We start from the raw sequence: 86,390 nt of genomic DNA on the forward strand, positions 1-86,390 counted from the left end.
ACGAGTATTCATCGGTGAACACATCCTCAAAAAATTGTGGCTGGGTGAATAAGATAAGACCAACTCTAAAAACCACACGTTCCATGCGCCATTCCTCCGATGGAACAGCTTATTCGCACGTACTAAATGGACTCAGAAGAAGTCATATCTATTACTCTACGATGATTCAAAACATTTAGCGATTCACCCGCGACATATATAACCATTTATTAATAAACAACTCTGTGGATTTTATTCAAAACATTAAAGATATTAGATTTTCGAGTTTACATTTAAAAACTCAACTTCCACACAGAACCACTCTTAAGAATTGCGCCCAAAAGACTATATTTAGATAACGCACACAATGACACACGCCCTATATGCTTTGAATACAACAGAGACACTTATACAAAACCCGCCCGGCGCATCCTCATAGAGTACGCCGGGCGGGTTTATAGTCTAAAAAATTGCTTATGCTGCGTGCTGGCATGTGGGGCATGCGCAGTCATCACATGCGCAGTTGGCGCAAGAATCATTGCAGTGTGCGCATTCGCAAACCGCATGATTACAAGTCGGGCAGGTGCAGTTATCGCAGGTGCAGTTGACGCACAGGTCAGAGCAGTTGCCACAGGAGCATACGTTGCACTCATCGTAGTGCCCTTCGTGCTCGCGGTGTGCGTGCCCGTCATGCAGGTAGTCTACGTGATCTAAGTGAATGACTGCCTGGTGACCACATGCAGGTCCGTGGGTATGTGCATGGCTTTCAGAATGACGGTGGGGTGCAACGGTGGTCATGATCTCTCCTCAGATAAACCGAGCTAATCGCCGGTGTGTTTCGTATGTTCGTGCACATCCTTCACAATGTGACTGATGTGGTGGTCTAACAATTTGTAGATAGTGGTTCTGCCGTGCTGCTCCCCTTCAACAACATGCGCCTCTCGAAGGATGCGCAAATGATGCGAGGCGAGCGGCTGCGAAATACCCAAGCAGGTATGCAGTTCGCTCACACTATGTGGACGCTCCACCAAATGGTGTGCAATCGCAAGTCTTAACGGATTAGCGAGTGCTGAGAAAATTGCTACGGATGCACCGAATTCTTGTTCCCAGTCTCGTGGTTCCGTCTGACCTGAACCGTTATCCATAAACATAATTTTATATAAACGCCTTTTTATAGGTCAATACGCTACAAACTTCTCACCAAATTATGACATTAACGTACTGACTAGGCGTTTTCCTCCTTTACATGAAATATAGGCTGTCCCAAGACGTCACAGTCCTCTTAGACTATGTGCCCCATCGTTTCCGTTTATTCTCACTCTAGCAGGCACCCTTCTCCATCAAACCTTAGGTTACTTTTCCTAACACCCCCTATCGCGCACAAAGGTTTCAGATCAACAAAAGTACCTGCATCCTCTCCTATGCATGGGTGAGAATGCAGGCACCTTAAATACAAATCGGGGAACAAACGCGCAGACCATACGGTACTGCACTTTTTTGCAGCGTTTACCCAACCATCTGAATAAACCTTGTCTTATCCGCTATAAGGCTGCGAGCACCTGTTACTGATAGCGCCAATTCCTTCAATGCGGGTTACTAGAGTCTGCCCAGGCTTAAGCCAGTTCCGTGGGTGCAACGAAAGCCCTACTCCGGCGGGAGTTCCGGTAGCGATGAGGTCGCCCGGTTCTAGGGTCATGAACTGCGAAATATATGAGATAAGCTGTGCAGAAGTAAAAATCATGTCAGAGGTATTACCGTGCTGACGTACCTCGCCGTCAACTTCGCAGGTAAGCTCTAATCCGCGAGTCGGGTCAAGTTCGTCCGTCGCAACAATATAGGGACCAAACGGTGTCATGCTATCCCAGTTTTTACCCTGGAACCATTCGCTGGTACGTCCCTGCCAGTCGCGCACCGAAACATCGTTGAGAATGGTGTACCCCAGCAGTCCAGCGAGCGCTTCTTCATCGTTTACCCGGCGCATCTTTTGCCCAATAACAAGGCAAAGTTCGACCTCCCAGTCTATTTTTGTGCTTCCGGTTTCGTTTGCAGGAGGCATCTGAATTTCTTCGTTGGGGCCGATGAGCGCGTTCGGATATTTCGTGAAGATGGTGGGATATTTTGGGATTTCGAGTCCCATTTCTTCGGCATGATCGCGGTAGTTGAGCCCGGCACAAAGGACTTTTCCAGGGCGGTCCAGCGGTCGTACGAAAGGTAGGGTATTCCAGAGTTTTTCGCCATGTCCTAGAGTTGTAGCACCGTTTTCGCGGAGGATGCTCACCGCGTTGGCAGGGTTGCCGAAGTTGGTGCGGTAACGGCTGTAGAACTGGAGTAGGGGTGAGAGTTTTGCGGGGAGTTCATAGGTGGTTTCTTCGTGCATGCAGACGGCGCGGCGGCCTTTGTCGTCTTGGATTTGTCCCCAGCGCATATGCTCTCCTTGAGGTGTGAGGGCGGTCGTATTACCAGTCTACGGTGAACTTGTCTTTATTGTCTCGCTAGGGGTGCCGTGCAGCTGCATGGATTATGTGGGAACCGCCGGCTGTCTTAGCTAGTCATAAGGCGGGAACGCCGCCTTGGTGCATAACGGCTATTTGAAGCCGTTCTGTGCATAAATCTCTAAAATCGCGTCTTCGAGGTCTTCCATGAGCAGAGCGGGGTTTGCGTCTTCGGCGGCACCTACAGTTGCAGGGTTAAGAGGCATGCCTAAAGCATCGTATACTCGCAAGGTAATCTCGCGTAGAGATGTCGAATTGTATACAACGATTCCGGTACTGAACCACCAGCCACCCTGAATAACGCGCTGTGCGGTCCCCACAAGTTTGATGCGTTCCCCAGCATGTTCGCCGCCTAGCCGGGCGTATACGGAGTATTCTCCGGGGCAGTATTCTTGGGGGATTTCGCCGACTGCCGCATCCACCCCGACGAGTTGCAGAGCTTGGGCGTACATTTCTCCGAAAAGTTTGTAACGCAGGTTGTTGCCGGTTTTTGCGTCTTCGGCGGGCTGAAAATGATCGATGACGAGGCAGCCGGTGTGGTAGGCGGCCGCGTGACCGCCTACTTTACGCACGAGTATGTCGTACCCGAGATCACGGCACGCCTGCGCGGCGGCGGTAAATCCTGGATTGAGCTCATCGCGACGGCCGAAAGCGACGGTAGGGTTCGGTTGGTAGATACGCAGGGTTGCGGTGCGTTTTCCCGCTGCGACCTCGCGCAGCATTGCCACGGTGTCGTCGTGGTGCATCAGAAGTTCACCGGATTTTGGGCCTTGTTCACGAAGGATTTCCACGGATTTTATTCTACCGGGTTGGCGCATCATTCCCGACTGTTCAGCGAAAGTAAGGGAAACCAAGGCAGCCCTGTGTTTTTGCAGGCAACCCTTTTCTGAAAGGTGAGTCTAGACGTAAACTTAAAACGTCTGAACGGTATTCCCACACAAACCATCAGATACCAACACATTCACAGCATAAGAACGCTGACGAAACCGTATGCACACTGCACGTGTGCGCCTATCAAGTTTCGTTTCAAAGGAGTACGGACATGAGCCAATCGTCCTCGGCATCCGAACCCGATGCCACCGCTCGCAATGAGCAATCTCAACCTCCCGAAAAACCCAAGCAGGCTAATACTGCTCTCATCGTCAAAGTTGCGGTGATTCTCGCCATTACTATAGCCATCTGGTTTATTCCCGTACCCTCAGGGGTGGAACCACGTGGCATGCATATGCTCGCTATCTTTGCCGGTACTATCCTAGGCCTTATCTTCCAGCCGCTGCCAACCCCATCAGTGGCGCTTATTGGTCTCGGCGCTGCAATGATCACCGGTACCATGAACGCGAAAGAAGAAGCGCTTAAAGGCTTCGGCAATGACTCAATCTGGATTATTGTTGCCGCGTTCTTTATCGCCGATGGGTTCCTCATTACCGGGTTAGGAAAGCGCATCGCCTTATTGTTCGTGCGTATGCTCGGTAAGTCCTCCCTCGGGCTTTCTTACGGCATGGCGATCACGGACCTCGTGCTTGCACCGGCTACTCCTTCAAATACGGCTCGCGCAGGTGGCGTGATTTACCCGATTATTCGCTCTCTTGCTGAGGTGAACGGCTCCACCAACGAGACCCCCGAGAAACGCCGCAAGCTAGGCTCTTATCTGCTCATGACCGAGGCGCAGGTCAATACCATCACCGCCGCAATGTTCGTGACGGCAATGGCTGGTAACCCGCTGGCTCAAAAATTTGCTCAAGAAAAAGGTCTGCACCTGGACTGGGGCACTTGGGCACTTGCCGCGTTAGCCCCCGGCCTGATTGCCCTTGCTATTATGCCTTGGTTTATCTCGAAGGTATACCCGCCAACCATCAAACACACCCCTGATGCTCCCGACCATGCGCGCAAAGAGCTTGCCGAGATGGGCCCCTTAAGCGTGTCGGAATGGATTATGCTTGGTACCTTCGTACTGCTGTTAGCCCTATGGATTGGCGGCACGTCCTGGGGTATTAGCGCGACCAGTGCAGCTTTCTTCGGCATCGCAATTCTTCTCGTGACTAAGGTGCTCACCTGGAAAGATATGGCGAATAACTCCAGTGCTTGGTCCACCCTCATTTTCTTCGCGGTGCTTGTGGGCATGGCGGATCAGCTCAAGAAGCTCAAGGTTGTTGAATGGGTAGGCGATCGCGCCGCGCACAGCGTTGCGGGTATGTCCTGGCCGCTCGCCTTCGGCATTCTGATTCTGGTGTACTTCTACATTCACTACATGTTTGCTTCTAACACCGCGCAGATTGTCGCCCTCTATGCTGTGTTCCTGGGGGCAGCAATTTCGGCGGGTACTCCCCCAATGTTCGCCGCACTTTTCCTCGGCTTTACTGGCAACCTTATCGGCGGTATCACTCACTATGCCTCTGGACCGGCAGGGGTGTACTACGGATCGGGGTATTTCAGTGTGGGCGAATGGTTCAAGCTGGGCTTCCTGTCTTCGCTCGTAAATATTATTATATGGGGTGTTGTGGGCACCGCGTGGCTATTCGCTCTCGGATACGCTACACCCCAGTGAGCGCTCGCTAAGCTCTTCCGGTCTATTCAGCCACATAAGCTCCGGGTGCTGAATCTTTTTCTAGGATTCAGCACCTGCGGAGCTTTTTATTTCTGCCGACATTCTGCAGGCTGCCTGCACACCCAAAAGCACCCGATACAGCGTGGCGTAAACAAAGCCGATGCACCAAGGTTCTAGCGCTGAAACTTAAGCCATCTTCCGTAATCTTACTGCTCATCCCTGCAGGAATATGCGCTAAAACTGTTAGGGTTGTTGTACAACAACGGCGATGTGTTCTATCCGCCATATACGTATTCCCCATCTAAGCATTAACTGTCCGCCATCTACGGGAGAGCCCCATGCATCAAGACCAGCATTTCACTCATGACACCCAATCGCTGCCCATCATCAAACCCCACCTGCACGGCGCGTTTCCCCCAAATTTTCTGTGGGGAGGCGCTTCCGCAGCCAACCAATGTGAAGGTGCCTGGGATGAAGGCGGCAAGGGCCCTAGCATCCAGGATGTACTTCCTCACGGAGGGCTGAGCCCACGAAGTGCCGCGCCCACGCCCGATAACCTCAAACTTGAGGGCACCGATTTCTACCACCGCTACCCCGAAGACATCGCGCTCCTTGCGGAAATGGGGTTCAAAGTATTCCGGTTCTCCATCGCCTGGTCACGTATCTTCCCAAACGGTAACGAAACAGAACCAAATGAGGAAGGCCTCGCCTTCTACGACCGTGTGCTTGATGAACTTGAAAAATACGGCATCGAACCGCTCATCACTATCAGCCACTACGAAACACCACTTTACCTTGCAGAACAATACAACGGCTGGGTAAGCCGCGATCTTATCGACTTCTACGAACGATACTGCCGGGTACTCTTTGAACGCTACGGCCACCGCGTAAAATACTGGCTCACCTTCAACGAAATCAATTCGGTACTGCACCTACCGTTTATGTCTGGCGGTATTAACACCCCCAAAGAACAGCTGAGTAAGCAAGACCTCTACCAAGCAATTCATCATGAGCTTGTCGCCTCAGCGCGCGCTACCCGTGCTGCCCGTGAGCTCGCCCCTCACACCCAGATTGGCTGCATGATTTTAGCAATGCCCACCTATCCGCTCACACCATCACCCCAGGATGCACTCGCCGCCCTACACGCCGAACACGCTAACTTTGCCTTCGGCGACGTGCACGTTCGTGGAACCTACCCCGGATATTTCCTACGCATGCTCCACGAAAAAGGTATCAAGCTCAACATTACCGAACGAGATCGGGAAGACCTCAAAAATACGGTCGATTTTGTCTCGTTCAGCTACTACATGTCCACCTGTGCCAGCAGCGACCCAAGCCGCGGCGAAAGCAGCGAAGGGAATATTCTCGGTGGAGTGTCTAACCCGACATTGACCGCTTCCGAGTGGGGATGGCAGATCGATCCTGTCGGGCTGCGTATTGTACTCAACCAGTACTGGGACCGCTGGCAGAAACCTCTTTTCATCGTCGAGAACGGCTTAGGCGCACGCGACGAACTTGTTGAGGCCGATGGTGAAATGACTGTGATCGACGATTACCGTATCGATTATCTGCGGGCACACCTGGAACAGGTGCGCGAAGCTATTGCCGACAGTGTGCATATACTCGGTTACACTACGTGGGGCTGTATCGACATGGTTTCGGCGTCTACAGCGCAGATGTCGAAACGCTACGGTTTCGTCTATGTAGATCGTCATGACGACGGTTCGGGGTCACTCTCCCGTTACCGTAAGAAGTCTTTTGATTGGTACCGTCGAGTGATCGCATCTAACGGTGCGGAGCTTGAGAAATCCTAGTAAATCTTGTGAGAAATGCGGGGTTGGTCTTCGGGTAAGTTTCTGAAAGACCAGCCCTGTGTTGTGGGCGCTCACTGAAATTCTCTGACTCTCGCCGAAAATTTACGAACTTTACGATGCTTCATCGAGCGGCATATCGTGCATGCTCGTTGAAACAAACTCCCACCATGTAGGGATGAACCCGGCCGCCAAAGCCACGCGCTGTGAGAGCACATGCGAAGGGCTGGTCCCATAAAACGGAACGTACCCATCGGCAAGAACCATTCGGGAAAGTTCATATACAAGATGCGCAGCAAGCCCGCGTTGTCGCACCTGTGGCAGCACATCAATACCGATTTGACGCATCAGTGGCGAATCGTCACTTGCACCCGCCATTGCTAGAGGTTCTGCTAAAGCAAGGTCGGCGTCAGAGTCAAACGCGGCAAGGACCATAATATCGGGGCGACGATCGCTAAACCCTAAGGCGTTCGAATACCGTGGATCGCCACGAAAACGCTCGTACTGCTCGGGGTGCAGGAGCTCTATTCGCACCGAGAATTCCGAAACCGCCGTATCATCTTCATCTGCCTCTAAAGCATCTGCCGAAGCGTTCGGTACTGTCGTCACCTTGTGAAGACCGCAAATATGTTGCCGTAACGATTCTCGAAGCGCCCCGCTATCTACCCGGCGCATCATACCGATTCCGGGTACCGCACATTTAACCTCTTGCTCCGGAATATCCGGCGGAACCACAGATTCAAGCAGGTTGCGTGAAGGCGTGTAATATACGCTTGTTCCGCTCACCTGCTGGCTGTAAGGGGTCAAGAGTTCATTCAGCTGGCGCAATGGTGCGTAATCGCCCAACCAATTTGAGAGATCCCCACGCATATACTCAGTGGCCGTTTTCAAAACCCGGTGATACTTTGCGCAAAGTAACCCCACGCCCAGATAGTTACCTACCCGAAGTTCCCAGGTATCAGCGTTGCGGCGGCGGGATGCGCCCATCTCTTCCGCTGGAAGCTGCAGTGCGCTCAGGACCTCAACACCCAGATTCTGTGCTTGAGAGATAGCTCCCGCAGGTAAACAGAAATCTGCCTCTAACTGAGCAGCAAGAATGTGGTGTACTCTGTCGAGAGTTGTTACAGCACCGCGCATCTGCGCTCGCAAATGATCACCTGAAATATAATTCACACCAAAAGTTCCTTGATGAAACGCCCGGTATGAGACTCCTCAATCTGTGCGACGTCTTCAGGCGTTCCTTCGGCAATTACGGTGCCTCCACCATCGCCACCTTCCGGACCCATATCAATAATCCAGTCGGCACATTTAATGACATCAAGGTTGTGTTCAATCGTGATAACGGTATTGCCCTTATCAACAAGAGACTGAAGCACAGTTAAGAGCTTACGGATATCCTCAAAATGCAGGCCTGTTGTAGGCTCATCAAGCACATAGATCGAACGACCGTTAGAACGCTTCTGCAGCTCTGCGGCAAGTTTCACACGCTGCGCCTCACCACCTGAAAGCGTGGTTGCGGGCTGCCCCAGACGAATGTAGCCAAGCCCCACATCAACCAGCGTGTTCAAGTGCCGAGCGATCGGGGTGAAGGCCGCAAAAAATTCTGCAGCTTCCTCCACCGGCATTTCAAGCACATCAGAAATAGTCTTACCTTTGTAATGCACTTCGAGGGTTTCGCGGTTATAGCGTTTTCCCTGGCAGGTTTCGCAAGGCACGTACACATCCGGCAAAAAGTTCATCTCAATCTTGAGAGTGCCGTCACCCGAGCATGCTTCGCATCGACCGCCTTTAACGTTGAACGAAAACCGTCCGGGGGTATATCCGCGCACTTTAGCCTCATTCGTCTCGGCAAAGAGCTTACGAATATGGTCGAACACGCCGGTGTATGTCGCAGGATTCGACCGCGGAGTACGCCCAATAGGCGATTGGTCAACGTGAATAACCTTATCCAGATGTTCCAGACCGTCTACCTTCTTGTGCCGTCCTGGAACCTGTTTTGCACCGTTGAGTTTATTCGCCAGTGAGGTATAGAGAATATCGTTTACAAGGGTTGATTTACCCGATCCCGATACGCCTGTGATCGCGGTAAAAACACCTAGGGGGAAGGTAACATCAACATTTTTGAGGTTGTTCTCGCGAGCTCCATAGACCTTTAACACACGTTTACGGTCATGTGGGCGGCGTTTCTTTGGAACTTCAATAGAGCGCCGACCCGCCATATAATCACCGGTTATCGACTTTTTATTGGACAAAAGTTCCTTGTAAGTGCCCGAATGGACGATTTCACCGCCGTGTTCGCCCGCACCTGGTCCGACATCAACAATCCAGTCGGCTTCCCGCATCGTGTCTTCGTCATGTTCCACTACAATGAGGGTATTTCCCATATCGCGTAGCTTTGTCAGGGTATCGATTAGACGTCGGTTATCGCGCTGGTGCAAACCTATAGAGGGCTCATCCAACACATAAAGCACGCCAACGAGCCCGGAGCCAATCTGGGTTGCCAGTCGGATGCGCTGGGCCTCCCCGCCCGAAAGCGTGCCAGCAGAGCGTGATAACGTCAGGTAATCGAGTCCTACGTCCAAGAGGAATTGCAAGCGTGCATCTAGTTCCTTGAGCACCTGGTCGGCGATCTTAGCCTCGCGAGGGGTCAGCTTTAGGGCGCGCATAAAATCTAAGGCGGTACGAAGCGGCATAGCGGTTACATCCGCAATGGATTTACCCTCAATTTTGACGCTGAGAATAGTAGGGTTAAGCCGCGCACCGTGACATACCGGGCATGCAACTTGACGCATATATTGTTCGTAGCGATCACGCGCAAAATCAGATTCAGTTTCTTGATGTTTACGCATGATATTGGCTTTAACACCCTCAAACCCGGAGGTATAGCGGCGTTCGCGTCCAAAACGGTTGCGGTACGAGACCTCAACTTTAAAATCTTTGCCCTCCAGAATTACTTTGCGAACCTTGGCAGGAAGATCTTTCCACGGAGTGTTAAGATCAAATCCGAGCTCTTCGCCGAGACCTGCAAGAAGACGCAGCCAATACTCGGTGGTAGATTTTCCCTGCGACCACGGAGCAATAGCGCCTTCACCCAGAGTCATATCTGGGTTGGGTACTAAAAGATCCTCATCAACTTCAAGCCTGGAACCAATACCATCGCAAGCCTGGCATGCGCCAAAGGGCGAGTTGAAGGAGAAGGCGCGCGGCTCAATAGTGTCCACCTGCAGGGGGTGATTGTTGGGGCAGGCAAGGTTTTCACTAAATGTTCGAGTACGTTCGGGTGAATCTGCCTGTACATCTACGAATTCGATGAGCAAGCGGCCATCGGCTAGTCTGAGTGCGGTCTCCACGGAATCGGTCAGTCGCTGGTGGATGCTCTCCTTGATTACGATGCGATCTACCACAACGTCAATGGTGTGTTTGTATTGTTTCGCTAGTTTAGGAGGATCCGAGAGTTGAACTGTTTTTCCGTCCACCCGGGCACGCGAATAGCCCTGTGTCACCAAGTCTTTGAACAGATCAACAAACTCACCTTTGCGAGCTGATACCACGGGGGCAAGAACCTGCAAACGCGTACGTTCGGGGTATTCCAGCAGTGCATCGACAATCTGCTGCGGGGTTTGCTTGGTAATTTCTTCACCACAGACAGGGCAATGCGCACGTCCTACACGGGCCCACAGCAGGCGCATATAATCGTAAATCTCGGTTATGGTGCCTACCGTCGACCGCGGGTTTTTTGAAGTAGATTTCTGGTCGATAGAGACCGCTGGCGATAGCCCCTCAATAAAATCAACATCAGGCTTATCTACCTGCCCAAGGAACATACGCGCGTAGGAAGATAGTGATTCAACGTACCTGCGCTGTCCCTCTGCGAAGATGGTGTCAAAAGCAAGTGAAGATTTACCAGATCCCGATAGCCCTGTAAAAACCACCATTGCGTCACGTGGAATCGTAAGATCAACGTTCTTGAGGTTGTTTTCGCGAGCACCCTGCACACGAATGCTGCTAAGGTCATTTGAACGCAAAGGGGCGGTTGCTGATCCAGCACGGGGAGGCATCGAAAATCCTTTCGTCTATCTTCGAATCTACATTCTACGCTCTTTCGGCGGGGATAGCATGCTTTATGATGCAGTTTTGACTCGTGGCGAACGTTTTTCCTGGTGACTTTCATTCCCGTTACCCCCTTATACCTGCCGCTAGAAACGGGATATACACCGCATCAGTACACTGGATATATGGCTACTTATCCCGAATCAACTCTTATCTTCGAAAATCCGGAATTTACGGTACGTGCCCTAAGCGTCTCAGACATGGATAACAGCGTCTACCTGATCACGATTCGCCGTACTGGTGAGCAAATGCTGATCGATCCCGCTTATGATGCAGAAGCACTGTATACCTTCACGCTTGAGGCAATCATGCAGGACTGTCCAAACCTAGCCCTTACAGAAGAGAACGACCGCCGAGTGCGCATTCTCGAATCTGAAGAAGATTTCGAGCCTATCCCCCGCCGTGCTCTTGGCGTGACGGGTATTATGGTCACCCATGGGCACTGGGACCACATTCGTGCTCTGCGCGAGCTTGAATCTCTCACCGGTGCCATTACTTATGCAGGATCCGCGGATGCTGAGGCCATTCGTGCGCAAGAAAATTTCACGGTCGAAAACGAGTTAAACGGCGGCGAAGTTTTTGATTTTTACGATACAGAGCTGCAGGTGCACGCTATTTCCGTTCCCGGGCATACTCCCGGATCCATCGTATATTCTGTGCAGACCACATGGGAAGATGACTCCCCCGCTACCCTGCTTTTCACTGGCGATGCGCTCTTTCCCGGCGGCGTAGGCAAAACCGATTCTCCCGCGCAGTTTGGCGAACTTTTCTCAAACGTTCTTGAAAGGCTCTTTGGAAACTTTGATGATGAAGCGATTGTGCTTCCGGGTCACGGGCGTTCCACAACATTAGGCACCGAGCGTCCACACCTTGAAGAATGGGGTTCACGGGGCTGGTAGCCCAGTACATCCTGTAGGCTTTCTAGCAGCACAAGTCTGGTTAAACAAAACGACCGCGCTACCATAGCGCGGTCGTTTTATGACACCCGGGGGTATCTATCACTCACTCAAACACAAGCAACTCGAGGACAATTCATGAAACCTTCGATCACTTGATAACTCAAGTTTAGCCTACTTTTGGGTCGGTTTTCTACATGGTTTTTACTCCCCAAAAACCTTAGATAAGCTGAGCGCATATTTGTAACCATTCTGTTATTTTTACCCCGCGTGAAAGCAGGGCATTTAAATACCAATCGAGATTTTATTGATTTTTGTATGGCATAAATCACTAAAACTTTTTTCTGGAAGTTCCGCGTCATACAGCCATTTTTCAAGGTACACCCCTAAATAACAGTATTGTTAAACCCGCGTAATCATGCGGATTCTATACACCAATTGGTCTGTTTGAATGGTTTTTCGCAACACACACGAAATCGGTAAAAACTACCCCTCGGTACAGCCCGCGAAGACACAGAAAAGGTGCCGTGCGCATCCCAACATAACGAGGATGCCCACGGCACCTTATCAAGCTTGCCTTCGTCTTTTATGGGCGAAATATGACCCAGAAACCACTACGAAAGACCGACCATCGTACCGTTTTCATCAAAACCAATACGCTCTGCAGCAGGGCTCTTGCTCAGACCGGGCATGGTGCGCATCGTGCCGCAAATAGCGTAAACATAACCGGCACCTGCGGCAAGACGAACCTCGCGCACAGGCAAAGTCCAGCCGGTGGGTGCACCCTTGAGGGAAGCATCAGAAGAGATCGACAGGTGGGTCTTTGCAATCACCACAGGTAGATGCGAATACCCCAGATCGGCAAAACGATTAAGCTGCTTTGCCGCTGCGGGAGCAATCGAGATACCGTCTGCCCCGTAAACCTTAGTGGCAACCTTCTCAAGCTTAGTTTCGAGAGAATCCTCAAGGTCGTAGGTGTACTCCAAGTTCGAAACGTCGTCGCAAGCCTCAGCAACCACATTTGCCAGATCAACCGTGCCCTTGCCGCCCTCAGCAACACCATGATGGATAGCCACGCGAGCGCCAGCCTCTTCAGCAATACGGCGAATAACTTCATGCTCAGAATCGAAATCGGTGGGGAATGCATTAATAGCCACCACCGGCTGCACACCGAAGTTACGCACAATCTCAATGTGCTTCTTCAGGTTAGTAGCCCCTGCTTCAACGTCGGCAGGGTTCTCTTCAAGCATGCCTTCGGGCAGAGGCTTGCCCGGTACGATCTTGTACTGCCCAGAGTGGGATTTGAGGGAACGTACGGTGACAACCAGCACGGCAGCATCAGGCTTCAGCCCTGAGATTCGGCATTTAACGTTGAAGAAACGTTCAGCACCCATATCTGCCCCGAAGCCTGCCTCAGTAATCACGTAATCGGAGTATTCCAAGCCAACGTAGTCAGCGACAACTGAGGAGTTACCGGTAGCGATGTTCCCGAAGGGTCCCGCGTGAATAAGTGCCGGAGTGTGTTCGAGAGTCTGAAGCAGGTTGGGGTTAATGGCATCCGCCAGAATAACAGCCATTGCGCCGTCACCCTTCAAATCGGCGGCGGTGACTGCCTCACCATCGTAGTTCAGACCGATAACAATCTTCGCCAAACGTTTGCGCAGGTCCTCAAAGGAGGTTGCCAGCGAAAGAATCACCATGATTTCAGAGGCACTGGTAATATCAAATCCGGTCTGTCGGGGCACGCCGTCAATACGCTCACCCAGACCGACTACGATGTTGCGCAGGGAGCGGTCGTTCATGTCGATAACGCGGCGCCACTCGATAGCACGGGGGTCGAGACGCAAGTCATTACCCTGGTGCAGGTGGTTATCGATCATGGCGGCCAAAAGGTTGTGGGCCGCGGTAACGGCGTGGAAATCACCGGTCAGATGCAGATTTAGCTTCTCCATGGGAACGATCTGCGAGTAACCGCCGCCAGCGGCACCGCCCTTAATACCGAAGGTTGGTCCCATGGCAGGCTGGCGAAGCGCCAGCGCAGCTTTACGGCCGGTCTGGGCGAATCCCTGTGCTAGCGAGACAGAGGTTGCGGTCTTACCTTCGCCGAGCGGTGTGGGAGTTACAGCGGTAACGACAATGTACTTGGAACCGCGCTTTTGGGCGGTTTCTGCGTTGGTGCTTTCGTCGAGCAGGACCTTGGCAACATATTTACCGTGGGGCTCCAAACGATCTTCGCTGATGCCGTTCTCGGCGGCTATTTCGGTGATGGGCTTAAGCTCAGCAGCGAGAGCAATTTCGAGGTCGGAAGGGAAAGGCTTGTTCGTCATCATTGTCCTTAACAAGTAGAAACCAACAGTTCCATATCCCATTCTATGCTCTAGCTCACGGAATGTCACTCATTTCTGCCTATGCTAACGGACTCTCAATACCTTTCGACATACAGAGAGAATACTTATCAGTGGTAACTTTATAGCCAGTGTTCCATAGGATTCTGCCACGTGTGATCACCTTGAGAGTGTATAAGGCGGGGGGACATTTGCAGCGGGAGCGTGATCTTCGATCCGGTTGCAAATGTCCGCTCTCTAAGTTCAAAGAAACTATATACAAACTGAACGAGTTTCTTGAACGTCTTTACATCTGCTATCGCCCTAAGAAAGGACGGAATCGCTCGTACAGACCTCGGGTTGCTTTTTCGACACGTTTCTTTGTGCGTGCATACGCACTCTTTGTAGCACCAAACCGGCGTATTTTTGGCAGGATTTTCGGGAAGTCAGTTCCAGTTGTCTTGAATTCTCCTGTCTCAAAGGCCCTGTCCATAAACAGTTTGGTTTTTTCAGGGTTTAGCTTCTCAGTTTTGATCAGCTCTTGCTCTTCGTTTTCACGGATTCCAGACGCATAACGGATTAGTCCTTCAGCCGTATCAGTGTAAACATCCGGGTTCTTTACCACTTCTTCTACGTATCCCTGAATAATATCCTCACTGGGGCGTAACTCGGGGTTTGCATGTACCGCGCGGTTGATGGAGCGGCGAATGGTATCACGTTCCTCCCCATCTTCCGCACCGTGAAGTCGCGCAACGAGTTCTAGGATATAATCAACATTCACTTCTTGGTGCTTCACCAAGTCGATTTCAAAAACAAGCTGCTCGAAAGCCTCAACAGTTTTTTGAGCTTCGGATACTTCCTCGTCAGTTGATGCTGCGAACTCGTCAGGATCCTCTAAAATAATATGCGCTTCGGCAACTTCTGCACGTACATCCTGGTAGGTTCCGGTGTAGTCCTGGAGCGTGTAATCGTCAATTAGTTGTGCCTGTTCGTCATATTCGTCAAACATCATGAGCTTATTATGTAGATCAAGCACTTCGCCCAGAGTCTGCACAAACTCCGCTTTCTGCCCCTCGCTAGACAGTGCTAATCCTGTAGCACCAATAGGAAATGATTCAAGCAGTTCAGTAGCTTTTTGAGTGTACTCTGCGTATATCTGTGAGTAAGGTTCAATGAGAGCGGTGCTTGCAGCATTTTTATCGCCGAAAAGCCCAAGCGCCTCATTCGTATTTTCTTCAAGATCGCGAAAGCACACGATATTCCCGTAGGGTTTAACAGCGTTAAGGATGCGATTCGTACGACTATAGGCTTGCATAAGCCCATGCATGCGCAGGTTTTTATCAACCCACAGAGTATTAACTGTTTTGGAGTCGAACCCGGTAAGGAACATGTTAACCACAATAAGAAGATCAAGCTCACGGTTTTTCATCCGTTGAGAGACATCCTTGTAGTAGTTTTCAAAGCTGTTTCCTTCAAGCGAGAAGCTCGTCCCAAACGTAGCATTATAATCGCCCACGGCGTCCGAAAGCAGCTGCCAGTCTTCGTCGTTCAGGTCATCCGTATCGAAGTTTTCTTCACTCATAAAGCCCTGCTGAGCAGCACCTGGTTTTGAGTATATGATGGCTATTTTGAGCGCAGAATCTTCACGAATATCATGACTTGCTATACGTTCTGCCTGCAGATGAGCGAACTGAGTGTAGTACTTACGTGCCGCCTCAATACTGCTGGTCGCTAGAATCGAGTTAAACCCGCGCCGTTGCGTACCTTTATAGTTGTACCCACTCCCCTGGTTAGTTTTCTTAGCATAGTTGGTCAGGATGTAGTCCACGATAGTGCGAATGCGGTCATCAGAATTTAGTAGTTCACGGGTCTGCTCGTCTTCATCGCGGGTTTTTCCCTCAACGTCACGGTATTGAGCACTAACATTGTTGTACTCAATGCGGAAAGGCAGCACGTTACCGTCTCCGATAGCGTTGACTACAGTATATTCATGCAGACGTTCGCCAAAGAGGCTTTCGGTGGTAGCACCCAGTGCGCCGGTAGAGTTTGCGTCAAAAATTGGTGTTCCGGTGAATCCGAAAATACTGTATTTTGTGAAGCGTTTAGTAATAGCTCGATGCATATCGCCAAATTGGGAGCGGTGGCATTCATCAAAAATAATCGCCACACGTTGGAAGTACGCCGGATGGTTTGTCTCGCTCTTAATTAGGCTGTTGAGCTTGTGAATAGTAGTAATGATAATGCGTTTTGATGGGTCACTCAGCTGTGCGTTTAAAATCCGGGTTGAGCTGTTGGAGTTTGCTGCCCCCTTCTCAAAAGCGTCATATTCTTTCATTGTTTGATAGTCAAGATCTTTGCGATCGACCACGAAGAGGACTTTTTCGACCAGACCCGTTTCAGCCAGTAATTGCGCGGTTTTAAAGCTGGTGAGGGTCTTCCCCGAACCGGTAGTGTGCCAGATAAAGCCTCCCCCTTGGCGGGTACCAATGCGGCGGCGGTCGTTATTGGCAATGAGCACACGGTTAATAATGCGTTCAGTGGCTACGATCTGGTAGGGTCGCATGACCAGAAGCGTACCCTCAGTATTCAGCACACAATAACGGGTAATAATATTGAGGATGGTTCGTTTTGCGAGGAAGGTTCGCGCAAAAGGGATGAGGTCGGTAATACGATGGTTCTGTGCATCTGCCCAGTAACTTGTGAATTCAAATGACTCTGTACCTGCCTTGATATTTCGCTCTTGGGCATTTCCATATTTAGCTACCTGTGCGTTCCGCACCGTGTTGGAGTAGTATTTGGTCTGCGAGCCATTACTAATAACGAATAGCTGCACATATTCGTATAGCCCTAAACCCGCCCAAAAACTTTCTTTCTGGTAGCGGTCTATTTGTTGAAAAGCTTCTTTGATACTCACTCCGCGTTTTTTGAGCTCGATATGCACCATAGGAAGGCCGTTAACCAAGATGGTGACATCATAACGGTTCATCAGAGGGTGGGTGCCATCGCTGCCCTGCACACTGTATTGGTTGATGACCTGTAGCCGGTTGTTATTGGGGTTCCGGCGGTCTAGAAGCGTAATATTGCGGGTAGTTCCGTTATCCCGTTCAAAAGCTATACGCGGTTCTTTCTGGACGCGGTGAGTTTTCTCGGCACGTCCCTCACTTGGTTTAGCAATGTGATCGGCAAGGAGCCGTTTCCATTCATCGTCGCTAAGAGCAAGAGGTTCATTATCGCGCGTGTTAATGAGTTCAATTTGCGTACGCAGATTGGTGAGTAGGTCTTCTTCGGTATGAATAGGCAGATACTCATACCCCTGGGAAATTAGGACTTCGATGAGCCGTTTCTCAAGCTGTGCTTCGCTCTGGTGGGCGCCATTTTTCTCGCGTGGTTCATCGTATTCTGCGATCACAGTTGCATAGTCGGCGTTGACTATGAGCGTGTCAGTGGGGTTAGTAGGCACCGGGTAGTGGGGTACAGTTTCCATACTGAGAGCCTTTCAGCTATTGCTTGTGTTCGGTGGAGTCGGATGCGCGCGGAAATGTGAGCAGACGGTCACGATAGTATTCATACTGCTTACGGCGAGCCTCAATTTCGGCAGGCAACCCTGAGCTAATATCGTTCACGAGGGCATCGAACTTATCGAGAATTTTTACGATGCGCTCCTGCTCAGCGAAGGGTGGAAGAAATATGGGGAATTCCAGAATTTTTTTCTTATTACCACGAGGCATTTTTCCTCCTCGCGAGTTTCTAACATTATAATCCACAAAACGGCTTGTAGTGAGCTGATAGTACAGAAATTTTGGGACTATATCATTCCTATATTCATCTTTAATACGGATAACTAGAACGTCACTTCCGGCTATACCCTCATTGTTAGAAATCCACATTTTCTTAAGATAAGGGCGTATATTCCCAAGGAGAATATCACTTGGAATATACCGGGTACCACTTATCGTGGATAGGCTAGCAGTGCAGCCTTGGAAATCCACGTTCAGATTTTCGACACCCACATATTCAAGAGGTTTCATAAGAGATTTTGTTTTATCCCTAACGTATTGAACCAAATCCCCTAAAATTTCAGACCCCCCCCCCACTCAGATCCTCAAAGAGAGAGTTACGATAATACTCATACTGAGCACGACGAGCCGCGAGCTCCGCTTCTAGCTCCGCTTCTAGTTTCGTGAATTTGTCAAGAATTTCAACAATCGCATTCTGCACTTCTACAGGTGGCAGAGGAATTAGAAACTTTGAATAATTTGAAATCCACTGACGAGCATGATCTTGGGTTTCATATTTAATACACTGCATAGCATAGTATATATATTTTAAAGAAGTGTTAGAATTGTAACTAGTTAATAATTTTATAGCCGTAGATTTTATTTTAAAATTAAAATCCACCCACTTAAATGCAGTTGTAAAATCATCAAAAATTATTACTGGATCTTTTTTGGAAGCGGCGTAAATACCATCCACCTCATCGGTATATCCAAGAATAAAAGTCTTCCCTGCTGTTAAAACTGGGGTCGAATATGAGTCATCGTAGTTTGTAGAAGAAACCGTATACTTTCCTGGTTGTTCATAGTTCAAGAGTTTGTTTAGCTCCACATACTCCACCCCACCCGGGCAAAGTTCAGCCACAAGTTTTTCAATATAGTTAAGCGCTTTAGGGGCTTCCATATCCGAGGATACCTTTGGCATATCTTTTGTTTCTTCGCTCAATTTATGCTTCCGTCCCTTCCAGCTCAGCCACGATCGCATCAATCTGGGTTCGAAGCTCAGTCTGACGCGCCACGATCTGTTCAATCTGTGCGTTTAACTCACCAATATTGATCTGCTCGCGTGTGTCTTCTGCTTCTACCCAGCTCGAAACAGACAAGTTTGCATCCTGCTCCAGCAGAGTCTCGCTCTTCACCAGTTGTGCAAAATACTGCACGTTCTCGCGTGTCCTCACGGCTTGATAAATCTTCTCGCGGTGCGATTCAAGAAGCCTATTCTTATTGCCTACACGTTCAAATTCCGCTGAAGCATCCACAAAAAGCACGCTCGTATCGCGCCGTGTACCCTTTTTGAGAACAATAATGCAGGTGCCAATCGCGGTACCAAAGAAGAGATCGGGCGGCAGCTGAATCACCGCATCAACATAGTTATTGCGCAGTAAGTATTCTCGGATTTTACGCTCAGCACCGCCCCGGTACAATACACCAGGGAACTCAACAATAGCGGCTGTACCATCTTCGGCAAGAGATGACAGCATGTGCATGGTGAACGCCAAATCGGCCTTCGCCTTAGGGGCTAGCACGCCAGCAGGTGCGTACCTATCATCATTAATCAATAAAGGGTTCGAGTCCCCTTCCCATTTCGTTGAATACGGCGGGTTAGAAACAATTGCTTCGAAAGGCTCTAAGTGTCGGTGCTGCGGAGCTATCAGTGTATCGCCATGCGCAATATCGAACTTATCAAAAGGTATGTTGTGCAATAGCATGTTGATACGGCACAAGTTATAGGTGGTGGGGTTACTTTCCTGCCCCAAGAATTCCTTCACATTCTCTGTACCTAGCAGCTTGGCGAACTTGAGCAGAAGTGAGCCGGAACCACATGCTGGATCATAAACGCGCCCCACCTGGGTTTTACCATCGGTTGCAATACGCGCTAGCAGTTCAGAGACTTCCTGTGGGGTATAGTATTCCCCGCCGCTTTTGCCCGCATTTGCGGCATACATGCCCATCAGGTACTCATAAGCGTCACCGAAAGTATCGTTGGCGCTTTGCCGATAGCTTGTTTCCAAGTTCATCTCAGCAACAGCGCCCATAAGTTTATACAGGGTCTTATTACGATCTTGAACACTCGACCCCAATTTCTTGCTATTCACATCGAAGTCGTCAAAAAGACCCGAGAAGTTTCTTTCACTTTGCGTATTCTTTGTAGATTTCTCAACTTCCTGAAAAACTTTCTCCAGAGTCTCATTCAAGTTCTCATCGGTGCGAGCCTGCGCATACACATTCTCAAAAAGTTGACTCGGATAAAGGAAGAAACCACGCTCTTTCACAATCTCCTGAACTACATCAAGGTCAATCTCCGAGTCACTCATCTGCGCATAGTCGAAACCTTCGGCCCCTGCTTCTTGCTCCTCGTATGTGATGTATTCCGTAAGGTTTTCAGAAATAAACCGGTAGAACATCATGCCCAGCACATACTGTTTAAAGTCCCAACCGTCTACCGCCCCACGAAGATCATTGGCAATACGCCAAATAGTACGGTGCAGCTCTGCACGTTCATTCGCCGATATTGATGCGGCACTGTGCTGGGCTACCTTGACGGTAGAACTAGTTTTTGCAGCCCCTCCCCCAGACAATTTTTCTGCGTCTGAGGAAGCGTCCTTCACCTGCTCAGTCATAGCGGAAGGGTCCTTTTTCTATTGTTTGTGAGAAATTCTACGTGTGGTTAAGGATCTATATAATCTTTCCTATACCAACCCTTCAAGTATACGGGCGTCTTCTACGCAAATCATCTATGAACGTCATTAAAGATCTTAGGGAGTGTCGCCGACGCTTTATCACGCCGATGACACTCCCTAGGTTGTCACAGGACTACCGTCCACATCTGTTATTACATCGTCAGCAGCACCTTGGTTGCGGTACGCTGATCCATTGCCTCATAGCCCTTGGGGGCTTGGTCGATAGGCAGTTCCAGATCGAAGACCTTACCAGGCTCAATCTCACCCTTATAAATCAGGTCAATCAGGGTCGGCAGGTATTTACGAACCGGTGCGGGGCCTCCTTCAAGATGAACCTGTTTGCCGAAGAGCACATCGGTACCGATCGAGCTGTCGTGGGGCACGCCTACGAAGCCAATGTAGCCGCCGTGGCGTACGCATCCGAGGGCTTGGTCAAAGGCCTGCTGAGTACCAACAGCCTCCACCACGCCGTGCGCTCCTACTCCGTCAGTAAGCTCTAAAACCTTGGCGATGCCTTCTTCACCGCGTTCTTCCACCACGTGGGTTGCGCCGAACTGCTTAGCCAACGCCTGACGCTCGGGGTTGCGAGACATTATGATGATCTTCTCAGCGCCCAGCTGCTTAGCGCCAATAACTGCGCCCAGACCAACGGCACCATCGCCAACTACAACAATAGCCTTACCCGGGCCAGCCTTGGCGGCGTCAGCTGCATACCAGCCAGTCCCCAGCACATCGGATGCCGCCATCAGATGAGGAATCTGCTCTGCGGTAGGGTACGCGGGAGTCTTAACCAAAGTGCCGTCTGCGAAAGGAATACGGGCGTATTCCGCCTGGGTACCGTTCGAGCGCATACCAATGAAACCATCGCCTGCAGCAATGGCCTTAAGGCACCGTGACGGGTAACCATCCTGGCAGGTTGCACACTCACCGCATGAGATGCAGAAAGAACCAACGACAAAGTCACCAGGCTTGACGGTCTTAACATCGTCGCCAACTTCGATAACCTCACCGATATATTCATGACCCATCTGCTGATGGTCTACAGGCTGCGCGCCACGGTAGGGCCACAGGTCAGAACCGCAGATGCAGGATGCGGCAAGTTTAATAACGGCATCCGTGGGTTCCAGGAGGGTGGGCATGGGGCGGTCTTCTACGACGACCTTACCGGGTTCTTCCATAATGACTGAACGCATTAGCTGTACTCACTTTCATGTAAATTCTTTAGGTTTTAACCAGCCGTTGTATTAGAGTACGCCCTTCGAGTTACTCGAAAGCAAGCACCATGGAAGATAAAAGGTATGTTATTCCACATCTATTTTTGAGAATAAAACTTAGTATCTTATACCTTTGGGGTGCCGTGAGATACTGGAATTATGAGTTACAGCGTCAAAGAAATCTCAGAAAAGCTTGACATAAGCCCGCATACGGTACGGTATTACAGCGACAAAGGCCTTATTCCCACTGTGCAACGAGATGAACATGGACGGCGTGTTTTCACCGAAGAATGCGTGGGGTGGTTTGAAACGATTCACTGCTTACGTGCATGCGGTATGAGCATTAACGATGTCAAAGCCTATGTAGACCTCAGCCGTCGTGGCGTGTCTACAGCATCGGAGCGTTTACACATTATCGAATATTACGCACACGTTGCCCGTCAGCAGCTACTTGATGCTCAGCGAAGGATTGATTTTGTGGACCGAAAAATTGCGTACTACCAAGATTTAATGGCGCAAGAGAATAAGAAGCATGCATAACCTAGCGCTCAATTTATTAGTGAATATCGAATATAAATCGGGGTACCCCACACCATATAGGTGAGGTACCCCGATCATTATTCCTCTCAGAGAGTACGTGAAAGACTCGTCTACCCAAGCTATCTTTTGATACTCTCTAGCATTGGATCTCGCCACCTTACACAGGCTGGGTCTTCTTCTTATTCATGAAGGGTTACCTGCGATGCAGGAAGCTGCTGCACCTTCAAGGACGATGCAGGAGCATTGGTGTAAACCCTTACCTTAACGGTGCGCCCTTCCATGGTGCATTTATCGGGCGCTCCAAGCACGGATCCCTCAACAGTGGCCACGTGGAGAGTACCGTTACTTTCAGCAGCTTCGGCACGTACATCAAAACAAGTTGCGGTACCGGTCGGTACGCTAAAGGTAATCTCATGATCACCCGTCACCTCATAATCCGACCAGTTAACAACATGTTCATGTTCCAAGGGGACGGAGTTCGAATCATGTACTGCCGGAGCTGAGATACCTGCATCCGAGCTAGTTGCCGGAGGAATGACCGGAACGAACGCCTGCACATATGCAGAAGCTGCGGGGGCGGACAGCATCGAAGCACCCAACGCGAGAGAGACGGCACCGACCCCGACCAGGGTGGCACGCCGAACGGCTGACAGCGTAGTCTTAAACATGAGCATCGCTCCTTTGCTCGACAATTGCTTGCACCTCCACCCTATAAGTTTTTAAATCTCAAGTGAAGAGTTACATAAAGATGACACACCCAAGATTTAAAAAATTTTTACGAGTCTCCTAGACTCCCCTGAATTTGACGCACAAAACCCGTATATTCCCTAAGTTTTCAAGGAAATATACGGGTTTCTTAAAGTTATATCTTCCTGATCTCAGGATCAGTTTTTGAGACTAAAAATCCCAGTCCTCATCCTCAGTGTTCACGGCTTTACCGATCACATAAGATGAGCCAGACCCCGAGAAGAAGTCGTGGTTCTCGTCGGCGTTGGGCGAAAGAGCCGATAAAATAGCAGGCGAAACATTGGTCACGCTCGCGGGGAACATCGCTTCATACCCCAGGTTCATGAGAGCCTTATTCGCGTTGTAGTGCAGGAACTTCTTGACGTCTTCGCTCCAGCCCACACCGTCATAGAGTGAATGCGTGTAGGCTACCTCATTCTCATACAATTCGTACAGCAGGTTGAAGGTGTACTCCTTAAGTTCTGCCTGCCGTTCCGGGCTCTCTTTTGCTAAACCACGTTGGAATTTATAGCCAATGTAGTAGCCGTGAACAGCCTCGTCACGAATAATCAGACGAATCAGATCGGCGGTATTCGTCAGTTTAGCGTGTGCCGACCAGTACATGGGCAAGTAGAACCCTGAGTAGAACAGGAAGGACTCCAGCAGCGTAGAGGCAACCTTCTTCTTAAGCGGATCATCCCCCGTGTAGTATGCGAGAATAATCTTCGCTTTCTTCTGCAGGTGCTCATTTTCGGAAGCCCAACGGAAGGCATCGTCAATCTCTTTAGTCGAACTCAGAGTCGAGAAAATCGAAGAATACGACTTAGCGTGCACCGACTCCATGAAGGCAATATTGGTGTATACGGCCTCTTCGTGGGCGGTGACTGCATCAGGCAAAAGAGACACAGCACCAACGGTGCCCTGAATAGTATCCAGCAGAGTCAGCCCCGTAAAAACACGCATGGTCAACTCTTTTTCTTCTGCCGTCAAGGTCTTCCATGAGGGAACATCATTGCTCAGCGGAACCTTTTCAGGCAACCAAAAGTTACCGGTCAAACGGTCCCATACCTCAAGATCCTTATCATCTTCAAGACGGTTCCAGTTAATAGCCTCAATCGGGTGGTCGACGAGGTGCACTTTTTCACTCATGTGTATCTCCCAGATTGGATGTCACGCCCACACAGGCATGTAATATTTTCTAAGTTACCAAGCGAGTCTGTTTCGGGGTACAAGAAGAACCTCTTGCACCCCGAAACCCGTAAGATGCTGACTCATTTACAGCATGCAGGATACGCAGCCCTCAACTTCGGTGCCTTCAAGAGCCATCTGACGCAGGCGAATGTAGTAAATAGTCTTGATACCCTTACGCCATGCGTAAATCTGGGCACGGTTAATATCGCGAGTGGTCGCAGTATCTCGGAAGAAGAGAGTCAAAGACAGACCTTGATCCACATGCTGCGTTGCCACGGCATAGGTATCAATGATCTTCTCGTACCCAATTTCATAGGAATCTTGGAAGTATTCCAGGTTATCGTTCGTCATGAACGGTGCCGGGTAGTAGACACGCCCCAGCTTACCTTCCTTACGAATCTCAATCTTAGAAGCAATCGGGTGGATCGAAGAAGTCGAACCGTTGATATACGAGATAGACCCGGTGGGCGGAACGGCCTGCAAGTTCTGATTGTACATGCCGTATTGGGCTACATCGGCGGCAAGCTGAATCCAGTCTTCGCGGGTCGGAATATGATGCTTAGCAAACAGCTCACGCACCCGTTCGGTCTGCGGTTCCCATTCCTTCTCAATGTACTTGGCGAAGAACTCACCGTTAGCGTACTTTGAACTCTCAAACCCTTCAAAGGTCACGCCGCGCTCCTTGGCGATCTCCATGGAAGCGCGAATAGCATGGTACGTCACCGTGTAGAAGTAAATATTGGTGAAGTCCAGACCTTCTTCGGAACCATAGTAAACGTGCTCACGCGCCAGGTACCCGTGCAGGTTCATCTGCCCCAGACCGACCGCGTGGCTCATATCGTTACCGCGTTCGATAGACGGCACGGAACGAATATCGGATTGGTCGGAAACTGCGGTAAGCGAACGAATAGCGGTTTCGACGGTTTTTCCTAGGTCATCACCGTCCATGGTCATTGCGATGTTGAGAGACCCAAGGTTGCACGAAATATCTTTCCCAATTTCGGCGTAGCTCAAATCGTCATGGTAAATCGACGGCTTTGAAACCTGCAGAATCTCCGAACAAAGGTTAGACATGATGATCTTGCCTTCAATCGGGTTAGACCGGTTAACCGTATCCTCAAACATCACGTAGGGATACCCGGACTCGAACTGCACCTCAGCAATAGTCTGGAAGAACTCGCGCGCGTTGATCTTGGTCTTGCGAATCCGCGAGTCATCCACCATTTCGTAGTACTTCTCAGAAACGTTGATATCTGAGAAAGCTACTCCGTAGATACGTTCTACATCGTAGGGCGAGAACAGATACATATCTTCGTTACGCTTTGCCAGCTCGAAGGTAATATCAGGAATCACAACGCCCAAAGACAGGGTCTTAATGCGCACCTTCTCGTCCGCGTTTTCACGCTTAGTATCTAAGAAAGCATAAATATCGGGGTGATGCGCGTGCAGGTAAACCGCGCCTGCACCCTGACGAGCACCCAACTGATTTGCATATGAGAACGCATCCTCAAGGAGCTTCATCACAGGTATAACACCGGATGATTGGTTCTCAATCTTCTTGATGGGAGCCCCAGACTCACGTAGGTTCGTGAGGGCGAACGCGACACCACCTCCACGTTTTGAAAGCTGCAGGGCAGAGTTGATGGAACGGCCAATCGACTCCATATTGTCCTCAATACGCAGCAGGAAGCAGGAAACGAGCTCACCACGCTGCTTCTTACCAGCGTTCAGGAAGGTCGGGGTTGCGGGCTGAAAACGACCGGAAATGATCTCATCTACGATCTCTTCTGCAAGTTTTCCATTGCCTTCAGCAAGAAGCAGAGCCACCATGCATACACGATCCTCGAAACGCTCCAGGTAACGCTGACCGTCGAAGGTCTTGAGCGCGTAGGAAGTGTAGAACTTGAAGGCGCCTAGGAAGGTGGGAAAACGGAACTTGGCAGCATAGGCACGTTTGAAAAGAGACTTCACAAAGTCAAAACTGTACCGGTCGAAGAGTTCCGGCTCGTAGTACTGATTCTCAATCAGGTACTCGATTTTTTCTTCGAGATCGTGGAAGAAAACCGTGTTGTTATTAACATGCTGAAGAAAATACTGACGTGCGGCTTGACGGTCGGCGTCAAATTGGATCATGCCGTTTTCATCGTAGAGATTCAGCAAAGCGTTCAGCTCGTGGTAACTCATACCTTTGAACTTGTCAGGTACCGCTTTGGAGCTGTGTCCGGCACCGAGAGTCTCTAGCGCTGAAGGCAGTTTTGCGTCCAAAATTCTTCCAATCCTTTGTTTACTTTTTCGACATCTGAGGAGGTTCCCATAAGCTCGAACTTGAAGAGCAAGGGAACATCGCATTTCTTCGCCACAATATCTGCTGCGATTCCGAAGAGAGATCCGAAGTTTGTATTTCCCGATCCGATAACACCGCGAAGCTGGCGACGGTTCTCTTCGTTGTTCAGGAATTTGACTACCTGCGGGGGAACATTGCCTGCACCTTCAGGCTTCCCGTATGTGGGTACGCACAGCACATAGGGTTCGTGCATAACGGGAGTCTCATCCTTAGTTCGCAGAGGAAGGCGCACGTTTCGTGCCTGTAGTTTCTCAACGAACTTATGAGTGTTGCCTGAAATTGAGGAGAAGTAGACAACGAGCGGCGAATCCTTACCCAACGAGCTTTGAGTCGCTCGGCCCTCAGCGGCATCACGTGCCTGAAGAATAATCTTCTGAATCTCAGCGTTCTCATGCGTAGGATTTTGTGCGAGGGGGGTGCTCATATTTCTCCTTACTCCACGATCGAATACCCACGGAAATTCTGTGGGTCGAGTCGTGCTTGACGCTGCCGCCTATGCTAATGCAAGCGCGTTAATCTTGTCAGGCTGGAATCCTGACCAATGCTCTTCACCGGCGATGACGACCGGTGCCTGCATGTATCCGAGGGACTTAACCATCTCTAGCGCCCGGGAATCTTCCGTAATGTCTACTTTGTCGTAGTTGATGCCCTTGGCGTCTAGCGCCCGGTAGGTCATGTTGCACTGAACGCACTGCGGTTTGGTGTACACGGTCACTACCATCGGTTTTCTCCTTGTCAGCCCCAAGGCGGAGCGTAATTGCGTGAATACTTTGTGTGCAAGGCAGAGGATTCTTGTGCTTGATAGACTTCCTTTAGCTCCAGAAGACTGGAAGCATTTCGTCATCGGCCGCGCAAAGAATCGAGCCGGGTATTAATACTACATGTTGTGTCTGAAAATTTCTCTGGCACAAGATGCTGTGGTGAAGTGTGGATGTTTTGTTCGAGAAACCCACACGCGAGCACAAGGACATTCAGTTTATCCACACCTCAGGAGAGTGTAATTCCGCTAATTATTGCGGACAATACAGAGTTATCCACATATCGACTCTGTGAGCGGAACGCGCATCGCTCTTTTAAACTGAAAATCTGTTCTGTTTTTTCAGGGCGAACAGGCCTTTGTGTGAGATTTCTGGCATTGTTTCCCTCTTGATTTTTAAGCTTTTATACCCATTCCTTGATTCTCTGCGGAACGAGGCTGAAAAACTCGACTGGAATCCACCTACATGCGTCGTGTTGGAAGTTTTTTATGGCTTTTGAAAGTATGGCAAAGATGTGATTAAGAAATTTTTGAAACATTCAGATGATCGGCGTGTTGTTGGGTTTTTGTGAGAGAAATCGTCAAACCCATTAAAACCCACATCTCGTATGAGGTCAGTACAGTTCGCCTGTGGATAAGCTTAATGATCTACTGTCTCAATAGTTGATCTTCCCCTGCCAGCCCTCAAGATGAGGTCAGCTCTTCCCCACACCACAGAGAACAGCCATAAAGATGTACAACCTAATACGTGCTAATACGTGTTTAGAGAAGTCCTCGCTCACGAAGCAGTCGGCTCAACGTATGCCCATCATTCGCTTCCATCCACAATGGAGAATTTGTCATTTTTTGCGCTCTCTGATCGCTCCAGACCCGCCCAGAGGCGAGAACGCTCTCCCCCACCGTGAGGTTACGAATCATGATAGCGGCGACGTTCTGCGGGTAGCGCACCGCAAATCCGTTGTATATATCCGGGTCACGCTGTCCGTCGTCGCCGATAAGAATCCACTGCATCTGGGGAAATTCTTGGGCAAGTTGTTTTAGAGAGTTCACTTTGTGTTGGGACCCCGACCTAAACCAGCGGTCAGGAGTTGGCCCCCAGTCTGTTAATAGGAAGGTTCCACGCGGGTATCCGTTGCGGGTCAGAAAGCGGCGCAGTGTCGGTGTAATATTCCAAGCGCCAGTGGAAAGATACATAAAAGGTGCCTGAGGATGTGCTCGATGAATGCGGTCCATGAGCACCGCCATGCCCGGGGTCGGAATGCGCGCGTGCTCATCCAGTACAAAAGAGTTCCACGCAGCGACAAGAGGACGCGGCAACATAGTCACCATAACGGTATCATCGACGTCTACGATAACCCCGATTTTCTGGGATTCCGGAACGATATAAACGTTAGTTTCAACGGCGCGGGAACCCGGTACATACATGATGACCTTATGCATTCCGGCCGGTAAGTCTAGGTCAAGGCGCACATCCAGCACTCCACCACGGTCGGTTTGTATCTCAAACGTATGCCCCGCAATAAGAATAGTCACATACACATCCGACATGGCAACGGTGGTAAAAGCCCGCCACCCGCGCGTCGGATTATCGGTATCTTCGGTGCCTTCCACCACATGCAGGAGTTTTTCAAAGGCAGCCGTTTTATAGAGGGCACGCCCAAGAATACGCACCCACCCGGATTCAGTATCTGTGGCTACCCGTCCATATCCTTCAGAAGGCACCACAATAGGCTCACGCCCGTGAGCCACAGCTCGCTGTTCACGCCAACGATGCACGGCATCGCCCATACGATACCCTAGGTTAACGGCTTCACCGGCAACTTCGGTGACCACGCTGCGCAATTCTTGTGAGCCTAGATTCTCCATGCTTTCTAGTTTTCCATATCTTGCAATAAAACACCCCTATTTTCAAGTTCGACTTCTAAAGCGTCCTCATCAATTAGTTTCTTAGCCGCTCAACCTTTTTCTCAGGGGGGTATTCAAACGGGTTAAAGAGAAAAGGATCTCGGTTCCCCTCTACTGTGGAAACCGAGTCCTTCTCTTTCGTCGTTAGGGCTGCTACGGATTTAGTGTGTGCGATAGATCAGATACTCTCAGCCGATGAAGGAACAAGTATCAGTTCAGTGCTCACCACTTTCTAGTGATGCTCAGACTGCCCGGATTCTTCAGTATGCAGCTGGAATGGACCTGAGCTGAGTTTTACCTGGCAGTACGCCGAGCCTTTACCTTCTGACTGTTCTACGTGGTGCACAGGCTCTTCTTCACCGGTAACTTTGATACCGCATTTCACCACGTCATTAGGGTTATCCGCATAAACAGCTACCTGAATGACCTTGCCAGCCAACTCATGGTTATCAGTCGAAGTCAGTCGGTAGTAGTTAGTCTTCGCTTCTAGACGCTGTTCGGCAGAGTTGATTTCTTGACCGTCTTGAAAGATCCGAAGCTTTCCAGTTTGAGCCTTATAACCATTATGTTCACTGCCGTTTAGGATCTCGGCAGAGACGGTAATATCGCCGCGATTTCCATAGTCTGGAGCGGAATTCAGAGACAAACCGGGCACAACTTCTGCGGAGCACCCGGTGAGTAATGCAACCGAAGCGGCCACAACGAGAGTAATTTTCTTGACCATATGTCCATGGTAACAGTAGGCTAAAGGCAAAAACGCTAGATGATGCAAGGTTTCAGCATTGTATCCGTACTAGTTAAAATCTGACACTTTCGCAAAAGCGCCGATGGTCTTCTCTTGAGCTAACCGCACGTTATCCTTAAGAGTATGCCGCACTCTCCTTCACGCCGTCTGCTTCTCGCTGGTTCTCTCGGTGCATTAGCACCGATTATTTTTGCGTCCACGCCCAAGACTATTACTGCGACTACTGGCGATTTTTCCTCTACCGCTCATGAAACACAGGATAATGTTCCTGAGTCGCTCACGTTCTCTCCCGCAGCGCCGCCAAAGCCGAATGAAGGTTTCAACGTAGCAGCTATTGCGAAACAGCCGTGGTCTGCCCCTATGACCCGCCTGCCGGGTGAAGGACGTTATATCGCGTGGACCGTTGACGATGGAGTCAGCCCAGAAACAATTCGAGCCTACGCAGAATTTGCTGCGCGTACCGGTGTGCGCCTAACCTTCTTTGTCAATATGACCTATGTGGGGTTCACTCAAAATGTTGATGTGCTTAAGCCGCTAGTGCAAACCGGACAGCTTCAAATTGCAAACCACACCTTTAGTCACCCCGATTTAAAAACTCTCAAAGATGATCAGATTAAGCACGAACTAGAGAAGAACGAGGCTGAGATTCAAAGAGTTTTTGGGGTCTCGGCAAAGCCTTATTTTCGTCCCCCCTACGGCAGCTATGATGCGCGAGTGCTCAAAGTAGCCGCTAGCGTAGGATACACGCGCCCGGTGCTGTGGGAGGGAACTCTCGGAGATGAGGCTAAAACCTCAGCGCGTGTTATCTATATGCGATCGCTCAAATACGTTCTGCCGCAACGAATCCTGTTAGGGCATCTGAATTTCACGACCATTATTCCGCTTCTTGATCGTCTTGCTGGGCTAGTCGCCGAGCGTAAGCTCATCACGGTCACACTCAACGACTATTTTGAGGGGCTAACCGAGGAAGAACGTAAGGCCTCCGAGCCAAAACCCGAAGATAAGAAGGACGAAAAGAAAGAAGAACCAGCTTCCCCAGCTCCGGCCGCGGGATCTGGCCTTGGCACCACCGGAAATTAGAAACATACAGGATTTTAAGAAATATATGCATCTTTGACCGTAGGTACAACAAACGGTTAAAGAGGCACATGTTTTGATCCAGCGTCATTCGCTTTGGCTGCCGTAGGAACAGCCATACCCACCGAATCCACAGGTTGTTCCTTCCGCTCTCCCCTGGAGGCGTCAGAGCTTTGAAGCCGTGTTCGGTCGTACGGGGCTCATAATTTAGGGCTTGTGAGTTTCGGCCCAAACCCGGTTGAGTCCTTCCAAAATTGCTGCAGGCGGTTGAGCCCCGTTAATAACCCACTGCGCCTCGACCAAAAAGAAGGGAACACTCGTAATACCCAATTCCTGTGCCACACGTTCGTCAGCGCGCACGTCCTCAGCATAGTGATCAGCCGCGAGTATTTCATCAACTTGACGTGAATCGAGACCGATTTCAGCGGCAATCTTCCGTATGGACTCGTGTTTTTCGATGGAGCGTCCCTGCGTAAAATATGCTTTTTTGAAAGCCTCTTGAGCCTCTGCGGCTTTTCCCTGTGCAGTTGCGTGATGAATAATACGGTGGGCATCAAAACTATTGCCGTACTTTGCGTTGCGCCAGTTAAAATCCAAGCCCACTTCTTGGGCACGTTCTGCTATTCCTTCTTGGGTAGCGATAGATTCCTCTAGGTTGAGAGAATATTTCGCGGCAATACGTTCAGCAAGCGGCAAAGCATTATCTTCCCGGGCATTTTGGTCGAGCTCAAAGCTATGCCAACGAACCTCTACTTCATCACGGTGCTCAAATTGGGCGAGAGCTATTTCAAAATTCCTCTTACCTAAATAGCAGAAAGGGCAAACAATATCTGACCAAATATCTACGCGCATCATGTACCTTTCAAGAGACTAACGATTACGCTGGTAAAACTTGCACAGCACTAATTTATCCCAGCGTACGTTCTACCCGTAATAGTCGCGCAAGGTTACGGGGGTAAGATTCCGTTCGCCCAAAAGCATTTTGATCTTATCGAGCACTTCAATAACTCCGGGGTAGTTCAAATGGCCAATGAGAATAGTCTGCGAGTTCGCATATTTTTCGGAATATGCGTATATTTCTTCGGCAGGTATGGGTGAAGAATCAGCTAAAGACCCGTACCAGAGAACCGCCCTGTCGAATCCTACACTTGCCGCAGCCTCAAGCACACGAGAATCATAGTATCCATATGGTGGGCGGTAATATGGTTTAGAAGACACGCCGAAAAGCCGCTGTATCTCTTCGTCATTTTTCGTTAATTCTTCGGCAATTCCTGCATCATCTAGTGTAGTCAGCGCCGCATGCGACCACGTATGATTGCCGATTTGAATCTGCCCTGATTCTACCAACGGTTTAAGAACGTCTAGGTTCGGTTCAAAAGCGTTATATGACCCGTTGATAAAGAAGGTAAGCCGGGTTCCCGTTCGGGCGGCAAAATCTGCATAGGCGCGCACAACATCAGGGCTTTTCCCGTCATCAACGGTCCAAGCAATATAGTTCCCTGCACCTTCCAAAGCGGTTTGCGGTTCATCCCACGGGTGCGCCACCTCTATGGGATTTATCGACTCCGGCAAGGCCGCTTTCTGCGGGTCATCCTCTTCTGAGGAATCTAACGCTGGCGCCGAAGATGCAGAGGACGAATCTACCCATGATGCTGATTCTTCAACGCCTGCGACCTTTTCATCTCGTGTTACGGCATAAGGCACGCCTGCGCCCAAAAGCGGGGTGAGCATACCTAAAACGGCCGCTCGGCGTGGTATACGGGTGAAACGATCCGCCGAATTACGATGTGGAGTTTCTTTGCTTGGACTCTGGTGTTTATATGGGTACATATACTTCTACCCTATCGTGCTCTCGTGCAGAGACATAGTGCTTTTACATAACTTATAAAGTTGGGCGGGAGCGTTCCCACCCAACTTTTTATAACGTAGTTATTAGGGTTTATTTCTTTTTAGGTTCGCAGGCGATACCATCACCGTCTGAATCAAGATGAGTTCCATACCCCGGCTGTCCGCGGTATAAAGGCGCAGCCCCTGCCGCCCGTACAGCAGCACAATTTTTGTAATAGACACCACCACCGTTATTTACAGGCGCAGGCTGTTCTGGAGCCGGGGCAATATGCCGTTGCTGCGCCGAAGTCTGCGCAGGCACTGGAGCAACAGGTTGCTGCTGCACGGGATCCTGTTGCTGTTGAACCGGAGAAGGTTGTTGAGCTGCCTCGGGCTGAGGGGTAGAAGTAGAGGCGTCATCAAGAGGTACCTCGACAACATCCTCATGCTGTTCAGCGTCAGCAGTAGCAGCTGGTTCTGGCGTTACTTCAGAAATAGTGGGAGATGTAGTTGGAGTAGGGGTTAGTGACGGAGTTACAGAAGCCGTAGGGCTTGCAAAAGTGCTCGTAGAGACCGTCGCAGAGACTGATGGGGATGAAGAAGGGGTTTGTTCTTTGCGGGCATTATTGCCGGAGCATCCGGTAAACAACACGGCACCAATAAGCGCCACCGCGACAATGTGGTTTCTCATATACAATTATTCCTCATGAATGAGTGGTGAATAAATCCTCATGGAGAGCTACCGTAGCTCTCTGTACTAGTTTAGCCTAAACTTATGGTCTCTAATACTCCGTGTTTTTATATTTGAGAAATTCCCAATGGAGTCATATCTTGACATATGTTTCTTAGAACAGGTTCATTATTATAAAGTTTTTATCTCTGAGTTATAACGAATGTCTTCCCCAGAAGATCTTCAGATTTTCCCTAGAAGCCTCACAAAATTCAGCATAATATTCTTGCTATCGAAGGTTTTCGAGAAAATTATCGAGCTCGGCAGGGGCACAGAACCGGTATATATGGGCTTGTACTTCTGGATGCGCGCATGCCGCCATAATACGCGGCAAGCTATCGCGCCTATAGCGCAGAATCCATTTCCAAAATTCTAGGTTCTCCGGGGAGCGCCGTAGCGCACGCATACTGCATACGCGAGCGCTAAAGTCTAAGAGAATAACCGTATCTGCGGCCTTGAGCCGTTCTAATAGTTTGGTGTCATATACGCCTAAATCACCGTCTATAATCCACTCAGGCTCAGAGATGATCTGCTGATGAATAATATTCCACTGATCTACTGGAGTAGGCGTAAGGTCTTCATCCCAGAAATACTGGTCTAGCTCGAAAACAGGTAGTTTATAGCGGGTAGCAAGATAGGAAGCCAGGGTACTTTTGCCGGCACCACCGCGGCCTAAAATAGCAATACGTTTCATCATGACACCTTATAAATTCTCAAAGACTAGTAGTATTCGAGTTCGTCAATGCTGCCCAATACGGCAACATCCATAGTTCTCAGGGCCTCAAGATTTGTAATAGTGTCATCTTGATCAATCAGATATACAGTGTATCCCTCGTGTCTCATTCTTCTCATAATTTCTAGAAGCATATGCTGGGCGACCTCATCCACAGAATAAACTCGGGTAACATCAAGCGCTATTCGTGTTCCCATGTAGTGTGTATCAACAATTTCACGGATAACTCGCTCTGCACCGGCAAATCTAATTCTGCCCTGCAGTTGAATTACCTGGGTTATTTTCTCACCGGAGCCTATTCGGTAGTTAGCTCGTATTGCGGACCGAGCAACAGTGGGTATGTTCATAACGTGCATGCCCATATCTGAGGAGAATCGTTCGAAGAGAGATACACCGCGCACGCTGTTGCCGTGTACATCTAGGCGTGGTGAAAATGTTGCTAGTCCCAGCTGGCCCGGTACGGCGCCAATAATTCCCCCGCCTACCCCACTTTTAGCGGGAATTCCGACCTGCGTTGCCCAGTCCCCTGCAGCGTTGTACATACCGCAGGTGAACATAACACTCAGTACCTGGCGCACCACTGTCTTAGGTACTACCTGTTCCCCGGTAACGGGTTGAATTCCGTAGTTTGCCAGAGTTGCCGCCATCATCGCCAAATCCTGCACGGTTACCAGCAAAGAGCATTGACGGGTGTAGCCCTCGACTACACCGGTGGGGTTCTCCGTGAGAATGTCGTGACTGCGAAGCATATGAGCGATCGCTAGATTACGATGCGCGTGCTCGATTTCAGATGAGTACACCGCTTCATCAACGTCAAGGGAACGGCCAGCGAAGGCAGAGAGCCCAGAAATCACACGTTCCATACGCTCTGCCCGATTCATTGTTTCTGTACCGACTAAAGAATGCGTGGTAATTGCGCCGGCGTTAATCATGGGGTTTAGCGGACGACCAGAGCTGTCTTCAAGGGAGATCTCGTTGAAGGGCTCCCCGGACGGTTCAACTCCAACTTTGTCTAAGACTTTCTCAAACCCGCGATCAGCAAGGGCTAAAGCATACACGAAAGGCTTTGAGATGGATTGAATGGTAAATAGCGAATCAGTATCGCCGGAAGCATAGAGTTCCCCATCGACCATAGCTATAGAGGCGCCAAGACGTTCAGGATCAACCTCGGCGAGTTCAGGAATATAATTCGCAAGCACACCCGTTCTATCGGCCGCAACGCTTTGGAGAACTTCGTCAAGGTAGCTCGGTATCGGCGAATGCATGAGTTCCCTCCTGACGGATGATATTTTCCTAGTACACGGCGTAAGGTTCTTGAGCGTAGAAACTTCATGCATCTTCGCGGTGGCAAGATTCCGCCCATTCCCTAGCTTCTTGAAGTTTAGCTTTTACGTCTTAAATACTCCAAATATGGCTTAACTATTCCATCTGTTCATAGGTGTATTCCCCTTTCCTCTTCCCAAGGGCTAGAGCAAATTCTGCTTTCAGGTAGTTTTTCGTGTCCTGCAGGTCTTTAGCACGACCGTATATTGTAGCTTTGACATTGATACGAAAATTACGAAAGGAGAATCATGGCTACATTAATTACTGGTGCTTCCTTGGGCATTGGAGAAGAATTTGCACGTCGCTACGCTGCCCAAAAGCAAGATCTCGTACTCGTCGCGCGCAGCCAGGATAAGCTCAATAAGCTCGCCGAGGAGTTCACGTCTCAGCATGGTATTCGAGTTACCGTCTTTGCTCTCGACCTATCCGAACCCGATGCGGCTGAGCGACTCTGGGAAGAAACGAACCGTGCCGGGTTAGAGATTGATGTACTCGTCAATAATGCAGGGTTTGGAACCTCCGGTGACGTCGCCGATGAGAACCCTGAGCGCCTGGAACAAGAAGTACGCCTTAACTGCCTCACATTAACAGGTCTAACGGCTCGGTATCTGCCCGCCATGCGTAAACGCAAAAACGGAACCATCATCAACATTGCTTCGACTGCTGCCTTTCAGCCACTGCCGCATATGGCGGTGTACGGTGCCACCAAAGCATTCGTGCTTTCCTTTACTGAAGCGCTCTGGTCCGAAACCCAAAAAGACGGCATCCGCGTACTTGCGGTCTGTCCCGGCCCTACCGATACCTCATTCTTTGAAATCGCCGGTGAATCTGCAGCAGTCGGAAAAATGCGCTCTGTCCATCAGCTGTTAGACAACACGTTGCGTACTCTAAAAACCACGAAACCCAGTTTTGTGGATGGAGTGGGGAACGCCATTGTGGCACGATTTGTAACCCGTGTGGTCCCTAAGCGCTTCGTTATGACAATAGTCGATCGTGCGCTCCAACATAGGAGCTCTCAATAAGATGTATACCCCCTCTCTTTCCTGGGGGAAGGAGCACATTCTTTAAACTTTTTTTAGAATCTTAGCTAGGTTTTTAAATGTATTGTTCGGGGTAATCGCCATACCCCTCTTATCTCTTCGCACTATTATTTCGTGTAAGAGACAAATACTATTACGCGCCAAAGGTACATTCATGTGAAAGCACCATGTACTACTGTTAGAAAAAATAATAAAATACCGCCCAGTCCTTTCGGATCAGACGGTAAATAGTGGAGATAAGGGGACTCGAACCCCTGACCCCCTGCATGCCATGCAGGTGCGCTACCAGCTGCGCCATATCCCCTCATGTAGTTTTGCATTGCCTTAGCAACAGAAAACATAATACACATCTTTCTGCCAGGCATGCAAGTTCTCGCACTGTTACAGACATAAAATGCAGAGCACCGCCGAAGATACCAAATTCTGGTATACCTCAGCGGTGCCCGCATGGTGCAGCAAAATTGTTACTCGTCAGCAGGAACGACCCGAGACGCTTCCTCTTCGCTTTCGCCTTCTAGGTCAAACGGAACTTCATGGGTAACTCCTAGTTCAATACGCGGAGCCTGCGCCCACAAACGATCCAGAGCATAGAACTCGCGATCCTCTTCATGCTGAACATGCACTACGATGTCCCCAAAATCCAGGAGAATCCAACGACCAGATGCACGTCCTTCTCGGCGTACAGGCTTCAAATCAACCTGTTCTCGAAGCGCATCCTCAATTTCATCAGCAACCGCGTTGACGAGGCGCTCATTATGTGCCGAAACTACCAAGAAACCGTCAATCAGCCCCATAGCGTCAGAAGCATCGACCGCAAAAAGCTGGGTTCCTTGTTTTTCTTCTGCCGCTCGGGCGGCAATGCGCAGAGCCTCACAAGAGGACTGTGCAGCAGTCATTTTTTCCTTTCTTGCCGTCAGATTTCTCTGACGGACAGGCGCCAAAGCAAGCAAATGCTTATACCAATCGTTACCTTTGATTGGAAATAAACATGTACACACCCAGAATAGCTAGGATAATGCACCCGATAATTACGATCCAGGACAGCAGGGACAAGGACTTATTTTCGCTTGTCTCAATAGATTCGTACTTTGACACTGTTTCATCCGTGTTCGTTGCAGGGACCTGTTTCATGCTTGCAGTATTTCCAAGCCTACGAGGAGACTTAGCAGCGTTGACCTTCGCGATTGAGGAGGTCATCGCTTTTTCCGTACGTGCAGACACACGCTGTGCGAGTTCAGTTGCTTGGTCTGACGTCAGGTTCTTGCCATCGTTCAGAGCTTTATCAAAGCCGGGCTTACTCTTCGAAGGTGCAACAGGCTTTGCATCCTTATTCTGAGGCGATGGCTTAACAGAAGAGGTAGAACCCGTTGCTGGAGATTTAGCGGGTGTAGAATCAGACTTCTTCACTTGCGAGAGCGAACCAGTACGCGCATTTACCTTCGGGGTGGCGCCGGTACGCTCGGAAACCTTCGGAGTCGAACCAGTACGATCCGAAACCTTCGACATCGAACCGGTACGAGTAGGTACCTTAGGCACAGACCCAGTACGCGAAGAAGACACCCGCGATACAGACCCGGTACGCGGTGAGACCTTGGGGGTTGATCCGGTACGATCAGACGCCTGCGATGGTGAATCTGCGCCCATCGGATTCTGTAAACGGACAGTATTCCAGGGGTTTACAACCTTCGGAGCTGCATCTTTCTGCTCAGAAACCTTGGGGGTTGATCCGGTACGATCCGAGACCTTCGGCATAGATCCAGTACGGGCAGGAATCTTAGGAACGGTACCGGTTGCCGACGGTTTCCGTTTAGCAGAACCGTTCTTTGCCGCTTTCTGCGCAGGAAGAGCACCAGTCTGAGCATGCTGCGCCGAACTCTTTGCTGCGACGGTATCGTTTTGTTCCTTAGCCTCAGAGCCAGCTTTAGCGGATGCGCTATCTTGCTGAGATTTCTCGTCCAGAACCGACAGGTCAAGTCCCTGAGCATCCATCGCGCGGATGGGCGAAGGAAGGTTCAACGGCACAGGAGCAACATTAATGCGGTTCTCATCGGCTTCACTATGCACATCAGCTGTATGACGGCTTTGCTGAGCTTTACCGTCAACGGGTTTTACCGTAGGCTGCGGTGCAGTTGCCGGGCGAACCTGCGAGGAAACAGTTTGATCCTCGGTCTCAACGATCTCAGTATCTTCACCCTCGACAACAGGCTCATCACGCACCATGTACTGGTGCATCTTCGGGGAAGTATCAGGAGAAATAATCGGAATTGACGAGGTGAACGTCAAATCGTCTGCCTCCACATGGAGGGAGTCCTGAAGCAGGGAATCTTCCGGCTGTGGCTGAGGAGCAGGCACCGGAGGCGCGGCAGGTGCAGCAGCTGGCGCAGGCTTATTAGCTTTGACCTCTTCCGGGCGAAGAGCACGCATAGTGCTGGTTAGCGGCTCAGGTTCATGCAGTTTCTCTTCATCATTCGCATTCAGCTTAATAGACCCCTGAGTAGCGAGTGCAGCAAAACGACGCTGTACTGCCAGAACGCGCGGATCTATATCGTGAGTATTTGCCAAAGACCCCATATTCTCAACAGGGTTAGGGCGCTCGCCACGACCCATAGCGCGCAGATAGTTCGCCACGTCTTCGCGATAACGTGCTAGACGGCGCGGACCCATCACACGCGTGGGAGGCGGCACCTCAATGCCGTCCTCAGTCACGTATGTTTCGTAGAGGTACGCGTCTCCCTCGCTGTAGGGCTTCTCTTCTTTGCCCTTAGCTTCAGCCATGTAAAACCTCTTGTTCCATTACTTTGTCTTCACTAGTTGGTTGAATATCTGTTGAGTCTTTCTGGCGAGGCAGCCCGCCGCCGTAGTGCGTGGCAGCATCCTCAGGAGAATACAACCGATACTTATTGATGTACTGCACCACGCCATCAGGAACCAAATACCAGATAGGGGCACCCTTAGAGGCGCGTTGGCGAATATCGGTTGACGATATTGCCATCGCGGGAATTTCAAGTGTGGTAATCTGCCGTCCTTCGCCTAACGGAGGATCAAGCTCGTGTCCCGGACGGGTCACTCCCACAAAGTTAGCCAACTCCCACAGCTTATGAGCATTACGCCACGTCATGATCTGGCTAATCGCGTCTGCACCGGTGATGAAGAAAAGATCTGCATCGGGTCGCAGAGCACGTAGTTCATTAAGGGTATCAAAGGTATACGTTGCGCCGCCACGATCTATATCTATCCGGCTTACCGTAAATCGTGGATTAGATGCAGTCGCAATCACCGTCATGAGATAACGATGCTCGGGATCGCTCACGTGCCTCTCCCCCGTCTTTTGCCACGGCTGACCAGTCGGTACGAATACTACTTCGTCAAGATCAAACACCGCCGCAACCTCGCTGGCGGCTACTAAATGCCCGTGATGAATAGGGTCAAAGGTGCCGCCCATAACTCCTAGACGTACACGCCCAGGAGTTCGCGACGGAATCGACTCAAGGCTGAGCCGCAGAGCTTGAAAAGTCACGATACTTTCCTTAGCGACTAGCGGTTATGCTTCTCGCTATAGCTACGCAATGCCTGTGCTTCGTCACCCTCCATGAGCTCCGGTGTGTGATCGGGCCGTACAATACCGCGTCCGCTGTACGAGAGAGTAACAAGCAGCAGAACGGTAAATACGACGGCAGCAACGATGCCGTAAACATAGGTCGGGATGCCGTTAAGCATTCCCGCAGTGTGCTCAGCACCGTGAGCTGCTAGAACAACCGAGTTCATGTGTGTGCTTCCTTTCGATGGTTAAGCTACTCTCTATGCTACCGGTTAGGTGCGAAAATACGCGAAACGACGGGCCTATTTATGCGTGATAGTTGAGACATCTTCCACGTCGTCAGGCTGCCTAATTCCCCAACTTACCGGGCTACTGCTTGGCCTCAGGCATATCAATACCTTCAGCTTTACCTTTTTCCTTGAGCTTACGGCGATATTCCACCGATTCAGTCCACACACCCGCAACGCGCTCTTGCTCAAGCTCGGCGCGAGCCTCTGCTTTTGCATCCATGCGTTCCTTATATTCCTCACGTTTTTGGGCTCGGGTGGGGCGAATAATCTCTTCGAGGCGAGAGTCAGTACCACGAGGGGAAGACAAAAGTTCAGCGCCGCCTACCATAGTGGGTTCCCAGTCAAAGACCACGGAGTTATCATTTTCACCGATAACCACGGCGTCTCCGGCACGGGCACCGGATTTAAAGAGTTCGTCCTCAACCCCCAGTTTTGCCAGGCGATCCGCCAGGTAACCAACAGCTTCATCATTATTGAAATCGGTCTGCTGAATCCAACGCTCCGGTTTCTCCCCAATAACCCGAAAGAGCGGCTCCAAATTACGTTCTTCGCGGCGAATAATAAATTCTTGTTTCTTCTTGGAGCGGAAGCCCTGGGGGCGAATAACTGGGGCTTCAATCGTAGAATTATCTTCTTGAGTAACACGCTTCTGACGGTCTTCTTCCACAAGGTTTGCCATTGCAAAGATGAGCGGTTTAAGCCCTTCATGGGACGCCGTCGAAATTTCAAAAACTTTGTACCCCATGTTCTCAAATTCAGGTCGCACGAAATCGGCAAGTTCACGCGCTTCAGGCACATCAATTTTATTGAGAACAATAATCTGGGGACGATCATTGAGCGGCACAGTTACCCCAGCAGTGGGGTCTACCGCATAGTTTTCAAGCTCACCACGAATAACTTCAAAGTCGCTGATGGGGTCACGCCCGGGTTCTAAAGTGGCACAGTCAATCACATGCACTAGTGCGGAGGAACGTTCAACATGACGTAAGAAGCGGTGGCCAAGCCCTTTCCCCTCGGAAGCTCCCTCAATCAGACCAGGAACATCCGCAACGGTGTACCGAATATCACCTGCCTGCACAACACCCAAGTTTGGGATAAGAGTGGTAAAAGGATAGTCAGCGATTTTAGGCCGAGCCGCAGAGATAGCAGCAATCAGTGAAGATTTACCAGCTGATGGGTATCCAACAAGCGCAATATCGGCAATGGATTTGAGTTCTAGGACAATATCGGTTTCTTCCCCCGGAATACCGAGGAGTGCGAAGCCAGGTGCTTTACGTTTGGTGGATGCTAACGCAGCGTTTCCAAGACCGCCCTGGCCGCCTCGTGCAGCAGTATATTCGTCACCCACATGCAACAGGTCGGCAAGCACTTTGCCGTCACGATCTTTGACGACGGTTCCCTGAGGTACGCTAAGCACTAGGTCTTCGCCGTTGTAGCCGTGGTGCATATCGCCGCGGCCGATATCTCCGTTGGGAGCGTGTTGGTGCGGGCTGTGATGATACTCCAATAGTGTGGTGGTTTGGTTATTAACACGCAAAATCACGTCCCCGCCGTTACCGCCGTTACCGCCGTTGGGGCCGCCGAGAGGCTTGAATTTTTCTCGACGTACAGAGACACATCCGTTGCCTCCGTGACCACCGGATATATGCAGGACCACGCGGTCCACGAATTCTGCCACGGGTGTTCTCCTTCTGGTAAATTCCTGGTTCGCACAAGCCTAAAATACACGAGATTGCTTGAGCTTGGCGAGGGGGCTCATCCTCAATTAGATGCGGAAAATCTTATGGTAAGAGGGGGTAGACTTTCGCCTACCCCCTCTTCCTAGCGTGAGCGAGTTTTACTCAGCTGCTGCCAGGATGTTAACGACCTTGCGGCCCTTGCGGGTACCGAATTCGACGGTTCCTGCTGCCAGAGCAAACAGAGTATCGTCGCCACCGCGACCAACATTCAGGCCGGGGTGGAAATGGGTGCCGCGCTGACGAACAAGGATCTCGCCTGCATTGACGGTCTGACCGCCGAAGCGCTTAACACCGAGGTACTGGGGGTTCGAGTCACGACCGTTGCGGGTGGAGCTTGCGCCCTTCTTATGTGCCATTCTGTTTTCCTACCTTAAGGTTTGTATCCGGTGGTTAAGATTACGCGTTGATTGCGGTGATCTTAACGGTGGTCAGCTCAGCGCGGAAGCCCTGACGCTTCTTATAACCGGTCTTGTTCTTGTACTTCTGAATAACGATCTTCGGACCGCGCAGGTCTTCAATCTTTTCAGCAGTTACCTTGGCGGAAGCCAGGGACTTTGCGTCAGCGGTGATCTTGTCACCGTCAACGAGCAGCAGTACGGGCAGCTCGATGGTGCTACCGGGTTCACCTGCAACACGGTCAAGGGTAATTTTGTCTCCGACAGAGACTTTTTCCTGGCGGCCGCCAGCGCGTACAATCGCGTATGCCACTTTGGGACTCACTTTTCTCGACATCTTGCTTCTTCGTATCTCACACGTGCAGACAGTCTGCGCTTTCATTGCTGTGCGCTCCACGGGTATCTTATCTCTCTTGGTGAGTAATAAGGAGTGGATGCGACCCGCGCTCCTTGTGGGATTGCCCAGTTGGATGCGCGCTCGGTCTGCCGGTGGTGTCTTCCGGAAGTCCTCACTATGGGGAAAACCAGAAGCGGTATCTCCCGCTGACCCTGCGTCGATAGGGCTTCACTGAGATAAATACCAATCGTTAAGGATACTGTATGCGCGGGGTCATGCGCAATTGTATCCCTAAACTATAAAATAACGTTGGCAATACAGCCTCTAGTCCTGCATTGCCAACGTTATATTCATCATCTACGGCAAGGAATCATATACGGTTAGTCTTCCTTACCAACCCGTTTAATATCTGCAGCAGAAACACCGATACCGAAGAGAGTCGGAGCCTCAGATTCGACGGGTTCTTTCGCATCTGCCACAGAAGCCGAAGCCACGACCGAACCGTGAGCCGACTCGGTAGCATCCACCGTCACGACCCTCGACTGCGCGCCCGCCGACGAAGCGGCTCGACGGGAGCGACGTTTACGCGGTGCAGATGAAGCAGCTGGCGCAGCCATCTGCTGTTGAGAAACAACAGATGTATTGTTGTTCTGATCCTCACCCGGGTTAGACGCAGAGCCACCTGGGGTAATCACACCGGACACACGCGGCGCACTGCCAATAACACCGCTTACACGGGAGGCCGAAGCTGACTCTTCCGCACGTTGCTCCTGTCCTCGGCCTGAACGCTCCTTCTCAGAGGAACGGCGCGAACGGCGGCGCTTACGTGGGCTCTCGTGCACATCTTCAACCTGCAGATTCTCACGCTCGGCGCGAGGCGACTTCTGCTCTGCTGAAGATTCGTCACCCTGATTTGACTTAAATCCACCGCTCTCGCTGCGGGTAATGCGGCCAGCTTTCTGTGAGGCACGAGCCTTCGCCTCTCCAGCGCGGATAGCCTCCGAACGGGAAGACTCACGGGTAAACCGAGCATCATGTTCTGGATTCAAATCACGATCGAATGCCCCAGCAAGCTGTTCCAATGTGAAGTCACCCTGCTCACCAATCCAATCGGTCTCGGTTACCTCAGCAACCTTGTCCTCGCGGGATGAGACTTCGCGGTGTGCCTTCGCCCCCGCTTTGATGCCTTGAATCTCCTGCTCCAGCGAAAGCTCGGCAGTTTCGGTACGACGAGAGCGCTTACGACGTTTACGCTTCTTACGGTTTGCTTGGTCCTCAGCTTCAAGCTCATCAGCCGAGTGCGAGGCTGCAGCAATAGAGGCTATAGCGTTGCGGCGCTCTGCCTTTTTCTCGTCCTTCTCTGAGTCCACGCCCTCAGCGGCATCACGGGTATTATTGCGCGAAGCCGCTCGTGAACGCTTACGTTCGGTGCGCTCTTGACGGTGAATGAAATCGGAGGCACCGCCGGAACGTCCGCTTAACGGCTGATCATGCACCAACAAACCACGGCCACCGCATGAGTCACATTGCTCAGAGAAGACCTCAAGAAGACCTGTTCCCAAACGTTTACGGGTCATCTGCACAAGACCCAGCGAGGTTACTTCAGCAACCTGGTGCTTAGTGCGGTCACGCCCCAGGCACTCGATCAGACGACGCAGCACAAGATCACGGTTTGATTCAAGCACCATATCAATAAAGTCGATAACAATAATACCGCCAATATCACGCAGACGCAGCTGACGCACGATCTCCTCTGCCGCCTCCAAGTTATTCTTGGTGACGGTCTCTTCGAGGTTACCGCCGCTACCGGTAAATTTACCGGTGTTAACATCTACCACGGTCATAGCTTCGGTACGGTCGATCACCAAGGAACCCCCCGAAGGAAGATATACCTTGCGGTCTAGTGCCTTCGCCAGCTGCTCATTAATGCGGTAATGGTCGAAAAGATCATCTTCGTCTTCCCACTTCTGCAGGCGTGAGAGCAGATCAGGGGCAACATAGGTCACGTAGGCCTCAATAGAGTCCCATGCGCTCTGGCCCTGCACGATCATAGAGGTGAAATCCTCGTTGAAGACATCGCGCACGGTCTTAATCATCAGGTCAGGTTCCTGATAGAGCATTTCGGGGGCAAGCACCTTGCGGGAATTCGCTTTTTCCTGAATCTCTTCCCACTGCGCACGCAAGCGATTAATATCGTGGGTCAGCTCTTCTTCGGATGCGCCTTCCGCTGCAGTACGCACAATCACGCCCGCGCCATCGGGCAACTTGTCCTTCAAAATCTTTTTGAGGCGTGCACGCTCGGTATCGGGGAGCTTACGCGAAATACCGGTCATTGAGCCGCCGGGCACATACACCAGGAAGCGACCGGGAAGCGAAACCTGACTCGTCAAACGCGCGCCCTTATGACCGATCGGGTCTTTGGTCACCTGCACCAGCACAGAATCGCCCGGTTTGAGTGCATTCTCAATCTTGCGGGGTGCACCATCAAGACCGGTAACATCCCAGTTCACTTCACCCGCATAGAGAACAGCGTTACGACCACGCCCAATATCGACGAATGCTGCCTCCATGGACGGAAGAACATTCTGCACTTTGCCAAGGTAAACGTTCCCAATCAAGGAATCCTGCTGGGTTTTAGAGACAAAGTGCTCTGCCAGCACGCCGTCTTCGAGAACTCCAATCTGAATGCGCCCCTCTTTTTGGCGCACAAGCATCTGACGATCTACTGACTCGCGACGCGCCAAAAATTCTGCCTCGGTCACGATGTGACGACGGCGACCCAGCGACCGGGACTCGCGGCGGCGCGCACGTTTAGCTTCAAGACGGGTAGAGCCACGCACGCCAGTCACGGTGTCAGAAGCATGAGAATCTGCAAGGCGAGGAGTGCGAACCTTGGTAACGGTCTCAACCTCGTCATTGGCGTTACCTTCAATTTCTATATCTTCGGTTCCACGACGGCGGCGGCGACGGCGGTGACTCGTCACCTCAGCTTCAGCTGCTGCCTCTTCACGACGGCGCTCCATACGGTCGCGGCGCTCTTGTTCCAAATGTTCGGCACGCAAACGCTCGCGCTCCACAGCGACTGCAGAAGCAAGCTCAGAAAGCTCAGTGGGTTCGGGCGAATAGAATAGGGGCATAGCGCCCGGGCGCACCGATTCGCGCAACTGCGCAATCTTCTCATTCTGTACGTCACGCAAAGTTTTTGCTGGCTCCACCGTTTCCTCGTCGTCTGACTTTTCATCTTCGAATGTGCTGGCAGTGCTCTCTTCGTCTGTCGGCTCAGAAGTCTCAGCTTCATCCTCTTCAGCGTCGTAGGTCGCTTGAGGCTCAGAGTCTTCATCGTTCTCTGCCACTAATTCCTTTGACTGGATGGTATGAGGCTCGTCAGCATCTTTGGTGTTTTCTTCCGAAGATATAATGGCTGTCTTATCTTCTTGGGCAGCTTCTTCAGTCTGGGCTTCTTCACGGTTATCAGAGACAGGCTCTGCTACCTCAGTCTGTTCGGCAAGTTCGGACACCTCAGTGTCCACTTCGGGAGAGGCAAGGTTTTCGGCAGAAGAATCGCGGATTTCAGTTTTCTGAGATTCGGGTTGGGGCATAGTTTCATCAGCTGATGCTGCAGACTCGGCGGCTTGGGTAAAAAGAGTATCAAGAGTGTTCGCTACTTCTTCGGCAGAGGCCGCAGCCACAGTCTTCCTTGGTGCAGGGGCATGCTTAGCCTTCTGATTGCGTAAATCCGTTAATCCAGCCGCAACAGCGTCTTCGGGCGTGGGTTCAGCAACTTTCTTAGTGCGCGATGAGTTTTTACGACGCGATACTGCCGATACTGCAGATTCACTACCCTTCAGGGAATCTGCCTGCTTTTCAACCCGGGTATTATTTTTTTCCTGATGAGTTCTCATCGTCTCGCCGGAGATATCTTGTTTATCAGCGAGAGAGATCATGTCAGCAAGAACATCCATATTCATGCTAGATTGATGGGCGTTCTTTTCGTCAGCCATTCTTTTCTTTCTTCTTCCTTCAAGAATTTTACGCCGCATCGTAAAACTCTCTGCATCAACGCGTTAGCGTGTCATAAGCCTAATTACCAAGAAATACGTGGCTCAAGCCTGCTCTTTGTGTCTGCCTTCGTTTGCTTCCGGGCCTACAAGACGGCGAGCACGAAGTCGGCTTACTCCGCAAATACGGCGGATGCGTTTCTTCATGATGTTCTCGGCCAGTATGTTTAACCGAGATGTCACTAAGATGCCAATGCCTGGGGTCATCATCCGATAACGTCTTATCTAAACTTTTGCTATGACGGATGCGCGTGCACGTTCTCTCGGTCAATATACTGGGTATCTTTTATGCGTGCGGGGCATAAAAACGTACCGCTCATCATTATACCGTGTGCAATCCAGAACACCCTATACATGCATAAAAAGCGCAACGTTGGTGTGACCAACATTGCGCTTATCACGAGAGTAAAAACCTAGCCGAGACCTAGTTCAGCATCACGTTTTTCGCGTGCTTTCTGCGCCAGTTTTGGGTTACTAGGCAGATACTCTGGCCCGGAACCTGTGGCAAAGGGAATACCGAGGATGAAAGCGAAAGGAGCTGCGATCAGTAAAATAACCCACACCATCGAGAACTTTCCTGCGGTCAGAAAGAGTAGCGCCGCCAAAAAAATTACTGCTGACGCCAGCATCAATGTTGTGCCAAAGCCTTTCACGGGTTCTCCTCGGTGATTGAACAATAACGCTACGATTATACGCCTCTTCTTAAAAATTTCGATGGCGTAGCTTGGCAGAAGCACACATGTCGGCGCCTCTTTCCCCTATGATATTGAACAACCGCCACAGAATGAACGCAAACAAGATAGAGGAAAATTATGACCGAAAAGACCCTAATTCTGGTAAAGCCTGACGGTGTTGAACGCGGGCTTATTGGCGAGATTTTGAGCCGCTTTGAGACTAAGGGTTACGTGATTGAAGGACTGAAAATGCTTCAGCCCACCGAAGAACTTCTCGCCCAGCACTATGCTGAGCACGCAGGCAAGCCTTTCTATCGTTCCCTCGTGGATTTCATGGTTTCTGGTCCCGTGGTCGCCGCTGTTCTCAGCGGAGATCGTGTAATCGAGGGTGTACGTACAATGCTAGGGGCCTCGGACCCAACGACGGCAGCACCGGGAACAATTCGTGGAGATTACGGACGTGATTGGGATGAGGGTGTGCAAAAGAACCTGGTGCATGCCTCAGATTCCCCCGAATCTGCAGCCCGTGAGATTGCTCTTTGGTTGTCTTAGAGTTGAAACCATATAACAGTGAGGGTGGGTCTTCCATAATCTTCTGGAAGACCCACCCTCACTGTGTTTACATAAAAATTAGCGCATCATATTCATGATCACGTCAAAGAAGCGGATCACAATAATCCCAAAGATGAGAATGAGCACCAAGGTGATAGTAAACCAGCTCCACGTACCGATACTCTCACGAATGTTCTCAGGGGCAGGAATAACGCTATGAGAAATATTGCGTACCGTCACTTTTATAAACATGGTAATCGTCATAACCCACACGATCATGCAGAAAAGACATAGGGCGTTAATGTGGAAGGTAGTCTCAAACCAGAGCCAGAAGACAAACGCTGTCGCGAGCGCTAAGCCGATGTTGGTGGCTACCCAGAACCATTTTTTGAAGGTAGCTCCTGCAAGCATGGCGGCGGCTATCGTCATAACGATGGAGAACCCTATGAGTCCGATGAAGGGGTTGGGGAATCCAAAAGCTTCAGCCTGTGGGGTACGCATCACGGTGCCGCAGTTAAGAAGGGCGTTGATGTCGCAGACCGAGGTATGCCCCGCATCCACGAAAATCTGAAGACGCTCAAAAACAAGGGTTGCCGATGAAGCCAGGGCTATAGCTCCCGTCATAAAGAGCCAGATCGCTAAGGAACGCTCCGATCCTTCTGCCGTATCTCGCTCACGAGAGGAAACCTGGGAGTCTATAACATCTTCAGATAGTAGATCGCCGGTTTCCGATGTTTGCTCAACGGCACCCATGTGCTGCTCCTTTACATATACCTGTTTATCGGTGATAAGTGACGCATCATACCGCAGCCGCAGTATGATGCGTTAAACCCTTTGTAGCTATCCTAACGTGTTCGGCGCCTAGGGTTAAGTTTCTCGTCATAAAGACAGGGATTTTTATACCTATATCTTGGTGTTGCCCGCGATCATAGCGCAATCGCCTGTATCGTTGCTTACTCACTCTCATGTAAGTTTTTACGCTCCCATTCTTCTTGTTCGGCGGCGCGTATTTCGTTTTCGGCGTCGATGCGAGTACCGGCGTGTAGCGCATACCACCAGCAGGCAACAAACGGGATTGTTACTACGAGCGAGAGGGGTAACGCAATGACTGAGGCAAGAAGCATGGCGCCTTGAAGCGCCCAACCAGCCGAGTATCCCCACGGTTTTGCCAGCTTAGCGGGTAGGAATATACACGCACCGGCAAGAACCAAACCTGAAACCCAGATTATAATTTTTACAGTGCTCGGATCGTTGAAATGAAGTCCGAAAACGGCTAGTGTGCCGAAGAAAATCGTGAATGCTTCGAGTACCAAAATGGTGGAAGCAAACATGACTTTCGTAGAACGTGGTTTCTTAACCGTCCCGGGCTTCCAATCCCGTTGAGCGCGTGTCATAAACTGCTTTTTTACCATATAGTCTTAGCTTTCCTCAGGACTATCGGTGCCGTCTGCCAGAGGCAATCCCAATGAGTCTTCTAACGGGATTTCGCGAGGTTCCTCCCCCGCCAGCTCAGCCATAATCTCGCCAAATAGTTCATCGGAATCGGTTTCTGCAGCCTCAGCGAGTTCTTCAGGCTCGGCGTTGTGCTGTGCAGTGGATTCTTGGGCGGGTTGTGCCAGCAGGGTACGCGCCTCCCCAATGACCGTGACCGATCCTGTTACCAACACACCAGCAGTTTCCTGCTCAAAGAGGGCGTTCTCCATGGCGATGGCAAGAGCCTCATCCAGGTGGTCATATACCGTAATAATGTTTTCGTCGAACCCGGCGTCGAGGGCGATCTCTTGAAGTTCTTCCGGGGCAATGGCTCGGGAAGATTCTGAGGCAGAAAGATACAACCGGAATGTGGCATCGGTTGAGTCTACGTATTCTTCACGAAGTACTTCAAAAATACCGAGAGCGTCTTTTTCGCCTAGAATACCGACGACTGCATGCACATGGGACAGTTCAAATGCCTCTTTAAAAGCCGTAGATGCGGCGCGCACCCCATGCGGGTTATGGGCGGCGTCAAGCACTACCAAAGGCTCGCTGCGAATCATCTCAAGCCGCCCTGGCGAACGTACCTGGGCGAATCCGGCGAGTACTACATCTCGCGCAAGGGCACGATCCCCACCGAAAAATGCCTCGACTGCGGCAAGAGCTAATGATGCGTTCTGCCCCTGGTGCTCACCGTGTAGGGGGAGCTCAATCTCGGGGTATTCTCCTGCTAAACCTCGGAGAGTCAAAAGCTGCCCGCCGACCGCGCGGTCACGCTCAACCACACCAAATTCAACACCTTCGAATGCGTACTTGGCGTTTTGCTTACGAGCAGTATCAAGAAGTATGGTCGCTACTTCAGGGTCTTGCGCCGCAGAAATAAGGTATCCGTCGGGTTTAATAATCCCGGCTTTTTCCGTTGCAATCTCAGCCAGACTATCCCCCAGCATATCGGTATGGTCAAGGCCAACGGGTGCCACGACGGAGACAATACCGTCGGCTACATTCGTAGAATCCCATGAACCGCCGATCCCGACTTCTAGAATCACCACGTCCACGGGCTCATCGGCAAAAATAGCGAAAGCAAGTACGGTGATGGACTCAAAGAACGTAAGTTTTGGTTCTCCGCGTGCAGCAAATTCTTCGTCCACAAGAGTGAGGTATGGCAAAATTTCATCCCAAACGCGCACGAACGTGGCATCAGGCACCGGTTCACCGTTAATGCTGATGCGCTCAGTAACGCTTTCGAGATGCGGGCTAGTAAAACGCCCGGTGCGCAGATCATGAGCCAGCAAAAGCGATTCAATCATGCGGGCGGTACTGGTTTTACCGTTAGTTCCGGTGATGTGGATGACCGGGGCGGCGCGGTGCACATCCCCGAGGATTTCAACGGCTCGACGAACCGCATCCAGCCGGGGAGCCATCTTATTTTCGGGGGCGCGTGCCAGCAATTCACCGTAGACGCGTTCAACCCCTTCGGGGTCCGGGATTGCTGGGTAGCTCATCTCGCTCATAGTGTTCTTTCCTTGGCTGGTATCAAGCTGTGCGGCCAGCGTCTTTACCAGGATTCTGCCTTATATACAGATATATATTTGGGTGTATAGCCACCCCAGCACGGTACACACCGCGGTGTGTTATATGTGCTGGGGCGGCTTAGAGGCTATATTGCCCCTATTCTATGCTGCCTTTGCGACCTTAATGGTCAGGCTCTCGCCCTCCGTGAGGTCCAGGGAAACCGCTAGGGTCTCGCCAGTGACCAGTTCCTCGTGGGTGCGCAGAGCCTCCAGGGTGTCCTGCGGGGCACTCACCGTTAGGTTAATGCGGTCAGAGACATTCAGCCCGGCATCTTTACGGGCCTGCTGAATAGCGCGAATAGTATCGCGGGCAATACCTTCTGCTACAAGTTCATCGGTTAATTCGATGTTCAGCACTAGGAAACCGCCGGGCAGCACGGCTGCCGCTTCACGCTCGGTACCGTCATCCGAGGACGCTACCATGGTTACCAGCTCATATTCGCCGTCAACTAATGCAAGCCCACCGTCAATGGTGTCGAAAGCAACGGTCACGGTACCGTCTTCGGCGATTGTCCAATCGCCAGATTTCGATGCCTTAATAGCTATCTGAACCTGTTTACCAAGGCGGGGACCTGCGGCACGGGCATTCACCTTCAGCTGTTGCGAGATACCGTAGTCGGCAGGGTTAGCGTCCTGTGCATTCACGAGGATAACCTCACGCAGGTTCAGCTCGTCTTTCACAATCTTGGCGAAATAATCGGCGCCCTTAGTGCCGAATGCGGTTTCCAGCTGTGCGAACTGCTCGTTGGCAATGGCCGCCGTGAGCGATTGCAGAGGCTGACGCACACGGATCTTCTTCTCTTTACGCAGAGAAGACCCTGTAGAGCATACCGCCCGTACGGTTTCCATGAGCGAAAGCAGCTCAGATTCATCAGCAAAGTCTTCAGCGGCAGGCCAGTCGGCAAGATGTACCGAACGCTCGCCGGTCAAGCCACGGTAGATTTCTTCGGTCGTGAGCGGCAGAAGTGACGCCGCTACCTTTGATACCGTCACCAAAGCGGTGTACAGGGTATCGAAGGCATCGGGGTCTTCGTCAAAGAAACGTTCACGTGAGCGGCGCACATACCAGTTGGTAAGAGCATCAGCATAAAGACGCAGATGCTCGCAGGCACTCCAGATATCGTAAGAGTCCATGTCCGCAGTAACCTGCTGTATCAGCTCCCGGGTTTTACCCAAAATAAAGCGATCCATCACATGCTGCGAATCGTACTTCACCTGTGCCGTATATCCCGCGCCTTTGTTGGCAGCATTCGCGTAGAGAGCGAAGAAGTGATAGACGTTCCAGAGCGGAAGCATCACCTGCCGCACCCCTTCACGAATCCCCTGCTCGGTCACAATCAGGTTGCCACCGCGCAGAATCGGCGATGACATGAGGAACCAGCGCATAGCGTCCGAGCCGTCGCGGTCAAGAACTTCAGAGACATCCGGGTAGTTACGCAGCGACTTTGACATTTTCTGCCCGTCAGAACCAAGCACGATGCCGTGGCTGACAACATTCTTGAAGGCAGGACGGTCAAATAGTGCGGTCGCTAAAATATGCAAAGTGTAGAACCAGCCACGGGTCTGACCAATATACTCAACGATGAAGTCCGCCGGATAGTGGTTCTCGAACCAGTCCTTATTCTCGAAGGGATAGTGAACCTGTGCATACGGCATCGACCCAGAGTCAAACCATACGTCCAGCACGTCTTCGACGCGACGCATCGTAGATTTACCCGTTGGATCATCAGGGTTTGGACGCGTCAGCTCATCAATATAGGGACGGTGTAGATCTGGCTTCCCCTCCTTGTTCAGCGGCAGGCGACCGAAGTCAGCCTTGAGTTCTTCGAGCGATCCGTAAACATCAACACGGGGATAATTTGGATCGTCCGAAACCCAAACGGGAATAGGAGAACCCCAGAAACGGTTGCGTGAAATTGACCAGTCGCGAGCGTTCTCAACCCACTTACCAAACTGCCCGTACTTGACATTTTCGGGAATCCAGTTGATCTGCTCGTTCAGCTCAGACATGCGGTCTTTGAACTCGGTCACTTTCACATACCAAGAGGTAATGGCGCGGTAGATCAGAGGATTACGACAGCGCCAACAGTGTGGGTAGGAGTGCACATAGGATTTCTCCACGACGAGCGCCCCATCTGCCTTAAGAGCATTAATAATGGTGCGGTTTGCCTCGAAAACCTGAACTCCGGCGATACCCGCAAGCGCAGTAGACCCCGAAGGGCTAGGCTGCCCGAACAGGGGAAGGAACTTGGCGCCTTCATCTACCGAAAGCACCACGGGAATATCGTAGGATTCACAAACTTTCTGGTCGTCTTCACCATAGGCGGGTGCCTGATGAACGATACCGGTACCATCGGTGGTACTTACGTAATCGGCAACGAGAATCTGCCATGAGGTTCCTGTGCCCCATTTCTCGGCATCGGCGAAGTAATCCCACAGCGGAGTGTAGCGCACACCTTCTAGTTGGGAGCCGGTGTAGCGCCCTGTGATGGCGGCTGCCGCATCCTCGGCGGGGCTCTCCCCTGCATACCCGAGGTCTTTCGCATAGGTTCCCAACAAATCAGCTGCGATGAGGAAGCGCCGTCCGCTGAGCTCACCGGCACCGGGAACTACGACATATTCAATATCGGGTCCGACGGCGAGCGCCTGGTTGGTGGGTAAGGTCCAGGGGGTGGTGGTCCAGGCAAGTGCCTCAACACCGGCAAGTTCAGCGACAATATTTTTATTGGCGGCAAGCGAGTCGTCTGCGGTGAGGGTGAAAGCTACTGTGACGGTCTGATCTTGACGATCCTGATAGACGTCGTCATCCATGCGCAGCTCGTGGTTCGATAACGGGGTTTCGTCTTTCCAGCAGTACGGCAGAACACGGAACCCTTGGTACGTAAGCCCTTTATCGTAGAGACGCTTGAACGCCCAGATTACGGATTCCATGTACTCAACGTTGAGGGTCTTATAGTCGTTCTCGAAGTCCACCCAACGCGCCTGCCTGGTAACGTATTGTTCCCACTCGTTGGTGTATTTGAGCACGGAGGCGCGCGCGGCATCGTTGAAATTATCGATGCCCATCTCTAGGATTTCTTGTTTATCGGTCATGCCGAGCTGTTTCATTGCTTCAAGCTCGGCAGGCAGACCATGAGTGTCCCAGCCGAAGCGGCGTTCTACTTTATGCCCGCGCTGAGTTTGGTAACGTGCTACAAGGTCTTTCGCGTAACCTGTGAGCAGGTGCCCGTAGTGCGGCAGACCATTTGCAAATGGAGGGCCATCGTAGAAGACGAATTCGTTATCGCCGTGGGGCCCGGCTTCGCGGTTATTGATAGATGCTTGGAAGGTTCCGTCTTTCTTCCAATAGTCGAGTACAGCTTCTTCGAGCTTAGGGAATTTAGGTGATGCGCTTACACCGTAGCCTGAGGCTTCAAACGCGCTCACCTTGGGGTAGACATTTTCTGACATGCAGTGCGCCCTATTTCTGTTCAGATTCCCGCCATTGGGTACGTGAACCGCACCCTTTGCCGAGGATGGACAAACGGGTGCAAGGACGCCTTCATCGTGCGCCCCTCATGGGGCGTATATGCTGGCGCGGTACCACCTTGCTTACTGATACAGACAAACGCACCGACCTCCCCCGGGGCTATGAACTGTTCATCAGGAACGTTCTTACGCCCCCGGAGAGCGGCGCGTTGAGCGAGTATCAGTCGCTTATTAACAGCTGTATCGGGCTTAACCGTCCGGGTCTACTAAGACTGCATCTGTTCCGCTAAGGCGCCCCTCGCCGCAGCGAAAAGGTGGGGTCCCGCAGGTGCGGTCTGTTCTTCCGAATTGCTCGCCGGTGATCGCCGGGTCTTTGCAAACATCTACATTCTATGGGGTTTGCAGCTACGGGTGCAAGCTAAAAAAAACCCAATTTTTTACCCGCTTTCAGACCCTCTGTGACGCATCTCGGGCGTGTCGTAAATGCATGTTTTTACAAATATACTCAATGTTTTCATACACTTTCAGTTGAATATTAACCCTCGACACTAGATATTGGGGTCATTCTTGCCAGCCTCCACTAAATATGCATTTTTACGTGCTCTGTCAACGAAAAAATTTTCGTTTATCTAGCGTTTATACAGCACATGGGACGTCCTGTTTCTCTGAAGAACACGCCCAGAATGCTGTGGGAAAGTTCACGGGTCTCCCCACATCGACTTCCTTCCTCAATGATGCACTTCTGACCTTCCGCACCAGTTCGGCGCCACCTCTGAAATAAGGGGTTATTGAGTCTGAAAAACATATTTTTTAACAGAAGTCGCTAGCCCCTGAATGCTCTGCTCGGGTAAGTGTAGCTCGCGTTCTTCATGTGCACGGCAAGCAGAGTAGTCTCGGTTGCTAATTCGGGAAGCCCCAGAATCTCGGAATTCTCCATAGAAAGCAATCCGTTATGTTCTATTAGTAATACTTTTGGGGCTATAGAACAAAAATCATTTTTATGACAATATCTACACTTCCCTCTAGATAGGAAGAGGTGACGGCTTCTAGACTGTATGACATGGAGAAAACCCGCACGAAACCTCCCGGAACACCGCTGTTTATTGGAGCCGCTATCGCAGGTTTATTGCACGCTGCACCTAGCTTTTACTGGATGTGCGGCGGGATGTGGCTGTTAGATACCGTGGGGCCGATGGCTGTCAAACTACAGCAAGAGGGTAACGTTCCGGTGCGGTTTTTACTGGCCGCCGTGTTTATCGCCAAAATTACGGGCGCACTTGTGCCGCTTATATACCATCTACGACCACCTGCGCACGCGTGGGTTCCCATTGTTTCTTGGGTGGGCTCTATAGTGCTTATAGGCTGGGGCGGCCGTGGAACTTTTGTAGGGTGGTGGCGCGTAGTAATTGATCAAGCTTCCCTAAGCAACCCGCTCGTAGCCGGGCACACCTACCTATGGAGTCCCCTTTTCTTGGTCTGGGGGCTGCTATTGTTTGGTGCATTGTTCATCTCGCGCACCCGGCGACAGAAAGTACCGCCGACAGACTAAAAGGCACTCAGCGCATGACTTCAATAGATATTGAGCGCATCTGTCGCCACACCCTCAACTTCCCTGTGATGTTTTGGGTAGCGACGAAAGCTTAATTTCCCCCTCCAGTAGCAAGCCTCTTGATGTATCGGTTAGTTCAAGGACTGTACAGTCGAGGGTTTTACATGATTATTATCTCCTGGCTCCCCAAAAGTATTAGAGAGCCAGAAGAATTATAGCTAGGCAGCGGAGGAAGAACTGTTGCCACTTTCAACAAGCTGAGGATATTTTTGCTTCAGATAGGTATTGGTGACGTACTTCCACGACCCACCATCGTAGATGGTCACCATGTAGATGTTATCCGCTGTATCTGCTGGCCGGTCTGCCACTTCTTCCTTACTAAGGTGGGCTTTATAGGCTTCAAATTTTTCACCATAATTCCATGCAACAGCCACGATATCGGATTCGAACACTACCGTAGGCCTTTCATCACGAATCCAGCACTTGAGGTCGTACCCTTCCATCCAGCCACCGCCGTTATAAATGTCGCGATACAAGTCAAATTGTGGTCGAAGATTCGGATCATCTTCATGGCTGAGTTTCTTCGCGTATTCAGAATTTCCGGTAAGAACCGCGTAAAGGAATGATGCCTCATAGGCGGCAAGAGCCTTATATGAGCCTTCTAGGGTCTTCTGGCGTATGGCATTCTCGTCAATATCAGGTTCAGGAACGTTCTTTGCAGGCTCGGTGTTGGTTGCGGGAGTATAACCGCCTTTATCTTTAGTCGGAAGTTTTATGTCTCCCACATATTTATTCCAGTCAGCAACGAACTTTGCATACTCTTCCGGTGAGGTCGAGTCGCTGGGTGAACTTGTTGACGAAGCGCTAGAGCTTGAAGAGGATGAGCTGTTGCTCGGCGAGTTTTGAACACTCTTGATGGAGGGGGCGCATCCGGCGAGGGTTGCAATCCCAAAAGCCCCAAAACCAATAAGAGTAGCGCGACGTGAAGGAGTAGAGGTGAAAGTGGTGTATGGCGAATTCATTGGTTTTCTCTTTTCAGTATGCGTATGTTTTTGAGTGATTACTCTGCACCGTAACAACTGCGTCTGAAAAGACCCTGAACTTTCGTACACACAACCTGAGAGTAGCCTAAAAGTTACAGAACAAAACTCTAAGAATTAGACCTGCAGGTAAATATTGCCGTCTCGCACTTCTAGAGGGTACACACCGATCGTATAGTCAGCGCCTGAGACACACTCACCCGTAGCGAGGTCGTACACCTCTTTATAAAGGGGTGAGGCGATAGTCGAGTGCCCGTCTTTCTCTCCAACAATGCCGCGAGCAATCACAAGAGACTGACTATTAGGGTCACGATGATCGCATGCATAGTACCCATGCTTAGTTTTAAAGATTGCATACTGCTGACCTTTGACGAGGGCAACTTCGCCCCAATTTTCTTCGAGTTCGCTTTCGGGACAGATGCGAACCCAGGAAGGTGCTACGGCGGCATTTTCAGTCATGACGGCTCTACCTTTCGACAGGTGCTATCTATGCAACCGGTCACAGTCAAGAGCTACATATCAAATCAGCATAGACAGAAGGCGGCATACGAGAGCACAAGTATTTCTTGTGTGTTCCGTTTGGAGTCTACCCTATAAAAACCACAGATAAAAATATGACATACCTAAGCTACTAAAGGTCTGAAAAACCCTTAAAAACACAGCACTTTAGGGAGTTTAGGCTTACCTAAAACAACAATCCTTAGGGTCAAAAAAACCCATTAATCCCTAGATATTTCAAGGAATTTCCTTAAAATTTTTCTCAAAAATACCGATTTTGGCACTTTCGTCGTATAGCCTCTGTGTAAGATAAAAACAGCGACTTTTTACAAGCAAGAATCTGCGTATAAAACAACATAATCCCACACTCTTGTTGTTCTGGCTCAAGGTTTGTTCCCGGTTTTCCTGCATTGCCGGTTCCTAGAGACAGGTCATTCTTTGCTGAAGTCGGTATACACACAACTAGGAAGGACAAATATGTCTCAGAACGGCCCTGGGAACACCGCCCGTAATATTCTGGTCGTCGGTGCAGGACCCGCAGCATGGCGTTTTGTACGCGCTTATCATGAAGGCGCTCAGGATGCCGGACGCACCTCTGACACCATTACCGTTCTCAATGATGAACCGTATATTCCGTACGACCGCGTTGCTATCGAACAGCTTTTTAAAGATACCGACAAAGACCTTACCCTTGGCGACCCGGCGCTCTGGGACGAGTCCACGATCAATCTGGTCAGCAACACCCGCGGCGAATCGCTCAACCGTGAATCACGCGTTGTTAAAGGTTCAGACGGCGTAGACTACCCCTACGATGTGCTTGTATTCGCTACCGGTTCAAGTGCGGTGCGCATTCCGATTCCTAACGCAGATTGCGCCCATGTATTCCGCACCGCAGACGATGTTAAAAACATGGTCTCCGAAGTTGAACGGTTGCAGACTAAACTTGGGCGCGCACCGCGCGGTATTGTTGTCGGCGGAGGCCTTCTCGGGCTGGAAGCCGCAGAAGGTCTCAAAGACCTTGGTGCCGAACCCACCATCCTCGATGTTGCCCCGTGGCTTCTCTCTGTGGAGGTCGATCAGGGCGGCGGTTACGCGGTCAACGCCCAGATCAAAGCAACCGGGATCGACATCGAAACCGGTGCGTTCATATCCGCTATCAACAAAGATGCCTCAGGCGAGGTTATTTCGGTCTCCGTAGCAGATTCCACCTCGGACGAAGCCGTTATTCACCAGATTGATGCAGACCTCGTGGTCTTCGCTGCAGGTATTCGCCCCAACGATGAGCTGGCACGCGCCGCTGGACTAGAGACTGGCGAACGCGGTGGTATTCTCGTCAATAATGCATGCCACACAAGCGACGAGCATATCTGGGCTATCGGCGAAGTAGCCTGCGTACTTGGACGAACTTGGGGTCTGGTTGCCCCCGCCAACGCGATGGCGGATGCGGTCGCCAAGAATCTGCTCAACGGCAACGAAGATACTCAGGTCGAAGAATTCGATATCGCCACGAAACTCAAATTCTCAGGCGTACAGGTTGCAGGCTTCGGTGACCGCCGCGGCACCACGGAAGGCTGCCTCGAAATTCTCTTCGCAGACCCCGCGCGCGGCATGTACCAGAAGATCGTGACCAGCGGCGACGCCAAGACTCTCCTCGGCGGCGTTTTCGTGGGAGACACCGCTCCTTTTGATTCCCTCAAGCCGCTGCTGGGACGAGAACTCCCGGCAGAGCCCAATGTGTATCTCACGGCGGCAGGTGGCGGCGACGGTATTCCCGATACAGAGCTGCCCGACGATGCCATTCTCTGCTCGTGCAACAACATTAGCTTCGGCGAAGTCCGTCAGGCAGTGGTTGACGGCAACCACGACGTACCCGCCCTAAAGGCATGCACCACGGCTGGCACCCAGTGCGGCTCCTGTGTGCCCATGCTACAGAAAACCCTCGAACAGCAGATGAAAAAGATGGGTATGACCGTCTCTAAAGCGCTGTGCGAACACTTCGATTTCTCCCGCGCAGAGCTTGCGGAAGCGGTACGCCTTACCAACCTCGACGACTTCGATTCGGTCATTGCACGCTTTGGGCACGGCGGCGACGGCTGTGCTATCTGCAAACCAACGGTCGCATCCATTCTTTCATCGTTCCGCAACTCCTACGTGCTCGATGCCGGTCGCGGCGGCCTACAGGAAACCAACGATCGTGCTCTGGCAAACATGCAGAAGAACGGTACCTATTCGGTTGTTCCGCGCATCCCCGCAGGCGAAATTCCCGCTAAGAAACTGGCCGTCATTGCTGCCGTTGCGGATGAGTTCAACCTCTACGTCAAGATCACCGGTGCGCAACGTATCGGTATGTTTGGCGCCCGACTGGAGCAGCTGCCCTACATTTGGGAGCGGCTGGTTGATGCTGGATTCGAATCCGGTCAGGCATACGGCAAGTCACTGCGTAACGTTAAATCCTGCCTCGGCTCAACCTGGTGCCGCTACGGTGTTCAAGACTCGGTGGGTATGGCCGTCGAGTTGGAGAATCGCTACCGCGGTCTGCGTTCACCCCACAAGTTCAAGTTTGGTGTCTCCGGCTGTAACCGTGAATGTGCTGAAGCACAGGGCAAAGACGTGGGCCTGATCGCCACCACCAACGGCTGGAACCTATACCTTGGTGGTAACGGCGGCGCGAACCCCGCGCATGGGCGCTTGTTCGTCAAGGATGCCTCCAGTGAAGAAGTTGTTCGTTACATCGACCGCTACCTCATGTACTACATCCGCACAGCGGATAAGCTACAACGCACTGCCCGATGGCTTGAAGACCTTGACGAAGAGCACGGTGATGGTTTGGCTCATCTGCAATCCGTACTCATCGAAGATTCTTTGAGAGTCTGCGAGGATCTGGAACGAGATATGCAGCGCCACGTGGATTCTTACCAGGACGAATGGGCTGCCACCCTCAAAGACGAACGCCGTCTGCGCCGCTTCCGTGCCTTCATCAACGAGCCCGATGGCAGCGATGAAGCAGCGCACCTGTTTGTTCTTGAACGTGAGCAGATTCGCCCAGCAACACCCGAGGAAATTGCTGCCGCAGAGAAGGGTGAAGGCAATACCGTGCTGGTGACGGGAGCGAAAATCCCAGTCGGCCCACCCAGCGCGCATAATCCTGTTCCAGCGAACGCCTAAGGACCCGCCCATGTCACCTAAAATTCCGCCGTTTCCACCGCGCGAATTTGCGACGATAGATGAGGTTCTAGCCAATATTCCGGCGGGTGTTGCTCAAGACGCGCCCTTAGTTCCAAGATCCCGGGCAGATGTACCCGGTAAGGTGTACATCGCCGGGGGCGGTCCCGGTGCTCTCGATTTGCTGACTCTACGTGCCGTTCGAGCGCTCGGTGAAGCCGATGTCGTGCTGCTAGATCATTTAGCTCCACAAGAGCTTGCCGAATACGCTCCAAACGCCCTGATCATTGACGTGGGCAAAGTACCCGGTAAGCATGCGGTGCCGCAGTCACGCATCCAGCAACTCATGATTGACTATGCACTCGCGGGCAAAACCGTGGTGCGGCTCAAAGGCGGCGATCCATATGTATACGGTCGCGGTGCTGAGGAGCTAGATGCTTGTTTTGCAGCCGGACTGGATGCTGAGGTTATTCCGGGCATTACTAGCGCTATTGCGGTGCCCGCCCGCGCTTCTATCCCCGTGACTCTGCGTAAAGTATCGTCGATCTTTACTGTAGTTTCGGGCCATTCGGGGCTTGATGAAACCGATATACAAGCTGTTGTTTCAACGTTGCGCGCTCACGGTACCGTGGTGCTTCTGATGGGTGTGCGTACTCTGCCGGATACTATCGAGCAGATGATGTCGTGCGGTGTTGAAAGCGATATGCCGTTGGCCACCATTGAGAAGGGCTTCACGGATCAAGAGCGCGTTATCGTCACGACCTTGCAGCAAGCTCCTCAAGACTGCCAAGACGTTAAATCACCTGCTATTACAGTCATTGGTGAGGTCGTCTATTATGCACGCGACGATCGGCACCAGTTCATCAGTCATGTACATGAACGGCTGCGTGAGCAATCCACGTCTTGAGTTCTCTGCCGCTCAGAAACTTGCTCCATAGTGGATTGATTATCCGCTAATTCTGGCGCATACAACGTGGCTTCCGTCTTCGTTTTCCTAGTTGTCGAAGGCGGAAGCCATTTTACATGCTTGGCCGTATTTGAGTATTATTCGGTAGCGGCGACCAACACTTCGTCAAGACGAGATAGAGCGCACTGAGCAATAATGCGTGCGGAGGCAATATCGTGAGAGGATACCAACGGTGCAGCCACTATAGTTGAAGCGCTAACCGCCTCGATATCACGTCTCATCTTTTTGACAAAAAATCCATCTGCAAGCAGGTACGGGGACGCGAACCTTGGTTGCTCTTGACGAGCTATATCAATTATTGTCGGCTCAATTGCTGCGATAAAAGCGTTTCTGGTAGGTGTGTGAAGAACTTCTGCGAGCAAATCGGCGGCGCGCTGCATATCTGCTCGCCCATCTTGGCGGGATGAACCTGCAGCCCCTTGAACAATCGGTGGTGCGGCAGAACCGGTAGCTATTTTTTCATGCCATCCAACTTCCTCAAGCCGAGTTCGCTGAAGATGGGCAAGTCGCGCATCCGGCCCCAGAGAGGCAGCAATATGAATATCTTTAACTCCGCTGGTACGTGCAGCGCGCCTTAGATCAACCTGGGTGTGAAATCCTGTGGACAGTAGAACCGGCACAATAACACAAGGCTCGCCATCCGGTAAGGCTTGAGCGGCTTCATCTACACTCGGTGTCTGCACGTCTACATAAGCTTCGTGAACTTTATATTCTCGCCCGTCAGACGTGCTTCGTTCATGAAGTAGCTTTTGAAGCTCGGCGCGCACGAGGGCAATCGCTTGGCGCCCTTCTGAAGAGTCAGTACCGTGAGAGGTCGCAAGAATATTGAGAACAGACATAGCTCAAGTGTACGCGTCTGAAGAACCCGACTCACCTATAAAGGTAATTACCACCTTATAGAAGGACATAAAGGATGGGTACCCGTACGATGCGGGTACCCATCCTTGTACCTATTCACAACACACGGAATTCGTGTGCTTCCCTATGTGATAACCTGCGGACTACCGCAGAGGTTCTTATACGTTGTCTTTCTTACGACGACGCGCCGCAACGAGAGCGGTACCTGCCACCAACGTTGAGCCGCCAAGCGTCGTGAAGAGTACAACGCCGTCAGCACCGGTACGAGCCAGGTTACGCTTATTGGCTGAGGTCGTAGCTGCAGAGCTCGAGTTACTGTGCGCATTACCAGTATTGGCGTCCGGTTCAGCTTGTACTGCATCGCCTTCTGCAGATCCATTCAGAGCAGCTGCACCGCCTTGTCCGCCGTTGTTGTGTCCAGCCTTCTTAGCGCCGGGGCGGGTTGCGGCGACGTTGGCATTGTTATCCTCACCACCGGGTGCCGGGTGCGAGTCATCAGAAACCATCGCTACTGTGTATGCCTGTACGTGTTCTTCACCCTTGGGATTGCTAATCGCGACGATACCGTATGAGTACCCTGGACGCAGCTTTGCAGCTTCGACTTCCAGCTGTGCAGTGAACGAACCATCAACAATTTCTGAGGGTTTCACAAAGACGCTCTTGATGGCTTCGCCTTGTGCTTTACCTTCGCTATCCAATTCGAAGATAGTAACTTCAACGCCTTCTGAGACGTGTTCGCCGGTAAAACCAGTACCCCGGACTACAACGACGTTAGTTGCTGCATCGCCAGAGAAGTGTGCGCTATCGACACGCAGCGAAGCCTTATTCGCTACATCCATTGTGGTTTCTTCCGCAGACGATGCAGGGGCAGGAGCTGAAGGAGTTGCGGAGGGGTTAGCAGATGCGGTCTCTGAAGCTTCAGCAGATGCACTGGAGGGGGTTGCACTAGCTGATTCAGACGCGCTGGAAGCCTCGCTCTTCCCTGTATCAGCGGATGCGCTCGGTGCGGGAGCCGCGGACGACTCTTGGGGTTTGGGAGTTACTGTCTCTGTAGGTTTAGGCGCCTGGGTATTCTCGGGCTGCGCCGGTGCGGCAGTCGGGGCTTTTTTGTTACTAGATTCCTGAGGAGCCGGAGCCTCACTCGCTACAGTATGAGCAACGCGGCGCTGCTTGAGTTCAACGATGGTACCTGCTACAAGGTGATCTTTACCGCCGGGGTTACTGACAGCAACAATTGCATAGCTCTTATTGCCTTTCAGTCTGCTTGAGCTGACGTTCACAGTGGCGGTAGCAGTACCATCAATGAGTTCTTGGGCAGAGACACGACCGGTTGCAAGAGGGGTGCCTACAGGGCGGCCTTGAGCATTTACTTCCTGAATGCGAACCTCTATAGAGCTACCAACGCGCGGACCGTAGAAACCACTGACACGCACGGTGAAAGGGCTAAATTCGTTATCGGTGTAGATAGTGGCGGAATCAACAGAAACCTTAGGAGCGTTCTGGCGCCCCTCTGAGGTTTCATCACCCTCATTCTCAACTCCGATAACCTTTGTGCCGGGAGTAGCCTTTGAGGTTTTCTCGGTCTGTTCTGGAACGGTAGAGGTTTCAGATGGTTTAGCTTCAGGGGTTGAGGCTGAAGCAGTCTCAGAGGCGGTCGGAGATTCGGATTTTACCGGTTTTTCCTGTTCAGGCACCTGTGTAGAGGCCGCAGAAGCGGTTTCCTGAGCACCTGCCGGTTGAGCAGATGCGTTGGATTTTGCCCAAGGGATAGTCTGAAGCGGCAATGAGGAATTCTCATGCGTCGATTCAGTAGCGGAGGTATCTGAACCGGTCGAACTACCTGCTTCAGATGCAAAAGTAGCAGGAACATAGCTTAACGTTCCTGCTGTAATAACGGTCGCGGCAGCGAGTGCGTAGACACGGGTTGACTTCTTTGGAGCCATGTTTCCCTCTTTGAAGTTATGTGAGTTGAGCTACTGCATATTTCTGTGATGTGAGTGCCAGATTCAGTTACTCATTGACCCATCTCAATTTATCGGTGACGCCCTAACACTAGCATTCGTGAGGGGCTTGCAATGAGAAACTGTACCACCACCCCAAAAGTGTTACCAAATATTTATTTTTACCATTACTTAATCCACATTAAAATCAGACCAATAGCGCATATATTACAAATATTGGGAGTAAACCTCAGGTTTCTCTTGAAGGAATAATAAGAACGCCAGATACCGCGTGCGAAACCTTAGTTTTGCACGCGGTATCTGTAGCACCTCTTTAAATATCTACGAAGACCGGATGACCTTGAACTGGCTTGCCTGAGCAAGCGGGCGCAAAGTCACATGATCAAGATTGATATGGTGAGGGATATTCAATGCGAAAACTACTGTCTGGGCAACGTCTTCTGCCACCAAAGGGTTCCGTACCCCGGCATATACCTTCTCAGCAGCTTCCACAGACCCCAAGCGGTTCAATGAAAATTCTTCTGTATGCACCATGCCCGGGCGAATCTCAATGACGCGCACATTGTGGTCAGCTTCCTCAAGGCGCAGAGCCTCGGTAAGTCCCCGAGCACCGAATTTCGCGGCGTTATACCCTGCACCTCCTTCATAACCGCCTTCGGCTGCTGTGGAGGTCAGGTTCAGAATACTCCCCTGGCCGTGAGCCCTCAGTGCGGGAGCAAAGGCACGCACCGTATGTAGAATTCCGAGCACATTCAGGCGGTACATCGCTAGGTATTCATCCGGATCTCCATCAGCAACACGGTCAAGACCGATCGCTCCCCCAGCGATATTAACCAGCGCATCAAGCTGTGAGTGCTCCGTCATGATCTGCTTTGCAGCTGCGTTTACTGCCGATTCATCAGTAACGTCACAGGTTACAGGATGCGCTCCGGTCTCTGCTTCAAGCGTGCGAAGACGTTCGGTACGGCGAGCAAGCGCATAAACCGTCCATCCGGTAGCCGTTAGCTGTTCAACTGTTGCGCGGCCGATGCCGCTGGAGGCACCTGTCACGACGGCAACTTTGCCTTCACAAGCGTTGGGGGCAAATGGGTTGGCAGGAATACGAGTATTGTCTAGCATCATGAAGTTACCTTTCCGCGTCGGTGGTGAAAGTCTTATTCATCTATGATGCCATACACAAAATTATCGTATAGAAAGATAGGCAATGCGCGCTGACAGAGTCACACGCGCATCGCACATCTGCGGGATAGTAGATAGCATTATCAATTCTTCCCGCTCTCATGAACCTTGCCTTTAAAGGTGCATAACGCAGTGCTTTTAGCGTTTCCGCTGGGGAAAGCCCCATTTAGAACGTTTACCGTCGCGGAAACCCAGACGATGCTCAAAATGGCGAGAGCTGCTGCCCGTCTTCGTAGTATCGGGAGGAACGGTTCCTGCTTTTGCTGACATGAGGTATAAAATCCCCGCTCCCGGCAAGAAAAGCACAAGCGGAAGTATCATGTGCAGACGCTCTTCGTTGTATCCGGTTCGCGTTGTTAAATGCCAAACGCAAACCGCAACGATCGCGAGATGAAGAGCAAGTACCGTCATAACAGGAGCTGATATCTCAAACATGGAAGTCCCTTGAAAAGTTTTCCTGTGTGATACTCACCAGTCTACTCTTATGCGGTATCTTGTGATAGGGAATCGAGAGATAACACACGGTGAATAGATAAATACATTACATAAGGCATGGAAACTACAGATATACCTATGGATCTTTTAGCATTTCGCTCTCGCAGCGCACGATGCAATGCTCTCTATACCCACCGCGAGCAGCTTCGTGCTCGGGCCGAGCAAATCCGTGCAAGAACGCGTCGCCCCTGGAGCGCCGACCTACATTTCCTCTTCGGGCAAACCTACCGGGACCCAAAGTTCTATCATCATTTTTCGCATCTTCCACGCCGGGAACAACGCCGTTTTCTCTCATCGCAACGCGAGCTTATTGCACGAGTTGAGCGTGCATTAGCAGAGTACGAAACACAGGCATATGGTGCATAATAACCGACATTTCTGCGCTATACGGGATATCTATAAACTCACTCAACGTAAAGCGCCAACCTATGCTACGCGATACACCGCCAGAGCCCATAAAGTATGAGAAAATAGCCCCTATGGCTGAAAATACTCAGGGCTCAGACTCGCCCGCACAGATTAACGTTCCTGATCGTCCCGCGCTCGAAGGTCTCGAAGACAAACTCTCTGAGCGCTGGGCACAGCAGAAAACCTACGCCTTCGACGAGAACACGACGCGCGAACAGGTCTATTCGATTGATACACCACCGCCGACCGCATCCGGCTCGCTCCATGTGGGGCACATGTTCTCCTACACTCAAACCGACGTTATAGCCCGCTACCAGCGTATGAGCGGTAAGAATGTCTTCTATCCTTTGGGCTGGGATGATAACGGCCTGCCCACCGAACGCCGCGTACAGAACTACTACGGTGTGCTGTGCGACCCTTCCGTTCCCGATAACCCAGATTTTCGCCAGCTGATCCCGCTCAAAGCCGATGGCTCACCCAAACCCGACCGCAGCCAGGCAAAATGGCCGCGTATTTCACGCAATAACTTCATCGAACTGTGTGAAGAACTCGCTGTTGAAGACGAGAAAGTTTTCGAGCATCTTTTCACAACCCTGGGACTTTCCGTCGACTGGTCCCATACCTACCGCACCATAGATGCGCATTCACGTAAAGTCTCACAGCTTGCATTCCTCAAAGATCTTGAGGCGGGTAACGCCTATATGGCGGAGGCACCGACTATGTGGGACGTTACCTTCCGAACCGCCGTAGCGCAGGCCGAGCTTGAAGATAAGGAACGCGACGGAGCCTACCACCGTATAAGCTTCCACCGCGAAAATGGCGAAAAAGTCTGGATTGAGACTACCCGTCCCGAGCTGTTGCCGTCCTGTGTAGCGTTGGTGGCGCATCCCGATGATGAACGGTATCAGCCGCTCTTCGGAACGAAAGTGACTTCTCCTCTATTCGGCGTTGAGGTCGAGGTGATGGCGCATCCGCTGGCTCAGCCTGATAAGGGAGCCGGCATCGCTATGATCTGTACCTTTGGTGATACCACCGACGTTACCTGGTGGCGCGAATTGCAGCTTCCGACCCGAGCCCTCATCGGGCGTGACGGCCGTTTCTCCCGCGAGACTCCCGAATGGATTACCTCTGCCGAAGGCCGCGAACGCTACGAACGTATGGCGGGCACCACCGTCTTTACCGGCCAGAAGACCGTAGTTGAGATGCTTGTTGAAACTGGCGAGATGGAGGGTGAGCCGAAAAAGATTAAGCACCCCGTCAAGTTCTATGAGAAGGGCGATAAACCCCTTGAGATCGTGGCTTCACGCCAGTGGTATATTCGCAACGGTGGTCGCGACGCTGAGCGCCGTGAAAAGCTTATTGAGCGCGGACGCGAAATTAACTGGGTCCCTTCATTTATGCGCAGCCGCTACGAAAATTGGGTGGAAGGTCTTAACGGCGACTGGCTGATCTCCCGTCAGCGTTTCTTCGGTGTTCCGTTCCCACTGTGGTACTCGCTTGATGCCGAGGGTGAGCCGGATTATGAGAACCCGATTCTGCCGGCTGAGGATATGCTTCCTGTGGATCCGGCTTCGCAGGCTGCCCCCGGATATTCGGAAGACCAGCGTGGTGTACCTGGCGGATTTATTGCCGATCCAGATGTTCTCGATACCTGGGCTACTTCTTCACTCACCCCGCAAATTGCAACCGGCTGGGCTACAGATCCTGAGCTGCACGCGAAGACCTTCCCGATGGATCTTCGCCCGCAGGGACACGATATTATTCGTACCTGGCTCTTCTCCACCGCCGTGCGCGCCGAGACCCTTGCGTCCTCTGTGCCCTGGTACAATACCGCGCTGTCGGGATGGATTCTTGACCCCGACCGCAAGAAAATGTCGAAGTCCAAGGGCAATGTTGTGGTCCCGCACGATGTACTCGATAAATACGGTTCGGATGCGGTACGTTATTGGGCGGCCTCGGCCCGCTTGGGCGCTGATACCGCCTATGACGAAGGCCAGATGAAGATCGGTCGCCGTCTGGCGATTAAACTTCTCAATGCCTCAAAGTTCGTGCTGAATCTGGGTGCTACTGAGAAATCGGTGATTACCTCACAGGCGCAGGGGCGGGTTCTCACGAACGCGCTGGACCGTTCCCTGCTTGTGCGCCTAGCCTACTTGGTTGAGGAAGCAACGGCAGCTTTTGAGAAATACGAGTACGCTCGTGCCCTCCAGATTGCGGAGAGCTTCTTCTGGTCATTTACCGATGATTTCGTGGAGCTCATTAAAGACCGTGCCTACGGTGCTCGCGGTGAGACCGAGCAGGCTTCCGTGTTGGCGGCTCTCGCCACCACCTTGGATGCGCTTCTGCGGCTCTTCGCGCCTTTCCTACCGTTTGTGACCGAAGAGATTTGGTCGTGGTGGCGTGCGGGCAGCGTGCACCGCGCATCCTGGCCTCAGGCTCTGCCGGTTCTTGAAGGTGCATTATTAGCGGAGTATGCAGCAAACAACCCAACAGCCGGTATTTCGGCACAATGGGTACTTGCTGATGTGAACCCTGCCCAGATTGAGAACCTCAAGCAGGTCCTTCCCGATGTCGCAGAAGCACTCGGCGGTCTGCGTAAGGCGAAGAGTGACGCAAAGGTTAAGCAGCGTACCGAGGTTGAATCTGCTACGATTGCCGCCTCTCAGGAGCAGCTGGAGCGCATCCAGTCTGGTCTTGAGGATTTGCGGGCGGCAGGCAACGCTCGCGAGGTTTCTCTGGTACCTTCGGAAGGAGAACTTGAAGTTCGTGACGTAGTGCTTGTTGTGGAAGAAGCTGCCGAGTAGTCTCTCTAGAACAGCCACGTTCTCACGTTGTTTCTGGATATGCCGCATGGCATAGACTCCGTGCTGGAGCGAAGAAGAATTAGGTTCTTCGCTCCAGTATTTTTTATACGGTGAGGAACGGTTCAGCGAAACGACGCCCTATTGCGCACCGCCCCATGGTAGCCTGTAGAATTCACATAAGCGCCGAACGCGCAAACGCACAGATTATGCAGGCAGAAGGAATCCCCATGTCACATAAACCTTCTGACATTATTGATGAGGGTGTAGCAGAAGAACATGTTATGGCGAGCAAACCTGTGACGGTCGCGCCTCCAACATCTCCTCCAGTGTATCGGGGCGACTTTGAGTCGCGCGGCGAGCATAAGGATATTATTCCGAGGACCTTCTGGGTTGGTATTTGGGATACGGCTTTTTTCACGCTGGCAGGTATAGCCTCTGTGGTGCTTACCATTCTGATCCTGCTTAATACCGTGGGACATTCTTGGTGGGGCATTCCGATTGCACTTTCGTTCTGGGCAGTCACCGCTTATTTGACGCTCCCCCGATTTCACGCGATCATGACGCGCATCTATGTTCCCGACTATTTTATTGGGCGCACCCGCACCCCGGATGGATTATTAGGCGACCCCGTCAATATCGGTATTATCGGCTCAGAAGAGCAAATTCACCAGGTGATGCAGGATGCTGGTTGGACTCGTGCGGATGAAGTCACCTTGGTTTCCAGCTGGAAGATTATTGTTTCGACAATTACCCGAAAATCCTATAATGAAGCACCGGTATCTCCTCTCAAGATTTTTGGGCGCGTACAGTCTTTTGCGTATCAGCAGGAGGTTGACGGGAACCCGAAGAAACGCCACCATGTGCGGTTTTGGCGAACTCCGGATGGCTGGCTGCTTCCCGGTGGTTACCGCGTCGATTGGCTGGCGGCAGGAACCTACGATTCAGGGGTCGGCTTTAGCTTTTTCACCCTGCAGGTGACGCATCGGATCGATGCCGATACGGATTTTGAGCGTGATTATATTGTCGAGTCTATTCAGTATGCGCATCCGAGCACACGGGTAGATATTATCGAAGATTTTTCGACCGGCTACCACTCTCGAAACGGTGGTGGAGATACGATTCGTACGGACGGCGCGCTGCCTATTATCACGTTGAGCAATGAGGGCGTGAAAGACCCGCGCCAGGTTAAAGACCTAAACTTGGCGAGCGCTCATGACCTAGCTTATGAGATGCCTGCGGGTCTGCTGATAGCCTCTGTGATGATGATTATTTCAACTCTCTTAGAGCTTGCTAACGCTGTTCTGACTGTAGTTAATCATCAGGAATTACGCAGCACGGTACTCAGAAGCGAAGCGAGTGAAGAAATTACGGCCTTGCTTGCCGGGGAACAAGGGCAGACATTTTTGACGGTGCTGAGCGGTGTGCTTCTTGCGGTAACTCTTGTCTTCTCTCTCGTACACCTATTTCTACTCTGGAGTACGCTCCGGGGTTCGTCGAAGGCTCGTCGTCTGGTTCTCTTACTCCTTGCGGTGAGTTTTACAGTAACCGCTGGCGGTGTTATCTGGGGGCACCAGCATATGCCATTGAGCGCGCTTTTCTTCCAGCTTGGAGTCAGTGTTTTTGCCATGCTAGGTTTCACCTCGGATGCGGCGGTCAGCTATACGGCTGCACGCACATTCCATATGCGCGATATTCGCTTGCGGCATCGGGGTTCTCGGCGAAAGCAAACGAGTAGCTAATTCAAATACGCATAGCTGAGCCGTTACGCTCCTCCAGAGAAAGCGTAACGGCTCAGCTATAGTACATGGTAAATCTACTGCCCATCTTCACCGTGGAAGATAGGTCCCACGGTACGACTGCGCTTGAGCTCAAAGAACCCAGGATACGATGCCATTGCTACGGCACCGTCAAAGACCTTGCCGGCTTCTTCACCATGCGGTGAGGGCGAGAGCACGGGACCGAAGAAAGCTACATCGTTAATCGCAAGAAGCGGCACGCCAACATCATCGCCGACCTTATCAAGCGCCTCTGCTGTCGAGGCGCGTAACTGCGTATCGTATTCGTCGGTGGTAGCGTACTGAATCAGGTCCGCAGGCAAATTCGCTTCTTTGAGAGCTTCCTCAATAGCAGGCAAAAATTTGTCTCCTTCAGAGATGTTCTTCTGATGGTGGATCTGCTCGCCCAGAGCATCGTAGAGAGCCTTCAAAACGTCGTCACCGTGGAGTTCGCGGGCGGCAGCCACTACACGGGCGGGGCCCCAGGTGTTGTCGATCATAGCGCGGTATCCAGGATCAAGCTCGCGTCCTTCATTCAGAACAGCGAGTGAGAATGGGCGCCAATGCACCTGAATATCACGCACCTTCTGCACCTCGCCAATCCAGCGCGAGGTAATCCAACACCACGGGCAGGTAGGGTCGAACCAAAAATCAACGGTTGTTGTCACGAGGGTATTTCCTTTCATCATTGTATAAGTTCAAACCTCATCGAGACCTCCAATATTCCGCCAGGTTCTCACCTGCACGAATAACCTACGCAGCCTTCTTCTTGGCACGAGTACGAGCACTCTTAGAGGACTTTTCATCAGCTTCAAGAACGTATACGGGCTCAGCACCGGTGCGCACGGTATCTTCTGTGATTACCACGGTGGTAACGTCCTGACGGTCAGGAACCTCAAACATAATTGGCTGCAGAATACCCTCCATCATGGAGCGTAGCCCGCGTGCCCCGGTCTTACGGGTTTCTGCGAGCTCGGCGACCGCGTGCAAAGCATCATCTTCAAAGATAAGCTCAACGCCATCAAGCGCAAAGAGATGCTTATACTGCTTCAGCAAAGCATTTTTAGGCTTCGTAAGAATCTGTTCAAGCTCTTCGGTGGTGAGTTCTTTCAACGTAGAGATCACAGGCAAACGACCGATTAGCTCAGGGATGATACCGTAGTGGGTCAGATCTTCGGGCATGATCTGCGAAAGCGTCTGATCAGTATCCGGTGCGGCGGTCAGCTCGGCCCCAAAGCCTATGCTGGTTCGATCGGTGCGGGCTAGGATCCTGTCTTCCAGCCCATCGAAAGCACCAGCGACAATGAAGAGAATATTTGAGGTTTCAATCTCAAGATTGGTATGTGCCGGATGTTTACGCCCACCCTCTGGAGGAACCGTTGCCAGAGTACCTTCAATAATCTTCAAAAGCGCTTGCTGCACGCCTTCCCCCGAGACATCGCGGGTAATAGATAGGTTTTCTCCGCCTTTGCGGGCAATCTTATCGATTTCGTCAATATAGATAATGCCGTTCTGCGCCTTCTCGACATCACCGTCGGCAGCATTAATGAGTCGAAGCAGAATATTCTCGACATCGTCGCCAACGTACCCAGCTTCGGTGAGCGTAGTAGCATCGACAATGGCGAAAGGAACATCAAGCTTCTTTGCAAGAGACTGCGCAAGATAAGTTTTTCCGCTGCCGGTAGGACCAATCATTAGAATATTAGATTTTCCCAGGTCTACGGATTCACCCGCAGTTGCCGAAAGGGTTCGGGAGTGAAGTACCGGATTGTTTAAGTCATGGATGCGCTTGTAGTGGTTATAGACCGCCACCGCCAAGGTGCGTTTTGCAGAATCTTGACCGATCACATAATCATGCAGATAGCTGTAAATCTCGCGAGGAGTAGCGAGTTTCTTGATCTTTTTGGTCTGCGGCTTCTTTGTTTTTTGCCGTTCCTCATGCAAAATCTCGTTGCATAGTGCAATACATTCATCGCAAATGGAGACATGCGGACCGATCACAATCTTGAAAACCTGGGTACGCGTCTTAGAACAGAATGAGCAACGCATACCCGGAGCAACAGTTTTCTTGTTTTCTTCCGTACCACCGGTGTTGTCGGTGTTAGCCACGCGCTCTCTCCTTTCTACGAGTGTTTGCAAGCTATCACAAGGTGCTTGTTACCAGGCTACCCTAGTTTTTCGCTGAGGTGTGAAGACAGGCTGTCACTGCGATGCGGCGTGTCGTATTCGATGTAATTTGACAATTATGACGCTGTGTAACTTGAGGTTTTATGTACTTTTTGGGGTATAACGTATAGGTGCCGCATCCTCAATTTTGAGTATGCGGCACCTAATAATCGTATATACGTTTAGACAACAGAAAGGACTACACTCATATTTCTAATCGTGCGACGTAGCAGTATTGGTAGCAGGCTTGTTAAGTTTACGCGAATCCAGTACCTTATCTACCAAGCCGTACTCCTGAGCTTCGGCAGCAGTCAGGATATTATCGCGCTCGATCGAACGGTCAACTTCCTCATAGGTCTTGCCGGAGTGCAGAGCCAGGGTTTGTGCAGTCCACTCACGCATACGCATAACTTCGTTCGCGTGAATCTCAAGGTCAGAGGCCTGTCCGCCTTGCTGACCGCTCAGGGCGGGTTGGTGAATAAGCACGCGAGCATTCGGAAGAGCCAAACGCTTACCCGGGGTTCCAGCAGCCAAAAGCACTGCCGCAGCCGATGCCGCCTGACCTAAGCATACGGTCTGAATCTCAGGGCGAATAAACTGCATAGTGTCATAGATGGCGGTCATTGCCGTAAAAGAACCACCGGGAGAGTTGATGTACAGGGTAATATCGCGGTCGGGGTCTTGGGCCTCAAGTACGAGAAGCTGGGCCATAATATCATCTGCCGAAGCGTCATCGACTTGGGTTCCCAAGAAAATAATGCGATCCTCAAATAGCTTGGCGTACGGATCTTGACGCTTATAACCGTAGGGGGTACGTTCCTCAAAGCTGGGGAGCACGTAACGGTTCGAGGGCATCTGCGGTGCAGAATCTTGAGGTAGGTAGTTCATATGTGTATTTCCCCTCTTTACTTACCCTCGGCGGTCAGATTACCGCCAGTGGATAGTGCGATGTGATCGAAGAAGCCGTATTCCAAGCCTTCTTCAGCAGTAAACCAGTTATCACGGTCATTATCTTTCAGAATGGTCTCAAGGCTTTTACCGGTACGTTCAGCCGTGATCTCTGCCAGACGTTTTTTCATATCTAAGATGAGTTCTGCTTGAGTACGGATGTCGGATGCGGTACCACCAATACCACCAAGCGGCTGGTGCATCAGGATTCGGGCGTTGGGGGTCGCATAGCGTTTGCCCATGGCACCTGCTGTCAGAAGGAACTGTCCCATAGATGCAGCCATACCGGTTACTACGGTCACCACGTCATTCGGAATGAGCTGCATTGTGTCGTAAATAGCCATGCCAGCGGTCACCGAGCCACCGGGAGAGTTAATGTACAGGTAAATATCTGCCTCGGGATCTTCAGCCGATAGCAACAACATCTGTGAACAAATTAAGTTTGCGTTTGAGTCCCTTACTTCAGACCCCAGCCAAATAATACGTTCCTTAAGCAGGCGATTATAGACGTAATCTTCCTGCCCTGTGACGGGGTTAGCAGCCATAGTCGGGGTGTTATTCCCAGATCCAACAGGCAGAGGCATGTAGCTAGACATCTTCCCTCTTCTTCTCGATGGGTTTCACGCGCTCCCTACCATACGGGCCCGTGAAAATATTCATTGCTACTACAATACCGGGTCATGACTGTATTCGGGCGGAGTTTCGCCGTAGTTCGCCAAAGGGCGAACGTCACTCAGCCCTCAGCACATCATATCCATTTCTGCTGTTGGAGCGTGTGCCAAAACTTAACACAACAATGCGGGCGTGCACCGCAGGATTCTTTCCTGCGCATGCACGCCCGCATCCGTTATAGGTATCTGCGGAGAGAAGGACTACTTCTCGTCTTCTTCACCTTCAGAGAGGAACTTGGAAAGGTCTACAGCCTTACCCTTAGTGTCTTTGACGACAGCCTTCTTAAGAACTTCGCCTAGAGCCTTGGAGCGGCGTACCTCGCCCACAAGCATTCCGGCCTGGCCGGAACCGTCAAGCATCTGTGCGAACTGGTTCGGATCCATGCCGTACTGCGAGCTCATGGTGATGATGTAGTTGATCATCTCATTCTGGTTTACTTCAACTTCTTCAGCATCAGCAATAGCATCAAGCACCATCTCATTCTTAAAGGCGGTCTCGGTGTTCTCACGAACTTCCTGACGGTGCTCTTCGGTATCGTGGTCTTCACCGGCTTCGGGGTTGTTGAAGTGCTGCTCCAGCTGTTCTTCAATAACCTTTTCAGGTACGGGAACCTCAATCATCTCAATGAGCTTAGCCAGCACCTTATCGCGTGCCTGTGCGCCCTGCTCGGAGACCTTGGCCTCGGCAACCTGGTTCTTCATGTCTGCTTTAAGCTCATCAACAGTATCGAACTCAGAAGCAAGCTGCGCGAACTCATCGTCAACCTCAGGAAGCTCACGCTCCTTAACGGCGGAGAGTTTCACCTTAATGGTTGCGTCCTCCCCCGCGTGATCGCCGCCGGAAAGCGTGGTCTCGAAAGTTGCATCTTCGCCTGCAGACAGACCGATCAGGGCCTCATCAATACCGTCCACCATGGTGCCGGAACCGATCTGGTAAGACAGGTCGTTTGCTGCGTCAATTTCCTGACCATCGATTTCAGCGGTGATGTCAATGGTGACAAAATCATTCTTAGCTGCGGGACGCTCAACGTTCTTCAAGGTACCAAAACGCTCACGCAGAGCTTCGAGAGCCTGCTCTTCGTCTTCTGCAGTAACCTTGATTTCGTCAACCTCAACCTCGATACCCTCATAGTTGGGAAGCTCAATTTCAGGACGAACGGTCACGGTGATGTTCAGCTTCACGTCTGCTTCACGGTCGTTCACCGTGGGCTGGCTCTGCACATCAAGTTCGGGCTGTGCCAGCGGGGAGAGCTCGTTCTCGCCCAATGCCTGTGAGTAGAAGTCGTTCAAGGCGTCGTTCAGAGATGCTTCGACAATGTAGTCGTAACCTGTGCGCTGCTCAATGAGCTGCTTAGGCAGCTTGCCCTTACGGAACCCAGGAACGTTAATCTGCTGAGCCAGGTTCTTGTAGGTGCGGTCCAGGTAGGACTTGAACTCTGCGAAGGGAACCTCGACCTCGATCTTCGCGAGGGTCGGGTTGAGCTTCTCGACGGCGGTCTTCACGTCCGTGTTCTCCTCATATAGTCGAATGCGGCACAAGCCTGTGAACCGCAGTTGGTTACTGGAAAAGGGCGCCGCATATGCGACGCCCGCTTCACGTCGGGGCGACAGGATTCGAACCTGCGATCTCCTGCTCCCAAAGCAGGCGCGTTAGCCAAGCTACGCCACGCCCCGTGAAACGCGAATGCTTTTAGGCATTCGGTTTTTAAGTTTACCGTGTACAAGGATAAATGCCTAACATTCGAATGTCTAATTTAGAACACGAAAACCTTAAGTCTTTCTGAGGAATTATCTGAGTACGCCCATCTATCATGCATGCTGGCTTATTCAGACGCTTCTGCACGTCCCAGTCTCATCGGATTGCCGCGTTAAATAGGCTCCTTGTATTCAGGAATTTTTCTAATTCAATACCAGGATGGATACAATCGGCTCTTTGGCGAGAGATTAAAAAACTGTAAGAGATCCCTGTTTTGTCCTTTCAGTAAAACAACCCAGCGCGAAAACACCAAGATCTTTTTATTCCCGAGAGGGGGTGACGAGCTGAAGGGTACGTATTCTGAGCAAACGAGGCACTAAATCCGTGCCCGTCAGCGATTCCCGCCTCAGATCCTCGGCATAAGGAAAACGCCCCAGTGCGAAGCACCAAGGCGTTTTATGTATACCGAGGGGATGACGGGAATCGAACCCGCGTCATCAGTTTGGAAGACTGAGGCTTTACCATTAAGCTACATCCCCGCAAGAACTAGATAAGATTACCTGCCTGTGCTGGAGACTGTCAAGTTCGGCGCGCATCGTTTGCAGGGACCGTAGCTAACGCTATTTCTGGCATCCAGGGCACCAATAGAGTTTACGGCCCGCGATTTCCTCCATACGAATGGTGGTGCCGCATCGGGGGCAGGGTTCTCCGTGGTGCTGGTAAACGTAGTTAGCATGCTCAGGCCAGGCTTCGGTTTCATGGATTCCCGGGCGGTCCTTTTGTTCGGTGGTGATGATGCGGCCGACACGCACGCCGATGGTGAGCAGATGTTTGTTATCTTCCCAGAGTCTACTCAGCTCATCATCGGTGAGAGTTTTACCGGGGCGAAGAGGATCTATTTCTTGGCGGTAAAGCGATTCGGCACGAAAAATATTGCCCACACCTGAGATAGCGGCCTGATCCATGAGGATCACGCCGATAGGCCTTGAGCTTTTGCGGGCTGCGGCATAGAAACGTTCAGGATTTGCATCGGTGTTGAGAGGATCCGGTCCAAGTTTGGCGCGTACTTGGGCAACTTCGTCTGGGTTTAAGGTTCGGCAGATAGTGGGACCAACGAGGTCAGCCCAACCGTGTTCTGAAACGATGCGGCACCGGGTAGTGCCTTTCGGCGCGGGCGGTCCGGTATATTCTTCGGCCTCTCCCGCCGTATATTCTTTTTCGCCGATCTTACGAGGTGCGCCTATGCTGGATGCACCCGTAAAAGTTTCGTCCCCTCCAAAGCTCCAGTTTCCATAAATACCAAGGTGCACGTTGAGGGTCAGCTCATTGTTGAAGGGCACGAAGAGATGCTTACCGTGCGCATATGCGTTGAGAATGCTGGCTCCGTCAAGAAGGGCTGCGCCATCCGTATAACGCCCCTGTGGACTTGAGACTCGCACGCTATCCCCCGTGAAAACATCGTTGAATTGGCGGGCGATACGATGTATTGAGTGTCCTTCGGGCATGGGATTCTCCTGCGAACGCGTGTCTGTGGTTGTATTTTGGTGCATGCATCTGGGGTCTAAACTTTAGAAGCCGCACCTTTAATACGGTACACCGCATATCATTCGGACGGCGCCTTGGGGGTGTTTCATACACCTATAAACTAAACGGCGAATGCAGCGACATTTGTTATTCCCCCGATTTTTCGGGGTACGCTACCGCCGCATCCGTATAAAAAATCTGTGGCTTACTGATCTACGGTGCTATGAGTCGATATGCTTGCCTTCAATACGACCGGTTCGCTCGTATTCGGCAACCTGACCGATGCGGCGGGCGTGGCGCTCTTCATTCGTCCACGGGGTGGAAAGGAAAACCTTAATAATCTCTAGTGCTTCTTCGTTGCTGTGCTGACGACCACCAACCGCAATGACCTGGGCATTATTGTGTTGACGGGCAAGGGCGGCGGTATCGTGATTCCAGGCAAGGGCGGCGCGAATTCCTTCTACTTTATTAGCGGCAATCTGCTCACCATTGCCAGAACCGCCTAGCACGATGCCCAGTGAGTCAAGCCCCTGCTCACGGTCTCGTTTAACGGCAAGTGCGGCGTTAATGCAGAAACTTGGGTAGTCGTCCAGCGGGTCGTACTCTTGGGGCCCGTGATCAATCATGTCGTATCCTGCGGCGGTGAGCTGTTCAATCAGGTATTGACTCGTCTCAAGACCTGCATGGTCGGTAGCGATATGTACGCGCAAGGGGTTCTCCTGGTGATATTCCGTGGCGCTCACAGCATGGATATTTACCTGTGCAGTGAGTGGTGGACTGGCTTCCCGAAATGTGCACGGCGATAGTCGTCTCTATTCTGGGCGCCCTCAGCTGTTGTGTCTCTATAACTGTAGCGAACTTAAACTTATTCCTGTAACCGGTATCGGGGCAATGGCAGGTATTATTTCGGCACATATTTTTCTGCCCACACCTGCCCTTACCATCGACACGTATTTTGCGCATGTGATGAGTAATAATGTGCTCTCTGACGGGATGCGTTAGACTGTGGTACTAGGCACTTTTTGTCGGGGCACATACACATATCTGAGTTTGTTTGATGCCCATATTCTTGAACTTAGTTTTGCGCTGTTTCTCCTGGTAGGTCCGCTGCAAAACACTACAGGAAGATTTATAAACACATATCGAGAAAGGGAATCATGCCCGGTCTAAATTTAACCCGCGATGAGGCGATTGAGCGTGCGGGAATTATTAAGCGGGTTCACACCTACCGTGTTGATCTCGACCTTCGCACAGACAAAGATGTTTTCTCGTCGATTGTTGAGATTCGGTTCGATGCTGAGCCTGGCGCATCCACGTTTATTGACGCTATTACCTCTCAGGTAAATTCGATTGAATTAAACGGCGAGCGGCTTGATCCTGCTCTTGCCGATGGGGAGCGCATTACTCTGCCAAATCTTGCAGCGCAGAATGTTCTGAAGATCGATGCAGAGATGTTCTATACAAATACCGGTGAAGGTTTGCATCGTTTTGTGGACCCGGCAGACGGTGAAATTTATCTGTACTCACAGTTCGAGGTTCCGGATTCTCGCCGTGTTTTCCCTGTATTTGAGCAGCCAGATTTGAAGGCCGAGTTTGAGTTCAGCGTGCGTGTTCCTTCGCACTGGGTTGTGGTTTCTAACCAGCCCGAAGTGAAGATTGAACCCAAGGACTGCGGCTGCGGTCGGGCGCAAACATGGTATTTCAAGCCTACCCCGCGTATGTCTTCGTACATTACAGCCATCGTGGCGGGCCCATATGAGAAGGTTACGAGCGAACTGACGAATTCTGAGGGGCGTGTTATTCCGCTGGGTGTTTACGCGCGTAAATCGCTGATGCCCTATGTAGATGCGGACGATATTTTTGAGCTGACTCGCCAGGGTTTCGAGTTTTATGAGGAGCAGTTCAAGACGCCGTATCCTTTCGAGAAGTACGATCAGCTCTTCGTCCCCGAATTCAATGCGGGTGCTATGGAAAACGCAGGGTGCGTAACCTATCTTGAAACCTATGTGTTCCGTTCCAAGGTTGCAGAGGCGCTGCGTGAGCGCCGCGCCATTACGATACTTCACGAGCTTGCGCATATGTGGTTTGGTGATTTGGTCACCATGAAGTGGTGGAATGACCTGTGGCTGAACGAGTCATTTGCCGAGTTTATGTCTACACTGGCTGCGGCTGAGAATACCCGATACGCACAGGAAGCATGGGCTACGTTCTCGGCTTCCGAAAAAACCTGGGCGTATAGGCAGGATCAGCTCTCCTCAACCCACCCAATTGTGGCTGAGATTCGTGACCTTCATGATGTTCAGGTGAACTTTGACGGCATTACCTACGCGAAGGGCGCATCGGTACTGCGGCAGATGGTTGCGTGGGTTGGTCAGGAAAACTTCATGGCGGCCTTGAAGAAGTATTTTGACAAGCACGCTTGGGGTAACACGGTTCTTGACGACCTGCTGGTCGAGCTGGAAGAGACTTCCGGCCGTGATGTACGCGCGTGGAGCGCCAAGTGGCTTGAAACCGCAGGGGTAAACACGCTTACGGTCGAGGTCGCCGATGATGCCGAGGGCACTATTACTTCTCTTGGTATCCGCCAATCCTATGCTGCCGGTTATGAGACGCTGCGCCCGCATCGCGCAGTTATCGGTTTCTACAATCTGACAGACGGAAAGCTTACTCGCACCGACCGCATTGAGCTGGATATTGACGGCGAGCTGACCGAGGTTGCCGAGGCCGTAGGCAAGAAACGCCCCGACCTGATTCTGCTCAATGATGAAGATTTGGCGTTTGCCAAGGTTCGCCTGGATGAGCGTTCTATTGATACTGCGGTGAAGCATCTGGGCGACATCGACTCGTCGGTGGCTCGCGGCGTGGTCTGGGGTTCCCTCTGGGATACTGTGCGTGACGCCCAGATGCCCGCGCGGCAGTATGTAGAATTTGTGCTCAACAATATTGGCAAAGAGACCAATTCAACTGCATTGCGAACCCAGCTGGGTAACCTCTCCATCGCTCTGCGTTCCTTTGTTAATCCTGAGTTTAGGGATGAAACTCGCGAACGCGCCGCCGATCGCCTGTGGTCGTTGGCTTGCGCCGCTCAGCCGGATTCAGACTCGCAGCTGCAGCTGGTTCAGGCGTTTGTGAACCAGACCCGAACCGAGGCGCAGTATGAGAATGTGCAGAGGCTTTTTGAAGGCGATATTGTGCTGGACGGCTTGGAGATTGACACCGATTTGCGGTGGACCCTAATCTGCCGCCTGGCGACAGGTGGTCGTGTGAGCGCCGCGCAGATCGATGCTGAGGCGGCGAACGATAACACGGCAACCGGTCAACAGTATGCGGCTCAGGCATATGCGTCTCAGCCGAGTGAACAGGTGAAAGCCGAGTACTGGAACAAGATTATGGTAACCGGCGAGCTGTCTAATATGATTCAGCGCTACGCCATTTTCGGTTTCAAATCGGGCGAGCCCGAGCTCATTGCGCCGTACATTGAACCGTATTTTGAGCTAATTGAGGGCATTTGGCGTTCGCGGTCACACGAGATTTCGATGCAGATTATTGGCGGCATGTACCCTTCGGAACCGACCGCCGAACTGTTGGAACGCACCGAAGCCTATTTAGCGTCTTTGCCTGAGGATGCGGCGGCGCTGCGACGACAGATTGCGGAGGCGCGCGACGGCGTGGCTCGTGCCTTAAAGGTTCAGGCGGCTGACGTTTAGGGACAATAATCCCCTAGCTCGCCGCCCCCCAACCTATATAAAAAGGTTCTTGATGTGAAACAAACGGCGAAAATCACGCTTATTTCACGTCAAGAACCTTTTTAGCGCCCATGGGTTATGTTGGGCCAAGTGGATCTTGAGAGTTATTGTTTTTGGGCAACAGTTCTATTCGCTAAGATCCTTGAAATACCGAGCAACGGGCCAGCGAACAAATCCTTCGGACTCATAGAGCGCTCGAGCCGGTGCGTGTCCCGAATCGCCACCGGTTTCGACCATCACCATGCGCATCCCGGCGTCTTTAATCTGCGCATAGGCATGCTCCATGAGCTGCTGCCCCACGCCGCGCCGCTGGTACTCGGGATCGACAGCAATCACATAAATCTCGCCCATCTGATCCTCAGGATGGATACGCGTGCAAACCCAAGCGACCGGGCACTCACCCTCAAGCGCAACAGACACATTCTGAGGCTCCTGATCGAGCACTTCCGCTAAATCGCTGAGCTGCCGCTGCTGCCACCCTTGAGGGTAGAACGCATCATAGACGAACTCGGGGACGTCGTTGTGCATCCGCAGAAAAACGGGTCCCCAGGCGCGAAGTGAAATATCCAGAAGAGCTTCCCGGTACGCAGGGCTGTAAGAGACAATACGCATTGTTATAACCTACACCATGAACGCAACTGTGTTCTAGGCCCATCAGAAGAATCGCACTACCAGAAAATCATTTTCTCAGGTTATAGACGGGAACGGTTCTTTCCTTTACCACCAGTAAGTGCTGTTATGTCTGATCTTGTTCTGAGGTTTCAATCGGAATCAAGGATTCTACCTCAACGCGATGCCCCTGAGCACAGATCAATGCTGCCGATACAGGGGCATCACATGATGCATGGTGATAGGATATAGAATCCATATTTTGTGGGAGGTGCTTTAACCCCCATTGTTGCAGTGCACACAGTACAAGAGCTAGGTCTTCGCCCTTATTACTGAGAACATAGGCTGTTCGGGCACGCCGCCCAGGCTCTTGGTAACTTTCCTCAAGAAGAATCCCATGATCTACCAGTTTCTTGAGCCTTGTGGATAAAAGATTGCGGGGACACCCCAAGCTTGCTTCTAGATCGTTGAAGCGATTGATGCCCCGGTAGATATCTCTCAAGATTAATAAAGTCCATTTTTCTCCCAGGATTTCTAGCGTGGCAGCAATAGGGCAATTAGTGTTCGTGGCGTGTGTTGTCATAACTCCAAAATCTTGCTAAGTTTATTTTATAAACCTAGCTTAGCAGAAAGATAAATCTTCATGAAGGCTTATACCCTAACCTCATATCGTAATGGTGGTGAACTCGCTTGGGCAGATATTCCGCGGCCGAGCGTTAATAAAGGACAGGTTCTCGTCAAGGTGAGTGCCGCTGGCATTAACCCATTAGATCGTATGATCGCTCGGGGAGATTTCAAGCAGCTTATCTCTTACCGTCTTCCACAAACTCTAGGACACGAATGCTCTGGAGAAATTGTTGAAGTTGGTGCCGATGTGCATAATCTGCACGTTGGTGACAAGATTTATGCCCGCCCCAGTACTACTGAAATCGGCACATTTGCTGAATATGTGGTTCTTAACGCCAACGATGTAGCGCCTATGCCCAAAAACCTTAGCCTCACTGAGGCGGCATCTCTGCCCTTAGTGCTCCTTACAGCAATTCAAGCGTTCACAGAGAAAGCTCCCATCCGTCCTGGCGATACGGTCTTTATTCAAGGTGGTGCAGGTGGTTTAGGCTCTATCGCGATTCAAGTTGCAAAGCATTTAGGTGCAACCGTCGCTACTACCGTCAGCACAAAGAATATTGAGCTTGCCCGTGAGTTGGGCGCAGACATTGTCGTGGACTACCGCAACGAACAGTACGAAGACTATATTCATAACGTTGATATTGTCCTTGATACGGTTGGTGGCGATGAGACAACTCGTTCTATGCGGGTACTACGCCCTGGAGGCACTATAGTATCCGTTGTGGGCGCCCCAGACACCGATTTCGCTGACACGCTCGGAAAACCTTTTCTAAAACCTGTGATGTGGCTATTAAGTGCCAAAATACGTAGGGTCGCTAAACGCCTTGGAGTAACCTACAAATTCCTCTTCATGCGTGCGAACGGCAAGCAGCTACGCGACTTCACCCCCGTTATCGAGTCCGGAAAAATTAAACCACTTATTGGAAGCACCTTACCTTTCAGCCAGGTGGAAGAGGCACTGTATCCTTCAGCCGCAAACTCGGGATCCCCAGGGAAAACTGTTATTGAAATGAGTAATTAACATGTCAATCACGTATTTTACTGGCGGATACGCCCAAGCACCTGTCCAGACCTTGACAACGCCCAAGGGGCCAGAGCTTTGCCTACCGTGCGCTAGGAGCTCCTAGTTCGGTCCCTATCGTTGCTCTAGTCCACCTGGCTGCAAATCTTGATAACTGGGACCCCCAATTGCTCGATCTTCTAGCAGCAGGGCGCCCAATCATTGCGGTAGATTATGCGGGCGTAGGTAAAAGTACTGGAACCGCCGGTACAACAGTAAAAAATATGGCTGAAGGAATTATTGAATTTCTTGATACTGCAGGTCTCGAAACGGTTGATCTTTTAGGGTTATCCCTAGGCGGCTTTGTTGTCCAGCAGCTTCTTCTTGATGCACCCCATAGGTTCCGCAAAGCAATCCTCGCAGGCACCGGTCCGGCCGGTGGAGTTGGAATCACCCGTGTTCCGCTACTTACCTTCCAGGCGATGCTTCGATCCTTTATCAAACGCAGGGATCCTAAGTATTATCTCTTTTTCCCAGAGAGTGCATGGGATAAGGCAGATAAATTCTTTGACCGAATTTCAAGTTTTGCCCATCCAGATACTCCTATCCGTGTTCCGTCTTTCCTGCGCCAGCTCCGTGCAGTTTATGCTTGGGGTAAACAATCTCCACAAGATCTGTCGAACATTAAGCACCCAGTACTCGTTGTAAATGGCGAGCATGATGTTATGGTGCCAAGTGCAAATACTATCGATCTTGCTACGCGCATACCCAACGCCGTAGGAGTTGATCTTTACCCGGGCGCAGGTCACGGAGCCATCTTTCAGGAACCTGTTATCTTCGCCGAGCAGGTACAAAATTTTCTCTAAATACATACGTAGCTTCCCGCATTGTGCACACGGGAAGCTACGTATTTTATTTTCACGGTATGAGATAAGTTCTTGTTTTAGTGTGGGGCTACGCCCGGTTCTGCATGGCACGTGCCGCACGCTCGAAATAGTCCCACATGGTCGCATCAATCATCATCGGAAGATCAAGAGTATCCATTGCCTGCCGCATATATTTCAGCCAGGTATCGCGTTCTTTCGCACCGATCGGGTACGGGTTATGCCGAATGCGCAAACGCGGGTGACCTCGCTGTTCCTGGTAGGTGCTGGGCCCGCCAAAGTACTGAATCAGGAACATTTTCAGCCGTCGCGCCGATGCATCGAAATGGTCAGTATCGTTTGCTTCAATCTCGGCGGTCTGTTCCTCTGTGAGGTGCTCTGGCGGAAACGGGTCAAAATCCGGGTACATGGCAGAAAACTCGGGGTCGGCCTTCACGAGCGCATAGAACCTGCGGGTGAGCTTATCGAAGGTTTCCTCGCCGCCCACCTGGTCGTAAATGCTGACCTGCTCGCCCGGCTGATTCGCAGAATAACTCATGCAAGCGCTCCCGAGCCCGAACGCACCAGCACATGCCCGCCGGGGGCAGCGATGCGCACCCAGCCGTCGGAACCAGTACGGGCGGCATATATAGCGAGCTCACCGGTGAAGGTTTCGGGAAGGAATCCGAAGACCTGCAAGGCGAAAGCTGCGCCTGTAGGTATAGGGACTCGGTCAAACTCCGGCAGGTGCTCAAGCACCATGGGAGATGACCAGATACGGGTTCGCACGGTGGTGAGCACTGCGGCACCAGGGTTTTCGGGGAGTGCTTTTTCGACGGCGGTAAGTCCGTCACGGCTGGCGCGGCGGAATTCATCAGCATCAATAGTTCCTAGCTTTTCCCATCCTTGCAGGGGTGCGGCTTTCCCAGCCCATTCGGTGTGTACGGTGACGGGCGGCAGATACAGCACCATCTCGGATTCTT

69 protein-coding genes, 3 tRNA genes and 1 pseudogene are annotated in these 86,390 nt (G+C 51.4%); 17 read left to right on the forward strand and 56 right to left on the reverse strand.

Features of this window, described 5'->3' with window-relative positions:
* Positions 1–522: 522 nt before the first annotated feature.
* Positions 523–693 (forward strand): dihydrofolate reductase, encoded by a 171-nt coding sequence (locus HMPREF2756_RS11365; protein ID WP_070620530.1) that lies wholly within the window; start codon positions 523–525, stop codon positions 691–693.
* A 107-nt stretch (positions 694–800) separates the two neighbouring features.
* Here HMPREF2756_RS11365 and HMPREF2756_RS09195 read toward each other — a convergent pair whose 3' ends face one another.
* The 3 genes from HMPREF2756_RS09195 to HMPREF2756_RS09205 all read right to left on the reverse strand — a co-directional run bounded on the left by HMPREF2756_RS09195 (position 801) and on the right by HMPREF2756_RS09205 (position 3,262).
* A complete protein-coding gene (locus HMPREF2756_RS09195; protein WP_238382359.1) occupies positions 801–1,124 on the reverse strand; it encodes an ArsR/SmtB family transcription factor in 324 nt (107 codons plus the stop codon).
* Positions 1,125–1,513: 389 nt separating this feature from the next.
* Positions 1,514–2,404, reverse strand: a complete 891-nt coding sequence (locus tag HMPREF2756_RS09200) for a fumarylacetoacetate hydrolase family protein (RefSeq protein ID WP_070620533.1) — start codon at positions 2,402–2,404, stop codon at positions 1,514–1,516.
* A 159-nt stretch (positions 2,405–2,563) separates the two neighbouring features.
* Positions 2,564–3,262, reverse strand: a complete 699-nt coding sequence (locus HMPREF2756_RS09205; RefSeq protein WP_070620536.1) for a lipoate--protein ligase family protein — start codon at positions 3,260–3,262, stop codon at positions 2,564–2,566.
* Positions 3,263–3,513: 251 nt separating this feature from the next.
* Between HMPREF2756_RS09205 and HMPREF2756_RS09210 the strand changes: the two genes are divergently transcribed.
* Together HMPREF2756_RS09210 and HMPREF2756_RS09215 are read left to right on the forward strand one after the other, a co-directional pair.
* Positions 3,514–5,016 (forward strand): anion permease, encoded by a 1,503-nt coding sequence (locus HMPREF2756_RS09210; protein ID WP_070620539.1) that lies wholly within the window; start codon positions 3,514–3,516, stop codon positions 5,014–5,016.
* Positions 5,017–5,354: 338 nt separating this feature from the next.
* On the forward strand, positions 5,355–6,830 hold the full coding sequence (locus HMPREF2756_RS09215; protein WP_070620542.1) for a glycoside hydrolase family 1 protein: 1,476 nt from the start codon (positions 5,355–5,357) through the stop codon (positions 6,828–6,830).
* Positions 6,831–6,941: 111 nt separating this feature from the next.
* On the opposite strand, the gene HMPREF2756_RS09220 is transcribed toward HMPREF2756_RS09215, so the two are convergent.
* Both HMPREF2756_RS09220 and uvrA read right to left on the reverse strand, forming a co-directional pair.
* Positions 6,942–8,000, reverse strand: a complete 1,059-nt coding sequence (locus HMPREF2756_RS09220; protein ID WP_070620545.1) for a GNAT family N-acetyltransferase — start codon at positions 7,998–8,000, stop codon at positions 6,942–6,944.
* On the reverse strand, positions 7,997–10,885 hold the full coding sequence (gene uvrA, locus HMPREF2756_RS09225; protein ID WP_070620549.1) for an excinuclease ABC subunit UvrA: 2,889 nt from the start codon (positions 10,883–10,885) through the stop codon (positions 7,997–7,999). The genes HMPREF2756_RS09220 and uvrA overlap by 4 nt, the downstream gene beginning before the upstream one ends.
* 177 nt (positions 10,886–11,062) lie before the next feature.
* Here uvrA and HMPREF2756_RS09230 point away from each other — a divergent pair, with 177 nt between their 5' ends.
* Complete coding sequence (locus HMPREF2756_RS09230; protein ID WP_070620553.1) at positions 11,063–11,836, forward strand: MBL fold metallo-hydrolase; 774 nt, start codon at positions 11,063–11,065, stop codon at positions 11,834–11,836.
* A gap of 611 nt (positions 11,837–12,447) precedes the next feature.
* Here the strand turns inward: HMPREF2756_RS09230 and HMPREF2756_RS09235 are convergent.
* From HMPREF2756_RS09235 to HMPREF2756_RS09260, 6 genes are all read right to left on the reverse strand, one after another.
* Positions 12,448–14,160 carry a formate--tetrahydrofolate ligase gene (locus HMPREF2756_RS09235; RefSeq protein ID WP_070620556.1) on the reverse strand — a complete coding sequence of 571 codons (1,713 nt, stop codon included), beginning with the start codon at positions 14,158–14,160 and terminating at the stop codon, positions 12,448–12,450.
* Positions 14,161–14,473: 313 nt separating this feature from the next.
* Entirely contained in the window at positions 14,474–17,641 is a 3,168-nt protein-coding gene (locus HMPREF2756_RS09240; protein WP_070620559.1) for a type I restriction endonuclease subunit R, read from the reverse strand.
* A gap of 16 nt (positions 17,642–17,657) precedes the next feature.
* A complete protein-coding gene (locus HMPREF2756_RS11085) occupies positions 17,658–18,185 on the reverse strand; it encodes a restriction endonuclease subunit S (protein WP_141747846.1) in 528 nt (175 codons plus the stop codon).
* Between the two features lie 49 nt (positions 18,186–18,234).
* Positions 18,235–18,876, reverse strand: coding sequence for a restriction endonuclease subunit S (locus HMPREF2756_RS09250; protein WP_070620568.1), 642 nt, complete (start codon positions 18,874–18,876; stop codon positions 18,235–18,237).
* A 1-nt stretch (position 18,877) separates the two neighbouring features.
* On the reverse strand, positions 18,878–20,551 hold the full coding sequence (locus HMPREF2756_RS09255; RefSeq protein ID WP_246825910.1) for a type I restriction-modification system subunit M: 1,674 nt from the start codon (positions 20,549–20,551) through the stop codon (positions 18,878–18,880).
* Positions 20,552–20,763: 212 nt separating this feature from the next.
* A complete protein-coding gene (locus HMPREF2756_RS09260) occupies positions 20,764–21,804 on the reverse strand; it encodes a zinc-dependent alcohol dehydrogenase family protein (RefSeq protein WP_070620571.1) in 1,041 nt (346 codons plus the stop codon).
* A 180-nt stretch (positions 21,805–21,984) separates the two neighbouring features.
* On the opposite strand from HMPREF2756_RS09260, the gene HMPREF2756_RS09265 reads away from it, so the two are divergent.
* Complete coding sequence (locus HMPREF2756_RS09265) at positions 21,985–22,365, forward strand: MerR family transcriptional regulator (protein ID WP_048752873.1); 381 nt, start codon at positions 21,985–21,987, stop codon at positions 22,363–22,365.
* Between the two features lie 179 nt (positions 22,366–22,544).
* Here HMPREF2756_RS09265 and HMPREF2756_RS09270 read toward each other — a convergent pair whose 3' ends face one another.
* From HMPREF2756_RS09270 to HMPREF2756_RS09300, 7 genes are all read right to left on the reverse strand, one after another.
* Positions 22,545–23,033 (reverse strand): CTP synthase, encoded by a 489-nt coding sequence (locus tag HMPREF2756_RS09270; protein WP_238382356.1) that lies wholly within the window; start codon positions 23,031–23,033, stop codon positions 22,545–22,547.
* A gap of 229 nt (positions 23,034–23,262) precedes the next feature.
* A complete protein-coding gene (gene nrdF, locus HMPREF2756_RS09275) occupies positions 23,263–24,240 on the reverse strand; it encodes a class 1b ribonucleoside-diphosphate reductase subunit beta (protein WP_004004796.1) in 978 nt (325 codons plus the stop codon).
* Between the two features lie 126 nt (positions 24,241–24,366).
* Complete coding sequence (gene nrdE / locus HMPREF2756_RS09280; RefSeq protein WP_037230970.1) at positions 24,367–26,547, reverse strand: class 1b ribonucleoside-diphosphate reductase subunit alpha; 2,181 nt, start codon at positions 26,545–26,547, stop codon at positions 24,367–24,369.
* Positions 26,520–27,050 (reverse strand): class Ib ribonucleoside-diphosphate reductase assembly flavoprotein NrdI, encoded by a 531-nt coding sequence (gene nrdI / locus HMPREF2756_RS09285; protein WP_070620573.1) that lies wholly within the window; start codon positions 27,048–27,050, stop codon positions 26,520–26,522. Before nrdI ends, nrdE begins: the two co-directional genes overlap by 28 nt.
* A gap of 69 nt (positions 27,051–27,119) precedes the next feature.
* Positions 27,120–27,347 (reverse strand): glutaredoxin-like protein NrdH, encoded by a 228-nt coding sequence (nrdH, locus tag HMPREF2756_RS09290; RefSeq protein ID WP_004004799.1) that lies wholly within the window; start codon positions 27,345–27,347, stop codon positions 27,120–27,122.
* Positions 27,348–28,145: 798 nt separating this feature from the next.
* Positions 28,146–29,249, reverse strand: coding sequence for an App1 family protein (locus HMPREF2756_RS09295; RefSeq protein WP_070620576.1), 1,104 nt, complete (start codon positions 29,247–29,249; stop codon positions 28,146–28,148).
* A 271-nt stretch (positions 29,250–29,520) separates the two neighbouring features.
* Positions 29,521–30,012: a hypothetical protein gene (locus HMPREF2756_RS09300; RefSeq protein ID WP_070620579.1), complete on the reverse strand. Its 492-nt coding sequence runs from the start codon at positions 30,010–30,012 to the stop codon at positions 29,521–29,523.
* Positions 30,013–30,156: 144 nt separating this feature from the next.
* On the opposite strand from HMPREF2756_RS09300, the gene HMPREF2756_RS09305 reads away from it, so the two are divergent.
* Positions 30,157–31,113: a polysaccharide deacetylase family protein gene (locus tag HMPREF2756_RS09305; protein WP_070620581.1), complete on the forward strand. Its 957-nt coding sequence runs from the start codon at positions 30,157–30,159 to the stop codon at positions 31,111–31,113.
* Between the two features lie 204 nt (positions 31,114–31,317).
* Here HMPREF2756_RS09305 and HMPREF2756_RS09310 read toward each other — a convergent pair whose 3' ends face one another.
* From HMPREF2756_RS09310 to HMPREF2756_RS09330, 5 genes are all read right to left on the reverse strand, one after another.
* Complete coding sequence (locus tag HMPREF2756_RS09310; protein ID WP_070620584.1) at positions 31,318–31,965, reverse strand: DsbA family oxidoreductase; 648 nt, start codon at positions 31,963–31,965, stop codon at positions 31,318–31,320.
* A gap of 69 nt (positions 31,966–32,034) precedes the next feature.
* A complete protein-coding gene (locus tag HMPREF2756_RS09315; protein ID WP_070620587.1) occupies positions 32,035–32,940 on the reverse strand; it encodes a polysaccharide deacetylase family protein in 906 nt (301 codons plus the stop codon).
* A gap of 109 nt (positions 32,941–33,049) precedes the next feature.
* Positions 33,050–33,628, reverse strand: coding sequence for an excalibur calcium-binding domain-containing protein (locus tag HMPREF2756_RS09320; protein WP_070620590.1), 579 nt, complete (start codon positions 33,626–33,628; stop codon positions 33,050–33,052).
* Positions 33,629–33,896: 268 nt separating this feature from the next.
* Positions 33,897–34,364: a P-loop NTPase family protein gene (locus HMPREF2756_RS09325; RefSeq protein ID WP_070620593.1), complete on the reverse strand. Its 468-nt coding sequence runs from the start codon at positions 34,362–34,364 to the stop codon at positions 33,897–33,899.
* 23 nt (positions 34,365–34,387) lie between these two features.
* Positions 34,388–35,665, reverse strand: a complete 1,278-nt coding sequence (locus HMPREF2756_RS09330) for a glutaminase (RefSeq protein WP_048779241.1) — start codon at positions 35,663–35,665, stop codon at positions 34,388–34,390.
* Positions 35,666–35,971: 306 nt separating this feature from the next.
* Here HMPREF2756_RS09330 and HMPREF2756_RS09335 point away from each other — a divergent pair, with 306 nt between their 5' ends.
* Complete coding sequence (locus HMPREF2756_RS09335) at positions 35,972–36,745, forward strand: SDR family NAD(P)-dependent oxidoreductase (protein ID WP_070620596.1); 774 nt, start codon at positions 35,972–35,974, stop codon at positions 36,743–36,745.
* A 249-nt stretch (positions 36,746–36,994) separates the two neighbouring features.
* Here the strand turns inward: HMPREF2756_RS09335 and HMPREF2756_RS09340 are convergent.
* The 10 genes from HMPREF2756_RS09340 to HMPREF2756_RS09385 form a co-directional block, all read right to left on the reverse strand.
* A tRNA-Ala gene (locus HMPREF2756_RS09340) sits at positions 36,995–37,067 on the reverse strand.
* A gap of 160 nt (positions 37,068–37,227) precedes the next feature.
* The gene (gene rsfS, locus HMPREF2756_RS09345) at positions 37,228–37,659 is read right to left on the reverse strand and encodes a ribosome silencing factor (RefSeq protein WP_004004813.1); all 432 of its coding nucleotides are present in this window, start codon (positions 37,657–37,659) and stop codon (positions 37,228–37,230) included.
* A gap of 70 nt (positions 37,660–37,729) precedes the next feature.
* Entirely contained in the window at positions 37,730–39,538 is a 1,809-nt protein-coding gene (locus HMPREF2756_RS09350; RefSeq protein WP_070620599.1) for a hypothetical protein, read from the reverse strand.
* Positions 39,531–40,280 (reverse strand): nicotinate-nucleotide adenylyltransferase, encoded by a 750-nt coding sequence (nadD, locus tag HMPREF2756_RS09355; RefSeq protein WP_013399181.1) that lies wholly within the window; start codon positions 40,278–40,280, stop codon positions 39,531–39,533. The genes HMPREF2756_RS09350 and nadD overlap by 8 nt, the downstream gene beginning before the upstream one ends.
* Before the next feature lie 17 nt (positions 40,281–40,297).
* Positions 40,298–40,528 (reverse strand): hypothetical protein, encoded by a 231-nt coding sequence (locus HMPREF2756_RS09360; protein WP_004004816.1) that lies wholly within the window; start codon positions 40,526–40,528, stop codon positions 40,298–40,300.
* Between the two features lie 142 nt (positions 40,529–40,670).
* Complete coding sequence (obgE, locus tag HMPREF2756_RS09365) at positions 40,671–42,269, reverse strand: GTPase ObgE (RefSeq protein ID WP_070620603.1); 1,599 nt, start codon at positions 42,267–42,269, stop codon at positions 40,671–40,673.
* Between the two features lie 159 nt (positions 42,270–42,428).
* Positions 42,429–42,686 (reverse strand): 50S ribosomal protein L27, encoded by a 258-nt coding sequence (gene rpmA / locus HMPREF2756_RS09370; RefSeq protein ID WP_004004819.1) that lies wholly within the window; start codon positions 42,684–42,686, stop codon positions 42,429–42,431.
* A gap of 40 nt (positions 42,687–42,726) precedes the next feature.
* Positions 42,727–43,038, reverse strand: coding sequence for a 50S ribosomal protein L21 (gene rplU / locus HMPREF2756_RS09375; RefSeq protein WP_006887214.1), 312 nt, complete (start codon positions 43,036–43,038; stop codon positions 42,727–42,729).
* Between the two features lie 404 nt (positions 43,039–43,442).
* Positions 43,443–47,063: an Rne/Rng family ribonuclease gene (locus tag HMPREF2756_RS09380; protein ID WP_070620607.1), complete on the reverse strand. Its 3,621-nt coding sequence runs from the start codon at positions 47,061–47,063 to the stop codon at positions 43,443–43,445.
* Positions 47,064–47,533: 470 nt separating this feature from the next.
* Positions 47,534–47,773 carry a nucleoside-diphosphate sugar epimerase gene (locus HMPREF2756_RS09385; protein WP_238382412.1) on the reverse strand — a complete coding sequence of 80 codons (240 nt, stop codon included), beginning with the start codon at positions 47,771–47,773 and terminating at the stop codon, positions 47,534–47,536.
* Positions 47,774–47,932: 159 nt separating this feature from the next.
* On the opposite strand from HMPREF2756_RS09385, the gene ndk reads away from it, so the two are divergent.
* Complete coding sequence (gene ndk / locus HMPREF2756_RS09390; RefSeq protein ID WP_070534418.1) at positions 47,933–48,346, forward strand: nucleoside-diphosphate kinase; 414 nt, start codon at positions 47,933–47,935, stop codon at positions 48,344–48,346.
* Positions 48,347–48,424: 78 nt separating this feature from the next.
* Here ndk and HMPREF2756_RS09395 read toward each other — a convergent pair whose 3' ends face one another.
* The 4 genes from HMPREF2756_RS09395 to ileS form a co-directional block, all read right to left on the reverse strand.
* Positions 48,425–49,099: a vitamin K epoxide reductase family protein gene (locus tag HMPREF2756_RS09395; protein ID WP_070620613.1), complete on the reverse strand. Its 675-nt coding sequence runs from the start codon at positions 49,097–49,099 to the stop codon at positions 48,425–48,427.
* A gap of 200 nt (positions 49,100–49,299) precedes the next feature.
* A complete protein-coding gene (locus HMPREF2756_RS09400; protein WP_238382411.1) occupies positions 49,300–49,740 on the reverse strand; it encodes a DUF4233 domain-containing protein in 441 nt (146 codons plus the stop codon).
* A 24-nt stretch (positions 49,741–49,764) separates the two neighbouring features.
* Positions 49,765–51,333 (reverse strand): bifunctional folylpolyglutamate synthase/dihydrofolate synthase, encoded by a 1,569-nt coding sequence (locus HMPREF2756_RS09405; RefSeq protein ID WP_070620619.1) that lies wholly within the window; start codon positions 51,331–51,333, stop codon positions 49,765–49,767.
* Between the two features lie 162 nt (positions 51,334–51,495).
* Positions 51,496–54,843: an isoleucine--tRNA ligase gene (ileS, locus tag HMPREF2756_RS09410; RefSeq protein WP_070620622.1), complete on the reverse strand. Its 3,348-nt coding sequence runs from the start codon at positions 54,841–54,843 to the stop codon at positions 51,496–51,498.
* Positions 54,844–55,921: 1,078 nt separating this feature from the next.
* On the opposite strand from ileS, the gene HMPREF2756_RS09415 reads away from it, so the two are divergent.
* Positions 55,922–56,410: a DUF3995 domain-containing protein gene (locus HMPREF2756_RS09415; RefSeq protein WP_070620625.1), complete on the forward strand. Its 489-nt coding sequence runs from the start codon at positions 55,922–55,924 to the stop codon at positions 56,408–56,410.
* A 218-nt stretch (positions 56,411–56,628) separates the two neighbouring features.
* Here the strand turns inward: HMPREF2756_RS09415 and HMPREF2756_RS09420 are convergent, their stop codons facing one another.
* Both HMPREF2756_RS09420 and nirD read right to left on the reverse strand, forming a co-directional pair.
* Positions 56,629–57,432, reverse strand: a complete 804-nt coding sequence (locus tag HMPREF2756_RS09420) for a DUF6318 family protein (protein WP_141747847.1) — start codon at positions 57,430–57,432, stop codon at positions 56,629–56,631.
* Positions 57,433–57,567: 135 nt separating this feature from the next.
* Positions 57,568–57,909, reverse strand: a complete 342-nt coding sequence (gene nirD, locus HMPREF2756_RS09425) for a nitrite reductase small subunit NirD (RefSeq protein WP_048779226.1) — start codon at positions 57,907–57,909, stop codon at positions 57,568–57,570.
* A gap of 516 nt (positions 57,910–58,425) precedes the next feature.
* Between nirD and nirB the strand changes: the two genes are divergently transcribed.
* Complete coding sequence (gene nirB / locus HMPREF2756_RS09430; RefSeq protein ID WP_070620631.1) at positions 58,426–61,113, forward strand: nitrite reductase large subunit NirB; 2,688 nt, start codon at positions 58,426–58,428, stop codon at positions 61,111–61,113.
* A gap of 10 nt (positions 61,114–61,123) precedes the next feature.
* Positions 61,124–62,017, forward strand: a complete 894-nt coding sequence (cobA, locus tag HMPREF2756_RS09435) for a uroporphyrinogen-III C-methyltransferase (protein ID WP_070620633.1) — start codon at positions 61,124–61,126, stop codon at positions 62,015–62,017.
* Positions 62,018–62,154: 137 nt separating this feature from the next.
* Here the strand turns inward: cobA and HMPREF2756_RS09440 are convergent, their stop codons facing one another.
* The 4 genes from HMPREF2756_RS09440 to HMPREF2756_RS09455 all read right to left on the reverse strand — a co-directional run bounded on the left by HMPREF2756_RS09440 (position 62,155) and on the right by HMPREF2756_RS09455 (position 66,510).
* On the reverse strand, positions 62,155–62,916 hold the full coding sequence (locus HMPREF2756_RS09440; protein ID WP_070620636.1) for a sirohydrochlorin chelatase: 762 nt from the start codon (positions 62,914–62,916) through the stop codon (positions 62,155–62,157).
* 177 nt (positions 62,917–63,093) lie between these two features.
* Entirely contained in the window at positions 63,094–64,878 is a 1,785-nt protein-coding gene (locus HMPREF2756_RS09445) for an LPXTG cell wall anchor domain-containing protein (protein ID WP_070620639.1), read from the reverse strand.
* Between the two features lie 339 nt (positions 64,879–65,217).
* Positions 65,218–66,015, reverse strand: a complete 798-nt coding sequence (locus HMPREF2756_RS09450; protein WP_048779277.1) for an SDR family oxidoreductase — start codon at positions 66,013–66,015, stop codon at positions 65,218–65,220.
* A gap of 198 nt (positions 66,016–66,213) precedes the next feature.
* Positions 66,214–66,510, reverse strand: a complete 297-nt coding sequence (locus HMPREF2756_RS09455; protein WP_037230985.1) for a hypothetical protein — start codon at positions 66,508–66,510, stop codon at positions 66,214–66,216.
* Positions 66,511–67,049: 539 nt separating this feature from the next.
* On the opposite strand from HMPREF2756_RS09455, the gene valS reads away from it, so the two are divergent.
* Together valS and HMPREF2756_RS09470 are read left to right on the forward strand one after the other, a co-directional pair.
* Positions 67,050–69,782 (forward strand): valine--tRNA ligase, encoded by a 2,733-nt coding sequence (valS, locus tag HMPREF2756_RS09465; RefSeq protein ID WP_070620642.1) that lies wholly within the window; start codon positions 67,050–67,052, stop codon positions 69,780–69,782.
* A 281-nt stretch (positions 69,783–70,063) separates the two neighbouring features.
* A complete protein-coding gene (locus tag HMPREF2756_RS09470; protein WP_070621073.1) occupies positions 70,064–71,521 on the forward strand; it encodes an LssY C-terminal domain-containing protein in 1,458 nt (485 codons plus the stop codon).
* 74 nt (positions 71,522–71,595) lie between these two features.
* On the opposite strand, the gene HMPREF2756_RS09475 is transcribed toward HMPREF2756_RS09470, so the two are convergent.
* The 9 genes from HMPREF2756_RS09475 to HMPREF2756_RS09515 all read right to left on the reverse strand — a co-directional run bounded on the left by HMPREF2756_RS09475 (position 71,596) and on the right by HMPREF2756_RS09515 (position 79,272).
* On the reverse strand, positions 71,596–72,246 hold the full coding sequence (locus HMPREF2756_RS09475) for a mycothiol-dependent nitroreductase Rv2466c family protein (RefSeq protein ID WP_048779216.1): 651 nt from the start codon (positions 72,244–72,246) through the stop codon (positions 71,596–71,598).
* Positions 72,247–72,310: 64 nt separating this feature from the next.
* On the reverse strand, positions 72,311–73,606 hold the full coding sequence (gene clpX, locus HMPREF2756_RS09480; RefSeq protein ID WP_070621075.1) for an ATP-dependent Clp protease ATP-binding subunit ClpX: 1,296 nt from the start codon (positions 73,604–73,606) through the stop codon (positions 72,311–72,313).
* A 330-nt stretch (positions 73,607–73,936) separates the two neighbouring features.
* On the reverse strand, positions 73,937–74,611 hold the full coding sequence (locus HMPREF2756_RS09485) for an ATP-dependent Clp protease proteolytic subunit (protein WP_048779215.1): 675 nt from the start codon (positions 74,609–74,611) through the stop codon (positions 73,937–73,939).
* 17 nt (positions 74,612–74,628) lie between these two features.
* Entirely contained in the window at positions 74,629–75,267 is a 639-nt protein-coding gene (locus HMPREF2756_RS09490; protein WP_041321804.1) for an ATP-dependent Clp protease proteolytic subunit, read from the reverse strand.
* A 276-nt stretch (positions 75,268–75,543) separates the two neighbouring features.
* Entirely contained in the window at positions 75,544–76,845 is a 1,302-nt protein-coding gene (gene tig / locus HMPREF2756_RS09495) for a trigger factor (protein ID WP_041321805.1), read from the reverse strand.
* Positions 76,846–76,941: 96 nt separating this feature from the next.
* Positions 76,942–77,016 (reverse strand) — tRNA-Pro (locus HMPREF2756_RS09500).
* A 490-nt stretch (positions 77,017–77,506) separates the two neighbouring features.
* Positions 77,507–77,577, reverse strand: a tRNA-Gly gene (locus HMPREF2756_RS09505).
* A gap of 81 nt (positions 77,578–77,658) precedes the next feature.
* Positions 77,659–78,543: an Fpg/Nei family DNA glycosylase gene (locus HMPREF2756_RS09510; RefSeq protein WP_070620645.1), complete on the reverse strand. Its 885-nt coding sequence runs from the start codon at positions 78,541–78,543 to the stop codon at positions 77,659–77,661.
* Positions 78,544–78,783: 240 nt separating this feature from the next.
* Positions 78,784–79,272: a ribose-5-phosphate isomerase gene (locus HMPREF2756_RS09515; protein ID WP_070621077.1), complete on the reverse strand. Its 489-nt coding sequence runs from the start codon at positions 79,270–79,272 to the stop codon at positions 78,784–78,786.
* A 55-nt stretch (positions 79,273–79,327) separates the two neighbouring features.
* On the opposite strand from HMPREF2756_RS09515, the gene HMPREF2756_RS09520 reads away from it, so the two are divergent.
* Together HMPREF2756_RS09520 and pepN are read left to right on the forward strand one after the other, a co-directional pair.
* On the forward strand, positions 79,328–79,564 hold the full coding sequence (locus tag HMPREF2756_RS09520) for a hypothetical protein (RefSeq protein WP_070620648.1): 237 nt from the start codon (positions 79,328–79,330) through the stop codon (positions 79,562–79,564).
* A 155-nt stretch (positions 79,565–79,719) separates the two neighbouring features.
* Positions 79,720–82,269 (forward strand): aminopeptidase N, encoded by a 2,550-nt coding sequence (gene pepN, locus HMPREF2756_RS09525; RefSeq protein WP_070620651.1) that lies wholly within the window; start codon positions 79,720–79,722, stop codon positions 82,267–82,269.
* A gap of 165 nt (positions 82,270–82,434) precedes the next feature.
* Here the strand turns inward: pepN and HMPREF2756_RS09530 are convergent, their stop codons facing one another.
* Positions 82,435–82,920 (reverse strand): GNAT family N-acetyltransferase, encoded by a 486-nt coding sequence (locus tag HMPREF2756_RS09530; RefSeq protein ID WP_070620654.1) that lies wholly within the window; start codon positions 82,918–82,920, stop codon positions 82,435–82,437.
* Positions 82,921–83,044: 124 nt separating this feature from the next.
* On the reverse strand, positions 83,045–83,500 hold the full coding sequence (locus HMPREF2756_RS09535) for a winged helix-turn-helix transcriptional regulator (RefSeq protein ID WP_070620656.1): 456 nt from the start codon (positions 83,498–83,500) through the stop codon (positions 83,045–83,047).
* A 60-nt stretch (positions 83,501–83,560) separates the two neighbouring features.
* On the opposite strand from HMPREF2756_RS09535, the gene HMPREF2756_RS09540 reads away from it, so the two are divergent.
* Both HMPREF2756_RS09540 and HMPREF2756_RS09545 read left to right on the forward strand, forming a co-directional pair.
* Positions 83,561–84,565, forward strand: coding sequence for an NADP-dependent oxidoreductase (locus tag HMPREF2756_RS09540; protein WP_070620659.1), 1,005 nt, complete (start codon positions 83,561–83,563; stop codon positions 84,563–84,565).
* A gap of 134 nt (positions 84,566–84,699) precedes the next feature.
* The gene (locus tag HMPREF2756_RS09545) at positions 84,700–85,410 is read left to right on the forward strand and encodes an alpha/beta fold hydrolase (RefSeq protein WP_256388192.1); all 711 of its coding nucleotides are present in this window, start codon (positions 84,700–84,702) and stop codon (positions 85,408–85,410) included.
* 88 nt (positions 85,411–85,498) lie between these two features.
* Here HMPREF2756_RS09545 and HMPREF2756_RS09550 read toward each other — a convergent pair whose 3' ends face one another.
* Together HMPREF2756_RS09550 and HMPREF2756_RS09555 are read right to left on the reverse strand one after the other, a co-directional pair.
* A complete protein-coding gene (locus HMPREF2756_RS09550; RefSeq protein ID WP_013399216.1) occupies positions 85,499–85,966 on the reverse strand; it encodes a globin domain-containing protein in 468 nt (155 codons plus the stop codon).
* Positions 85,963–86,390 (reverse strand): annotated as a pseudogene (locus HMPREF2756_RS09555) (transcriptional regulator); the annotation flags it as partial. The gene HMPREF2756_RS09550 and the pseudogene HMPREF2756_RS09555, both read right to left, overlap by 4 nt.

This window comes from Rothia sp. HMSC067H10, assembly GCF_001810635.1.
In the GTDB taxonomy this organism is placed as follows: Bacteria; Actinomycetota; Actinomycetes; order Actinomycetales; family Micrococcaceae; genus Rothia; species Rothia dentocariosa.

Coding starts and splice junctions, on each gene's coding strand:
- HMPREF2756_RS09490 (WP_041321804.1), bottom strand. CDS start 75,267: ATGTCTAGCTACATGCCTCTGCCTGTTGGATCTGGGAATAACACCCCG.
- HMPREF2756_RS09335 (WP_070620596.1), top strand. CDS start 35,972: ATGGCTACATTAATTACTGGTGCTTCCTTGGGCATTGGAGAAGAATTT.
- nirB (WP_070620631.1), top strand. CDS start 58,426: ATGTCTCAGAACGGCCCTGGGAACACCGCCCGTAATATTCTGGTCGTC.
- clpX (WP_070621075.1), bottom strand. CDS start 73,606: ATGCGTTGCTCATTCTGTTCTAAGACGCGTACCCAGGTTTTCAAGATT.
- HMPREF2756_RS09235 (WP_070620556.1), bottom strand. CDS start 14,160: ATGACGAACAAGCCTTTCCCTTCCGACCTCGAAATTGCTCTCGCTGCT.
- HMPREF2756_RS09470 (WP_070621073.1), top strand. CDS start 70,064: ATGGCGAGCAAACCTGTGACGGTCGCGCCTCCAACATCTCCTCCAGTG.
- nrdI (WP_070620573.1), bottom strand. CDS start 27,050: ATGAGCACCCCCCTCGCACAAAATCCTACGCATGAGAACGCTGAGATT.
- HMPREF2756_RS09330 (WP_048779241.1), bottom strand. CDS start 35,665: ATGCATTCGCCGATACCGAGCTACCTTGACGAAGTTCTCCAAAGCGTT.
- HMPREF2756_RS09540 (WP_070620659.1), top strand. CDS start 83,561: ATGAAGGCTTATACCCTAACCTCATATCGTAATGGTGGTGAACTCGCT.
- HMPREF2756_RS09445 (WP_070620639.1), bottom strand. CDS start 64,878: ATGGCTCCAAAGAAGTCAACCCGTGTCTACGCACTCGCTGCCGCGACC.
- HMPREF2756_RS09440 (WP_070620636.1), bottom strand. CDS start 62,916: ATGTCTGTTCTCAATATTCTTGCGACCTCTCACGGTACTGACTCTTCA.
- HMPREF2756_RS09395 (WP_070620613.1), bottom strand. CDS start 49,099: ATGGGTGCCGTTGAGCAAACATCGGAAACCGGCGATCTACTATCTGAA.
- ileS (WP_070620622.1), bottom strand. CDS start 54,843: ATGTCAGAAAATGTCTACCCCAAGGTGAGCGCGTTTGAAGCCTCAGGC.
- HMPREF2756_RS09255 (WP_246825910.1), bottom strand. CDS start 20,551: ATGACTGAGCAGGTGAAGGACGCTTCCTCAGACGCAGAAAAATTGTCT.
- valS (WP_070620642.1), top strand. CDS start 67,050: ATGGCTGAAAATACTCAGGGCTCAGACTCGCCCGCACAGATTAACGTT.
- HMPREF2756_RS09400 (WP_238382411.1), bottom strand. CDS start 49,740: ATGACACGCGCTCAACGGGATTGGAAGCCCGGGACGGTTAAGAAACCA.
- HMPREF2756_RS09510 (WP_070620645.1), bottom strand. CDS start 78,543: ATGCCCGAAGGACACTCAATACATCGTATCGCCCGCCAATTCAACGAT.
- HMPREF2756_RS09455 (WP_037230985.1), bottom strand. CDS start 66,510: ATGTTTGAGATATCAGCTCCTGTTATGACGGTACTTGCTCTTCATCTC.
- HMPREF2756_RS09420 (WP_141747847.1), bottom strand. CDS start 57,432: ATGAATTCGCCATACACCACTTTCACCTCTACTCCTTCACGTCGCGCT.
- HMPREF2756_RS09485 (WP_048779215.1), bottom strand. CDS start 74,611: ATGAACTACCTACCTCAAGATTCTGCACCGCAGATGCCCTCGAACCGT.
- HMPREF2756_RS09215 (WP_070620542.1), top strand. CDS start 5,355: ATGCATCAAGACCAGCATTTCACTCATGACACCCAATCGCTGCCCATC.
- HMPREF2756_RS09380 (WP_070620607.1), bottom strand. CDS start 47,063: ATGGCTGACGAAAAGAACGCCCATCAATCTAGCATGAATATGGATGTT.
- HMPREF2756_RS09240 (WP_070620559.1), bottom strand. CDS start 17,641: ATGGAAACTGTACCCCACTACCCGGTGCCTACTAACCCCACTGACACG.
- HMPREF2756_RS09265 (WP_048752873.1), top strand. CDS start 21,985: ATGAGTTACAGCGTCAAAGAAATCTCAGAAAAGCTTGACATAAGCCCG.
- nrdH (WP_004004799.1), bottom strand. CDS start 27,347: ATGGTAGTGACCGTGTACACCAAACCGCAGTGCGTTCAGTGCAACATG.
- HMPREF2756_RS09415 (WP_070620625.1), top strand. CDS start 55,922: ATGGAGAAAACCCGCACGAAACCTCCCGGAACACCGCTGTTTATTGGA.
- HMPREF2756_RS09310 (WP_070620584.1), bottom strand. CDS start 31,965: ATGATGCGCGTAGATATTTGGTCAGATATTGTTTGCCCTTTCTGCTAT.
- HMPREF2756_RS09550 (WP_013399216.1), bottom strand. CDS start 85,966: ATGAGTTATTCTGCGAATCAGCCGGGCGAGCAGGTCAGCATTTACGAC.
- pepN (WP_070620651.1), top strand. CDS start 79,720: ATGCCCGGTCTAAATTTAACCCGCGATGAGGCGATTGAGCGTGCGGGA.
- rpmA (WP_004004819.1), bottom strand. CDS start 42,686: ATGGCACATAAGAAGGGCGCAAGCTCCACCCGCAACGGTCGTGACTCG.
- rsfS (WP_004004813.1), bottom strand. CDS start 37,659: ATGACTGCTGCACAGTCCTCTTGTGAGGCTCTGCGCATTGCCGCCCGA.
- nirD (WP_048779226.1), bottom strand. CDS start 57,909: ATGACTGAAAATGCCGCCGTAGCACCTTCCTGGGTTCGCATCTGTCCC.
- HMPREF2756_RS09475 (WP_048779216.1), bottom strand. CDS start 72,246: ATGATGAAAGGAAATACCCTCGTGACAACAACCGTTGATTTTTGGTTC.
- HMPREF2756_RS09260 (WP_070620571.1), bottom strand. CDS start 21,804: ATGCGTTCAGTCATTATGGAAGAACCCGGTAAGGTCGTCGTAGAAGAC.
- HMPREF2756_RS09270 (WP_238382356.1), bottom strand. CDS start 23,033: ATGTTTAAGACTACGCTGTCAGCCGTTCGGCGTGCCACCCTGGTCGGG.
- HMPREF2756_RS09305 (WP_070620581.1), top strand. CDS start 30,157: ATGCCGCACTCTCCTTCACGCCGTCTGCTTCTCGCTGGTTCTCTCGGT.
- HMPREF2756_RS09360 (WP_004004816.1), bottom strand. CDS start 40,528: ATGAACTCGGTTGTTCTAGCAGCTCACGGTGCTGAGCACACTGCGGGA.
- HMPREF2756_RS09320 (WP_070620590.1), bottom strand. CDS start 33,628: ATGAGAAACCACATTGTCGCGGTGGCGCTTATTGGTGCCGTGTTGTTT.
- HMPREF2756_RS09450 (WP_048779277.1), bottom strand. CDS start 66,015: ATGCTAGACAATACTCGTATTCCTGCCAACCCATTTGCCCCCAACGCT.
- ndk (WP_070534418.1), top strand. CDS start 47,933: ATGACCGAAAAGACCCTAATTCTGGTAAAGCCTGACGGTGTTGAACGC.
- HMPREF2756_RS11085 (WP_141747846.1), bottom strand. CDS start 18,185: ATGAAACCTCTTGAATATGTGGGTGTCGAAAATCTGAACGTGGATTTC.
- HMPREF2756_RS09295 (WP_070620576.1), bottom strand. CDS start 29,249: ATGGAGAATCTAGGCTCACAAGAATTGCGCAGCGTGGTCACCGAAGTT.
- uvrA (WP_070620549.1), bottom strand. CDS start 10,885: ATGCCTCCCCGTGCTGGATCAGCAACCGCCCCTTTGCGTTCAAATGAC.
- HMPREF2756_RS09200 (WP_070620533.1), bottom strand. CDS start 2,404: ATGCGCTGGGGACAAATCCAAGACGACAAAGGCCGCCGCGCCGTCTGC.
- nrdF (WP_004004796.1), bottom strand. CDS start 24,240: ATGAGTGAAAAAGTGCACCTCGTCGACCACCCGATTGAGGCTATTAAC.
- HMPREF2756_RS09230 (WP_070620553.1), top strand. CDS start 11,063: ATGGCTACTTATCCCGAATCAACTCTTATCTTCGAAAATCCGGAATTT.
- HMPREF2756_RS09325 (WP_070620593.1), bottom strand. CDS start 34,364: ATGATGAAACGTATTGCTATTTTAGGCCGCGGTGGTGCCGGCAAAAGT.
- HMPREF2756_RS09300 (WP_070620579.1), bottom strand. CDS start 30,012: ATGGTCAAGAAAATTACTCTCGTTGTGGCCGCTTCGGTTGCATTACTC.
- HMPREF2756_RS09195 (WP_238382359.1), bottom strand. CDS start 1,124: ATGGATAACGGTTCAGGTCAGACGGAACCACGAGACTGGGAACAAGAA.
- HMPREF2756_RS09405 (WP_070620619.1), bottom strand. CDS start 51,333: ATGAGCGAGATGAGCTACCCAGCAATCCCGGACCCCGAAGGGGTTGAA.
- HMPREF2756_RS09315 (WP_070620587.1), bottom strand. CDS start 32,940: ATGTACCCATATAAACACCAGAGTCCAAGCAAAGAAACTCCACATCGT.
- cobA (WP_070620633.1), top strand. CDS start 61,124: ATGTCACCTAAAATTCCGCCGTTTCCACCGCGCGAATTTGCGACGATA.
- HMPREF2756_RS09210 (WP_070620539.1), top strand. CDS start 3,514: ATGAGCCAATCGTCCTCGGCATCCGAACCCGATGCCACCGCTCGCAAT.
- HMPREF2756_RS09530 (WP_070620654.1), bottom strand. CDS start 82,920: ATGCGTATTGTCTCTTACAGCCCTGCGTACCGGGAAGCTCTTCTGGAT.
- HMPREF2756_RS09350 (WP_070620599.1), bottom strand. CDS start 39,538: ATGGCTGAAGCTAAGGGCAAAGAAGAGAAGCCCTACAGCGAGGGAGAC.
- HMPREF2756_RS09535 (WP_070620656.1), bottom strand. CDS start 83,500: ATGACAACACACGCCACGAACACTAATTGCCCTATTGCTGCCACGCTA.